Genomic DNA, 114,145 nt, shown 5'->3' with positions numbered 1-114,145 from the left:
ATTGATAACGGATCCCCCTGAGAATCAACTGGCGATGGAGCTGGAGCGGCAGGAGAAAGGTCTGCCGGAGGAGGTTCAACTGGAGCATATTCTGGCACAGGCCGAGAAGCTGAAGGAAACGCAGCAGAGTCAAAGCCTTCAGTGGGCAGGCAACGAATTGGCCCAGGTGATGAAAGAAGAGATTTCGGCAGAAACGGGGGAAGCGGTTCAGGAGGTCAAGGTGGTACTGGCTGCAGTTGCTAGGCAGGACAAGGGATATGCAGGCGCTACGATACGATCTGTTGATGTAAGACTGGTTGGAGGTGAATCGGAGAATGCAGAGGTAGAGAACAGCGATGATAAGCAACCCATCGGCATAGAACCTGTGGATTCCGTTCAGGTGAATGTTGAATCCATGCAATCGGAACGGGATGGGAAGGCTGCGGCGAAAGCGAATGCAGAAGCAGTGAGCAAGGCCGAGGAAGCAAGAGCAGAGCCGGTTCGGAAATACATTAGCCGTCGGTGGGATTTGGAGCCGGATCTGATTACGATCTATATGCCAGGGCAGGAGCAGGATAAAAAGCTGTAGCGGAGGTGAGTATGATGGGAAATTGGTTGAAGCGGTTGGAACAATGGCTGGGCGGAGGTGCTGGCGGAGCAAGAAAAATGCAAACCTTCAGGTGGTTGATCATTCTGGGTCTGATCGGCGTTGCGATTATGCTGTTCAACTCCTTCGTCAATGTGAAGAAGCTGGATCATGAGAATATCGGTCGCGAGCCGCCGCCGGAGACGGCTGCGGTCTCAACGACCCAAGGCGGGACTTCAACCAGCGGTGGGGGTGAGTTTGAAAGTATCGAGCAGGATTTTGAAATGCGCACTAAAACCATGCTGGAACAGATTGTTGGGGTTGGGTCCGTCGATGTCATGGTGACTGTGGAATCTACAGAGGAATTGGTCGTCCAGCGTGACATGAAAGATACACAGGAACTGACGGAGGAAACCGATGCTAACGGAGGTAAGCGCCATGTCACAAGTTATCAGCGTGATGGCCAGATTGTAACTTATGAATCTTCCGGAGAAGAAACGCCGATCGTCACCAAGAAGATCAAACCTCAAGTCCGGGGGGTGCTCGTAGTAGCCAAGGGAGCCGAGAATGATGTTGTTAAGAGCTTGATCGTGGATGCGATCCAGCGAGGCCTCAATGTCCCGTCTTATCGTATATCCGTTGTCCCGCGTAAACAGGAATAACCGCAGCCTCTCGAATGATCCGATCATTCGTGCCAAGGTTTTCATTCAAAGGAGGAAACGTTCAAATGAATAACAAAAGACAAACCATATGGTTAGTATCCATGCTCAGTTTGATGGTCATCCTGTCAGCCTACTACTTATTCACCGACGATTCGGGAACGAAAGCGCCGCCGGTTGCCGAGAGCACGCAAGTGGACGGTCAGAAGCCAGGTGCCGGACAAGAAGCAAACGGAACCGCAGGCACTGGCGACGAGCTGGTTGTGAACGAAGTGCTTGAAGAAGGTACTGACGGTGATTCCGGTGCCAATGAGCAAGGAACTGCAACAGGCGATACAGGTGCGGCCGGTACAGAAGACTCTGCAGAAGCAACACAGGGTGAACAAGGGGATCAAGGAAAAGCAAGTGGCGAAGCCGGTAAAACGGAAGAGCCGGAAGTGAAGGAATCCCAAGAGGGTGCCGAGAATTCCAAAGACGCTAGCAGCACAGACAAAGAGGGCGCCAAGGACTCCAAAGACACAAGCAGCACCAGCAACGGTAAGAAATCGGATGAAGAAGTACTGGAGCAAGTGGCTGCCAATGCAACATCTGCAGCAGCCCAGTTGGAGTCCTATAAATTGGACCGCTCACAAAAAAATATGAAATTATACGATGAGTTAATGACAAAGATCGACAATCATGAAAACAAGCCGGAGCAAACAGCTCAAGCTACCGAGCAGCTGAAATCGGCCGAAGCGAGAGAAGAAGTGATTCTCAGCATCGAAGAAGCCCTTCAGCAGCAATACGGAAACGCCGTTGTGAAGGAAGAGAGCGAGAAGTATAATGTGGTCGTACTGAGTGAGAAACTCGATGCCAAAGGTGCAGCCGGCATCGTGAGTCTTGTGATGAAGGAACTGAAGGTTTCGCCGGATAAAGTAACCGTTCAATATGTTGCGCCATAAGCTTGTCCGCAGATTTCAACATAAATCACGGATATATTATAAAACCGAAAGAGTCTAAGGATTGCCTTGGGCTCTTTCTATTTCGCTCGATTGTGATATAATACTCTAAGCTATTGACTGACTGTCCTAAGCAAGGGCTTCCAAGAAAGTGAAGGAGTGAACGTCGATAATGTTTAAATTAAACGAAATCAAGGAACTTATTAAGCTGGTGGATCAAACATCCGTGCATGAGCTGGAAATTGAGAGCGAAGGTACACGCTTATCCATTAAGAAACCCAATGCAGCCGAGGTGGTTAACAACTATCAGGCAGCGCCGCAAGCGTTCCTACCGGCACAGCAAGTGATGGCACCACAAATCGTACAGCCGAATACGGGGAATCAAGCACCTGCAGCTGCACCACAGCAGGATTCCGTGGAGGATGGCAACAGCTCATTACATAAAATCGTATCACCGATGGTAGGAACTTTCTATCGTTCCCCATCGCCTGAGGCTGGGCCATTTGTCAGCCCCGGGGACAAGGTGACTGATAAATCAACGGTCTGCATCATTGAGGCCATGAAGCTGATGAATGAACTGGAAGCAGAGATCAAAGGCGAAATCGTAGAGGTTCTCGCACAGAACGGTCAACTTGTAGAATTCGGGCAGCCTCTGTTTCTGGTGAAACCGGAGTAATATGGAGGGACTCGCCAAGAACGAGAGTCGCAAGAGTCCGAAGGAGGTTACTGCATGACATTTCAAAAAGTGCTAATCGCGAACCGGGGAGAGATTGCCGTTCGTATCATCCGGGCTTGCCGGGAACTTGGCATCGCAACGGTGGCCGTATATTCGGAGCCGGACCGGGAATCCCTGCATGTTCGCTTGGCGGATGAGGCCTATTGCATCGGCCCTACGTTATCGAAAGACAGCTATTTGAATTTTACCAATATCATGAGCGTTGCTACACTGACCGAGTGTGACGCCATTCATCCCGGGTATGGCTTTTTGGCCGAGAACGCGGATTTCGCGGAAATTTGTGAATCCTGCAACATTACCTTTATCGGTCCTTCCGCTGACGCGATCAACCGTATGGGAGATAAGGCTGTTGCGAAGCAGACGATGAGGGATGCAGGTGTTCCGGTTATTCCGGGATCCGACGGATTGGTCGAGGATTTAAATGAGGCCGTTATGCTTGCCCGGGATATCGGATATCCCGTCATTATCAAGGCTACTGCAGGTGGCGGAGGTAAAGGAATTCGGATCGCCGAGGATGAAGAATCGCTGGTTAAACAGATTACAAACGCACAGCAGGAAGCCCAGAAGGCCTTCGGCAATGCAGGCGTCTATCTGGAAAAATATTTGACTGGCATGAAGCATGTAGAGATTCAAATTATCGCCGACAAACATGGCAACGCCGTGCATCTCGGGGAGCGTGACTGTTCTGTGCAGCGCCGGAGACAAAAGCTTGTTGAGGAAGCTCCTTGTCCGGTGCTAAGTGAAGAGGTACGCAGCCGGATGGGCGAAGCCGCCGTTCGGGCCGCAAAGGCCGTTAACTATTCCGGTGCAGGTACGCTTGAATTTTTGCTCGGCCAGGACGGTCAGTTCTACTTCATGGAGATGAACACGCGGATTCAGGTGGAGCATCCGGTTACCGAGATGGTGACCGGGGTTGATCTGATTCAGGAAATGATCTCCGTTGCCGAGGGCAACACGCTTTCTTTCACGCAAGAGGAAGTAGTTATTAATGGCTGGTCCATCGAATGTCGGATTAATGCCGAGAATCCGGACAAGAACTTTATGCCTGCGCCTGGAACCATTCAGTTCTATTTGCCTCCAGGAGGTCCTGGCGTGCGGGTAGACAGTGCGGCATATCCCGGTTATACCATTTCGCCTTATTATGATTCGATGATTGCCAAGCTGATTGTATGGGCGCCGACCCGCGATGAAGCCATCGCGAAGATGAGGCGCGCACTGGCTGAATTCGAGATTGAAGGGATCTATTCAACCATCCCGTTCCACCAGAAATTGCTCAAGCATCCTACCTTCTTGAAGGGTGACTTCGATATCAAATTTTTGGAAGAAAATGAGATTTGAAACCTTTGGCCAAGTTTGTCATAAACTTGGCCAAATGGTATAGTATGAGTAATAAGAGCGCATGCCTTAAGCAGTTGGGGTGCATCCGCTAACTTATTCCGAAAGGTGTGTTGAGACAATGGCGGAAACTTTGCCTACAGAATTTGAACGTACAGATATTGGTGAAATTCAGATCGCTCCGGAAGTTATTGAAGTCATCGCTGGACTTGCTACGGTAGAAGTACGTGGGGTTGCAGGGATGAGCGGAGGCTTTGCAGGCGGCATTGCCGAGCTGCTCGGACGTAAGAATTTATCCAAGGGTGTTAAAGTGGAAGTTGGACAACGGGAAGCTGCTGTTGACGTATCCGTTATCGTGGAGTATGGTCATCGTCTTCCTGAAGTAGCCGGAGAAATCCAGCGCAACGTGAAACGTTCGATTGAGAATATGACAGGGCTTACGGTCATTGAAGTCAATGTACATATTCATGATGTCCATTTCATGAAATCCGTAGAGAAGACGGAAGAATTGGATCTGGCTCAACGCGTGAAATAAGAATACTTTCAGGCTAGCCCTGGGCAGCGATGTCGAGGGTTTAATCTAATTTTAAGGAGGCTGTGCTAAATCGTGGCCAAATTAATGGACAGACTTTTGCTGTTTATCTACAGCTTAAGTATCGGTGTTATATCCGTAGTTGCCATCCTCCTGTTGAGTGGCGCTGTTCCGTATGAATTAACAAGCGTTCAGGAACAACGCCTTTTCTGGGCTGGAATTATCGTAGCTGCGGTTTTGTTTTTGCTGAGCATCCGTTTCTTCTACATCTCCGTAAGGCGCGATCGCTCGAACCTGAATTCCATCGATCAGCGCACGGAGTTTGGTGACATTCAAATCTCTGTGGAGACGATCGAGAATCTCTGTCTCAAGGCGGCTTCTCGCGTCCGTGGAGTCAAGGATTTGAAATCCCGGATCAAGGTATCCCAATCGGGTCTTGATATTGCGATACGCGCCGTGGTCGATGGTGAGGAATCGATTCCTACACTGACAACGGAAGTACAGAAGCAGGTGCACGACTTTGTTGAAGATACAACAGGAATACCCGTGTCATCCGTATCCGTATATATTGCTAACGTGGTTCAGGCACCAAGCTTCAAGAGCCGCGTGGAATAGAGGTGAGCTTCCCCAATGCCTTGGAAAGAAATATGGGAGAGTCACAGAGGAAGAATTGCCGGGGTGACCGGCGGGCTTGTGTGCGGACTGATTTACTTATTATCCGGTTTTTGGGATATGCTGTTCTTTGCATTAGTGGTATTTATCGGCTATATATTTGGCAAGCGCAAGGATCTGAAGCAGGGCTCCGTATTCCACTTTCAGGAATGGGGACGATGGCTTTCCGAGCGCTGGCGGCCGTTTAAATGAACCCTGTGATATGCTTTCTCCGGAAAAAATGCTGAGGACAGGTGTAGTGCGCCTTTTTTGCGGAGAGAGATATTCACAGGTTTTTTTTTGGCCTTTTAATTGTTGTCAAGTCTTGACGGCAAATGGATCATACTAATTAGAAAAATGGATTCAGCAGGGTCCACAGGAGGAACAAAATGAAAAGACGTGTAGTAAGAGAGATTGTCGTTCAAAGCCTTTACCAGATGGAGATGAACGAAGTCGACAGTGTGGAAGCCGTGTCGATGCTGCTCTCGGAAGCGGCCGAAGAAAATGAGACCGAGCGGGTCATCGGCGACGAAGTTCAAGTGAAGGAGTATGTGCTGCAATTGGTCAATGGAACCTGGGAATCCAAGGATTCAATTGATGAACTGCTCGCTCATTATTTAAAAGGCTGGCAGGTAAGCCGTCTTTCCCGTGTGGATCGTCAAATCCTGCGTTTGGCTGTATATGAACTGACATCCCGTGAAGATGTGCCTGGCAAGGTAGCTGTTAATGAAGCGATTGAGTTGTCCAAGCATTTCGGAACCGAGGAGTCAGGGAAATTCGTCAACGGCGTACTGGGCCGGATGATTCAGGAGCTGGATCAAGTCAAGGCGAAGCTGCGTCAGTCTTAATCTGTACGCTTAAGCTAAGCTTGAAACGATATCATTCCATCATATTGGAGGAGAGATTAGGATGACAGCAGCAACGATAATTAGCGGAAAACAGATTTCTGAAGAAATTCGCAAGGGGATTGCGTTAGAAGTAGAACAATTGTCCAAGCAGAATGTACGTCCTGGTTTGGCTGTTGTACTTGTAGGGGATGATCCGGCTTCGCATGTTTACGTTCGCAACAAGGAGAAAGCATGTCAGGATCTGGGTTTTTATTCCGAGGTGCATCGTCTTTCCGCGGAATCCAGCCAGGAAGAAGTGCTGGCGCTCGTGGACAAGCTCAACGCCCAGGAATCCATTCACGGAATTTTGGTCCAGCTCCCTTTGCCTAAGCACATCCATGAGAAGGCCGTCATTGATGCGATAGCAGTGGAAAAGGACGTTGACGGTTTCCATCCGGTTAATGTGGGTAACCTCGTGATAGGCGACGACAGTCTGCTGCCGTGCACACCTGCCGGCGTGATTGAAATGATCAAGCGGACAGGCATTGAGATTGCAGGCAAGCATGCTGTTGTAATCGGGAGATCCAATATCGTTGGCAAACCGGTATCCCTTCTCCTCCAGCGCGAGAACGCCACCGTTACGATGTGTCACTCCAGAACGGGGAATATGGCTGAAATCGCTCGTCAAGCGGATATCCTGGTTGTTGCGATCGGCAGAGCGAATATGATTGATGCCAGTTACGTGAAGCCAGGCGCGGTCGTGATCGATGTCGGCATGAACCGTTTGGAGAACGGAAAGCTTGCCGGGGACGTTGACTTTGAGAGCGTGAAGGAAGTGTCAGGTCCGATTACTCCGGTTCCCGGAGGGGTGGGACCCATGACCATTACGATGCTCATGCAGAATACCTTGATAGCCGCCAAAAGGCTGAATGGGTTGAACTGATATGAAGTCGGCAGATCCAGGACGAGTATTATCCGTTAAAGATTTAAACCGTTATATCCGCATGAAAATGGAAGGCGACTCCAGGCTCTCCGACGTATGGATCCGCGGTGAAATTTCGAATTTCACCCATCATTCCAGCGGACATATGTACTTTACCTTAAAGGATGAAGGCAGCCGGATTCGTGCGATCATGTTTGCGACTCATAACCAGAGGCTCCCTTTTATACCGAAGGAAGGCTCTCGCGTTATTGCCAGGGGTAATGTGTCGGTATATGAACGGGATGGTCAGTACCAATTCTATGCGGTTCAAATGCAGCCTGACGGGATCGGCAGTTTGTACCTTGCTTATGAACAGCTGAAGTCGAAGCTTGAGGAAGAGGGTTTGTTTGCAGCCGAGCGCAAGCGGCCTTTGCCGCGTTATCCTAAGACGATTGGTGTTATTACCTCGCCGACGGGTGCCGCTGTTCGGGATATTATGATTACGATCCGGAGACGGTACCCTCAGGCAAGAGCGATATTGTATCCGGTGCTGGTTCAAGGCAAAGGGGCTGCTCCTTCAATCGTGAAGGCTATTCGAACGATGAATGACATGGCTGAGGCCGATGTGCTCATCGTTGGGCGCGGCGGCGGATCACTCGAAGAACTGTGGGCATTTAATGAGGAGAACGTTGCAAGAGCTATTTATCAATCCAATATTCCTGTTATTTCCGCCGTTGGACACGAAACCGATTTTACGATCGCTGATTTTGTAGCGGATTTACGAGCCGCTACGCCAACGGCCGCCGCGGAACTCGCGGTACCGAGCAGTGCGGAACTGAGGGGACAGCTTGTACAAAGACAGCGCCAGCTAAACCAGGGACTTCAGCAGCGTCTTAAGCGAAGTCGTGACCGTTTAGTTTCGCTCCAGCGTTCCCCGGTTCTGGTTCATCCTCGCCGGTATATGCTGCAGCATGCCGAACGGTTGGACATGCTGTCCCAGCGGCTGCAGGGCAACCTGAAATCCCAGTTGTCCCTGGTCCGCCAACGGCAAAAATCACTGCATCAGGGATTAATCAGGTATAATCCGCGAACCCAAGCGGAGTTCGCGGCGAGAAGAAAAGATCAGGTGAGCCGGCAGTTAATGAACGCGATGCAGTCGATCATGAAATCCAAGATGTCGCAGCTGCAAACCGAAATGCGGCATCTCGATGCGCTCAGTCCGCTGAAAATTATGTCCAGAGGATATAGTCTCGTGTATGACGAGCAAGAGCAAAAGCTTGTCAAATCCATCGAAGATGTTCAGTTAGGCGATTTGGTTAACGTGAGGGTCAGCGATGGACAACTGCAGTGTCAAGTGTGGGGAATGAAGGAGGATGAAGAGAATGGCGAATGAAACATTGGAGATCAGTTTTGAAGAAGCGATGGCTCAGCTCGAGACGATTGTAGAGCAATTGGAAGATGGAGACGTGCCGCTGGAAAAAGCCATCGATTTGTTTCAACAGGGCATGAAGCTGTCGCAGATGTGCAGCAAAAAGCTGGAGCAGGTGGAGCAAAAAATCGAAATGATCGTAGAAGAAGGCGGAGAACTGAAGCGTAAGCCTTTTGGTGGATCGCTTGATGAGACAGGTGAACTAGGTGAATAACAGACTTCCGATTCATCAATATATGAATGATATTTGGGACAGACTGGATAGCGAGCTTACCAATCTTTTTCCGCCGGGTTGGAAAGTTCCTGAAACCCTTCGCCAGTCCATGTCGTATTCTTTAATGGCAGGCGGAAAGCGAATGCGTCCGCTGCTTGTCATTGCTGCATGCGAGGCGGGAGGCGGCAACCGTGACGCAGCCCTTCCGGTCGCTTGCGCCGTTGAGATGGTTCATACATATTCCCTTATACATGATGATCTGCCAGCGATGGATGATGATGATTATCGCCGCGGCAAGCCAACAAATCATAAGGTTTTTGGCGAAGCAAGCGCTATTTTGGCTGGTGATGCCTTGCTGACACATGCTTTTTACAGCGTAATCCAGGCTTCCAGAAAGCATGGAATTCCGGCTGAGCGTGTGCTGTCGATTGTGGAGGATCTTGCAGAGTATGCAGGTCCGCGGGGAATGGTAGGCGGGCAGGTTGCCGATATGGAGGGTGAACAAGGGATAACGACGCTAGAGCAGCTTGAGTATATCCACCTGCACAAGACGAGTGATCTGATCATGTTCTCGCTGATGGCAGGCGGGCATCTTGCCGGGTGTTCGGAGTCCCAAATTGAATCCTTGCGAACCTTTGGGCATCATATCGGCCTAGCTTTTCAGATTCAAGATGATATCCTGGATCTGGTCGGGGATGAGTCCAAGCTTGGGAAGCCGGTGCAAAGCGATGTGAAACAGGAAAAAGTAACGTATCCGTACTTCATCGGTTTGGACGCATCCAGGGGTGAAGTTGAACGCCTGACAGCAGAAGCGAAGCGGGTCATTTCCGAAGGGAATTTCAATGATCCCTCCAGATTGCTGGAGATTGCCGATTTTTTGATGGCGCGGGACCACTAAGCACGCTTTACATGCAAACGGTTTTTTTGTGATATAATGTCTGTTAATGGCTGAATTCATATCAGCTAAAGAAACGTAAACTTAATCAAGGAAAGCGGGGAGATTCTTCGTGCTTCTTCCAAATATCAAGCATCCCGAACAACTTAAACATCTATCGGTGGACGAACTCGAGGATTTAGCAGGACAAATCCGTCATTTTCTAATCGAAAAGCTGTCCGTTACCGGTGGCCATCTTGCACCGAATCTGGGAGTGGTTGAACTCACGCTGGCCTTGCACTATTGCTTTGACAGCCCTCGTGACAAGATGATTTTTGACGTGGGCCATCAAGCCTATGTACACAAGATCTTGACCGGACGGATGGATAAATTTGATACGCTCCGAAAATACAAAGGCTTGTGCGGCTTCGTAAAGCGTTCCGAAAGCGAGCATGATGTCTGGGAAGCCGGACACAGCAGCACCTCGCTGTCTGCTGCAATGGGTATGGCGATGGCGCGTGATCTGAAAGGTGACAACAACCGGGTTATTGCCATGATCGGTGACGGTGCCCTTACCGGCGGCATGGCGTTTGAAGCGCTCAACCATATTGGCCACGAGCAGAAAAAGCTGATGGTCATCCTGAATGACAATGAAATGTCGATTGCACCGAATGTGGGTGCCATGCACAATTACCTAAGCAAGATCCGTTCCGATCGTTATTATCTTCGTGCCAAGGACGAAGTGGAAATGCTCCTGAAGAAAATTCCTGCCATCGGCGGCAAACTCGCGAAGACGGCAGAAAAGATGAAGGACAGCCTCAAATATATGATGGTTCCCGGTGTTTTATTCGAGGAGCTTGGATTTACCTATCTGGGTCCTGTGGACGGACATGATCTGAGTAAACTGATCGATACGTTAAAGCAGGCCGACAATGTGGACGGACCCGTTCTGATTCATGCCGTAACAACCAAAGGCAAAGGATACCGGCCCGCGGAATCGGATTCTCATAAATGGCATGGTGTTTCTACTCCTTACAAGATCGAATCTGGTCAAATGCTTAAAACTGTGGGCAATCCAATGTACACGGAAGTGTTCGGACAGACTCTGGTTGAGCTAGGGGAACAGGACAAACGAATCGTGGCCGTTACGCCAGCGATGCCGGGCGGTTCCGGTTTGATCCCGTTCAGCAAGAAATTCCCTGACCGTATGATCGATGTAGGGATTGCCGAGCAACACGCTGCAACATTGTGCGCAGCATTGGCAATGGAAGGCATGAAGCCTGTATTTGCGGTGTATTCCACGTTTATGCAGCGTGCGTACGACCAAATCGTGCATGATATTTGCCGTCATAACGCCAACGTGATGTTTGCGATTGACCGTGCCGGCTTTGTTGGTGCAGATGGCGAGACTCATCAAGGGGTATACGACGTAGCCTTCATGCGTCATATCCCCAATATCGTCATTATGATGCCAAAAGACGAGAACGAGCTTCGTCATATGATGAAAACAGCACTCGATTATAATGAGGGACCTATCGCATACCGTTACCCTCGGAACAATGTGCGCGGCGTTCCAATGGACACCGAACTGGTACCGATTCCTATCGGAACTTGGGAAGTCGTGCGTCCTGGCGAAGGATACGCCATTCTGGCAGCGGGTCCTATGGTTCAATTGGCTGAAGAAGCGGCGGAGCAGCTCAAACGGGAAGGAATTACGGTACAAGTCGTAAACGCCCGTTTCCTTAAACCGCTGGATGGAGGTATGCTGCGGAATCTGGCCGAGACGGGGACGTCCATGCTGGTTCTGGAGGAAGCTTCGCAAGCGGGTAGTATGGGCAGCGCGGTTTTAGAGTTTTTTGCGGAGCAGGGAATCCATGATGCGGTTGTATCTTTAATGGGGATCGAAGACCGGTTTATCGAGCATGGAAGCATACCGCAGCAGCGTGAAGAAGTAGGGCTGACATTGGATTCGGTTTGTCAGGAGATCCGGAGCTTGAAGAATGCTCGGACAGCCGTACTTGGCAAGAGAAGTTTTATGTCTTAGTAAACCATCGGGAGTATAATATGGATTCATCTCAGAAAGAACGAATTGATGTCCTGCTCGTGGAGCAGGGATATTATGAGAGTCGCGAAAAAGCCAAAGCCGCGATTATGGCGGGTCTGGTCTATGCCGGAACCGAGCGGATCGAGAAAGCCGGCATGAAAATTCCAAGGACGTCCGAACTGAAAGTCAAAGGCTCGGTTCATCCCTATGTCAGCCGTGGCGGATTAAAGCTTGAGAAGGCGATTCGTTCATTCGATATCGATATGAAGGGGCGTACGATGCTGGATATCGGCTCTTCGACTGGCGGCTTTACGGATTGCGCGCTCCAGCACGGAGCAAGTTATGTGTACGCAATCGACGTCGGTTATAACCAGTTGGATTGGTCGCTTCGTAACGATGAACGCGTTTGTGTCATGGAGCGAACCAATTTTCGCTATATGACGCTGGACGACCTGAATGGCCCTCAGCCGGATTTTGCCAGCATTGACGTTTCGTTTATATCACTTCGCATTATTTTGCCGCCTCTGAAGATGCTCCTGGGTAAACCGGGAGATGTGGCTGCTCTGATCAAACCTCAATTTGAGGCAGGTCGGGAGAAGGTTGGTAAGTCCGGCGTGGTTCGAGATCCGAAGGTTCACAGGGAAGTCCTAACGCAAGTGCTGACTTTTGCAGATGAAATTGGGTTCAAATTAAAGAATCTTACGTTCTCTCCGATTACGGGAGGGGAAGGCAATATAGAATTCCTGGCCCACTGGCGATTAGAGCCGGAGGTTTCTGAAAGCTCGGAAGAACCGACTCAGGGAGATGGACAAGAATCTGTCCATTTGAGTCAATGGATTGATACCGTCGTAACACAAGCGGCTCATACATTCACAGGAAACTCATCGAAATGATGGGTTTCTTTTGCTGAAAAAGAGGAATTGATGTTCTCATCCGCGAATACAAAATTCGAGGTGAGAGGATGAATGAGCGTTATGATTGGTTATTAATGATATTGCTTGGTGTCGTCGTTGCCTTGCTTATCGGTTATAGGCTGAATCGTTGGCTGATGTCGCCATCACCGGATCGACTGCCGGGCATCCCGATTAATGAACACATTCCAGATCACCCAGCCATTGGGATGCTCGAACAAGAAGGATATGACGTGGTTGGGGGTAAAGTAAAAATAAACTTATCGTTTGAAACGGGTCAGAGACCCATTTTGAGTCGGTTGTTTATAGATTACGTTGCATCCGATGACAGTGGCGAGCTGTACATGGTCAAGCTGGCACGGGAACGGATGCCGGTCGATTGGACGGGGGCCGGCATTCGTGATCGGTTGATGCCTTTTTTGCTGCTGTATCCCGAATGTGCCGGTCTGCTCTATATTGATGTAAACGAGAAGTCGATTCACCGTTTAAGCATGGATTGGTCGGACGAAGAATGGATTGGTCAAGATGATTACAACAGTTAATACTCAGGAGGCTCTTTATGAAGGGACAACGCCATATTAAAATCAGGGATATTATTACCCACCAGGATATTGAGACACAGGATGAGCTTGTAGACGCATTGCGTGCGGAAGGTTTTCAGGTTACTCAAGCTACAATTTCACGTGATATCAAAGAACTGCTGCTCATCAAGGTGCCTACGGATGATGGGCGATATAAATACTCTATGCCGACAGATCAGCGTTACAACCCTGTACAGAAGCTCAAAAGAGCGCTTATCGATAATTTTGTTTACATTGACCGTACCGGTAATCTTGTCGTCATGAAGTGCTTGCCTGGAACAGCTAATTCCGTAGCCGTGCTGCTCGATAATATGGAATGGACCCAGATCATGGGGACCATATGCGGCGATGACACGATATTGCTCATTTGCCGAACGGAAGATGACGGAGAACATGTGGTTGCCCAAATTAAAAATTTCATTTCGTAATCAATGTTGTGACTCATTAGCAGTTTTTAAGCAGTAGCGGAGGTGGGAAACATGTTAAACACGCTATCCATTCGGAATCTGGCGGTTGTAGAAAGCGTGGATGTGCATTTTTATCCGGGATTTCACGTTCTGACAGGGGAGACCGGAGCTGGTAAGTCCATCATAATCGATGCGCTGGGATTAATTGCCGGCGGCCGCGGCTCGGCTGAACTAATTCGCTACGGCTGCGACAAAGCAGAGATTGAGGCTTTATTCGAGCTGCCTGCAGGGCATCCCGTATGGAATACGCTGAAGAAGCTGGGTGTTGAAGCGGATCCAGAAGAGCATTTGTTGATACGGAGAGAACTGACAGCTCAAGGAAAAAGCACCTCCCGTATTAACGGCCAGCTGCTGAATTTAAGCATGCTGCGTGAGGTTGGAGAAAAGCTCATAAATATCCATGGTCAGCATGAACATCAAAGCTTGCTCCGTTCAGAGCAGCATATGAGCCTTCTGGATACGTACGGAGATAAGGTCATAGGGCCTGTCAAACGGAAATATCAAGAATTGTACGGGGAATTCAGCAAAGTGGAGCGAGAGCTCAAGGACCTGCAGGAGACCAGCCAGAAGGCGTATCAAATGCTCGATATGTATCGGTTCCAGCTGGAGGAGATTGCAGCGGCGGAGCTAAAATCCGGTGAGGACGAGGAATTGTCCGAGGAAAGAACCAAGCTGTCCCACAGCGAGAAGATGATGGATTCCGTAGCCGGAGCATACGACCTATTGTACGGATCCTCGGGATTGGAATCCGTCAGCCGTGCCCTATCCAAATTGGAGGATGTGTCAGGTTACGATGAGAAGGGTTTAAAGCCGCTTGTTGAGCAGCTGCAATCCGCTTATTATCAGCTGGAGGATGCCGTTTTCCAGCTAAGGGATTACCGCGACAGCATTGAATTTAATCCGGAACGTCTCAACGACATTGAGCTTCGTTTAGATATGATCTCCGGATTGCGCCGAAAATATGGGGATAATGTTGAGCAAATTTTGGAATACTACGTGAGAATTCAGCAGGAAACCGATATGCTGGAGAATAAGGACGAATTTATCCAAGCATTGGAACAGCGTCGTGACGAGTTGTTAAGCGTGCTGTTGGTTAGTGCTAAAGAGCTTAGTATTGCCCGCAAGCAGTGTGCGCAAGATTTAGCACGGCAAGTGGAGGGAGAACTGAAGGATCTGCAAATGGAGCGCACCTCCCTTGAGGTTCGTATGGAACTACAGCTGGATCCTAACGGTTACGAATATGAAGGACATAAAGTAAGGTTGACCAGACAGGGTATGGATACGGCAGAATTCCTCATATCCGCCAATCCGGGTGAGCCTCTGCGTCCGCTTGCCAAAATTGCTTCGGGTGGAGAAATGTCCAGAATTATGCTGGCGATGAAGAGTATATTTGCCCGTCATGATCAAATACCGGTCTTAATCTTTGATGAAGTCGACACAGGTGTCAGTGGAAGGGCTGCCCAATCGATTGCGGAGAAGCTGTTTTTGCTGGCCAAAACCTGTCAGGTGTTCTCCATTACGCATTTGCCGCAGGTTGCATGCATGGCAGATCATCAGTATTTAATCGAGAAGAAGCTGGAAGCCTCCAGAACGATGACGCAAGTAGAAAACCTGAATGAAGAGGGGCGTGTAAAAGAGCTTGCACGGATGCTTGGCGGAGTCGAGATCACCGAAAAAACACTTCATCATGCCCAAGAAATGCTCAATCTGGCGGCAGCGCAAAAGGCTTCCAGAAAGGCTCTGGGTCAATGATTGACAGTAATAAATCCATAAGGGCAGGGTAACTTAAAGGTACGCAATTGGCGACCACCTTTTCGTCAAGCGAAAGAAGAAAAAGGGAGCGTGACAGCCATTGAAGCCCAACCTCAGGAGAAAACTGCTCGGTTTCGTTCTTGCTTTCCTTCTTTGTTTCATTGGAACTGCTGATCCTGTCCAGTCTTTTGCTTCATTGCCTAATGAGCTGAGATTGATTTCCGGTCAGCAGTCCCGTCTTGATGTTGCCATGCCTGTTCAAGCCCTCGCTTCAGTTGATCGCCCGGATGTCCTGCAGCTCAACGGCTCCCGCGAGTCAAAACTTCAAGTATCGCTAAAGCATCCACTTCAGCTGAATCCCCAGCAAAGCGGAAATGCCGAAGTTACCCTGAAATTATTTGGTAAAATTCCTCTGAAGACAGTTCATGTGAAGGTGATCCCCGAGCTCAAGGTGATTCCTGGAGGTCAGACCATCGGCGTCAAAGTGAAATCCTCCGGTATACTGGTCGTTGGACATCATCTGGTACGCGTTCAAAACGGTGCTAAAGTGTCCCCTGGAGAAGCGGCCGGCCTGAAGGTTGGCGATCTGCTGACCACGATGGATGGAAAGCCGCTTAATGATGTAACAAAGGTTGCTGATATCGTCGAGAAGGCTGGTAAAGCCAATAAGCCATTGGATATCTCCTTCAAGCGGGGCGGCAAAGAAATGACAACCAAGCTGAGCCCGGCATATGATCAAGAAGATCAAAGCTGGCGCCTTGGTCTGTATATCCGTGATTCTGCAGCAGGTGTAGGCACTTTAACTTTCTACGCACCTCACCAGAAAGTCTACGGGGCTTTGGGCCATGTCATTACCGATATGAATACTCAAACACCCATTGATGTTGGAAGCGGCCAAATTGTTCAGTCCAACGTTACATCCATTAGCCGAAGTGAAGAAGGCGAGCCGGGAGAAAAACGGGCAACTTTCACAAAAGACGGCAAGATTTTGGGCAATGTTGAGCGCAATACCCATTTTGGCATCTTCGGTAAAATGAATAATCTTCCTGAGCATGGTTTGTATCAGGAGCCAATTCCGATAGCCTTATCTCATGAGGTCAAGGAAGGACCGGCAGAGATTTTAACGGTCGTTGAAGGACAAGAGGTTGAGCGATTTACAGTGGATATCGTTCATGTATCTAAACAGGATGCTCCCGCAACGAAAGGGCTTGTAATCCGTATTACCGATCCAAGACTGCTTAAGAAGACAGGCGGGATTGTACAAGGCATGAGCGGTAGTCCAATCGTTCAAGATGGCAAGCTGATTGGAGCGGTTACGCACGTTTTTGTAAATGATCCTAAATCGGGGTATGGATGCTTTATTGAATGGATGCTTCAGGACTCCGGCGTACTACAATCTACAGAATCATCTCCTCAAAATCTTAAGGCGGGTTAATGCCTTGAGATTTTTTGTCGTAAAATAACGAAATAGAGATTAATTTGAAACAAAATATTTAATTATAAATCAACTTCAAAAAAAAATAAAGAAAAATAATTTTCGACAGAAGGAATTTAAATCACTATGTCGAAAACTTTATACACAAGAAAAATATTCTAAAATAACAACTGATCTGATAAAGGAGGAGCACGAATTGCAAAAGATCGAAGTATTATTGGCAGACGACAACCGTGAGTTTACAAACCTGCTTGGTGAATACATTTCGGATCAACAAGATATGGTGGTATCCGGAATCGCTTATAATGGCGAAGAAGTACTGAGTATGATTGAGGAAACGGGAAAAGTACCGGATGTGCTGATCCTTGACATTATTATGCCTCATTTGGACGGCCTTGGCGTACTTGAACGATTACGCGATATGAATTTGTCTCCGCAGCCGAAAGTCATTATGCTTACGGCATTTGGTCAGGAAAATATTACGCAGCGAGCTGTACAATTAGGTGCTTCCTATTATATTTTGAAACCGTTTGATATGGAGGTGCTCGCGAGCCGCATTCGTCAACTTGTTGGCTCGTCCAGCAGCATTTCTTCAGGCGCGTCATTTACAAGTATGAAATCCAATGTGGTTCCTATGGGCAAAGGCAAAAATTTGGACGCGAATATCACTTCGATTATCCATGAAATAGGTGTTCCTGCTCATATCAAGGGCTACCAATATTTGCGTGAAGCCATTACCATGGTATACAACAATATCGAAATTCTTGGGGCGATCACCAAGACTTTGTATCCAGCGATCGCAGAGAAATTCAAAACAACGCCTTCTCGTGTGGAACGTGCAATCCGTCATGCTATCGAAGTAGCCTGGACTCGCGGAAACATCGATTCCATTAGCCATCTGTTCGGCTACACCATCAACATCAGCAAATCCAAGCCAACCAACAGCGAGTTTATCGCGATGGTCGCTGATAAGCTGAGAATTGAGCATAAGGTGTCTTGAAAGGGTAAGGATGAGGAAGGGATTTAGGGTAATGTAAGTGGTTGCTCTAAATGTCTACCTGCGCGGAACATTGAAATCACTCCTTTATTGGTTGCGATGTCGTAATCTGTGAAGGAGTGATTTTATTGTTTGGTCATGGACTTTCAATAACAAAAACAAACCAGCCGTTAATCCGGCTGGTTTGTTTTCATTTCGGTAACTTTACCCGGTAAACGTCCTTCGATGTTACGTACCTTCGATTGGCCTCACAGATAATACATTTTGAACTGGATATCCTGCTCGTGGTTTCCGAACTTCTTCCCGAATAAGGTGGCGCCTCCAACGTGTCTTGCATCTTCCTTCACTTCAATTCGGAAGGTCCAGCGATCACAGGTTGCATCCAAATCATCTACAGATACAGCAGAGAGCGGGTCTCCATCGATATACGTACCGTGGCTCGTAATTCGTATCGTCTTTAGCAGTCCATATTGGTTGATGTTGTGCGGCCACCATGCAGGCGTATATTTCCCCCGCGTATCTGCAAAATCCCCCGGGCTTGTCCAGGTGCCAAGTTCGACCCCGTTTAAGGAGAAGGTAATGTCGGAAGGCCAGACATCATTGGAAAAAGGAAATTCTGAGGAAATCTCTAAACTGATTTCGAACTGCTGCAGCTTTTCATCCTTTTGAAGGAAGTTAGCGATGTTGTATTGGATAAAGCCCTCGGTAAACCACAGGATTTCTGCATCCACTCGCTTGGGATCCATGAAGTATTTGGGTTCGTCTACCCGCCCGATAAATTCCTTCTCGGTCGCAAGGCCGCAGGTAGGCTTCAAGTCATAGTCCGTGTAATGTCCAATCGGCACGGAAGCCTCATATGAAGCAAAGGAATGAAAGATTTTTTTGGGGAAGTTGATTTCGATATGATCCACCTTCAGGATCGAAATTTTCTGTTGGCCTGATTTTCCCGGTACTTTTTCTGTGCGGATAATGCCTGCATCTTCGAGTTTTTTAATATGTTTTGTCACAATCGGACTGCTGATTTGAAGTTCTTGGGCCAAATCTTTGATATTCATTTTGTTTTTGGAGAGCAGCTGAATAATCTTGATTCGAACTTCGCTGGCCAAAGCCTCGTAAACCACAAGCGATGACTTGTCTATTTCCAATTGCATATGACCACTTCTTTCAACAAGTTTTTTCATTCAAAATTCATTAACTAATATGCATCATACCACATGCTTTATTAACCTGCATATAAATCTCACCATTTAATACAACAAAATTTCAATATTATGATTAACATATAAGTTAATTAAATAAAATATTATCGATTAAGATTTGCATTTATGTTATTGACACCGTTTTCAATACGAGTGTATACTGAACCAAAGTTAATCGTTTTCATCATCCAGGCAGGTGAATGATTAACCAAATGATTAGTAATAGGAGGAGAGTTTGTTGAAGAAAAAAATGGGGGTTTCACTGATACTTGTATTGTTAGCGGTAGCGGTATTAGGAGGATGTGGCAACGGGGATAAGAACACCATTACCTTTTGGACGCCTTTGACGGGTGATGACGGGGCTTACATGGATCAACTTGTGAAGGATTACAACGCCACCAATCCCGAGTACAAAGTGAAACATGTGATTACCTCGGATATGTATACAAAAATATCAACTGTTCTTAATTCAGGCAAAGGCGTTCCTGATTTGTCCATTATTCATGCGGATCGCGTTCCAAGCTTCGTGAAGCAAGGTGTGTTGGAGCCGATGACGGCAGTCATGCAAGCACAACCAGAATTGAAAGCGGATAACTATTTGCCGCAGGCCTGGGCAACCGGAAACGTAGAGGGCACCCAATATACAGTACCGCTTGATATTCACAGCAATGCGATGTATTACAATAAAAACTTGCTCAAAAAATACAATGTTGAAAGCTTCCTGGATGATGATGTCGTGACCATTGATGAAATTTTGTCGCTGCAAGGCAAGTTGGATGAAGGCGATTACGTGATCAATGACGCTCTCTTGGGCTGGGTTGTGTTAGCGCAAATCCAGAACCTTGGCGGCGACATTCAACAAAATGGCAAGCCGGCCGTGAACACAGAAGCCATGAAACAAGCGTTTACGGAGATTAAAAAAGTATCAGATGCGGGCTTGATGACCCCATTTGGTGAGGACGGCTATCTGATGTTCCAAGCTGGAAACGTTTTATTTTCCACAGACGGCACATGGAGCTCGACGGCACACGCAACAGTGGATGGATTGGACTTCGGCGTAACCAACATTTATTCGACGAGTGCAGACAAGTATACAAACCGAGCCTCTTCGCACTTATTCTCCATGCTGAAGAACGATAAGAGAACGGACGAAAAAGAGCAAGCCATTGGTCAGTTCCTGGAATTCATCCGCCAAAACTCGATTGAGTGGGCAAAAGCGGGACAGATCGTAGCGAGTAAACAAGTCATTGAGAGCCCGGAGTACAATAACTATATTCAGTCATTCTTTACCTCCAACGAAAAAGAAATTGAATCCTTGTACATTTACACCTACGAGTACTATCCATACGTAGCGGAGGCTGTAGATACATACGCAGCGGATATCGTACGGGGCAATGTTGACATCGACGAAACCCTGGCGACGATGCAGAAATTTGTAGAGGATAAAATCGCGGAAGGAAGCAGTGCCGCAAAGTAAATGACAGCAGAGCAGATTGAAAAAAAGAAAAATGTCCTTGCTTTCATGACACTTTTCTTTTCCAAAGGAGAAATGAAAGGGTATGAATAAGAAGTCGTTGACGCCTTATTTCTTTGTAGGTCCCCATCTGATACTTTTTATCGTATTTATTCTATTGCCAACCCTATACGGGATCTATGCTTCCTTTACGCAGTGGAATCTGATCAATGACCCTGTGTGGGTTGGGTTGGCCAACTATAAAACGATTCTGTTTGACTCGGAGTCCACCTTCTACACCCAATTTATGAACGGATTAAAAAACACGCTGATGTTTGTTGTTCTAAGTGTACCTATATTAATCATCATTCCGTTAATGATTGCCGTATCGCTGGAACACAAAAAAGTGAAGATGAAAAATGTCATCCAGTCCATTCTCTATATTCCCGGACTCATTTCGATCTCCGCAGCGGCACTGATCTGGTCTTTAATCTTCAATAAGCAGCTTGGGATCACGAATAATATCTTCGGCTCTGAAACAGTCTGGGCAGCCAACCAGCCCTATGCCTGGCTGATCATTATTGTCATTACGGTGTGGGGCGGAGTCGGTGGGAACATGATTATCTACCGGGCTTCCATCAGCGGGGTATCCAAAGATTTGTATGAATCGGCCGAGATGGATGGAGCGGGGCCTGTCCGCAGATTTTCAAGCATTACGCTGCCTTCCATTCGTTTTCCGCTGATCTATACCTTTGTTATGACGACAGCCGGAGCCTTTAACGTATTCGGTCAGCCATTAATGATGACGGACGGAGGACCTAGACAGAGCACAACCGTGTTGATGATGTACATCCGGCAGTTAGCCTTCGGTCACGGGGAATCGATTGCCGGCATGGCTTCCGCGATGGCAGTTTTGCTCGGACTGGTCATTCTCGTCATTTCAGCCCTTCAGTATTATGTGATGAACCGAAACGCGTCCTAGCGGCACGTTCAGCTTGCAAACGACGGAAACGATAAAAGGTAGGTGTACTGTGCAATGTCGAACCCGGTAGTACATGAAGTAAACACGGATTCCAAGCTTGGTCGCTCGGGTCCGAAGAAGATTTCATCCAACAAAAGCGTGTCCAAATATATAGCTTACGCATTTCTGATCATCCTGTGTGTGATATGGGCAATTCCGGTCATATTTGGCATCACCACATCTTTTCGGTCCCAGGCGGAGGTGGTTTCCAGCGGTTTCCGACTGCTGCCCGATAACTGGATTTTCGATAATTATGTCACGATCCTGCAAAACACGTCGACCGCGCCCATCCTGCGCTGGTTGATGAACTCCGTATTTATTGCAACGATGCATACGCTGCTCGTGATCGTTGTCATTTCCATTACCGGTTACGGATACTCGCGCATGAACTTTAAAGGAAGGGATACCTTATTCTTTACCTTGCTTGGGATTTCCTTCTTTCCCGGGGTAGTGAATCTGATTCCGTCTTATAAAATCATTGATGCACTGGGATGGGTGAATACATCTTGGGCGATGATCATTCCAGGTTTGGCCGGGATGGGGAACATTTTTTTGGTCAGACAATTCATGATGGGCGTTCCCAAGGATCTGGATGAATCGGCGCGTGTTGATGGCGCGGGAGATTTTAGAATCTATTCCTCTATTATTTTGCCACTCATGAAACCTGTATTGATTGTATGCGGATTGTTTTCATTTACGGGTTCCTGGAATGATTTCCTCTGGCCCGTTATCGTGTATACCGATGTAGAGAAGATGCCCGTCACAGCAGGACTGCTGTTGTTACAGGACATTTACGGCAATTACCGCATGATCGGACAATTAATGGGTTCTGCGATTCTGGCCATTATTCCGACGCTGCTGTTGTTCCTGTTTGCCCAGAAATATTTTGTCCAGTCGATCAACTTAAACGCAGGCATCAAAGGATAGCAAGAAGATTGGACTCATAGAAACAAGTAAAAATAGAAAGCTAGCGGAAGTCAAACTATAAGGTATAGGAGTCGTCACCATGTCTGAATTAAATATAAAAAATCCCCTGATCGAACAGCGGGCAGATCCGTGGATCTATAAACATACCGATGGTTATTATTATTTTACCGGTTCCGTGCCGGAATACGATCGAATTGAGCTTAGACGCTCGCAAACGATACAAGGACTCGCGGATGCCCAAGGAATTACGATCTGGCGCAAGCATGAGTCAGGCCTGATGAGTGCCAACATATGGGCACCCGAGATTCATTATATGGATGGAAAATGGTATGTATATTACGCCGCTGCCCATACTTCAGAAACGAGAGGCGGATTGTTCGATCATCGGATGTTCGTATTGGAGAACGTTTCGGCGAACCCGCTTGAAGGGGAATGGGTGGAGAAAGGGCAAGTGATCACGAAGTGGGAATCTTTCGCCCTGGACGCAACAACGTTTGAGCATAAAGGCAAACGGTATTATGTATGGGCACAGAAAGATCCGGGCATTCCAGGCAATTCCAATCTGTACATCTCATTGATGGAGAATCCCTGGACCTTGACAGGGGAACAGGTATGCATATCGATTCCCGAGTACGACTGGGAGAAGATCGGGTATCTTGTAAATGAAGGGGCCGCCGTTCTTAAACGCAACGGGCGCATATTCATGACTTATTCCGCGAGCGCCACAGACCACAACTATGCGATGGGGCTGCTGACAGCCGATGAGGACAGTGATTTGCTGAATCCGAGCTCCTGGGTTAAATCGCCTGTACCCGTATTTAAGACATCTGAAGCCAATGGCCAATATGGGCCGGGGCACAACAGCTTCACAATTTCCGAGGACGGCTCGCAGGACATACTGGTGTACCATGCAAGAAGTTACAAGGAGATCGTGGGAGATCCACTATATGATCCGAACCGTCACACGCGCGTACAGGTCATCGGGTGGAACGCTGATGGAACACCGAATTTTGGGGTGCCGAGAGCGGATCATGAACCGGTCTCCAAGCCATGATGCCGACTTTGTAATTGGGGTTATAGACCGGATGGATTTGCAAACATCAGACCGACTGAGCTTAATAGCTTGGTCGGTTTTTTACATTTTAGGAGGTAAGGAGCATAATATAAAGTAGGAAAAAAGAAGGAGTCTTCGATATGGATGGAGAAAAAAGGACAGATCGATTTATGAGATGGTTAAGGATGTATTAAGCGTAGTTCTATTAACATATTCTTATTTCCTGGTAAGGAGGAATTATAAATGGCAAAGATATTAGTATTTGGCGGGACCCGCTTTTTCGGTAAAAGGCTGGTTAACCGGCTGCTGGCTAAAGGCGATGCCGTTACGATTTTGACGCGTGGACATCACCAGGATTCATTCGGAGGTGCCGTTGCGCGGCTTACCGTGGATCGGAAGGACCCGGAATGCTTAAAACAGGCAGTGGGAAGCCAGGACTTTGATATCGTATATGATAATATATGTTATACTCCGGAAGAAGCGGGACAAGCTGCAGACATCTTTGCCGGACGAATTGGACAATACGTGCTGACCTCCACGTTATCGGTATATGATTTTGCGGATCATCCGGTAAGGGAAGAGGAGTTTGATCCCTACAGATACCCTGTTATGACGAACGAAAGCAGGGACTACAGCTATAAGGAAGGCAAGCGCCAGGCAGAGGCGGTATTATTCGGTCGCCATAATCTGAATGTTACGGCTGTCCGGTTGCCGATTGTGCTGGGGCCGGATGATTACACGCGAAGACTGCTTTTTCATATTGAGCATGCAGCGCAGGGAGAAGCGATTGGATTGCCTGATCCAGACGCACAAATCTCGTTTGTGCATGCCGAGGAAGCAGCGGAGTTTCTGGAATGGGCAGGTCAAGTGCAATTGGAAGGTCCGGTAAATGCTTGCTCCAGCGGAACGATTTCGGTCCGGGAAATGATGAACTTGATTCAGCAGGAAATTGGTAGTGCGGCACCCCTGCAGTCTTCAGCAGCACCTGATCACATGTCTCCGTTTGGAATTCCGGGAGATTGGACGATGGATCATGGCAAAGCGGCAGCTGCCGGGTTTAAATTCTGGGATTTGCACGACTGGATGCCGAAATTGATTGCGGAATTGTCCGCCGATTTAAAGGTTCGCTAGCGAAAGTGGCAGGATTGTTATCATTTGAAGAAAGATAAGAGGGAAGTGCCCTGAAAGGAAGATCAGCATGAACGACAAGATGGAAGCATGGAAAGAGCGTATTCGAGAGGTAGAATCCAAGGGAGACTTATCTCCGGAAGCCCTAACGTTAATCCATGCGATGTATGAAGAGCTGGAAGCTTTGACGAAGCAAAATTTCAATCTGCGGAAAACCGCACTGAAAGCGACGTCCAGAGAAACAAGAATGTCGAGTAAACTGAAGGGCGCACTGATGGAATAAACGGCGGAGTCCAGAACATATGATAAACACCAGGGAGGCTCCCCGGTGTTTTTTTGGAAGATATCATAAAGTGTAAACATACGAAGCATGGGCTTCCTGATATCGCAAGAAAAATTACAGCTAACCGCGGTCTGTCTTCTTTGAAGTACGTCGATAGACATTTTTTTTATGAATTAGTTTTTAGATGGTGTTCCTGACTTTGGGGCCTGGCGCTTCTTTTTGAATCTTGGTCCAACGTAATTTCGCTTGCGGTCCCGGAACAGAATCCAGCCGCCCAAGAATCCGATACCGATGACAAACAGCGCCAACCCGCCTAGAAAAGATAACCAACCGAAAGCGGGGTTTGCCACACTGTCATCCCCATGAACGGAAATATATAGAAAAACCGCATCTTTCATCATTAAGAAACCCATCATTGCCATAAAACCCGGGATAACCAAAATCAAGATGGCAATAAAGCGGGAAATTAACATTTTCATAAAAGATTCCTTCCTGCGACTGATGTAATGAACTACCGTTTATCATACCTTTTTCATAGGGTAATGTCTATTTCGATTATGGGTGATGATTTTGTAATCCGAAAAAAAGAGAGTACAATGAAAGGGTATAATTGGACTTATTATGGAGGTGCCGTTTGTGGCGATAACATGTGATGTAGCAATTCTTGGCGGGGGAACCGGTGGATATGTTGCGGCCATCTGTGCAGCCCAGCTCGGTAAAAATGTGGTCATCATCGAGCAGGACAAACTGGGGGGAACCTGCTTGCACCGCGGCTGTATTCCGAGCAAATCATTGCTTCGGAGTGCCGAGATGTATGCGGAAATGAAGGATAGCGAGAGCTATGGAATCGAGACGGACGGGGTCCGGCTATCGTTTGACAAAGTGCAGAAGCGCAAAGACGGTATCGTCGATAAGCTGCACCAGGGCGTTCAATATTTGATGCGCAAAAATAAAATTACCGTCGTGCAGGGCAAAGGGAGAGTTATCGGCCCGTCCATCTTCTCTCCACGCAGCGGGGCCGTAGCGGTTGAGCTTCCGGATGGCGAGATGGAAACGGTGGTTCCCACTCATCTGATCATCGCGACCGGCTCGCGTCCGCGTCACTTACCGGGGCTTGAGCCTGACGGCATACATATACTAACAAGCGATCATGCGCTTCAGTTGGATGAGCTTCCTACATCCATCATTATCGTAGGCGGTGGCGTAATCGGCGTGGAATGGGCTTCGATGCTGAATGATTTTGGCGTTCAGGTCACAATTGTAGAAGCTTCGTCCCATCTGCTGCCAGCAGAAGACGAGGAGATTGGACGTGAGCTGACAAAGATGCTCACCGCCAGAGGCGTAGAGGTGATCACCAACGTATCACTTCAAACCGACAGCTGTGAGATTCGGAATCAAAGTGTGTCCATCACGATCGAGCAAAAGGACGATACAAGAACATTGTCAGCGGACAAGCTGTTACTCTCTGTCGGAAGAATCGGCAATACTGAAAATATCGGGCTTGAGAATACCGACGTTCGGGTTGCAAATGGCGTCATTGTGGTAAATGCCAACATGCAAACAACGGAGCCCCATATTTACGCGATCGGCGATTGCATCGGGGGTCTTCAGCTTGCTCATGCGGCAAGCCACGAAGGGATTGCAGCCGTGAACCATCTGGCAGGCGAGAAGACGGAAGCCTACCGCAGCGAATGGATCCCTCGCTGTATCTATACCCGGCATGAGGTAGCCAGCGTCGGACTGACGGAGAAGCAGGCCAAAGAACGCGGACATGAGATCCGGATCGGTAAATTCCCGTTCTCGGCGATTGGCAAATCGTTGATCCACGGAACGAAGGAGGGGTTCGTGAAGGTCATTGCCGATCAGAAGACGCAGGATATTCTGGGCGTGCATATGCTTGGACCGCATGTAACCGAGCTGATCGGCGAAGCGGCACTGGCACAAGTACTGGATGCAACTCCATGGGAAGTGGGTGCGGCAGTACATGCCCATCCATCATTATCCGAAATCATCGGCGAAGCGATGCTTGCGGTGGATGGACGAGCCATCGGTTTGTAGGGATAAGAACATCCTTTTGTGGAATCCCTCATTTCTTTTTGCCGAGAAAGGGATTATAATAACATTAAGCCAAGTCTTAGTACCAGGTTTTAATACTTGATCAAACACGCCCTTTAACCTCATGTTATGAGGCCGATGATCAAGCCTGAAGTCATGGCTCACATAAAGGAGGGATCTCCATGAAAGAACATGAAACGGTTACGGCAAACAACAATAGGCATGAGCAGCTTGGACTGACCGACGGACAAGTGCTAGACATGTACAAATATATGGTGCTGGCGCGAAAATTCGATGAGCGCAACCTGCTGCTGCAGCGTGCGGGCAAAATTAATTTTCACGTATCCGGTATCGGGCAGGAAGCATGTCAGGTTGCTGCTGCTTTTGCCCTTGACCGGGAGAAGGATTACTTTTTACCCTATTACCGCGACTATGGATTCGTATTGACAGTGGGCATGACGCCTCGCGAACTGATGCTGTCGGCTTTTGCCAAGGCCGAGGATCCGAATAGCGGCGGACGGCAAATGCCGGGACACTTTGGTAGTAAACGACTGCGAATTGTGACCGGCTCCAGCCCTGTAACAACACAGCTTCCGCATGCAGTGGGTATCGCGCTGGCGGCGAAGATGCAGAAGAAGGACTTTGTATCGTTTGTTACGTTTGGCGAAGGCTCAAGCAATCAGGGGGATTTTCATGAGGGCTGCAACTTTGCGGGCGTTCACAAGCTCCCTGTCATTATCATGTGCGAGAATAACCAATATGCCATTTCGGTGCCGCTTCATAAACAGATTAGCGGGAAGGTAAGCGACCGCGCTCTGGGGTATGGATTCCCGGGCATTCGAGTAGACGGCAACGATGCGCTTGAGGTGTATGCGGCCGTGAAGGAAGCGCGTGAACGTGCGATTCGCGGAGAAGGCCCGACGCTGATCGAATCCATGATGTACCGTTTGTCTCCGCATTCCACATCGGATAACGATTTGGCGTACCGGACAAAAGAAGAGGTCGAAGAGAACTGGAAGAAAGACGGTGTCGCCCGCTTTAAGAATTATTTGGTCGACTGCGGGCTCTGGGACGAAGCACGCGATCAGGATTTGATCGCACAATTAAACCTGGAGATCAAAGAAGCGACGGAATCTGCAGACTTGGCTCCATTTCCGAAGCCAGAAGATACGCTTCTTCACGTATATGCCGATGACGAAGGGAGCGTGTAAAGGATGCCAGTAATGGAATATATCGATGCAATTCGTCTGGCCATGAAGGAAGAGATGGAGCGTGACGAGTCCGTATTTGTGTTAGGCGAGGACGTAGGCGTCAAAGGCGGCGTATTTACAACCACCAAGGGTTTGATGGATCAGTTCGGAGAAATGAGGGTGCTCGATACCCCGCTCGCGGAGTCCGCGATTGCCGGTGTGGCTATCGGCGCAGCCATGTATGGCATGAAGCCGATTGCCGAGATGCAATATTCGGACTTTATGTTCCCGGCAACCAATCAGATTATTAGCGAAGCAGCGAAAATCCGCTATCGTTCCAATAACGATTGGAGTTGTCCTGTCGTCATTCGTGCACCGATTGGCGGCGGAATATTCGGGGGGTTGTACCATTCGCAGTGCCCGGAATCGGTGTTCTTCGGAACGCCGGGACTCAAAATCGTTGCGCCGTACTCGGCCTATGATGCGAAGGGGCTGCTGAAAGCCGCGATACGCGACCCGGATCCGGTATTGTTCTTTGAGAACAAGAAATGCTACAAGCTGATTACTGGCGATGTACCGGACGATGATTACGTTGTACCGATCGGCAAGGCGAATCTGCTGCGCGAAGGATCGGATATTACGGTGATCAGCTACAGCATGCCGCTGCACTTTGTGATGCAGGCTGCTGAAGAGCTAGAGAAGGAAGAAGGCATTAGCGCGCATGTACTGGATCTGCGTACCATACAGCCGCTTGATCGGGAAGCGATTATTGAAGCGGCCCGTGCAACGGGTAAAGTGCTGATCGTTCATGAAGATAATAAGACCGGCGGCGTCGGTGGGGAAGTATCCGCGATTATTGCGGAGCACTGCCTCTATGACCTGGATGCCCCGATCATGCGCTTGTGCGGTCCAGATGTACCGGCTATGCCAATCAGTCCGCCTATGGAGAAATTCTTCATGCTTAACAAGGACAAAGTCAAAGAATCCATGCGTCAATTGGCGCTTTATTAAGAACAGGGAGTGTGAGCATGTCCGAAAATCAGAAATTGACCGATGTTACGATGCCTCAGCTAGCGGAATCCCTTGTTTCGGCGACCATTGCCAAGTGGCTGAAGAAGCCGGGGGATGCCATCGAGCAGTACGAACCGATCTGTGAAGTCATTACCGACAAAGTCAATGCCGAGATTCCATCCACCCTGGACGGCGTCATGGGAGAGATTCTTGCCCAGGAGGGCCAGACCGTCAATGTTGGCGAGATCATTTGCCGGATTTCTGTGGCTTCTGGTCAAGGTGGAACTCCTTCGCCACAGCCAGCAGCAAGTGCTCCCGTGAGTCAGCGTCAGGAAAGCGGAAGCGAAGAGGGTTCGATGCGTTTCCGATATTCCCCTGCTGTGCAGACGCTGGCAGCGGAGCATCAGATTGACCTTTCACAAGTACAGGGATCAGGCATGGGTGGCAGAATCACCCGTAAGGACGTACTGGCTTATATTGAAAAGGGAGGAGCAGCCCAAGGCCAAGGCGCTCCTGCCGGAGCAGCACCTGCCCAGAGCGCCCAAGCGCCGAAGGAAACGGTACAGCCGAGCGGAAATTCGCCGTTTCAGGGGTTGCAGCATCAAACGCCTGCGGAACCTTCGCCTCCTATTGGCACAGCCATTCCGGATGTGCGTCATTCCGGGCTGCACTTGACGGAATCGCCTAAACTTCCGACCATTGAAGTGGAAGGGATGGAAGGCGGAAGATCCGAATACTTTATTGATGTTACGCCGATGCGTAATGCGATCGCCAGAAACATGCGTCAAAGCGTTACGGAAATTCCGCATGCATGGACGATGATTGAAGTCGACGTGACCAACATTGTGCTGCTGCGTAATCAGCTGAAGGATGAATTCAAGCGCAAGGAAGGGGTTAATCTGACCTACCTGGCATTTTTGCTGAAAGCCGTTGTAAACGCAATTAAAGATTATCCGATCATGAATTCCTTCTGGGCAGTGGATAAAATCGTGGTGAAGCGCGATATCAATCTGTCCCTGGCTGTCGGAACAGAGGATTCCGTGCTGACGCCGGTCATCCACCGTGCCGATCAGAAGAATATTGCCGGCTTGGCAAGAGAGATCGAAGAGCTTGCACGCAAGACCCGTGAAGGTAAGCTGAAACTAGACGACATGCAGGGCGGTACCTTTACGGTGAACAATACGGGATCCTTCGGTTCGATTCTGTCCTATCCGATCATCAACTATCCGCAGGCTGCGATTCTGACGTTTGAATCGATTGTCAAAAAACCGGTGGTTATCAATGACATGATCGCTGTCCGTTCGATGGCGAATCTGTGTTTATCTCTGGATCATCGGATTTTGGATGGGGTAATCTGCGGAAGATTCCTGCAGCGGGTTAAAGATAACCTGGAAGGTTATACACTGGATACGAAGCTTTATTAATTTCGTCTATGATCTGCGGACCTGATTCTTCGGAAGAAGGTTCGCAGACGTCATTCATACCGACGTCAATCGCAGGACATTCATTGGTTAATGGGAACCCTATGAAAGAAGGCGTTAGCACATGAACAAACCGTTAGATGTATCGTACACGCCGATTGTAGATTATGGCATGGCTTGGGAGCTTCAGAAAAAACATGTTTCCGCCATCGATCAGGGAGAGCAGCACGAGCGATTAATGCTCCTCCAACATCCTCCGACCTATACCATGGGTTCACAGCGTCATCCGGAGCACTTGCTCTTAAGTAAAGAGGAATTGGAAAAACAGGGCATCGGCCTGTTTGAAATCGATCGTGGCGGAGACATTACATATCATGGTCCAGGGCAGCTTGTCGGGTATCCGCTGTTACTGCTGGATGGCGGCAAAAATTTGAATCTGCACGGATTTCTGCGCGATGTGGAGCAGGTCATCATCGAATACCTGGCATCATACAACATCGAAGCCGGCCACAAACCCGAATACACCGGGGTATGGGTAGGGGATTTGAAGATTTGCGCCATCGGCGTTAAATTCAATAAAGGCCGCCAGCATCGAGGATTTGTGACGAGTCATGGTTTTGCGTTTAATATTAAATCCGGAATCGCAGACGCGGGTTTCGCAGGCATCATTCCTTGTGGTATACAGGAATACGGTGTAACTTCATTGGAGGACTGCACGGGGCGGATTTTTGAAGTAGAGGAAGTAGCCCGGGAGATCGTGCCTTTCTTCACCCGGGTATTTCCATATGAGGCTCGTTGGTTGTAACTTTAGGCGTTCGTAAATGCAGAGTATCAGCGAAAGAACAATGGCTCAAGGATAACCAGCAGTGTTGATCCGACCATAGCAACCAGCATGAGATAGATAACAATTCGAAACCACTTTTTACGTTGCATTGTGTAACTCCTTTGAAATAGGTTTAATGATGAACATACATGCAGCAGCATCATTTAATAGAGATAGATATAAACATTGTATCGTATCTGCGAAAGAGAGGGAAGTCCAGTGATCTCAGAAGAGCGTATCATCCAAGAGTTTATGGAATTGGTTCAGGTCGATAGTGAAACTAAGCATGAAGAGGAGATCTCCAACGTTCTCAAACATAAATTTTCCAGTCTTGGTTTTGATGTCATCGAAGATGATGCCAAGGAAAAGACAGGACATGGAGCAGGGAACCTGATTATTACCTGGAAAGCAGACGAGACGGCCCAGCAAGCGCCTAAGCTGCTATTTACCTGTCATATGGATACCGTAACGCCTGGTAAAGGCATTAAGCCGACGCTAGGTGATGACGGCTGGATTCGAAGTGACGGAACGACCATCCTCGGTGCGGATGACAAAGCGGGCATCGCGGCATTGCTGGAAGGTATTCGGGTCATCCAGGAAAATAACATCCCTCATGGACAAGTCCAATTTGTCATTACGGTAGGTGAGGAGTCGGGACTGGTGGGAGCTCGGGCGCTTGACCCTGATGTTTTGGATGCGGATCTCGGTTTTGCCCTGGATTCCAATGGTGAATTAGGATCTATCGCAGTGGCCGCACCGACCCAAGCGAAAATCAAAATGATCATCAAAGGCAAGTCAGCTCATGCCGGAGTGAATCCGGAGGATGGCATCAGTGCCATCCAGGTCGCTTCTAAAGCGATAGCCAAAATGAAGCTGGGACGCATCGACAAAGAAACCACGGCAAATATCGGCAAGTTCCAGGGCGGGGGCGCAACCAACATCGTCTGTGACCATGTTCAGATTGATGCTGAAGCACGCAGTATCGTTCAAGAGAAAGTGGATAAGCAAGTGAACGATATGCGTGAGGCGCTCGAAACCACCGTTCGTGAATACAACGCCAATTGTGAGTTCATTAGCGAAATCGTATACCCGGCCTTCAGTTTTAACGAACATGATGAAGTTGTTCAGCTTGCGCAGCGGGCCATCGACGGCTTGGGCTTGCCAACCCGCACGTTCCGGTCCGGAGGCGGTAGTGACGCCAACATTTTTAACGGCCTTGGAATCCCAACCGTCAATTTGGCAATTGGATATCAAGACATTCATACCACGAAAGAGCGTATTCAAGCTTCTGATTTGATCAAGGCTGCCCAGATCGTGGTGGGGATCATTCAGGAAACGGCTAAGGCTTAGTTGATCATTAGATCATATGAAAATGCATAAAGCCCGCAGCGGACGTTTTACATCCGCTGCGGGCTTTTAGATTTGTTTATTAATTCAAGGATGACAAGGGCGAGTGGTTCTCCCGTCTTTTTTGGGCAGGCGACCAGGTGGTATGCCAGTTCGTGTTCTCGACCACATGCAATGCGGCATTGATGTTGTCCAGGTATTGTTCGATCTCTTTCCTCGCTGTTGCTGAGGCATATTGCTCCTCAAGGCGGGCAGAGAGGGAGATCAAGGCTGATTGTAAATAACAAGCGGCTTCGCCGAATCGTATCTCTGTACGCCCGGGGTAAGCCAGTCTAAGCTGCTCAAGCAGAGATGCAGCCTCATCATATCTCCCTTGATCATATAAATTTTCCGCGGCTATAAAGCATACTTTCAGACTGTGGCTGTCTTGCTCTTGAAACGGCAGCGCTTCCAATTGGTTTAATTTTGAAATCGCGAGTCCTCTGTAGCCTTCATCATAAAGAAAACAGATCAGAGCATAATAAGCATGGTCGCCGCTATTGGTTAGCAGATGTTCGGCTATGGAAATCATATTAAGTGATACGGCAGCGCTTGCTAATTCTAAAGTTTCCGACATGGCGATAAATCGGTCAGGGATTGAATTGTATAAGTTCCACTCGCAGAGCTGCCTGATTCTGGCTAGCTGAGCCCCTTCAACTGTTTTTGGACGAGGCAGTTCGCGCAGGTGGTGTGTCAAATCGCGAAGGTAGCTATCGATGAACTGCATGGCGTCAGATACTTGACCCGTCATGACGAGGCAAGTCACATATTGGATGCAGGTATCTGGATATAAACTCCCCTGTTTAGCAAAACAATGGGCAGCATGTGGATAAGCTCCGATGTAGAATAGTGACCTGCCAACCATGATGTTGGAGGATGGAAAGTTCCTCGTTTCGTCCAGGAGCCGTTCACCAATCGTTTGATCCGAAATCCCCTGCATGTGCAGGAGTGCGGCCCATTGATTCAGCGCCTCTTGGACGTAGGTACCGGAATGCTGTACGACGGTTCTGAAAGCTTCCTCCGATTTGCCGAAGGAGCGCATCCGCATGCTCAATAACCCGTATTCGAGCCAGCTTAGATCAACTTCCTTCCATCCCGAGCTCGCCTTATCGGTTGGAGTGGATTGTGCAGCTTCCTTGAAGCTCTTTAGCGCCTTCTCAAGATACCCGCGTCTTTTGTACCATTTTCCGCGCTCATATTCAGTTGAAGGTGGATTAGTAATTGGTTCGGTTTCAATAATAGGTATATGTCGCATGTCGAAGCCTCCCAATGATATAACACCCGTATAGGTGTAAAGGTCATGGTTCATATTCGAAAAAAATAGAAATAAGTCGAAAAACAAGTCCAAAGACCTAATTTCACGTCCTGTTTTCGTAAATATTTTTAGTAGAGTTAGAAATAATATCCATAATCTTCGTTTCCGAGCCCCATTGCTGTTGCCACTGTTTCAGCATGATTCGTATCTGCCAGGCCTGTCCTACCATATGTATTGAATGATCCCCTTTGTAGCTTTTCATGGGCAGTTCCTTCTTTCTTGGAAATTTTGATATAATACACCTTATGCAATAGCATGGTCAGTCATGCCGTTTTTAAACAAAGGAGGTCATTTTGTGAGCGATATCGGCAGTAAGAACCGAGAAGCCTCGGATAATTTGCTGGAAGAAACCACACTATCTACCCAATCGATTTTTGAAGGGAAGATTATTTCACTGCAGGTCGATACGGTGAAGCTGCCAAATGGGCAGACCGCGAAACGTGAAGTTGTCAGACATCCTGGTGCAGTAGCAGTGCTCGCCTTAAAAGGCGACAAAATGTTGGCCGTAAATCAATTTCGACAGCCGCTTGGGCGCTGTGAGGTTGAAATTCCTGCAGGCAAGCTGGAGCGGGGAGAAGATCCGCTGGAAGCCGCGAAGCGCGAACTACAGGAAGAAACGGGTTATACGTGCGGTTCCATTCGTAAGCTGCACTCCTTTTATACATCTCCGGGGTTTGCGGATGAGATCATTCACTTATATTTGGCAGAGGATCTGGTCAGCGGCGACATGAACCCGGACGAGGATGAATTTATAGAGATGATGGAAATCTCGCTGGAAGAGGCGTATTCACTCATACAAGAAGAGAGAATCAGCGATGCCAAGACCATTCTCGCCGTTTATGCTTGGAATATGTATAGCCTGACAGGAAAGATCTGATATGCTGCAGCCTGAAAAGAACATGTCAACCGGGCAGAAGCTTCAGTCCTATTACTGCGACATGCATATTCACATAGGGCGGACAAGCAGCGGACAAGCTGTGAAAATTAGCGCAAGTAACAATTTGACCTTTGAAAATATAGCCGTGGAGGCCTCGGAACGGAAAGGCATCCAAATGATTGGCATCATCGATTGCCATTCTCCTTCGGTACAGCACGATATTCTCCAGTGTTTGGACAGCGGCGTCATGCAGGAGATAGATGGAGGCGGAATTGCTTATCAGGATACGGTGATCCTGCTTGGAAGCGAGATTGAAATTCGCGAAAGCGGCCGTGGTGCAGCCCATGTACTGGCCTATTTCCCTGACCTGAACACCATTCAGGAGTTCACGGCCTGGATGGCAAAATATATGAAGAACGTGCAGCTTAGTTCGCAGCGTATCTATGTCAGCCCCCGTGAGTTGCAGCAGGAGATACTAGACCGCGGCGGGCTGTTGATACCCGCCCATGTCTTTACGCCTCATAAAGGACTGTACGGCAACATGGCGGATCGAATGAGCGAAGTGCTGGACCTGAACGGTATTGCGGGTATAGAGCTTGGGCTCAGTGCCGACTCCTCGATGGCAGGGCGGATAAGCGAACTGGACGCCTACTCCTTTCTGACCAATTCGGATGCGCATTCGCTTGGGAAAATCGGCAGGGAATACAACCGAATCGATATGGCAAAGCCTTCATTTGCAGAATTTCGCCAGGCGCTTGGAACAAGAAACGGCAGAAGAATCAGCGCGAACTACGGGCTGAATCCCAGACTCGGAAAATACCATCGTTCTTACTGCAGCGGCTGCGACAGCATACTGGAGGAGGGCAGCGATATACATGAATTGGTGCGATGTCCATTCTGCGGCAGTACCAAGCTGGTACAGGGCGTGTTTGATCGGATTCTGAACATCGCGGACCGCAAAGAGCCCGTTGTACCGGAAAGCCGACCGGCATATCACTATCAGGTTCCGCTAGAGTTCATTCCGGGCCTGGGCAAATCGGCGATGGCGAAGCTGCTGGGGGCTTTCGGTACCGAAATGAAAATCCTTCACCAGGCTACGGAAGCGGAGCTGGCCGCTGTTGCTGGAGAGGGGCTTGCTGCAAGCATTGTGATGGCCCGAAACGGTACATTGTCCTTATCGGATGGCGGCGGAGGCTCTTACGGAAAGGTTCTCCGGTAAATCAATCAACTCTTTCAATCGCAGGTCATACAAGGAGGGTGATGGTCATAGAGTAGAGTAGAGACACAGAAAGGAGACTCTATTCTATGCAATCATTCCGCCAAGCCTTTAAGGATCAGACCATGCTCTATGTATTCGTTGGCGTCTTGTTTTTAGTTGGGGTGCTGTTTGGAGCGTTAATGGTCAATGCACTTTCATTAGAGCAGCAGCAAGAGATGGCCCGATATTTAAACCACTTTTTTGTAAACGTGCAGGATGGTGGAGAAACCATGAGTCAGTCTTCTTACTGGAGCATCGCAGCCCTTCATCTGAAATGGATTGGTTTGATATGGATTCTGGGATTGTCCGTCATCGGGCTTCCGGGAATATTGATATTGGACTTCTTAAAAGGAGTGCTTATTGGGTTTACGGTCGGTTACTTGGTCGGACAGTATTCTTGGAAAGGCCTGCTGTTCGCCCTGGTGTCGATTGCACCGCAAAATTTGCTCATCATCCCCGTGCTCATGATGTGCAGTGTAGCGGCGATAACCTTCTCTCTATACATCATCAGGGACCGATTTATTATGAATCGGGGCGGGAGCATGGTAAAGCCCTTTGCTTCGTATGCGATGCTGACCTTTTTCATGGTCCTGTTAACGCTCGGAGTCGCTTCATTTGAAACCTGGGTAACCCCGGCCATGATGCGCTGGGTCACGCCAATGTTGCTATAATCCGCGAATTTTTCCATAAAGCAAAACCGTTTGACTTTGTTTGTCAAATCCCCCTATAATGAAGGAAGTGAACAATAACGTGCAGTGATTTCCAAGGGGGAGGGAAACGATGGAAGCGCGGATCGACAAAATTAAGCAGCAGCTACAATCCCAAGGATACAAATTAACGCCCCAACGGGAAGCCACGGTAAGCGTATTGTTGGAAAATGAAGACGACCACCTTAGCGCAGAGGATGTATTTATGCTCGTGAAAGAGAAGGCTCCGGAGATCGGTCTGGCAACCGTGTACCGTACCCTAGAGCTGCTCAGTGAGCTTCATGTTGTCGAGAAGATAAATTTTGGCGATGGTGTCGCCCGTTATGACTTGCGGACGGATACTTCGAAGCATCACCATCATCATTTGATATGTACTCAATGTGGAAGCATGGATGAAATACGCGAGGATTGGCTCGGTCCATTGGAAGAGCGGTTAGAGCGAGAGTTCAACTTTACCGTTCATGACCATCGGCTTGATTTCCATGGCATATGCTACCGTTGCAAAGAGAAGGGCAAGAATGACCAGGACAAATCATAAATTTATATCATGCAACAAACCGCAGTGATGACCATCACGGCAAGCCCTCTACGGCGGTAAGCCGGGAGGGTTTTTTAGATGGCAACCTAATATAGATGGAACATGCACGAATCCGTATCGTTCACGCAAGAACAATCTAGCTTTTAACAACATCAACGTACGTCGAGAAGACGTTTTTTTTATTCTATCCTAATACCACTCAAGTCCAATGACTTTAGAACGATCAGCGAAAAGCCGTCATAATCCTGCAGCTTGTATCATAGGCTTTACGTGAAGTGATGCTGTAATACCCACTTTCACTTGGTGATCATTGCAAAGATGAAAGAGAGGCGCTGCCAGTGATTATATCGATCCGAAAAATAGGCTCATTGATCCGATTTATTACGATGTTTGCCGTTCTGACGATGTTTTTTTACTTCGTGCTGGGATGGGTGGGAGATTGGCTGACCCCAATGGATCCTTACCGTGCACCTTCCGGTCAAGCGGTTAAGGCTTTTCAGCCTGAAAGCACCATGGACTCCCGATATTCGCCGGCGGAACGTCTGCGATTGTACTACTGGTATGGGGAGTGATTGTGCTTGTAAAGGGCACACGGGAATAGGAGCAAAAAGATTATGAAACAATATCTGGACGAATATGTAACCTATCTGGAAGACGTGAAGGGACTATCCCGAAGTACGATTGAATCATACCGGGCCGACTTACAAGCCTTCATGGCTTTTGCCGCGGAAAGAGACGTTATCCATCCGCAGGAAGTTACACGAACAATGCTTGGATTATACATGGGCAGACTGAGGCAGCAGGGCAAGGCGGCGTCGAGCCTGCTTCGCTGCTCGGCTTCCTTGCGTTCCTTTTTTCAATATTTGGTGCGTCAAGCCGTTATAGGATTAGATCCGACCCAGTTGCTAGAAAATCCGAAGCCGGAACGGAAGCCGCCTAAGTCGCTAACCGTTGAGCAGGTGGACAAGCTGCTGTCGGCCCCGGATTCCGGAACCCCTCAGGGGGCCCGGGACAAAGCGATGCTGGAGCTGCTGTATGCTTCAGGCATCAAGGTGTCGGAACTGGTGAACTTGAGCACGCATGACATCAACATGGATATGCGCTTCCTGCGCTGTGCCGTTTCCGGAGGGAAGGAGCGAATTCTTCCGATTACCCAGATCGCAGCCGAGAGCGTGGCTTTTTATATGCAAGATATGCGGGACAAGCTGATTCGAGATGCTGATGAGGATGCATTATTCCTGAATTCACTCGGTACGCGCTTGACACGGCAGGGATTTTGGAAAATTATTAAAAAGTATGGCAAGCTGGCCGAAATCGATGAGGAGATCACGCCGCATACTCTTCGTCATTCGTTTGCCATTCATTTGCTGCAGAATGGTGCCGACTTACGTTCGGTTCAAGAGATGCTGGGTCACTCGGCATTATCCACCACCGGCATATATCAATCCACCAAGAAAAACATGAAGGAAGTATACGATCATTATCACCCGAGATCTTAGTCGGGACCTACTCTACTAGGATCTACAACTTATTCTCAGTTAGGAGAGGTATGAACATGAGTTCAATTCATCAACAAAGCATTAAGGAAGCAGCGGCATACATACGCGGGCAGAAGGGTGTCGAGCCCGAGGTCGGCCTGATTTTGGGTTCAGGACTCGGCGTGCTGGCCGAACTGATTGAGAATCCGGTTTCGATCCCGTACACGGACATTCCTCATTTTCCCGTATCGACTGTAGAAGGCCATGAAGGAGAATTGCTGCTGGGCACCATTCACAATCGACCTGTCGTTCTGATGAAGGGCCGGTTCCATATGTATGAAGGCTATGGTCCGGAAGTGACTGCTTTCCCGGTGCGCGTCATGAAAGAGCTGGGTGTGAAGAGTCTGCTCGTTACCAATGCGGCCGGCGGCATCAACACGTCCTTCGAGCCGGGTGACCTTATGCTGATCTCCGATCATCTGAACATGACAGGAACCAACCCGTTAATCGGGCCGAATGATCCGGATCTGGGCGTGCGATTCCCGGATATGTCCCAGGCTTACAGCCGTCAGCTTCGCCAATTGGCAAAAGAAGTTGCCGTGGGTCAAGGCGTTGCGCTGAGAGAAGGCGTCTATGCAGGTCTGCTTGGACCAACCTATGAGACACCTGCCGAGATCGTCATGCTGCGTACGCTAGGTGCGGATGCGGTTGGTATGTCCACCGTGTCTGAGGTCATTGTGGCCAGACATGCCGGCCTTGAAGTGCTGGGCATCTCTTGCATCAGCAACATGGCAGCCGGCATATTGGATCAACCGCTATCCCATGACGAGGTTATGGAGACAGCGGAGAAGGTCCGGGAGAAATTCCTTGCGCTTGTCATGGCCATTATCCCAAAAATGTAACATCATTCTAGTACGGGGACTGGACTCCTGCAGATGTAAATCTGCCGGAGTCCAGTCTTTTTGCTTAAGATTCTAGAATGTATAGGTTTTCAGCGAAGCTATTCGCATTTATATGTATTGGGGCCCCCGCAAAGTAATTGGAATAAGTATCGAAGCATAGGCTCCACTTTGTGGGGTATGGTATTGGGGTCCCCGCAAAGTAATTGGAATAAGCATCGAAGCGTAAGCTCCACTTTGTGGGGTATTGTATTGGGGTCCCCGCAAAGTATTTGGAATAAGCATCGAAGAATAGGCTCCACTTTGTGGGGCTATTCTGCGTTCCCTTAAGTTTAGGGCGATAATATTTCCTTGAAAACTGGAATAATTTGTTTTCATCCTGACGACAATGAATATCAGACCCGTTTCTTTTCGGGATGCTATTACGAATGTCAGGAGGGGATGGAAGTGAAAAAAGCGTTAATAGCTGGATTTCTGGTTCTATTTGTAGGGTTGTCCAGTGTAGCTGTACCAAGTTATGCAGAAAATAGCAAACCCGGCGAAGGATCATCTCAAGAGGAACTGGCACCAGGTGCTCGTTCTGCTATATTGCTGGATGCGGATACCGGAACCATTATTTACGAGAAAAACAGCCATGATAAGCTGCCTCCGGCGAGCATCACCAAGATCATGACGATGTTGCTTACGATGGAGGCCATCGACGAAGGGCAATTGCAGTGGACGGATAAGGTGCGTACCAGCGAATATGCGGCCTCCATGGGCGGATCCCAGATCTTTCTTGAGCCTGGTGAAGAAATGACGGTGGATGAGATGCTCAAAGGCATTGCCATGGCATCAGGCAATGATGCTTCCGTCGCAGTGGCGGAGAAAATTGCCGGCTCGGAGGAAGCCTTTGTGAAGCTGATGAATGAGAAAGCAGCCGAGCTGGGAATGAAGGATACACATTTTGTGAACTGCAACGGCCTTCCTGCTGAGAATCATTATACTTCAGCCCACGACATTGCGGTCATGAGCCGGGAGCTGCTGAAATACGACCAGATCACCAAATATACGGGCGCCTATCAAGATTATTTGCGTAAAGATTCGGACAAACCGTTCTGGCTGGTCAACACGAATAAGCTGGTTCGATTCTACACAGGCGCTGACGGATTGAAAACCGGATATACATCAGAGGCCAAGTTCTGTCTGTCGGCAACGGCCAAACGGGATGGACTGCGCGCTGTTGCTGTAGTTATGGGAGCTTCGGATACGAAGACGCGGAACAATGAAGTTTCTCGCATGTTTGACTATGCCTTTTCCCAGTATTCGATGCATTCCATCTATAAACCGGGTGAAGTGTTGGGTATCGTGAAGGTCCAGAAGGGAACCGTGCCCGAGATTTCGATTCAAGCGGATAAAGATTACAGCGTGCTGGTTAAGAAGGGCGTAAAAAGTCCGGATATCCGTCATGAAATCCAGCTGGAGCCGAATTTGAAGGCGCCGGTAGCTGCCGGACAAGTTGTCGGCAAGCTAACCGTCTATCAAGGTGAACGCGTGGTGAAGGAGTTCGAGCTGACATCTCCTGTCGAGGTGAAGAAGGCCGGGTTCTGGAAGCTGTTCAAGCGGACAACCGGCAAGTTGTTTCATGTAGATTCATAGGAGTTTTCTTCTAGTTTTGTCGGGATGCAGGAATGTCTTTTTCAAATGTAGAAATCTTTGTTCATGTCAGGGAGGAGAGTGAGCAAACATGAATCTGCATGTTGATATGGAGCATCACAGGCATGTACTGATCGTCCGACTGTCCGGGGAACTGGATCATCATACGGCCGATCATGTCCGGATGCAGCTGGATGAAGCTATTCAGAGACGTCAAACAGAGCACTTGGTACTGAGCTTAAAGGACTTGGACTTTATGGACAGCTCAGGACTTGGGGTCATCCTGGGACGCTATAAATTCATCAAGCAAAAGGGCGGAAAGATGGCGGTATGCGATGTCAAGCCGCAGGTTTACCGCTTGCTTGAAATGTCGGGGCTGTTCAAGATCATGCCGATATATGAGAACGAGGGCACGGCACTCTCGGGTTTGGAGGTAGTGTCATGAGTGAAGGAAGAGCACAGCATAATTTTATGACTCTGCAGTTTGCCGCAAAGTCGGAAAACGAATCCTTTGCCCGTGTCGCCGTGGCTGCGTTCATCTCCCAGATGGATCCCAACATGGATGAGCTGAGTGATCTGAAAACGGTAGTCTCTGAAGCGGTCACAAACAGCATTATCCACGGGTACGATAGTGATTCGGAAGGGATTGTCAAGATTGAAGCCTCCATAGACGGGGATATGATTACGCTGTGCATTGAAGATTCCGGCCATGGGATCGAAGACTTGGAAATGGCCAAGCAGCCGCTCTATACATCAAAGCCAGAGCTGGAGCGATCCGGCATGGGATTCACCATCATGGAAAATTTCATGGACGAATTTGAAGTGGTCAGCGAACCAGGCAACGGTACGTCGATCAAAATGAAAAAGAGGATCGAATCTAAGAAAGCTTTATATAATTAGGGGTTGGACAAATGGATGCCGATGTGAAGAAAACTTCGCAGACTTATTTGGACGACGCGGAGGTCAAACGACTCATTGCACTTAGCCAAAGCGGGGATAATGTCGCCCGGGACACGCTCGTCAACTGTAATATTCGTCTTGTCTGGTCTGTCGTTCAGCGGTTTATGAACCGGGGGTATGAGCCTGATGATCTGTTTCAGATCGGCTGTATCGGTCTCCTCAAATCCGTGGACAAGTTCGATCTCAGTTATGACGTAAAGTTCTCGACCTATGCCGTACCGATGATCATCGGAGAAATTCAGCGTTTCTTAAGAGATGACGGGACCCTGAAGGTCAGCCGATCGCTTAAGGAAATGGCCAACAAAGTCAGGAAGAAGCGGGACGAGCTGTCCAAGCAGCTCGATCGTCTTCCAACGGTGAAAGAGGTTGCCGAAGAGCTTGGGGTAACCCCCGAGGAAGTGGTGTTTGCCCAGGAGGCGAATAAACCGCCAACCTCAATTCATGAGACCGTATTTGAAAATGACGGGGATCCCATAACGCTAATGGATCAGATAGCTGATGAATCGCAAGAACGCTGGTTCGACAAGCTGGCCTTGAATGAAGCAATAGGAGGCTTGACCGAACGGGAGCGGCTCATAGTTTATCTGCGGTATTACCGGGATCAGACGCAGTCGGAAGTTGCCAGCCGGCTGGGCATATCCCAGGTGCAGGTATCGCGACTTGAGAAAAAAATATTGCAGAGCATACGGAACGAGATCGCGCAGTAGCGGGCCTCAGCCGTTATTCGAAAGTCTGCTCAAACTTAACGCCGCCCTTAGGGGACGGCGTTTTTTCATTTTTTAGTAAACCTTTTGGTCGTTTGGCGGATAAGAAAGTATGGTAAATCCGAGTAGAAAGGAGAGAGATTTCCCATACTAACGGTAATTTAGCAGTAAAGGAGTGTTTCGGATGAAGGTTAATCCCACTCCGACGGTGTTTCTGCAGCTAAGGAGCCGCATACGGTTACCAAGAGACCAGACCGTCAAACTAGGTGATGTCGCCTTCATTGTCTGCGATCCCGACTGGGAGAGACGGCTTAGAGCCCTGCCGCTTACGCAGCCGAAGGATCTCGATGGCAACCGCCTTGTCATGGATCTGATTCAAATCATCCCGAGGATTCAAGCGTTGATTCCTGGCGCCCATATCGAACCGATGGGAAACCATCATACCTTGGTGGAGCTTGTCGGTCCGGAGAGCAAGCGGTCAAAGTTGTGGTTCCCGCTCATTTGGCTGCTCTTGTTTTTCGGTTCCGCACTGACCATTATGAACTTCCATGCCGATGTTAACATGCTTGAGGTTCATATCCGAATCGTTGAAATGGTGACGGGGAAAAGAGACGAGCATCCCTATTTGTTCCAGATTGCATACTCGCTGGGGCTCGGATTTGGGATGACGGTGTTCTTCAATCATTTGTTCAAGAAAAAATGGAATGAAGAGCCGACACCGCTTGAGGTGGAAATGTACCTCTATCAGGAAAATCTGGATCAGTTCGTGGTCGCCGAAGAATATCGGAAAATGAACGCCGGCGCCGATACGACAGGTAAGGAACCATGATATTGTCCATTCTGCAAGGGATATTCACCTGTTTTCTTGGCGTAGCAGGGGGCATCGCCGTCGGCGGCGGAGTCATAGCGCTCATCATCGTGCTGGACATCATCCCGAGATTGTCCCAACTGACGGCAACATACAGCCGGGTTCATTGGTATGAAGGGGCTTTAATAGCGGGATCTTTCATCGGCACGGTGGCCGATTTCTGGAGATGGTCCATTCCATTGGGACCGGTTGTGAGTACCGTGATCGGATTAATGTGCGGGATATTCATCGGCATGCTGGCAGCTGCATTGACGGAAGTATTGAACGTATTGCCGATTCTGGCCAAGCGGCTCCGATTGACGGGGTATTTGTTTGGTCTTCTTATGGCCATGGTGGCAGGTAAGGTGGCGGGCTCTCTGTTCGATTGGTTTGTTTACAGCAAGTGATAGTAATGGCTAGGAGGTAGGTTATGGACGATAAAACAACACATAGCGGCGAACTGGATAGCGATATTCCGGTCATTCCCATCAAAGCGTTGGGGGAACAAGAGCTGAAGGAGAAAAGAGAGGCGGAAACCTCCAACAGCACTGAGGAATCCGTCATCTACTGGCAGCAAACCGACCATGTCCCCGCGAAGCTGAGTGAACTGAAAAAAGTGCTTAAGGAAGTTATCGGTCTTGGGGTTTCTTTTGATGTGGTATTCCGTGAAATGAACTTTGCCGGCAGAAATGCAGGGCTTCTCTTCTTAAACGGCTTCACGAATGATGTCGTGGTGACAGATATATTGACAAGGCTGACGTACCTGACACCGGAGGATGTGAGCAACCAGGCACTTACCGAGATGATGACCCGCTATATTCCACATGTCCAAGTGGAGCAGGATAAAAGACTAAGCAAAGTGATTAACGAAGTGCTTTCCGGTATATGTGCGCTGTTCATTGAAGACGCGCATTCCGCCATTTTGTTGGATACCCGGAAATATCCTGTGCGTGGGCTCGAGGAGCCTGCGGTGGAACGCGTGGTTCGCGGCGCAAGGGACGGGTTTACGGAGACACTCGTTACCAACGTGAACCTGGTGCGAAGACGAGTTCGTGATCCGGGACTGCACGTAGAGGTCATGAAGGTCGGAAGGCGGACGAGAACGGATGTATGCCTGGTTTTCATTGATGACATCGCGGACCGCACCCAGGTTGAGGCAATTCGCAGCAAAATCCAGGAAGTGGATTTAGAGGGGCTTCCTCTCGGTGATAAGCAGCTCGAGGAAGCTATTGTGAACAAAGGCTGGCACCCTTTTCCGCTGGTCAGATATTCCGAACGGCCGGATGTTGTATCCTCCCATCTGCTCGAAGGCCGAATTGTGATCATGGTAGATACTTCGCCGAGTGTGATGATTATGCCCACTACGTTTTTGGATCTTTGTCAGCATGCCGAGGAGAATCGCCAGACTCCGTTTATGGGGACTTATCTCCGTTGGATACGTTTTATAGGCATTTTTGCATCCATGTTCCTGCTCCCGCTGTGGATGCTGCTGGTTGTCCATCCTGAACTGAAGCCGCCGGGACTCGATATCATCGGTCCGCATGAGAACGCTAAAATTCCGATTATCCTGCAGTTTCTGATCGTTGAATTCGGCGTGGATCTGCTCCGTTTGGCTGCCGTTCATACACCGACACCGCTTGCATCGGCGATGGGGTTGATCGCTGCGATTTTGATCGGCGATATCGCTGTTAAGACCGGATTGTTTGTCAATGAGGTCGTCCTGTATATGGCGGTTGCGTCCATTGGAATGTACGCGACCCCGAGTTATGAGCTGGGACTTGCCAACCGGATTGTCAGACTAATTCTGCTGCTCGCCACAGCTTTGTTCGCGGTGAAAGGCTTTGTCATCGGGACGACGCTTCTGATTCTGCTCCTGGCAACCCACCGTTCCTATAACTCATCTTATTTGTGGCCGTTTATACCATTTAGTGCAAAAGCGATGGGCGAAATTTTGTTTCGCAAACCGCTGCTTATGTCAAGAAGACGGCCGGCTCTCAACAAAACACGTGATAACACGAAGATGGGCCCTGAAATGAATCCGAGAGGCGAGCATTAACAATAACACAAATGTTGTGTTGAAAAATCCATTTTGATTACCTTCCGTTGTCTGCTATACTGTGAACAATTATTCGATTACCCTATTTTGAATCAATGGATCGGAGGAATTGTAAGCATGTTTTTACACGGTACTAGCAAGATTAACGATCAGGGGCATTTGGAAATCGGCGGGTGTGACACATCCGATTTAAAAGCTCAATATGGAACACCACTATATATTGTAGACGAGCAGTCGGTCCGTAATCGCTGCCGGGAATACATCGATGCCTTCAAGGCGTCCGGTTTGAAGTTCCAAGTCGCGTATGCCAGTAAGGCGTTTTGCGTGATGGCTATGTGTCAATTGGCTGACCAGGAAGGGATGTCGCTTGACGTTGTTTCCGACGGAGAGCTGTACACTGCACTTGAGGCCGGATTCCCAGCGGAACGGATTCATTTCCACGGAAATAATAAAACGCCGGAAGAGATTGAGATGGCGCTGGATGCGGAAATCGGCTGTTTCGTTGTCGATAACGTAGTTGAACTGCATATGCTGCAAGCGATTGCTGCCGAGAAGAACCGGAAGGTCAACATTTTGCTTCGCGTGACACCGGGAGTTGAGGCTCATACGCATGAGTATATCTCAACAGGCCAAACGGATTCGAAATTTGGCTTCGATATCGGCAACGGCTCCGCTTATGAAGCGGTAAAGCTTGCCGAGGCTCAAGCGAATATTCATTTGATGGGCATTCATTCCCATATCGGCTCCCAGATTTTTGAGGTAGAAGGGTTTCAGATGGCTGTTTCACGCGTTGCAGAATTTGCAGCCAAAGTCAAGGCGGGACTCGGCATTACGTTCGAGGTTGTAAATCTTGGCGGCGGATTTGGAATCCGATATGTGGACGGGGACACTCCGCTTCATGTATCCGACTACGTAAAAGCGATTACGGATGCGGTGAAGACCCACTTCGCCGGCATTGACAACACGCTCCCTGAAATTTGGGTAGAGCCGGGGCGCAGTATTGTCGGTGAAGCAGGCACCACCCTTTATACGGTGGGCACAAGCAAAGATATTCCCGGGGTCCGTAAATACGTTGCTGTAGACGGCGGAATGACGGACAACCCGCGTCCGGCGCTGTACGAATCAAAATATGAAGCGCTGCTCGCGAACCGGGCGAATGAGAAGCCGGAAGAAACGGTATCCATTGCCGGCAAGTGCTGTGAGAGCGGAGACATGCTGATCTGGGATCTGGAGCTTCCGAAGGTAGCAACAGGCGATTTGCTGGCCGTATCCTGCACAGGCGCATACAACTATTCCATGGCTAGCAACTATAACCGGATCCGTAAACCTGCGGTTGTATTCGTGAAGGACGGACAGAGCAAGCTGGTGGTACGCCGCGAGTCGCTCGCGGACATCATCAGCCACGATGTAGTGCCGGCAAGTGTAACCAAAGAAACCGTAACGAACTAAACGGATGTTTGTTTTACGGCTCTAATATCCTAGAGGGCCCGCCAATGCCACCGGCTGCGGTCAGGGCTCTTTGGCATGCCTTGGACTTGATATGGAATGTGCAAACCGGGACAAGATCATTTTGCTTCGAGGCTCAATTCATAGTAAACTATAGAATGCATTGTAAAAAAATCGATTGAAGCGTTCTAATAACGGAAGGAGATAACACATATGGCTAAAAAAGCAAAGATCACATTGGAGAACGGCAAAGAGGTAGTGCTGGATCTGTTTGAGAATGATGCACCGAACACGGTAGCTAATTTTGAGAAATTGGCAAACTCCGGGTTTTATAACGGTCTTGTATTCCACCGCGTAATCCCTGGGTTCGTAGCTCAAGGCGGTTGCCCACAGGGAACGGGAACAGGCGGTCCTGGCTATACCATCAACTGCGAGATCAACCCTAACAAGCATGAGCGTGGAAGCTTGGCCATGGCGCATGCTGGCCGCAACACGGGCGGAAGCCAGTTCTATGTATGCTACGAGCCGCAGCCGCATTTGGACGGACAGCATACGGTGTTCGGTAAAGTTGTTGAGGGCATGGAGTACGTGGATGCATTCAAAGGCCGTGATAAAATGGAAAAAGTAGAAGTATACGAAGCATAAAAATAGCTTCTGTTCAGGACAGGCTCACTCTTAAGGGTGAGCCTGTTTTTATTGTTATTCCGGTAGGAGTTACGCAGGGTCGGGAAATAATTGACGAAGCTCTTCCGGAACAGGCCGGCTTTTACGAGTATGTACATCCATCGCCACACTGGTAACGGCGGCATCCGCGCAAAGCTCTTCCTGTTTGTTGTAAATCTTCTGAAGCAGCACATAACTCGTACGACCCATAGAATGCGGTTCGGTCACGATGGTCAGCCGTTCGCCTTGGCCGCACTCCTTGCGGTAATTGATGTTGATATTGACGGTAACGGTCTGGACGCCAAGCCGTTTCAGCATATCATATTGAAGACCTCCTGCTTCATACCATTCCTCACGGCCCCACTCCAGATATTCCAGGTATTTGGCGTTGTTTACATGTCCGTTCACGTCGATTTCCGTAGGACGGACGATAATGTCCAGCGAAGTTTTCATCCCAGCTCGCTCCTTTTTAACTGTATCTAGTTCCCGTGTTTATCCTACTAAACTGTTCTCTCTATGGGGAGTATTCTCCTTCTGGAGTCCATACACATATTGGTGAATAAAGTTATAAACTTTAAAAAAGTTAGTTGTTTTTTCTTGCAATTATCAAAAGGTGGTGATAAGATTCTTCATAAGATCAAACAATTTCATATGTTTTATCCTTCGGGGCAGGGTGAAATTCCCTACCGGCGGTGATGAACGCAGTGATTGAGCTTTTGAAAGCAGATGGCTGTGTCTTAGTCCGTGACCCGGATACGCGTGTGTTGGTTACACACCGTATGCGGTGGACCTGGTGAAAATCCGGGACCGACAGTATAGTCTGGATGGGAGAAGGAGTGAGAGACACATAAGCAACATGTGCTATTTGTGTCTATGCACACAACGTGATATGCGTTATGTGCAGGTTTTCACATGCAATTCAAATCTGTGCTCGCGATGATTGGATGTCGCCGGTAACGGATTTGGGTCGTTTGTTATAGGCAAAACCTGCATTTATGACGGTTATTTAGTGTGTCAATGATTAACTCCTATCAAGCCCTGTTAAGGATTCCCTGAATCTTTGGCAGGGCTTTTTTATGTGAACATTGGGAAAGGGGCATGTTTACCATGGATATCGTCAACGATGAATTCTATATGTCACTTGCGCTGGACCTGGCTGAACGTGCTCAGGGTCAAACCGAGATAAATCCGGTGGTTGGCTGTGTCGTTGTTAAGGATGGCGCGCTTGCAGGGGTGGGAACACATTTGGAGCGCGGAACACCGCACGCTGAGGTTCATGCCCTGAATATGGCTGGCAGCAAAGCGGCGGGAAGTACGGTGTACGTGACACTGGAGCCCTGCAGTCACTATGGTACGACGCCGCCCTGCAGCGAGAGGCTGATTGCCGAGGGTGTTCAGCGAGTGGTTGTTGCTTGCGAGGACCCTAATCCTCTGGTTGCGGGCAAAGGGATTCAAATGCTGCGCGCAGCGGGAATTCGGGTTGAGACCGGTGTCCTTAAGGAACGTGCGCTTCGCTTGAACGAAACCTTCATTAAGTTCATTACGACGGGTCAGCCCTTCGTAACGTTAAAGACAGCCAGCACGCTGGACGGAAAAATCGCATCAAAAACCGGCGATAGCAAGTGGATATCCAATGAAGAATCAAGAGAGCTTGTGCATACGCTGCGTCATCGCCATCAAGGCATCATGGTTGGCGTGTCAACAGTTATCGCGGATAATCCGAACCTGACAACGAGACTTGGCGTGAAAGGTTTGCATCCGATTAGGATCATCGTGGATTCCAGCCTGCGAATCCCGCCCGACAGCCATGTCGTGACAGACGGATTGGCGCCAACGTGGATCTTGACGACGGAGAAGGCCGATGAGACGAAGCGGATCGGGCTGGAAGAGCTGGGCGTTCAGGTCATCCCCTGCGGGCCAGGTCCACGTGTGGATCTGAAGGTTGCGCTGGCGAAGCTGGGACAGAAGGGGATTGCCTCCATTTTGCTGGAAGGTGGCGGTACTCTAAATGGCTCGATGCTGGAACAAAAGCTGGTGGATCGGCTCATCCAGTTTATCGCCCCTAAGATTATCGGCGGGTATGATGCACCTGGAAGTTACATGTTCAGCGGGTATGAACAGATGGACCAAGCGATTATGCTGACAGGACTTGAGACGGAAAGACTGGGCGACAATATTTATGTCACCGGGATTCCGGTCTGGAAATAAGGAGAAAGGAGGGAAGCCTGTGTTTACTGGATTGGTTGAGGAGATCGGCGAAATGAGGCGTATCGGACGGAAAGGCGAAGCCATGCTGCTGAGCATTTCCGCTAGCCGGATCATGGATGATTTAAAGCTGGGGGACAGCGTATCCGTTAATGGCGTCTGCTTGACAGCCACAACGATTGACAAAGGAATATTTACGGTCGATGTGATGCCGGAAACCTACAGAAATACGAACCTTAAGGAACTGCAGCCAGGCGGAAAGGTGAATCTGGAACGGGCAATGGCGGCCGGAGGTCGATTTGGAGGCCATATCGTTCAGGGGCATGTGGATGGCGTCGGCGTCATTCGGAATGTGCAGGCAGATCAGAATGCCGTGGTATACGAGATTGAGCCCGCGAGTGGGGATGTATTCAAATATATCATTCCGAAGGGCTCCGTCACACTGGATGGAATCAGCTTGACCGTTGTCAAAACAACAGATTCCTCCTTTACGGTATCCATCATCCCCCACACGCTGGCGGAGACGGTGCTGGCATATAAAAAAGCAGGCGATACGATTAATATCGAATGCGACATTTTGGGAAAATATGTAGATCACCTGCTGCATTACGGCTCAGAAGGGGCCGGGAGCAGAGGCGGGACAAAACCGGGAATCAGCAGGGATTATCTTGCAGAGCATGGATTTGCCTAAGCCGAGTGCTTCACATAGAGTCTCCATGAGAAGAAGGAGGAGTAGCGATGGATGAGCGCTTTTCATTTCATACAATCGAAGAGGCGTTAACCGATTTGAAGGAAGGCAAGGTCGTCATTGTCGTAGACGATGAAGACCGTGAGAATGAGGGCGATTTTATCGCATTAGCTGATATGGCAACTCCGGAGGTCATTAATTTTATGATCACCGAAGGCAGAGGGTTGGTATGTTTGCCCATGACGCAGGCCAGAGCTCAGGAGCTCGACCTCAAACCGATGGTTACCCAAAATACGGATTATCATGGAACGGCCTTTACGGTCTCCATTGATCATAAGGATACCACGACAGGCATCTCGGCCTATGAGCGGTCCATCACCGTCAAAGGTATCTTGGATTCGAATGCATCTGCATCCGATTTCCGAAGACCGGGTCATATGTTCCCACTGATCGCAAAAGATGGAGGCGTCCTGCGCCGGGCAGGGCATACGGAGGCCGCTGTCGATCTTGCCAGATTGAGCGGGTCCTATCCGGCCGGTGTCATCTGCGAGGTGATCAAGGAAGACGGCACAATGGCACGGCTGCCGGACCTTGTGGAGATTGCGAAGAAGCATGATCTGAAGCTGATCAGCATCAAGGATCTGATTCATTACCGCAATGAAAAAGAAAAGCTGGTCCAGCGAGAGGTAGCTGTGCGGTTGCCGACCGATTTCGGCGTGTTTCAAGCGGTTGCCTACACCAACGACGTGGACAATAAAGAGCATGTAGCTTTGGTAAAAGGGGAGATCGATGGGAATGAGCCTGTCCTCGTACGCGTGCATTCCGAGTGCCTGACGGGAGATGTGTTCCACTCCCATCGCTGCGATTGCGGTCCCCAATTCGAGGCGGCCCTCCGCCAAATCGATGAAGCGGGCAGAGGCGTTCTTCTCTACATGCGCCAGGAGGGGCGGGGCATCGGCTTAATCAACAAACTGAAAGCCTACAAGCTCCAGGAAGAGGGACTCGACACTGTAGACGCCAACCTGAAGCTCGGCTTTGCGGCAGATCTGCGTGATTACGGCATCGGAGCCCAGATCCTGAAGGATTTGGGGATCAGAAAGATCCGGTTGCTGACAAACAATCCACGCAAAATCAAAGGCCTCGAAGGATACGGCTTGGAGGTGGTCGAGCGCGTTCCGATCCAAATGCCGGAGAACGAGGATAACACGGGCTACCTGCATACCAAGCAAGCCAAGCTCGGACATATGCTGAAATTCAACGATATTGAGCAGAACGAGAGCACCAATTAATCACCACATAACAAAAGGTCAATCATGTGGGGAGGTTTGCCTCATGGAACGACCCAGCGAAGAGGACGGAATGCTGCTGGAGAAGCGGTAGCGGTCGCCTTTAAATCCTGATTTCTTCCCTCCAGAAAATAGATCATGAAATCAGGAGTTAACAGCGATCGGAAGCAGCAGCCGTCAGCGCAGCGGGCAACCACATCGATGTTATCCCAAATCCCATGTTTGACCTTATATAAACTCCAAACCGAAAGGAAGTTTTCCATCATGGCAACTATATTTGAAGGTAAATTAGTATCCGAGGGATTAAAGTACGGTATCGTCGTAGGTCGTTTCAACGAGTTCATCACCAGCAAGCTGCTGAGCGGCGCACTGGACGCATTGAAGCGACACGGCGCACAGGAGAACGAAGTGGATGTCGCGTGGGTGCCGGGAGCGTTTGAAATCCCGCTCATCGCCCAAAAAATGGCAGAAAGCGGCAAATACGATGCAATCATCACCTTGGGAACCGTCATTCGCGGCTCTACCACGCACTATGATTATGTGTGCAACGAAGTGGCCAAGGGGGTATCCGCAATTAACCTGAAGACCGGTGTACCAACGATTTTCGGTGTCGTCACGACGGAGAATATCGAACAAGCCGTGGAGCGTGCGGGAACGAAGGCTGGCAATAAAGGTTGGGATTCCGCGATGGCAGCCATCGAGATGGCGAACTTGACGAAAAGCCTAAAATAGTGCTTATTTAATGTAGTGCTCTTTTTTAGAGCACTGCATTTTATTTTTTGGCGGGAGGATTCACCGTGACCGTATTATACAAGCTGGAAACGTTTGAAGGACCGCTCGATCTGCTGCTGCATTTGATTGATAAAGCGGAAATCGACATCCAGGATATTCCCGTCAGCGAGATTACCGAACAATACATGGCCTATTTGCACAACATGCAGGAGCTGGAGCTGGAGATTACGAGTGAGTTTCTGGTGATGGCTGCAACGCTGCTGTCTATAAAAAGCAAGTTATTGCTTCCGAAGCCTCCGGTTATCGAGATGGACGAGTTTGATTTTTATGAAGAAGATGACATGGATCCGAGATCAGAGCTTATTGCCAAGCTGATCGAATACCGCAAGTACAAAGGCATCGCCCGCCATTTGCATGAGAAGGAATGGGAACGCAGTTTAATTTATTCCAAGGAAGCCGAAGACCTCACGCCTTACATGCCGGAAGTGGAAGAGAATCCGGTGCAAGGATTACATATTTCGGATTTGATCGCTGCTTTTCAAAAAGCATTAAGCAAAGCAGTCAAGCGCACATCGTATGCCCGCATTCAGCGGGATGAAATATCGGTTAAGGACCGGATTCGTCAGGTCATTGATGCCCTGGAGGAGGTTGGGCCGGGAGGCAGGATCCTGTTCTCCAAGCTGCTTCACGAAGAGATGGTACGGCATGAAATCGTGGTAACCTTCCTGGCCATTTTGGAACTGATGAAAATGAAGCAAATTTTGTGCTACCAAGAGAAGTTGTTTGAAGATATCGTCATGGAGTGGAGAGGGGAAGGACGCATTGATGGATTATCCGAAGCTGAAATCGATTATTGAGGGGCTTCTGTTCCTGTCGGGAGAAGAGGGCTTGTCGGTTAGGCAAATTGCTGAGATCACCGAGCAGTCGGATGGCCTGGTTGGCGAAGCGCTTGAGGACATGAAGGAAGAATGGGAGCGTTACGAGCGGGGGATTCAGATCGTACAGATTGCGGGGAGCTACAAAATCGCTACGCTGGCCGAACATGCTCCGTATTTTGAGCGCCTGGCGTATTCGCCTTCCCGTTCTTCCTTGTCACAAGCCGCACTCGAAACACTCTCCATCGTTGCCTATCGTCAACCGATTACGCGTGTAGAGATTGAAGACATCCGCGGCGTCAAGGCCGAACGGGCGATCCATACGCTGGTAAGCAAAGGACTGATCGAGGAAGTCGGACGGGCCGAGGCGATTGGCAGACCGATTTTGTATGGAACAACCAAGTCTTTCCTGGAATATTTCGGACTTGCCAATATCAAGGAATTGCCGGAGCCGTCGCAATTTGAGGATAATGATAACTTGGAAGAGGAAACGCAGCTGTTGTTCGATAAGCTTGATGGTCGTCAACTTACGTTTGATGATGTAGAGGAAAGTTAGCCATTATACAACACAATAGGCTGTAATAGAATCCTGGGCGTGGAGAAATCCACCGTCCGGGATTTTTTAATGTCACTTGCGAAAGTTTGAAATCAGGGACATGGAATCGTTTCGCATCATTTGGGGGCACTTTTGCCATACTAAGCCAAGCGGATTACATTTTACTAAGTACGTTTTGGGGGTTACTTCGTGAGGGTATGGATCTTTCTGGCGGTCGGTTTGGTCGTTCTCCTCATCGTATTGCTGGTCGTTGTGCTGAGCTCCAAGGTAACGATTAAGCTGGATGTGGTTCTAAGAAAAGATGAATATAAATTGTTGGCGGAAATTAAAATGATCTTCGGATTGATTACGCGGAAATATGAAGTCCCCTTTCACCTGGCAAACGGTGGGATCGAGTTTAAGAAGGAAACCGTTCCCGTAGAGCAGGGGATTCCCCTCCGTTCGAAAGAGCAGGAGGATCCTTCAAGCAGAACTATTCGATACAGGGACTATGCGCGGGTATTGTGGTCTACAAAAGGTTTCAAAAAATGGACGAGAAAGACGATGGCGGCCGTTCATCTCATGGATGTGCGCTGGTCAACCCGGATTGCGCTTGAGCATGCGGCCGATACAGCGGTAGCGACCGGGCTGCTGCATGGCATCAAGCATACGCTTCTGGGATGGATGTCGTATCGCCTGATCATGGAAGAGATGCCCCAAATCGATGTGGTGCCAATCTTTAACGGTCCGCCGCAAATTTCCACAGAGCTAAACTGCATAGCGAAAATCTCCTGCGGAAAAGCTATGTATGCTGGACTGGTACTTATAGTTCGCGTGTTAAAGGTGAAAGGAGGAATTAGATCATGGCAGAACACCCTATTCAAGGCTTGATGCAAACGGCTATGGAAAACATCAAGGGAATGGTGGACGTTAATACGATTGTAGGCGACCCGGTGAATACGCCTGACGGCAGCGTTATCCTGCCAATCAGTAAAGTGGCTTTTGGTTTCGCTGCCGGCGGTAGCGACTACAACGTTGAGGCGGGAGGCACACACTCAACTACCACGAACGGGACGCATCACGATCACAGCGCCCTTCCTTTTGGCGGCGGTAGCGGCGGTGGCGTGTCCATTCGGCCGATTGCTTTCCTGGTCGTGGGTAAAGAAGGAGTGCACATCGTGCCGCTCGACAATCAAACCCATCTGTTTGAACGGATTATTGATGCGACACCGTTTTTACTCGATCAAATCCAGTCGATGTTTCAATCAGGCAGCAATGCCGCGAACGACACCACGCCTCCGCCTGCGTACTGATGGAGCAAGCAAATCCCTTTCGTTCACAACGAAAGGGATTTTTGCTGTGAAGATTAGTGGATTTATAAGCTTTCAGCCGAGGCTAAACTCAAACCGTTGATTGCTGGAAAAACTTCACTTTAATGGGGGGCGGTCTTGGTGAAAGTACGTCGACAGACGTTTCTATTGCGAAATGGACATACCTTTAGCGTGAACGACATATACTTGTACAAGATTTCTGAACACCGGAGGATAAGATGATGAAAATGAAATGGACGAACTGCAAGTCTTTGTTATCCATGTTAATTGCCATAAGCTGCTTGCTGGTTACGGCTGTCCCCGTGCATGCAGATCATGAGAATGGCCCCGCCAATCATGCGCAGGCAGCTGCACTGATTGATGTCACTTCCGGCAGAGTGCTGTACAGTAAGAACGGGGACGAGCGTTTAAGAATCGCTAGTCTGACCAAGATCATGACAGCCATCGTGGCAATTGAACACGGCAAGCTGGACGATCGTGTCAAGATCTCCAAAAATGCTTTTGCCAAAGAGGGCTCCTCGATCTTCCTGAAGCTTGGTGAGGAAATGAGGCTTGAGAATCTGCTGTACGGCTTAATGCTGCGATCAGGCAACGATGCCGCGACGGCCATTGCCGAACATGTCGGGGGGACGGAAGAAGGCTTTGTGTTGCTGATGAACGAGAAGGCGGCCGGGCTCGGCTTGACGAACTCGCATTTTATGAATCCCCATGGACTGGATCATGATGAACATTACTCTTCTGCTAATGACGTAGCCAAACTGACGGCCTATGCCCTCAAGAACCCTGTCTTTAGCGAGATTGTCAAAACCCCGACCAAGAAAGCGCCCAATCCGAATGAAGCGTGGGACTACAAATGGGATAACAAAAACAAGATGCTTCGTTTCTACGAGGGGGCGGACGGCGTCAAAACCGGTTACACCAAAAAAGCATTCCGCTGCCTGGTGAGCTCTGCCACCCGAAACGGTCAGCAGATTGCGGCGGTCACGCTGAACGACGGCAACGATTGGAATGATCATTCCAAGATGCTGGATTACGGATTTGCCCATTTTCCACTGAAAAAGGTTACGGAGAAAGGGCAGAAGATCCAGGGCTATCCACTCGTCACGGGCAGTTCCTTTACGTATGCGTTCGCGCATGATGAGGAAGCACGCTTGGTGAAGAAACTGGTCCTGCATAAAGCGAGCACACCCGACTTGTCTTTCGGACTACGGGGTCATATTGAACTGCTGCTCGATAATGTCAGCATCGGCAAAATTCCAGTCTATGCGGAAGGAAGCAAGCTTCCTGAAGTCCCTGAGGTCTTGCAGAAGTCAAGAAGCACATCCGGACCACTCGGTTCGTTGTCGCTGTGGCAGTCTGCAGGAGAGGTGCTTAGGCATCTGTTCAGGGCCAAATCATAACTAGCCTTCGCTAAAGAGATCGTGGATTCTCACGGAGCGGGGGCAGCAAACGGGGGCGAAGAGATGATCAATTTGATTTGGATGGGGATGATACTGATCGGCGTTTGCTTTGCGGCAGTGAACGGGAATATCGAAAGTGTTACAAAAGCCGCATTTGACGGAGCCCAGACGGGAGTGACTGTCTCCTTCGGTCTCATCAGCATACTGGTGTTCTGGCTTGGCATGATGCGCCTGGCAGAGGACGCGGGCCTGCTGAAGAAGGTTGCCAAGCTGCTGGGCCCGGTTGTCCGCTTCCTGTTCCCGGATGTACCGAAGAATCATCCCGCTATGGGATATATACTGTCTAACATGAGCGCCAATTTGTTCGGTCTGGGCAATGCGGCAACTCCGATGGGAATCAAAGCGATGCAGGAGCTTCAGAAGTTAAACCCGGATAAGGAAACAGCTTCTCCGGCGATGTGTACGCTGCTTGCATTAAACACGGCCAGCATTACGCTGATACCGACAACGCTAATCGCAATCAGGTTAAATTATGAGTCCGCTAATCCTTCGGAAATCGTCGGTACCACGCTTTTGGCCACTGCGATTGCAACGGCGGCCGCCATAATGGCTGACCGATGGTATCGAAGACGGACGATACGCCGCCAGAAGCCGCCGGGAATCGGTACAAGCCTGAACCCGGATGTGAAGGGGTGATGAGGGTTGCTATCATGGATTAATCTCGTATCCGCTTGGTCTATTCCCATTATTATCGCATTCATTCCGCTTTATGCTTATACGCGCAAAGTGCCCGTATATGAATCGTTTGTGGATGGAGCCAAGGACGGCTTCTCCACAGCGATTGGGATTATCCCGCACTTGGTCGGCATGATGGTTGCCATTAGCGTATTTCGGTCTTCCGGTGCGCTTGAGTTTTTTGTGGGTTGGACGGGCCCCTTTCTGCAATCGCTAGGCGTACCGAGCGAGATTTTGCCTTTGGGAATTCTCAGGCCGTTGACGGGCACAGGCTCTCTCGCTTACACGACTGAGCTGATCCGCGCATACGGTCCGGATTCCATGATTGGCCGAATTGCTTCGACCATACAAGGAAGCACGGACACGACTTTGTACGTTCTGACCGTCTATTTTGGCGCCGTGGGTATCCGGAATGGCAGGTATGCGCTGAAGGTGGGGCTGTTCTCCGATTTGATCGGTTTTATTGCGGCGATTGCCGTATGTCTGCTGGTGTTTGGATAATTAAGACATGCGGGCTGTCTGAGTAAGACGGAGCGTTTTTTCTATGTAACATGACGTATGCCTATACCCTCGATTCCATCGCGTCATATACTGCTGCAGTTACAAATTGTAGTAGGGGTGATGCAATGGAATTCGAGGGTTTTGTTATTCATCATACCGTGTGCGAGCGGGAACCGCTGAACTGGGATTTTAAAATCCATCAGGACGGCTCGGTCTCTTCTTCATCCATGCTGGTTCAGCCGGGACAGATTCACATCTGTCTTGAGGGCGACTTCAATATTGGCTACCAGTCCATGTCGCTGGACCAGAAAACACAGCTGTTCACCGCCAGCAAAATCATTTTGGAGCTATCCAGACTCCATGATATTTCCCCGTTATACTTGTTTCCTCACTCCGACACCTGTCCCGGGGCACATTTTCCATGGAACGCGCTTGTGATTTATCCTGTCGATGGTTATCATTAGGAATGAGGTGACCTAACGAACATGGAGAGATTACAGAAAATTATGGCACAGGCCGGAGTCGCTTCCCGCCGCAAGTGCGAGGAATTGATTCTTGAAGGCAAGGTGCAGGTAAACGGAGAGACCGTTACCGAACTCGGCACGAAGGCCGATCCAGCCCAGGATATCATTACGGTTTCAGGCAAACCGATAAAGAATGAGAAAAAGGTATACATTATGCTGAATAAGCCGAAGGGAGTCATTACAAGCGCTTCTGATCCCGAAGGCCGAAAAATTGTATCGGATTATCTCAAGGGCATTAAAGAGCGGGTATATCCGATTGGACGTTTGGACTATGATACAGAAGGACTCCTGCTGCTGACCAATGACGGCGAATTTGCCAATCTGCTCAGCCACCCTAAATATCATGTACCCAAGACTTATTTGGCTACCGTGAAAGGGGTGCCCCATGGCACCGAACTGGACAAGCTTCGCCAAGGGATTATGCTGGAAGACGGCATGACGTCTCCTGCCGAGGTGGAGTATAAGGATGTGGATCCGGATAATAAACAATCCGTCATATCGATTACCATTCATGAGGGCCGCAACCGTCAAGTGAGAAGGATGTTCGAAGCGATTTCCCATCCGGTAACGCGATTGAAGCGTATATCTTACGGTGATCTGCTGCTGCAAAATTTAAAACGGGGCTTGTACCGCCATTTGACTGCGGATGAAATCAACCAGCTTTTGCAGATGGCGAAAGCCGCTAAGCCGGGCGGGAAACCGAAGAGAAAACGTTAAACCCGACACATAATATTCAAAATGGCGAGCGGCGTTTATGACAAATTTCGTTATAATTGTTCATAGGATGTTCACACCCGTAGTATACGATATGATGAATGTCATAGAAAGGAAGCTGCTGCTTTATGGGCAAATCAAAGAAAAGCGTACAGATTGTGATTCTGCTTGCCATTATCCTGATCGGAGTGTACGCCGTTGCAACCGTTGTATTCGGCTCTGATGAGGTTCCCAAAGTGGGTCAAAAGGCAGCGGATTTTGAACTTCTAGGCATGGATGGCGGCGTACATACCATGAGTGAATACCAGGGTAAGGCCAGGGTGATTAATTTCTGGGGCACCTACTGTCCGCCATGCGTGCGGGAAATGCCGGCTCTACAAGCTCAGTGGGAGAAATGGAGCAGTCAAGGCGTTGAGATCATCGGAATTAATGTGGGAGAGAACAAAATGACCGTTGAGAATTTCGTTGCTCAAACCGGCGTGAAGTTCCCCATACTGATGGATCCGAAACGGAATGCTGTTGCCAGCTATGGGGTTGGGCCCATGCCAACCACCTTTTTTGTTACGGCCTCTGGCAAGATTGACCATATTCGTATAGGCGAACTGGATTTGAACACCCTTGATAAACAAATTGAACAGTTGGTGAATGCGAAATGAGTCAAGGTCCCAAGCCTTTGATCCAGAACACGAAGTGTGATTGTGGACACCAGAATCCAACGGGGACGGTCCTCTGCGAGGCTTGCGGGAAGCCGCTGACCGAGGAAGCGGAGGCCCAGCCGATTCTGGAAATGCGGTATGACGGCGTTGCTCGTCGATCACAGAAAGTAAACCCCGGTATGATCGATAGGGTATGGAATTTCTTTTCTTCGGTAAAAGTAGCAATATATCTGATATTGCTTACCTTGATCGGCTCCTCGCTGGGGACCATCTTTCCGCAGGAAAGTACATTCCTTAATATTGACCCCTCAGTTTATTACAAAGAGGAGTACGGACAGCTGGGGCATATTTATTACTTGCTCGGGCTGTCTCATACATACACGTCATGGTGGTTCGTGCTGCTGCTTGTCATGATCGGCGCATCGCTTGTCATTTGCAGTCTTGACCGGGTCCTGCCCCTGTACAAAGCGCTCAGCAGACAGCGGATTCCGAAGCACATGTCCTTCCTTACCCGCCAGAAGGTGGTATACCAAGGGCATGTTGATGAAGACGGTGCCGACTGGGTTGAACGGGTGAAGCCAATCATTAAAAAGAAGGGTTACCGAGTGCGAACGGATGGCGGAACCCTACTGGCAGAGAAGCAGCGGTTCAGCCGCTGGGGCCCCTATGTTCTTCATATCGGTCTGATTGTTTTCCTGCTTGCAGTTCTTGGACGGAATCTTCCCGGACTGCATATGGACGAGCACATGGCTTTCCCTCAAGATGAACCGGTGCACATCAAGAACACCAGTTACTATTTATTGAACGATGGCTTTAAGGTGGAGTTCTACACCGAGGACGATATGCCTGAGGAATTCAAAGGCAAGAATAAAGTACTGCCGAAGGAGTTCCAAACCCAGGCGATCCTGTATATGTGCGAGGCCAATTGCGACGATTTTGATAAAAAACCTCAGCTCGTGGAATTGACACGCCATAATATCGAGGTGAATCATCCTCTTAATTACAAAGGGTTAAAAGCTTATCAATTCGATTATGATCTGACCCCGATTCTCCGTTCGGTTTCGCCGGTGCTGATTAACAGTAAGAACGGGAAGGAATACGGCAAAATCACCTTGTCGATCGACGATCCTCAAAGAGAGTATCAGGCGGGAGAATATACGTTAACGCTTACACAATCCTTTACCGATTTTGGACTCGGCGATAACGGCAAACCGGTAAACCTGTCACCTAACCCGAATGCGCCTGCATTCTTATTTCTGATTAAGGGACCTGAACTGCCGAAGGAAGGCATTCAATACTTCTACTTCCCTAAACAGATTGACAAGGAACGCTTTAATCAGGAAGCGATCAATGCACAGCTGGCGGGTGGGGAAGCGCTCGTACAACTGGATGTACGGAGCATGGACGATGTGGACTTTTCGGAATCTACGACTTATCTGAATATTCGTGTGGATAAAGCCATGCCGTTCATTTGGATTGGTTGTTTTATCGGTATGCTCGGCCTGATCATGGGCTTTTATTTCACCCATCGCCGGATCTGGCTGCGTATTGATAACGGAACGCTGACCCTTGGCGCACATACGAACAAGAACTGGTTTGGGCTTCGCAAGGAGATCTCCGCGATCCTCAAGCAAATGAATATCGAAGTCGATGAAAAGTCATTGGAGAATAACAGGGGGACTAAGCATGAAACTAATTGATTTTAGCGGCAACGCATTTATCGTTGCTTTTACCTTGTATTGTGCGGCATTTATCATGTATGCACTTGCCGTTATGGGACGACGGTTCCGCAAGCGGGACCCGGAAGCCCATTTGGCTAAATGGGGGAAGATTGCATTTGTGACGGCATCGATCGGTTTGATCGGACATCTGCTGTACTTCTTTACGAGATGGGCGGGCTCTGGACATGTGCCTGTCAGCAACATGTATGAGTTTATGACCTTCTTGTCCATGGCAATCATGATTGCCTTCCTCGTACTTTATTTTATCTACAAAAAATCGCTGCTCGGATTGTTTGCACTGCCGTTGGCTATTCTGATCATGGCGTATGCTGCTGTGTTTCCGCAGGAGGTGCAGCCGCTGATTCCTTCGCTTCAGTCCTATTGGCTGGGGATTCACGTAACCTTGGCTGCACTGGGCGATGCATTTTTTGCGGTCGGTTTTATCGCCGGCCTGATGCACTTGCTCCGTACCGTTAACTTTAGCGGAACAGACAAAGGCGCGCGCAAGGAACAGCGCTGGCTTGAACTCTGCATGTTTGCCATCGTGATCCTGATCGGATTTATTTTGTCGGTATACAGCTTCCGTGCGAGCGGATATCAGGCTGAATTTAACCAGACTTTGGTTGACCCGAAGACAGAAAATAGTACAATAGTAAAAGTGGAATATAACATGCCACCGCTTGTCGCACCTTATAAAAGCGAAACGGAGAGCATGCAGCCCTTCTTGGGCATGAAATCTCCACTCATGGAAGCTCCGTCCTGGATGCACGGCGTGAACGCTGGACGTAAGCTGAATACGGTGATATGGTCGCTGATCACGGGGTTGATCCTGTACGGATTGCTCCGCCTTATCCTGCGCAAGCCGCTGGCCAAGTTCATTCAGCCTGCCCTTAATAGATTGGATCCGGACGATCTGGATGAAATCAGTTATCGAGCCATTGCGATTGGGTTCCCGGTATTTACACTGGGAGGTCTCATATTCGCCATGATCTGGGCAGAAATTGCCTGGGGCCGGTTCTGGGGCTGGGATCCGAAGGAAGTATGGGCGCTTATTACATGGTTGTTCTACAGCGTGTACCTTCATCTCCGGCTATCGCGCGGCTGGCAGGGTAAATATTCGTCCTGGCTGTCCGTTATCGGCTTTATCGTGGTCATGTTTACGCTGGTCGGCGTCAACTTGATAATCGCGGGTCTGCATTCCTATGCGGGAACCGATTAATGTAAATCGAATAGCAGTGAATGATCAATCAGAAGGGCCCTTTCTTAATCAAGAGGGCCACTTCTGATTTTCCCTATAAAAATGAAGGAGTTGGCTGCCAATGTCAGAGCACGGAAATCGCATACTAGTTGTTGATGATGAAGAACGAATTCGCCGATTGTTAAAAATGTATTTGGAGAAGGAAGGGTATGAAATCGAAGAGGCGGAGGATGGAGAAACTGCTCTTCGCAAAGCAAGTTCCGAAGACTACGGGCTCGTTATTCTGGATGTGATGCTGCCCGGGATGGATGGTGTCGAAGTGTGCACACGTCTCCGTCAGGTAAAGTCTACGCCTATTCTCATGCTGACTGCCAAGGGTGAGGAGATCAATCGCGTACAGGGATTTGAAGTGGGGGCCGACGATTATGTTGTGAAGCCGTTCAGTCCGCGCGAGGTGATCTATCGTGTTAAAGCGATTTTACGCCGCTCGTCCGCTACGGCCTATTTGAGCAAGGAACCGAACCCAAGCAACAGCATTGTTTTCCCGCATTTGATCATTGAACATGATGCTCACCGCGTGACGGCCGGAGGGCATGAAATCAGCTTGACGCCGAAGGAGTATGAGCTTCTGCACTACCTAGCCTCGTCCCCGGACAAAGTATTCTCGCGCGAAGAACTGCTTAAGGACGTATGGAATTATGAATTTTTCGGCGATCTTCGCACCGTCGATACCCACGTAAAGCGGCTGCGCGAGAAGTTAAATAAGGTATCCGCAGAATCCGCAGCGATGATTACGACCGTATGGGGAGTAGGCTACAAGCTGGAGGTACCGAAGTAACGTGAGTTTCTGGAGATCACTCGTCGGCAAGTTGTGGATTACGATAACCTGTTTAGTCGCGTGCGTACTGCTGACGCTCGGATTATTTTTGCTCCCCTATATCGATACCACGTTTGCGAATTCGGATGCCATCAAACGTTTATTTACTTATGTGGCCATTATTGGTTTTTCGATGACCACCTTTTTCGGGTTGTTTCTGTTAACGAAGATTACCCAGCCCATGCAGCAGCTCATTGAGGCAGCCAATGACATCCGTAAAGGGAAGTATGGCACTCGATTAAATTTGGTAACCAGTGATGAGATTGGCGAGCTGGCCAATACGTTCAACCATATGGCAGCAGAGCTGGAAACGAATATCCGCAATTTGAACCATGAGAAGGAGCATCTATCCAGTGTGCTGAGAAGCATGAGCGACGCGGTGATTACTTTTGATAATCATGGTCAGGTCATTTTGGTGAACCCGCCAGGGCAGGAAATCATGAAAACCTGGAAAGGGCTGCAATGGGATGATGAGCTGCAGGGCGGAGGCTGGGCGGCCGATGTCATGCCAAAACCGCTCAGTGAGCTTTATTATGCCACCGTGAACGAAGGAAAAGACCAAAGCGCTGACCTGCATGTGAAGCAGGGAATATGGTCAGCCCATATGGCTCCCTTATATTCGGATGAGGTGATCCGCGGCGCCGTTGTCGTGTTAAGAGATATTACCGAGCAAGTTACGCTGGAGAAAATGCGTACGGATTTCATCGCCAACGTGTCGCATGAAATCCGTACACCGCTGTCCATGATGCAGGGCTACAGTGAAGCGCTGCTTGACGGAATGGCAGCTTCACCGGAAGAGAGCAGAGAATTGATACAGGTAATTCATGAGGAATCGCTTCGTATGGGCCGACTGGTGAAGGATCTGCTTGATTTAACCCGTATGGAAGCGGGGCATGCAGAGCTGTCCCTGCGGAAGATGGATGCAGGTGAATTGTGTGAAAGGGTATATCGGAAGTTTACTGTTCGAGCCAAGGAGCGTGGTATTGATCTTCAGCTTAATAAACTTCACTCGAATCTTCTGCTCGAAGCGGCGGATGAAGATAAGCTAGAACAGGTGCTGACCAATCTGCTGGACAACGCTTTTCGTCATACGCCTTCAGGCAAGCAGATTCGAATCATTGCGGATCGGATTACCGTATCGAACACAGAGGCTCTCCAGGTGAAGATTAGCGACCAAGGCGTCGGTATTCCGCCTGAGGATCTGCCTTTTGTTTTTGAGCGATTCTACAAGGCCGATAAAGCGCGTGTACGGGGGGAGACGGTGGGAACCGGTATAGGCCTCGCCATCGTGAAAAATATCGTGATTGCGCATCATGGTACGATTAACGCAACAAGTGAAGTAGGCGAAGGAACGGTGTTTACGATGATCATTCCAACAAAATCGGCAGAAACTTAGGGAATGTCTCCACAAAAGACAAAACACGCTCACAGGGAGCGTGTTTTTTGTTGAAATTAAGAGGTTAATCTTGTTCTACGTGGAACAATGATTAACCTCTTATATCTTAAATTGGCCTGAATTTAGCCCAGCGCGATTTGCTGCGCGGTGTTCAGTTCCGGCAGCCCGGTAAGCTTGATCAGAACGTCCTTAGGAACGTCTTTATCCACCGTCAGAAGCATGATGGCTTCCCCGCCGATGACTTTACGTCCAACCTGCATGGAGGCGATGTTGACATCGTTCTCGCCGAGCAGCGTTCCGACACGACCGATAAGGCCCGGTTTGTCGTTATGGGAGATCAGAATCAGATGACCTTCCGGAGAGATATCGACCGGGAATTTATCCAGACGGACGATCCGTTCGCCGTAACCCAGCAGGAGGGTACCTGCAACAATTCGTTCCAAACCGTTTTGCGTTTTAAGCGTAACGGTAACGAGGTTGGTAAAGTCTTTGGTTTTTGGTGTCTGGGACACAACGACGTGCAGATCACGGATCTTCGCCAAATGCATGGAGTTTACAATATTCACTTCGCTTCCGAGGTGGCGTTCGAGCACACCCTTCACGATGTATCGGGTCAGGGCTTGCGTATCGACTTCAGCCAGCTCGCCTGCATAGTCAACGTGAATCTCCTTCACCGCGTGTGCGGTGATCTGAGCAGCTACACTGCCCAGTTTCTCGCCGAGCGAGAAGTATGGCTGCAGCTTGTTCATCACGCTAGCCGCTACAAGCGGGAAGTTGACCGCATTCTTAAACGGCTCGTTGCGCAGGATATGAAGCACTTGTTCCGATACATCAATCGCAACGTTCTCCTGAGCCTCAACGGTAGATGCACCCAAATGCGGGGTTACAATAACCTTTGGATGGTTCAGGAACGGATGATCGCTTTCAGGCGGCTCATGTTCGAACACGTCAAATGCGGCTCCGGCAACAATGCCTTCATCGATGGCTTCCACGAGGGCACGTTCGTCAATAATGCCGCCACGGGCGCAGTTCACGATGCGCATGCCGCGCTTCATGACTTCGAATTGCGGTCTTGCGATCATATGGCGGGTTTCCGGCGTAAGCGGAGTATGGACCGTAATGAAGTCTGCGCTGCGGATAATGTTATCTACCGAGGAGAGTGTCACGCCCAGTTTGTCCGCACGCTCTTCCGTCAAGAACGGATCGAAGGCAAGGATGTTCATGCCGAAAGCCTTGGCGCGTTTAGCTACCTCACTGCCGATCCTTCCCATTCCCATAACGCCCAGCGTTTTGTTGCGCAGCTCAACGCCGAGGAAGGATTTGCGGTCCCAGGATCCGCCTACCGTCTTGGCATAGGCCTGCGGGATGTGGCGGGCGAGGGCAATCATCATGGCAAATGTATGCTCTGCAGTGGTAATCGTGTTACCGTCAGGCGCATTAATAACAACGATCCCGCGTTTCGTAGCGGCTTCAAGATCGATATTGTCAACGCCAACACCAGCACGGCCGACAACCTTGAGATTGGTTCCCGCATTCATAATGCGTTCTGTCACACGTGTCTGACTCCGTACGAGGAGCCCGTCATATTCACCGATAATGGCAGTGAGCTCATCTTCATTAAGCCCCGTTTTTTTGTCTACCTGCACATCGGCGGCATCCATTAATTGCTGGATCCCCAAATCACTGATCGGATCCGATACCAATACTTTAAACATGGTTTCTCTTCCTCCTTAAAATCCTCTATAAATTGCGGTATTGCAATATTGAATAAGGATTACGCTGAGCGTATTCCGTTATACACCAAAGATTCCAATAGAGCTGCAAGAGGTCTATACAGGTTTGACGCGGTGTCGTGGCAAAGAGACAGGAACATAAAAAAACTCCCAATCCGCATACTACCTCCGTAGTAAGGGACGAGAGTTATTCGTGGTGCCACCCTTATTCGCTGCCAAGATGCGGCAGCCTCAAGCGGTCTGTTCAGACCATGATTGGTAACGGATATCATCCGATTTGCGCCTACTTCAAGTTTCAGCGAAATATCTCAGGAACGCTTAAGAATACTTTTACGCCACCGATTTACACCAACCATCGGCTCTCTGAGGACGTTACAGCTTCTCTTTTCCATCATCGGTTTTCACAGATTAATTTTTTCATAATGTATCATGGCTCTAACATTGTGTCAATAGGTGTTTATTCCGTCCATAGGCCTTATAGTAGGGGAAGAATCAAGGGTTAGCCTTGAATGTCATGCCGTTAATTTGCTATGATGCATATGCCCGCCTATGATTGAATTATTCTGATATTACTATGGTTGTCCACGAAAATAATCTTTAAAAATCAAGATGAAAGACAGGCCCATCTTCTATGAAAAAATTTAAAATACGCGTAAAAAGAATCGAGGCCCATCAATTAAATGATCGGCTGCTGCTTATTAATCTGTACCTTACCCAAGCATTGACGCTAATTGCAGGTTTGATCTGGATCCTGTTTCAGCAGAGGAATCCGTTTGGGCTCTTTATCATTCCGAAGGATATCGAGTTTGTATATTGGGGACTCGGACTTGCTGCAGCAATGCTGGTCGTGGATTTTGTATTATCCCGGTTTGTGTCAGAGGATAGTATGGACGATGGCGGAATTAATGAAATGTTGTTCCGGAAAAGGCCGGTTTGGCATATTTTTGTTATAGCTCTGATCGTATCCATCTGCGAGGAGTTATTGTTTCGAGGAGCCATCCAGCATGCGTTTGGACCATATTGGACTAGTATCTTGTTCGCACTAATTCATGTCAGATATTTAAAACATTGGCTTCCAACCGGATGGGTTTTCTTGAGCAGTTACGGTCTGGGTTACGTTTATATTCAAACGGGTACCATTTGGGCGCCCATCCTGTGCCATTTTCTGATTGATTTCATATCAGGAATGTTGATTCGGTTTCGGAGGAAAGAGTAACATGAACGAACTTAGCAGAATGCAGCGACATCAGAGCCGAAAAAAAAGCCGCAAGAACAAGTCAACGGCTCAATCAGAAAAAAGAGCGGCAGCGAAATCGCGACAAGCAGATGAAACATCGAGTCGATCTAAATCGCCACTCTCCACAAGTTCCGTGGAACAAAAGCACCAGAGGAGCAGCATAGGGGATGGATTGAGTCGTTCCAGATCGACCCGGTCTCGCCAGCGTCAAGCAGAGGAAGAAGCGTCTGCTCCTAAACGAACGAATACATATTCCTCGTATCGCGTAAGAATGAGCAAATGGTTTGTGAACTCATTGATCGTCATTTTCATATTGTTAATGGTGGGTCTTCTGTGGTGGGGACTTATCGGAGCGCCTCCATTAAAGGAATTGTTAAAGGAGTTATTATGAGTGTGTTGATGTGGATAGCAGGTGCTGCGGCGCTTGGTGCAGGCGCTATCGGCTGGATGAGGGCTGAAGCCAGGGGCTATCGGGTGCGTGAAGAAGAAGTGGTATCCGAACGTGTCCCTCACTCGTTTGACGGGTTTCGGATATTGTTCATTACCGATATACATCGCAGACAATTATCAGAAGAAAAGCTATTATCCAATCTATCATCGGTGGATTGCGTATTGCTTGGTGGAGATATTACGGAAAGAGGCGTGCCCCTTCAGCGTATGAGGCATAATATGTCGGTGCTGGTCCGTATCGCACCCGTGTATGCCGTCTTGGGGAATCATGATTTGAATGCAGGCAAGGACGCCGTCCGTAAAGTATTACGGGAGAGCGGCGTTACTCTGCTGAATGACAAGACCGTTACGTTAAAGCGCAGTAACGAGCTTATGGTTCTCAGCGGGGTAAGGCAGCCGGCAAGCCGGAAGCACCCGTATACAAGATTTCGGGGGAATGCAGCCGAAGACCAGTATCACATTATTCTGGTGCATGATCCAATATGGGTCAAAGACAAGGATGCGGTGCATGGGGATCTCGTGCTGGCGGGACATACCCATGGGGGGCAGATTGTACTGCCAGTTGCAGGAGCCGTTCGATTGACACGTTTCTACAAGAAGTTTAAATCCGGATGGTATACGCTGCCGAGAAAGGCCGGTGAAACCAAGCATTCTTCCAGGATGCTGATCAGCCGGGGATTCGGCACTTCGCATATCCCGCTGCGCTTGCAATGTCCCGCAGAATATCATGTGATTACACTACGCAAAAAACCTTAATTCGATCGTCAGATGGTGACGGTAGAATTAAGGTTTTTGTGTTTTCTCGGATTATCTTATTTTAGGTTCGATGAATTGCGGGTCCACGAAGCCATACCCTTTGGCTTCAAGCTTGGTCAGTAAGGTATCGAGGGCCTCTACGGTCCACGGAAGCTCATGCATCAGAATGTTGCTGCCAGGGTGAAGCTGTTCCAGCACATTATTGACTACGGCATCGGGTTTGTTTTTATTTTTGCTTTCCCAATCGAGCGAACCGTTGGACCAGGTCATGAACAGCAGGTCATGATTCAGGGCAACTTCCTTTACAGTATCTCCGCCGGAGCCGAACGGAGGACGGAAAAACTTCGGTTCCGATCCGGTCGCTTCCTTAACGATTTGCTGCACATCCCCAATCTGTTTCTTCACTGTCTGTTTGGTTTCTTTTTTTAGGTCGATATGATCCCAGGAATGATTCCCAATGATTTGACCGCGGTCATGGATCAGTTTCAACAGCTCTGGATGCGCCTTCGCACGGTATCCATTGACGAAGAAAATCGCTTTGGCATCATGTTTGTCCAGCGTGTCGATCATTTGGTTGATCATGGTTTCGTCCTTTGGGCCGTCATCAAACGTGAGCAGCACTACTTTTTCGGGGACGGACTCATCATTGGGGACGATGCGATACACCTTATTCATGTGATACTTCGGTTCAACCGGTGCCTCGGCACCGGGACTCTTGTCGGTTCCATCTGATGGGTCCGCGGATTTATCCACGTCAGGTTCGGCTTCAGGCTTGTCTGTTTCGGTTGCCTTCTCGGTACCTTCTTTCGGAGTGGACACTGCTCCAGAGGTTTCATTTTGCTGCGCTGCTCTGTCATTACCGACTTCCGTGGCCGCGCTTTGCTTCTGATCCATTCCGTTGTTGCCGCATGCGCTGAGCATAAGGCAGCAAGCCAGCAGAAGTGCTGTTCGTTTTCTAACCATGATTCCATCTCACTTTCCTGTATTTATGTAGCATGAGTTTCTGGCGGTGCGAGAACAATAATCTCGAGTTTATCATAGAAGGAGGTATCATGTGTGAAGACTTCGTCATTTCTATATGGTGTCATTATCGGTGCCGTTGCATGCCGAATCATTTCCCGGAATAACAGCAGACTTTTCTCCTCGATGATGAAAGATGGGAATCTTGGCCGATTTGCGGATACCGCGATGAGTAAAATTCAGGGCACTAAGAGCCAGAAGTACTCTGGCTCGAGCCAAGAAAGCGTGTCTCCCAGTTCAGGCCGACATGATTCCACTCATTCCAATGGAACTGCAGGGGTACAGACATCGACTCATTCGAAGGCTGCCAACCTGAAACAAGTCAAGGATTTCATCCGAAACAACCCTGATGTCAAGAACGAAGTCGAACAGATTTTGAAAGAGACCCACACCGTCATACCGGGTTTGTAAACGGCATGAACCATTTTGAATCATTCACGGGGAGCGGCCACATGAATCCCTGTGAATGATTCTTTTTTCTTCAGCTACATATTTGCGTGCATTTGTGGTTATTAAATGATAAAATCAATTATATAAAACCATTTTTATCACGTCATAATCCAGACATCATAATTTGTTATAAACTTTTGTTTACGTAAGGAGGATCCTGTCATGAAAATAGAGCGTTTGAGTCAAGATAAGATACGGATTTTCCTCACGTTTGACGATCTGAGTGAGCGAGGGATCCAGAAGGAAGAGATGTGGCAGGAAATACCGAAAGTTTATGACCTGTTTACGGAGATGATGGATCAGGCATACAGTGAACTCGGATTTGATGCCACCGGACCTCTTGCCGTTGAGGTGTTTGCACTGCCTGCCCAGGGCATGGTGGTTATTGTGACGAGAGGGAAATACGATCATCATTTCGGCGGCTTGTCCGAAGAAGATATGCCGGACGAGATTTATGAAATGGAAGTAACGCTGGATCAAAGTGATACTATCGTCTATGTTTTTCAAGATTTTGAAGTGCTCATTGAAGCATCGCATATGTTGAAGGATCTTGTAGGCGGAGCGGGTAAGCTCTATCACTATATGGATAGATGGTTTTTGTACTTCGATCCTGAGGAATTGGATAGCGAGAAGCTGCCGGCAGTGATTGCGATGCTGGCTGAATTCGGTGAATCCTCCTCAGTAACGGAGGCTATGCTGGAGGAATACGGAAAGAAAGTCATGCCTCAGCAAGCGATTGAGGTTATCTGTACACACTTCCAGCGTCAGCATTAATCAAGGTGGGCGTGCGTGCCGGACTTCAGGCCCGCAACTAACGGAAGGGGAATTTTAGTGCTGGTGTTCTCGGTAATTGCGTCAGCTTTGGCGCCGGGACTCGCATTGCTCACGTATTTTTACCTGAAAGATAGGTATGATCAAGAGCCCCTGCACATGGTGATCAAGGTGTTCATGCTAGGGGTTCTGATCGTTTTCCCGGTTATGATTTTGCAGCGGGGAATGATACTATGGCTTGGCGACAATCCGGTAGTCAACTCATTGTTCGTTTCGGCGGGCGTTGAGGAATTTCTGAAATGGTTCGTGATGTACCATATTATTTTTAACCATACGGAATTTGACGAGCCTTATGACGGCATCCTTTATGCAGTGGCGATATCGCTGGGATTTGCTACGGTAGAGAACTTGCTTTACGCCTGGTACAGCCAGGCAGCCTTTGGTCCGATGTTCTTGCGAGCCCTGCTGCCCGTTTCGGGGCATGCGATGTTTGGCGTCATCATGGGATACTACATGGGACATGCGAGGTTCACGGAAGGGAAACGAAGAAGGTTCTTTCTCGTTCTATCCTTGTTCCTGCCTTGGATGTGGCATGGTCTGTACGACCTGATTCTGAATCTGCTGACCCACACATGGGTATGGTTTATCGTACCGCTTATGGTGCTGCTATGGTATGGCGGCATGGGCAAAATTTCTAGAGCTAACAACCGTTCTCCTTTTCGTTTCATCAAGCGGGAGGAAGAGGTTAACACTTAACAAATCAGGGCACACTTCTTTCTATAGACCTCGGTTGACAGCCAGGGAATCATAGAAAGGGAGGTGTCTTTTTTTGCGTGTAAAAGTGAAAATTCTTTGTAAGGATTGCGGTGAACGTTTTGTGCTGCGGGGAAAAAAGGAGCAGGGCCGGATCGAAACCGGATTTAAGCAGTGTCTGTGCAACAATCGCGATCACTTCGATATTGAGGAAGATTTCTAAAGGGTGAAGGAATTATACAGATATGCATAAGACTTCTTTCTTCTAGTCAAACTAACGGCAGTGAGTAGAAGAAAGGAGACTATAAGCATCATGTACAAACGATTAAGCGCTATTCTGTTTCCTGTGGCCACAATTTTATTGATCGGGGCTCTGGTATGGGGTTATCAAGAGAATAAAGAGAAAAACGCCATATTGATTAATGCGGAGAACCAATACCAACGGGCATTCCATGACTTGTCGTACAATATGGACAGGATTCATGCCGAGCTCGGCAATACGCTTGCGGTAAGTTCTACCTCCCAAGGGATGCACCGGAAGGGCTTGATGAATGTATGGCGCCTAACCAGCCAGGCTCAGAATGAGATCAGCCAGCTGCCGCTTACGCTCCTTCCTTTCAACAAGACGGAAGAGTTCCTTTCCCGAATTTCAAATTTTGCTTACAAAACAGGTGTACGCGATTTAACGAAGGAGCCGCTCAGTGAGGGTGAAGTCAAAACGTTGAAATCCTTGTACGCCAACTCCGGTGAAATTACGAAGGATTTGCAGCATGTGCAGAATAAGGTTATCGCAAACAGTTTGCGCTGGATGGATGTAGAGACGGCTCTGGCTACGAATAAAGTCCAGGACAACTCCATTATTGACGGCTTCAAAACGGTGGATAAAAAGGTGGAGTCCTACCCTGAGCTTGACTGGGGACCATCGGTAAGCAGCATTTATGACCGCCGTTCTGTGAAGCAATTGGCGGGTATGCCGATATCGGAAGCGGATGTGAAGCGTAAAGCGCTGAAGTTCTCCGATGTGGGTAATAATGCCAAAGTACAAGTGACGAAGAACGGCAGTGGCACCGAGTGGGTATCTTATACGGCGAAGGTGCAACATCCGAAGGGTCATATGCTCAGCATGGACTTTACCGAAAAAGGCGGACAGCTGATCTCTTATACAGATGAGCGGAATGTTGGTGCGAAGAAAGTGTCCGTTCAAAATGCTATCGACAAAGCCCAGCAATTCCTGACAAAAAAAGGCTATTCCGACATGACGGTTGTTTCGGCGGACCAATATGACAACCTGGCCAACTTCTCCTTTGTCCGCGAAGAGGACGGCGTGCTGATTTACCCTGAAAAAATTACCGTTCGTTCGGCTCTGGATAATGGGGATGTCATTGGATTCCAGGCCAGCGACTTTGTGTACGAGCATCAAATCAAGCGAGAAATCCCGCAGCCGAAACTTAGTCTTGCCGAAGCGGAGAAGGTCTTGAATCCTGAGTTCAAAGTGCTCTATCACCGTAAGGCCTTAATCAAAAACGATCGCTCCGAGGATGTTCTGTGTTATGAGTTCGGCGGGCGAATCAACGGGTCCCAATACCGAATTTACATTAATTCGGATACCGGCCTTGAGGAAACGGTTGAGGTCGTCAAGGATGCACAGGCAGGAATTAGATAATCAAAGCATTGCGCGTTTGAAGCCGGTTCAGGAGATAACCTGAATCGGCTTTTTGCTTGGATGAAGGAGCTGAAAGAGCGGGGAGAGTCCCATGTTTCCCAAGGTTAGACAGGATTCGACCTTAATTTGAAGATTTTGTCCTATGGACCGCGGCATCCCATGATATAATGGAAAATAATGATTATGATGAATTAGTGGGTGAGCGCATTGTATCCAAAGATTAACGACATCCTTTATATCCAGTTGGATACGGGGGATGAGAAGGAAGCCAATATTGTATATAAATCCCGCATCTCCGACATGGATGACGAATCGATGTATATGGAGGTTCCGCTGCAAGAAGGAACAGGCAAGCTGAAAAAGCTATACATCGGGGACGAGCTGTCCGCTTATTTTTTAACGGAAGGGGGAGTTAAGAATTTCTTCAATTCCTACGTCCTGAGTCACCATGAGGATATTATTCGTCTGGTTCGGATCAAGAAGCCGGAGCAGGATCAAATTACGAAGGTACAGAGAAGAAGCTTCCTAAGGGTGCAAGCCGAGCTCGAGGTAGCAGTCATGACCAAAGAAGGCACCCAGTTTTTAGCCAAAACCGATGATGTCGGCGGCGGTGGCGTATCCTTTTATCTGCAGCCGGATCATACGATTACGGAAGGGAGTGTACTGACATGCTGGATACTCATCCCGTTTAAGAACGGATCCGTGGAGCATGTTCCGTTTGAAGGCGAGGTTGTGAGGGTGAAGGAGCTGCCTACCAATCGACGCATCGTGATGCTGAAGTTTAGTCAGATCGCGGATATGGAGCGCCAGAAGCTGATTCGTTATTGTTTTGAGAGACAGTTTGATTTTCGCAATCGTTAATGCATAAATAGGACATGCCGGTGGCACACTATCCGAAAAAATTGTCCCGGAGGGGCTGTCTGCCATGTCAGAAGTAGTAAACGATCAAGACCGTCTGCTTGAAAAAACAAGACTGGAAGTTAAGCATGAAGAGAAGGGACAAGCTCTGCATGACCGATATGGAATCATGCTGCTTAAGCTGCTGATCTGGCTTGTACTTGCCCTGGTGATCACCCAGCTGCTATTACATTATGAGCCTAGCCGGCCCTATATTTCGCCCATTCAGCAGATGGAGGGTGTTCCCGTTAACGAGCCAAATGTAAACGATTGGATGGGGGAAAACACCCCTTCTCTTTTGCATCACTCTAGCTAGTGTGGTATAATTTTCACGTCGCAGGCGGGCGCCTGCTTTTTTCTTGAAATATAAGATTGCGCCTTTGTTTCATCCGCGCTTTCTTATAAGTTTTCACTAGAGAAACGGTGATCCCGTCCGTAACGGATGGTAAGCCCTTTCGATTTCGAGGTATATGTTTGAGGAGGAATGCCCCGTTGGTTACGCAGGGGACAGGTTATCGCGACAGAATTAATATTGCCATCGACGGTCCGGCAGGCGCGGGTAAAAGCACCGTAGCGCGTATGGTAGCCAGCAGGCTCCATTACATCTACGTGGATACCGGAGCCATGTACAGGGCAGTCACCTGGTTCATGCTGAACCAAGGGATTTCTCCAGAAAATCCCGAAAAAGTGCTTCAACACGCACAAAACATGGTGATTGAATTAAAACCGCATGAACATGGTCAAATGGTCTGGCTGAACGGGGAAGACGTCACACCATATATTCGTTCACATCAGGTTAGTGCAGTGGTATCCCAATATGCACGAATCGAGGGTTTGCGGATAAAGCTTGTCCGTTTACAGCAGCAAATGGCACGAGACAAGGGCGTTGTCATGGATGGACGTGACATCGGCACTACGGTTTTGCCGGATGCCGAGGTGAAGATTTTCATGACGGCCAGTGTCGAGGAACGTGCTCTCCGCCGCTTCAATGAGTTGAGTGATGAAGGTATATCGCTGGAACAACTGGAAAGAGATATCGCAGAACGTGACAGGCTTGACCAGGAACGTGAAGTGTCGCCGCTCCGATGTGCAGAGGATGCCATCATACTGGATACGACACATATGGATATCAACCAGGTTGTGGAAGCAATTCTTTCATATTGCGAAACTTAAGTGGGATGGGGAGAAATGGGCATGATTTATATTTTTTGCAGAGCGGTGGTCCGCGGTTTGTTCGCTATTCTCTACAGATTCGAATCTGTCGGCGTACATAACATACCTTCAGAAGGCGGCGTGCTAATCTGCAGCAATCATATTAGCATTCGAGATCCGATATCTGTCGGCATTCACGTCAAGCGCCAGGTTAAGTTCATGGCCAAAGCGGAACTGTTCAACATCCCGGTGTTCGGATGGCTGGTTCGTCAGCTTGGAGCATTTCCGGTCAAGCGTGGCGGAGTAAGTAAAGATTCGATCAAAACCGCGCTCACGATATTGCGCACGGGTGAGATCATGGGCATTTTCCCTGAGGGGACGCGTAATTCCGATTCAACGGCGGCCAAACGGGGTGCGGCAAGCTTCGCTCTCCGCAGTGGGGCGACGGTCATACCGGCTGCTATCATTGGAGATTACAAGCTTTTTCGCAAAGTGAAGATCATCTATGGTGCACCTGTGGATCTATCTCGGTTTGAAGGTGACAAGTCACCGGAAGCTCTGGATGCGGCAACCGAGTTGATCATGGCCAAGATTCACGAAATGCGCGCAAGCGGCAAACCAACCATGAACTGATTTATTCGCTTCATGCATAAAAAGCATGGGAAGATTGGAAAGATACTACAGCAATTATGTTTTGAACTTCGCCAATGCGAGTTTAAATAAATGGGGTTTGAATTGAGGAGGTTATTTGACATGTCGGAAGAAACAAGAAATCAAGAGGCTGCTGAAAACCAAGAGCAGCTGGACCAAATCGTATCCTTGAAAAAAGGGGACACCGTGAAAGGGACGATCGTCAAACTGGAGGACAACCAAGCTTATGTAAGCATTGGATATAAATATGACGGCGTAATTCCTGTTCGCGAACTGTCTTCTGTACAACTTGATAACGCATCTGATGCGGTTCAGGTTGGCCAAGAGGTAGAGTGCAAAGTCGTTAGCATTAACGACGATAAGGAAAGCCTGGTTCTTTCCAAGCGCGCGATCGACACCGAGAATTCATGGGAAGAGCTTGAGAAGCATTTTGCGGATCAGGACGTATTCGAAGTAACGGTGGCTGACGTGGTTAAAGGCGGACTCGTAGCTGATGTTGGTGCACGCGGATTTATTCCTGCATCCATGGTAGAGCGTCATTTCGTTGAAGACTTCAGCGACTACAAAGGCCGCACGCTTCGCGTGAAAGTGAAGGAACTGGACCGCGAGAACAACAAAGTGATTCTTTCCCAGAAGGATGTTCTGGAAGAAGAGTTCGAAGCTAACAAACAAAAAGTGATGTCCGAGCTTCAAGATGGCCAAGTGCTGGAAGGTACAGTACAACGCCTTACGCAATTCGGCGCATTTGTTGATGTTGGCGGCGTAGACGGATTGGTTCACGTATCCGAGATCGCTTGGAGCCACGTCGACAAGCCTGCTGATGTATTGTCCGAAGGCGATCAAGTGCGTGTGAAGGTACTGAAAGTGGATCCTGAAAAAGGAAAAATCAGCCTCAGTATCAAAGCAGCGGCTCCAGGTCCTTGGGAAACAGCTGGCGAGCAATTCAACACTGGCGACATCGTAACTGGCGTTGTTAAACGTTTGGTTAATTTCGGAGCTTTCGTTGAACTGGCACCAGGTGTTGAAGGTTTGGTTCATATCTCCCAAATCTCTCACAAGCATATCGGTACACCGCAAGAAGTATTGAAAGAAGGCCAAGAAGTTCAGGTTAAAGTGCTTGATATCAACACTTCTGAGCAACGTATCAGCCTGAGCATCAAAGAAACGGAAGAAGCACCAGCTCAAGCTCCTCGAGCTGAAAAACCGTCCAAAGGTCCTAAAATCGACCTGAAAGACAATCCGAACGTTTCTTTGAACAATCAAGGCATGAGCGTTACGCTTGGAGAGCGTTTCGGCGATAAGCTGAGCAAATTCAAGTAAGCCCGGGAACAGTTTTGTTCGGTCTATTGACCTATCATAACGAAGTCGGCGAACCCAGAAATCTGGGTTCGCCATTTGTTTTTTTAGGGGACGAACGTTTGCGGATGTTGTAACATGGGGAAGAGCATAATAGAAATAAAGATGAAAGGTTAGCCAATTGTAACGTTTTTTGCTATGATGATAATCGTAAGAATTGACAGGAGGAGTGACTATGGCAAGACCCGTAGTGGCTATCGTTGGACGGCCTAACGTCGGTAAATCGACTATATTTAACCGATTGATTGGCGACAGATTAGCCATCGTTGAAGATAAACCGGGTATTACCCGTGACCGGATTTACGGTAGTGCCGAATGGAATGGTAAAGCGTTCAGTGTCATTGATACCGGCGGTATTGAAATTGATGGCGATGACATGATATTGAAATCCATACGCATGCAGGCCGAGCTTGCAATTGAAGAAGCAGACGTCATCGTATTTATGTGCGATGCAAAGGCAGGGGTTACCCAATCGGACGAGGAAGTTGCACAGATTCTGTTCCGTTCAGGTAAACCTGTCATTCTAAGTGTAAACAAAGTGGATAATTTGAAGCGCGTTGATGATATCTATGAGTTCTATTCCCTCGGATTTGGCGATCCTGTCGGAATATCGGGCAGTCACGGCACAGGGATTGGCGACCTGCTGGACGTTGTAGTTGAGAATCTGCCTGAGCTGGAAGACGATGGATATGACGAGGATGTTATTCGAGTTGCCCTGATTGGCAGACCGAATGTGGGCAAGTCCTCCCTAGTTAATGCCATTTTGGGAGAAGAGCGTGTCATTGTCAGTGACGTTGCCGGCACTACACGCGATGCGATCGACACGCCGTTCGAGAAGGATGGGCAGCGGTATGTGCTCATCGATACGGCAGGCATGCGCAAACGCGGGAAAGTCTATGAGACCACAGAGAAATACAGCGTCATGCGTGCCATGCGCGCCATCGAGCGTGCGGATGTTGTTCTCGTCCTCATAAACGGGGAAGAAGGCATCATCGAACAGGACAAGCATATTGCCGGTTACGCCTATGAGGCCGGTAAAGCATCGTTGTTCGTTGTGAACAAATGGGATCTGGTCGAGAAAGAGGACAAAACGATGCAGCAGTTCGAGAAAAAGATTCGGGATCATTTCTTGTTCATGACCTACGCGCCGGTTGTGTTCTTGTCGGCCAAAACGAAGCAGCGCTTGCAAAAGCTGCTCCCTGTCGTTAAGCATGTGGCTGATCAGCATTCACTTCGCATACAGACACACCTCCTTAACGATGTCATATCCGATGCGATTGCCATCAATCCGCCTCCAACGGATAAGGGAAGAAGATTGCGTATTAACTACTCAACACAGGTTGCGGTTAAGCCGCCGACCATGGTCGTATTCGTCAACGATCCTGAATTGATGCACTTCTCATATGAGCGTTACCTTGAGAACAAGATTCGGGCCGCGTTTGACTTTGAAGGTACACCCATCAGGATATTTACTCGAAGAAAGTCTGATGAGAGTTAGGGGAGAATAGCTTGATTTTGGAGATCGTAGCGATAGTAGTGTGTTATTTACTCGGTTCGGTAAGCTTTAGCGTACTGCTTGCCAAAATCCTGAAAGGGATTGACATTCGTCAGCATGGCAGCGGCAACGCTGGGGCAACCAATACCCTTCGCGTCCTGGGAAAGGGACCTGCGATACTTGTATTGGTCTTGGATGTAATTAAGGGCATCGCTGCGGTTTGGATCGGACGATGGCTTGGGGGGGACAATGCATGGCTGCCGGGATTGTGCGGTATTGCGGCCATTATCGGTCATAATTGGCCTCTATACTTCCGCTTTCGAGGCGGCAAAGGGATTGCAACCGCCATTGGGGTGCTTGCTACGCTTTGCTTTATACCTGCGGTTATAGCAGGCATTATCGCAATTCTATCCATTGTTTTTACCCGTTATGTATCTTTGGGTTCCCTTATTTTTGTAGTGCTTACCCCTGTTTTTCTATTGATCGCGGATTATTCGTGGCCAATCTTTTGGACGAGCTTCATCATATGTGTATTCGCCTTCTGGCGGCATCGCTCGAACATCGTGAAGCTTGTGCAGGGGCGTGAAAACAAGCTGGGTTCTGGAAAAGGAAAGGGCAAAGGAGGGAAGCGCGTTGTCTGACAAAGTCGCTGTTCTGGTGGCAGGCAGTTGGGGAACCGCTTTGGCAAGTGTTCTCGCTTCTAATAATCTGGATGTTGTCGTCTGGACAAGAACAGAGGAACAGACTCGTGAAATCAACGAGTCCCATACCAACAACCGTTATTTACCCGGGGTGGAGTTATCACCGAATATCCGCGCTACAACCGATATGAAAGAGGCTGTCTCGTCGGCTGCTGCTGTGGTTATCGTTGCACCTTCGTCCGCGATGCGGGAAGTGTCGGGGCAGCTGAAGCAGTTTTGGACAGAGGACATGCTGGTGATTCATGCGACCAAAGGATTTGAAATTGAATCCTTGAAGCGGATGTCCACCGTCATATCCGAGGAGCTTGGCTGTGAGGAAGGCCGCGTAGTAGTATTATCAGGACCCAGCCATGCGGAGGAAGTGGTCAGACGCTGCCCGACAACGGTCGTTGTGGCGTCTTTGGATGCCGAGGCGGCTGTAGCCGCTCAGGATTTGTTTATGAACACATATTTCAGAGTGTACACGAATCGGGATATGATTGGTGTTGAGCTGGCCGGGGCCTTGAAGAATATCATTGCTTTGGGCGCCGGGATGTCCGACGGACTGGGCTTCGGTGATAATGCCAAGGCAGCGCTTATTACGAGAGGTTTGGCGGAAATTTTGCGAATCGGCATGGAAATGGGCGCGAATCCGCTGACATTTGCCGGGCTGGCCGGGATCGGTGATCTCGTGGTTACCGCCACCAGCCAGCATAGCCGAAATTGGCGAGCTGGCTCGATGCTGGGTCAGGGTAAGAAGTTAGACGAGGTTCTGGGTTCCATGGGAATGGTTGTGGAAGGCATTCGAACGACCCAAGCCGCACATGCCATCTCCGAGAAATACGGCGTACAGATGCCGATTGCCGATCAGCTGTACCATGTGTTGTTTAAAGACCGCAATCCCCGCATTGCCGTTGAAGCCTTGATGGGCCGGGACCCCAAGACCGAGATGGAATTGATGCCGCTTGAAACTTGGGAGCAATGGCACACTTAGCTTATTCACCATTTCGATGATTGACTCATATATTGATGTGAGGATGTCGGAGGAGGGGTGGATATGAGCAAAAGCTTTCACAAGGATGTACTGAGCGCGATTAACAAGAAGAGCGGCAAGAAAATTTCTTCAGGGGCTGTCAATAAGCTGGCTAGCACGGTTAAACCGTCTACAATGCAAAATGAAGCCCAGCTCCGCCAGCTGATCAAGCAGGTATCTTCGATGGCGAACATACCTGTTAGTGAGGACACGATCCAGGAGATTGTCGGTGCGGTGAAGAAGAGTGGCATGAATCCGAGCAATATGGAAGCCTTGATGAAAATGATGATGAACAAATAAGATACGATGATAATGTTGAACAAAAGACGCTCCTGATGGGATAGCGGCTTTTGTTCTTTTTTTCGACATACCTGAGGTGAGGCTCTATCATTTTCGTGATATAATAGGTTGAAATTGATGAAAGATTGGAGAGTTTCGTGACATGGATCCAATGCAAAAGATGTGGCTGTCCCTAGTCGCATTATTGATTATGGCACTATCGGTCATCGTGGTTACGCTTGCGCGAAGCAAGACCAAGGGTTTTCTGCGCGGGGCACTGTCGTTCGTAGCCTTTATGATGATGATTTTCGGTTTTATTATTGGACTGGCCTCCATCATATAACGAAGGAAGCCGATCTGGACGATACGGTAAAGGGGTGCAGCATGACGCTGAATGATCTGCCGGAATTGGAGAATGTGTTAGCTACCGCCATTCATAAGATGAATCAGGCGCCTATTGCTTGGCTGCTAGGTGGAAGCTGCAGCTTGCTTCTTCAGGATGTAACATTGGACAAGCCGCCGAGAGATATCGATATCTATACCGATGCAGGGGGTGTACAGCCTTTGCATGAGTCGCTGGCTTCTATGGCCGTGGATGCTCCCCACTTAGACCAAGAAGGGATATATTCCTCGATACTGAGCCACTATGAAATAGAGAAAGTCCCGATTGAACTGGTAGGCGGATTTGAAGTGAATTCAAACGGGTCCTCCTACTGCGTTGAGATCGATCAATTGCTGTATCCTGCAGCACTAGAGAGTCATATACAGGACGTCACGGTGCGCCTGATGCCGTTATCCCATGAACTGGTGTTTAATGTACTTCGAGCCAGGCCGGATCGATACGTCGCCATTGGGGAAGCGATCCGGCGGGACATGGACCGTCATATGCCGCTTCTGCAGCAGTTGTTAAGCCGGAACCATCTGCATGGGGAGCATCGAATGGTTTTGAACCGATTAACTGGATTGTAACCGAAGTGCTGTGAAAAATGGCCAGGGAGCTTAGCAGAATGTGTACATAAGAAAAGGAGCGCGTTACCGTTGGACTACGAGGTATTATTTCAGCCGGATCAGAAAAAGGTCAAGGTTCGTCCGCACACGAATGTTCTGGATGCCTCGCGTCGGGCGGGTGTGCGTATTCCTACCCGTTGCGGAGGCAAAGCCGGTTGTTTGATGTGCAAGATCATCGTTCCGAGCGAGGAACGCGATCATTGCTCTGCGCCTGAGCCCAAGGAAATCAGGAAGTTGGGGACATCGATGATTGAACAAGGCTACCGGCTATCCTGCCAGACGAGAATTACGAATCACATTAAGGTAATGATTCCCGAGGATCCGCTCAAAGCTGCGATACGCAAACAGCTGGAAGCTGCGAGAAACCGGGAGTCCGATGACTTTATTTAAAGCGAGGATGATGTTAGTTGAGTATGATCACTTGGATGACCCAAGCGGCAGGCCGTTCGAAGCGGACGTCTGCAGTCTTAATCCTGGTGCTGTTTCCGATGTTGCTGACAGGATGTCTTTATCCTGACGAGAAATTGCAGGAGAACAAGGTTTCGTATAGGGAAAGTGTCAAACGGATACAATCGGCTGTAGATGACTTTTATAAAGAACAAGGAATCTTGCCGATAATTACAGCGGGTCCGGAAATTCCGCGGTATGAGAAATACCGGGTCGATATGGATCAGCTGAAGAACCGGGGATACATCGACCAAATTCCGGATACGGCATTTGAGAAGGGCGGCAGCGGATATTTTCTCATTATTAATGAGGAAACCGAGCCAACCGTGAAGGTGATGGACTTAACCACGGCCCAGAAGGTGAATGACGTTCAGAGAGCCGTGAATTTGTACAAAATGGCGCATGACAATGCTCTCCCTGCAGGAGAAGCCCTCTACCCGGGGTATACGGCAGTGGACCTGTCCAAGACCGATGCCAAATCCATTACATTGATGAGTGTATACTCGGGTCAGGAGATGGCCTTTATGATGGATGAAGAGGGAACGGTGTATGCCGATTATGCCTTTGATATTATGCAGGCGATCCAGAAGAACGATTCCGACCCTCAAGAAGGAGAGGATTTACGGGTGTTCCTGGAGCAAGAATCCTATTATGTTCCTGTAAAATCCGTACCTTATACATGGAAGGATGGGCAGCCCGTTGCTCAGCCGCTATCCTAAACCTATACCCGCCGTTATCGGCGGGTATTTTTGTTGACTCTGCATGGTGACCCATATCAGTAGAGGAATGAGTATGCGGAAGCCATAATGCAGCCTACATTTTATCCTTGAGACCCTTCTTCGATAGACTTTTTTTGGAAATGGTTGAATCTCTTTGGAATATCTATTAAAGTGCGCGCATATTCATAATCTGAAAGAGTAGTGCGGGCAAGAGCCGGTTGCCCACATCATGAGGCATACGAAAACGTCTGAAGGCGCACAGCATGAAGATAAACCGCGCCCCAGCGGTAGTTTTCTTTACGGTATTCGATGACGGTGTCTAGTTGGTTTAGGCCTGTTCGATATCTTAAAAAAAACTGGACGGACTTTAAGGGGCAACCGTCATATTTTTGAACCCGGTACATATGATGTTACTAGTCCAAATGCATGTACGAGTTACGCCGCTTTGCCGTTTCCATCAAAACTCATGGAATACCGGCGGCGGGATGCTGGCGACATTGTAAAGGCTGCTCATCTGTTGCAATGGCTTTGGCTATGAGTGGAACACGAAGCGGATGCTCTTAAAGCATTTTTCCTTCGGAGTAATTTGAGGAGGGGATCTCTTTTGGAAAAAGTGGACATTTTTAAGGACATTGCCGAACGGACCGGAGGGGACATTTACTTAGGTGTTGTCGGTGCCGTCCGTACGGGAAAATCAACCTTCATCAAGCGGTTTATGGAGACGGTTGTTCTCCCGAACATTACGAACGAGGCGGATCGAGTAAGAGCTGTCGATGAGCTGCCTCAAAGTGCTGCAGGGAAAACAATCATGACAACCGAGCCGAAATTTGTGCCAAACAACGCGGTACAGATCAAAGTTACGGAAGGTCTTGAGGTCAACGTAAGATTGGTGGATTGTGTAGGCTATGCCGTTGAAGGCGCTAAGGGCTACGAGGACGAGAATGGCCCGAGAATGATCTCGACGCCATGGTTCGAAGAGCCGATTCCGTTCCAGGAAGCGGCAGAAATCGGAACCCGCAAAGTCATCCAGGAGCACTCCACACTTGGCGTGGTCGTCACAACAGACGGAAGCATTGCGGAAATTCCGCGAAGCTCTTATGTTGACGCTGAGGAACGCGTCATCGAGGAACTGAAGGAAGTCGGCAAGCCATTCGTGGTGGTCATCAACTCGACACGACCACGCAGTGAAGAAGCGCTTCAGCTGCGCAATGAGCTGGCTGAGAAATACGACATTCCGGTAATGACACTAAGTGCAGCTACGATGACCGAAGATGATGTAACCGGTGTTCTTCGTGAAGTATTGTATGAATTCCCAGTGCATGAAGTGAACGTCAATCTGCCTAGCTGGGTTATGGTGCTTAACGAGAACCACTGGCTGCGCAGCAACTATGAGAACTCGGTCAGAGATACCGTGAAGGATATCCGTCGTCTGCGTGACGTGGATCGGGTGGTCAGCCAGTTCATGGAGTATGACTTCATCAACCATGCTGGACTTAGCGGCATGAATATGGGTCAGGGCGTTGCCGAGATCGATCTCTTCGCACCTGACGAACTGTATGACCGGATCTTGATGGAGGTTGTGGGTGTCGAGATTCGCGGTAAAGATCATTTACTGCAGCTGATGCAGGAGTTCTCACATGCCAAACGGGAATACGACCGCTTCGCTGAAGCACTTGAAATGGTTAAAACGACAGGTTACGGTATCGCTGCTCCTTCCCTGGCTGAGATGGCGCTGGATGAGCCTGAGCTTATCCGTCAAGGCACTCGCTTCGGGGTTAGATTGAAAGCGACCGCGCCTTCCATCCATATGATTCGAGTCGATGTGGAATCCGAGTTCTCGCCGATTATCGGCACAGAGAAGCAGAGCGAAGAGCTTGTGCGCTATCTGATGCAGGATTTCGAGAACGATCCGATCAAGATTTGGGAATCCGATATATTCGGACGCTCGCTGCACTCGATCGTCCGTGAAGGCATTCAAGGCAAAATCGCGATGATGCCTGATAATGCGAGATATAAATTGCAAGAAACTTTAGGTCGGATCATCAACGAAGGTTCCGGCGGTTTGATCGCGATCATTCTTTAAGTGAGTATCGATAAGGTGTTGAATACGCAGTCGCTAACGGGTCTAAAGTCCCGATTAGCGGCTGTTTTTCGTGTTTTCTTTGGTTGGGCAGAGCAAAACGCTTGAAATTATGAGGTGGCTGTATTACTATAAATTTGTTCCGCGTCATGCATTCTAAACGCGAGATAGGGGTAAAATACCCGATTGCACGTATAATTTGCGGTAAAACGGAAACAGTGAATAGCAAGTGGAGCACATTCCTTGTTAGGGAGGTGAAAGAATGAATAAATCGGATCTGATTACACAAGTAGCTGAATCTACTGAGCTTTCCAAGAAGGATGCAACTAAAGCGGTTGATGCCGTTTTCGATGCAATCTCCGAAGCTTTGCAAAGTGGAGACAAGGTACAGCTGGTCGGCTTTGGCAACTTCGAGGTTCGCGAGCGTTCCGCACGGAAAGGCCGCAACCCGCAAACAGGTGAAGAAATCGAAATCCCTGCGAGCAAAATTCCTGCATTTAAACCTGGTAAAGCGCTCAAAGACGGAATCAAATAAAGATTTCTACATATTACCTAAGAGCACAGGTCGTGAATTCGTTCACGGCCTTTTCTTTTAGCTTACGGTGAGGAGGTCTGAACAATGGAGAACGTTCAAAACGGGGATTATTTTATCGTTAAAGCGCTGGACCATGGCGTGCAGGTGATTGGCCTTACCCGCGGTCAGGACACCCGGTTTCATCATACCGAAAAGCTGGACAAAGGCGAGGTCATCATCGCCCAGTTCACGGATCATACATCTGCGGTCAAAATCCGTGGCAAAGCTGAGGTCATGACCAAACACGGGAAGATTGAATCCGGCATCTGATTAGACTTATCATCTTGGCTAAGCCCCACCAAATTGGTGGGGCTTTTTTATGTTTGATGTTTCCGTGGAAAGATTGTGTGTTAATCAATTGTTAAATGACCCTTGTTGGATTCGCGAACGTTGTATATACTAGCGGAATGAATAAAAATACGAAAGGATGTTTAAAGAAATCATGGCAAAGCAATTTAGAGAGGGACAATATGTGGTGGTCCCTGAAAATCCGGTATCCCTGTTTCTGTTCAGCAGTACTCGCTCCGGCTGGATTTGGCTGCTCGTGAGGCTGTATCTCGGTTATTCTTGGTTAACGTCGGGGCTGAAAAAGCTGACAGCGGAAGCCTGGACGGGAAGCGAAGCCGGCGCGGCCATTCAGGGGTTTGTCGGGGGAGCGCTGGCTAAGGCGGAAGAGGGGAAGGACGTCACCGGATGGTATGCTTCTTTTCTCGAAGGGTTTGTGCTTCCCAACGCCAAGCTGTTTTCGTATATGGTGTCCTTCGGTGAGGTGTTGGTCGGACTCGGGCTGATTTTGGGTCTGCTGACGGGCATTGCCGCGTTTTTCGGCGGATTAATGAATGCCAGCTTTTTATTCGCGGGCACGGTAAGCTCCAATCCGTTATTCTTTATATTGGCCACATGGCTGGTAATGGCCTGGAAAGTGGCGGGCTGGTATGGTCTGGACCGTTGGGCGCTGCCGCTGCTGGGTACGCCTTGGAGCCGCAGGCGCAAGGATCAGGACATTTCGGAATAAATTTGATTTTACTCTAAAAGTAACATTCGTCACTTTTGCAACGCGTTTGTCAAGTACAATTCCAACAGACCGCGGCCATGAAATCCTTTAATCTGAAATCAGATCAATTGGATAAAGGATGATGGTCATGGGAATCCGAGCTTTTTTTAAACTGGTGGAAATTCAGACAAAGGTAGCCAGCATGATTCCGTTTCTGTTCGGAACTTTGTATGCACTGTTTCGTTTTCAGCAGTTCGATGGGTATCATTTTGCCCTGATGCTTGCATCATTGCTGTCGTTTGATATGGCAACGACGGCAATCAATAACTATTACGATTATAAAAAAGCGATTAAAAAGAACGGCTTCGGTTACGAGGAGCACAATGCCATTGTACGATATAATCTTAAGGAGCCTGCGGTGGTGTCCGTCATCATCTTGCTGCTCTTGACAGCCATTGGTGCGGGGATCGCACTATTCCTGTCTACGGGCTGGTTGATCCTGCTGCTCGGGGGATTGTCTTTTGCCGTAGGGATATTATATTCGTTCGGACCGATTCCGATCTCGCGGATGCCCCTAGGCGAGCTGTTCTCCGGATTGTTTATGGGATTTGTCATTATATTTATTTCGGCTTGGATCCATGTGGAGGGCAACCATCTGGCGGTTTTGGACCTGCACGGCAGCGTTCTGTCCCTTCAGGTGAATCTTCCTGAGGTACTGCTGCTGCTGGTGGTATCACTGCCGGCCATACTTGGGATTGCCAACATCATGTTGGCCAACAACATCTGCGACATGGATGAGGATATGGAGAACAAGCGGTATACGCTGCCGGTATATATAGGATTCAGACCTTCTCTAAAGCTGTTCCGAATGCTGTATTGCCTTGCTTATCTGGACCTGGCGGCTCTTCTCCTGATGAAGGTGCATCCCGTGTTAGTGTTTCTGGTGTTTGTCACCCTTGTCCCGATTTATAAAAAAAGCGCCGTTTTCACCGCCCATCCATCCAAAGAGAAGACATTTGTGATTGCGGTGCAAAATTTCGTGCTCATGAATCTGGCGCGGATCGCCGCGCTGGGGGTAGCAGTGGTATGGACTTCTCGACCCTTTTTCTAAACCGAATACGGTTCGTTTTACCTGAAGCAGGCATAGCCTGCTTTTTTTCTTTATACAATGAGGTATGGACTAATGAGGACCGGAAGAAACTAGGAATAGAGGAGGTTTAGGATATGAAGCACTGGCAATCTGTACGAGCCGTACTCCTGCCCGCGGCGATTGCATTCATCATACTCGCACTGTTAATGGGGCTTCAATCACAAGCCCGTTATAAGGTCGGCGCTGTGACAGCGGCGATACCCTATCACAGCCGCGAATTAAGCGATGCCGGATTAGTGGACTCCCTAAAGAATCTTCCTCTTCATCTAAAAATAAGTCGGGCAGATTATGATGAAGGCGCGTTGACGCTGGATATCAAATTGAGCGACCCCGCGGAGACGGCCGCCGAGGTTTATGAGGATATCGCCAGCATTATGTCCTTTACGTTCGAAGGAACGGATAATGTGCAGCAGTTGTATCTAAGAGTAGTAGCCATCGATCGTTGGGGAGGGAAGCGGTATATGCTGCTGGCTTCGAATATGAGCAAGGATACCTGGAACTCGCGCTATGCAGAAGCTCTAACCCAACTTGAGAACGGCGATGTTCCGCCATCTATTGCTGCCGCTCTTAACCTAACGTTTACGAATCTTTGGCTAAAGCAGTTCAGCAGCCCATGATAGGGGTAAAATAGTAAGTGACAGGGCATGTACGTGTCTTGAACATGTGTTATAATAGATTGGATTGTGGGCTCAATTGGACAAAAGAACATCAAGTGCACGGAGGCTGAGAATGAAATCGTATCGCGTACCAGAACTGGCAGAGAAATATTTAAATTATGATATGATTCAAAACCACACGGAACTTCCGAATTTTCCGGATGCCCGTGTTCATTTGCTATACATATTTTTAAAGGATTCGGGACGAAATCTTGCCGGTCATGAAGAATTGTACGCACTGGTTACCTCACTGGTTCAAGTGGGACTCGATACGCATGAGAGCATCGACGTTACGGAGGGCAATCAAGGAGAGGCGATGATGCGATCCCGGCAGTTAAAAGTGCTTGCAGGGGATTACTTCAGCAGTCGTTTTTATCAACTCCTTGCCTTAAAGGGCGAAATTGCTGTCATCTCGCTTCTTAGCAAGGCTGTTAGCGATGTGAACGTGTTGAAGATGAGATTGTACGGCAAAATGAAAAAAACGCTGCTGCCTTCTGAAGAATATCTACGGCTAACGGTACAGCTGAATATGCAGCTGTTTCTTTCTTTTACTCCGCTGCTTGAGAAGTCCGTACAAGAAACATGGGAGAAGCTGCTCAAAGAATTTACGGAATGTGAAACACTTGTGCGGGAGATGGAACGCTGTGCGACGCCTGAAATTGGCAGATGCGGTTACGTGTACTGGCATCTGATCGAATCGGGGAGCGACGAGGAACGGAGAATGCTGGTTGGCAAGAAGACGGATATGAAGGACTGGAGGAAGCTGATCCTGAAGCACAAGGTTTCGGAGAAGCTGCTGGACAAGCTGCGCGAATCCGTTAATGCCGTACAGCTGCTGCTGGCAAGCCGTGTAGGAGAGAGCCCGTACGCCGGTATGCTGGACCCGTTCCTGAAACGGCTCAGCACGTATAGGTCCGTCGTAAGTGAAGGGTAGGGGGATGCTGTGGATAATCAAGCAACGAAGTTAGACATGAATAAGCATGATGGCAAAAATCCGAAAGAGCAATACGTCCACTCCGTCTTTGAAAGCATTTCGGGAAAGTATGATATTATGAATGATATTCTGAGCTTTCGAAGACATAAAGCCTGGCGCAAGTTTACGATGAAAAAGATGAACATGCGCCAAGGCGATACAGCTATCGATTTATGCTGTGGTACTTGTGACTGGACGATCAGTATGGCCCAGGCAAGTGAATCAGGACACATAGTCGGACTCGATTTCAGTGAGGGGATGCTGAATGTCGGCCGGGGGAAGGTTGCCAAGCAGGGGCTGGACCAACAGATAGACCTGGTTCAGGGAAACGCAATGAACCTGCCGTTCGAAGACAATCAGTTCGATTACGCGACGATCGGTTTCGGTCTTCGCAATGTGCCGGATTACATGCAGGTTCTGCATGAGATGAAACGCGTGGTTAAGCCTGGCGGGATGGTTGTATGTTTGGAATTGTCCAAGCCGACTTGGCAGCCGTTCAAAGGCATTTATTATTTCTACTTTCAACAAGTGCTGCCTCGGATGGGGAAACTGGTAGCCAAGCGTTACGAGCAGTATAAGTGGCTGCCGGAATCGCTGGCTTTGTTCCCAGGACGAGAGGAGCTTGCCGAAGCTTTCCGTCAGACCGGACTTCAACAGGTTCAGGCCTATCCCTTGACTGGTGGCATAGCAGCCTTACATATTGGGATCAAGGAGAATCTGGATGTTTAAGAAAATAGGAACTTATCTTGAAATGATTAAAGTGGAGCATACACTGTTTGCTCTGCCTTTCGCTTTTATGGGGGCGATTCTAGGATCGGCCGTTGTGTTTGACCAATTACCATCCTGGGGAGATATCGGCTGGATCTTTCTTGCCATGTTCGGTGCACGAAGCGCTGCATTCGGATTGAATCGGCTCACGGACCAGCATATCGATGCCAAGAATCCCCGCACCGTAAATCGCGCCATTCCGGCAGGGCTGCTGAAGCCGCTGGAAGTTATCTTATTCATTATTCTGTCTTTCGCGGTGTTTTTCTGGGCCACTTACATGCTGGATCCATTTGCTTTCCGTTTGCTGCCTATTGCTATTTTTATGCTTATTATTTATTCATACACCAAACGGTTTACTTGGCTTTGTCATCTGGTGCTCGGGCTTACAACAGCATTGGCTCCACTTGGGGGATGGGTTGCGGTAACCGGTCAAATCGATTGGAAGGCCATTGTGTTCTATATCGCGCTTGCGTTCTGGACAGCGGGATTTGATATTGTCTACGCTTGCCAGGATGAGAAGTTTGATGCAACAGAAAAGCTGTATTCGATTCCATCCCGGTTCGGCTTGCATAAAGCATTGTGGTTCGCACGCGGATTTCACGTTGTAACAGCCATCGGCTTTGTCATTCTTTTCTTTGTCACACCGGTTGGCTGGTGGTATCTGATCGGCATGATCATCGCCTGCGGAATTTTGTTCTATCAGCATTACATCTTATCGCCTAACGATATGAGCCGTCTGCAAACTGCCTTTTTTACGATGAACAGTACACTGAGCATTATCCTGTTTGTATTCACTTTAATTGATTTGGTGGTGCGGTATATCTGATGAAATCCATGCGCAGAAAAAGCTGGGTTGTCGGTATTACGGGAGCCAGCGGCAGCATCTACGGTGTTCGCCTTACCGAGAGCCTGCTCTCGCTGGGATATGATGTGCATTTGATCATTTCCAATGCGGGTTGGCGTGTCCTGAAGGAGGAAATGGGCTTTCAGGCAGGCAACCGCGAAGAAGTGCTGGCCGAGAAATTCGGCGGATACGAGGGGAGTGTGATGTACCATCCTATCTCCGACATCGGGGCCACGATCGCCAGTGGATCTTTCCTGGTGGAAGGCATGATCATCATACCATGCTCCATGGGGACATTATCCTCAGTGGCACACGGATCTTCCGACAATCTGATGGGACGCGCCGCGGATGTGATGATGAAAGAAGGCCGTCCTCTGGCACTTGTCCCGAGAGAGACGCCTTTGCATGCCATTCACCTGGAGAACATGCTGACGCTGGCCAAGCTTGGCGTCAAAATCATTCCCGCGATGCCCGCGTTCTATTACGGACCGAAGACCATTGATGATATCGTGAATTTTCTGGTCGGCAAGGTATTGGACAGCTTGCGCATCGAACATCAACTATATACGAGATGGGGAGATTAGCAGGCCGGGGTGCATCGAAGGCGTTGGCGGCTGTTGAAATGACGACTCTACGAACCTGTGCTGGGATTTTGACGAACGACAACAGGAAGGTTAAGCTTATATTTCAAGTCGTAGATCAACTTGGCCTGCTAAGATCGCAAGGTAGTGCCGGAGTAATGGAATGAGAATCTAAGCATATGGGTGAAAAGATGAAACGATTTGACATATTCGGAACATTAAAAAAAGATATGGACGTTATCGAGAAGGAACTCTATCTCAGCGTCGAGGGCGACAGCCCCGAGCTGATAGAGACTTCCTTGCATCTGCTTAGAGCAGGAGGCAAGCGGCTCCGTCCTGTTTTTGTACTGATGGGCGGTAAGTTCGGCGACTATGACATTGACAAGCTGAAGCATGTGGCCGTGCCGCTTGAGCTGATTCACAGCGCATCGCTCGTTCACGATGACGTGATCGATGATGCGGACACGCGGCGTGGCAAGCCAACGGTAAAAGCGAAATGGGACAACCGGATTGCCATGTATACCGGCGACTATATTTACGGCAAGGCGCTGGAGCTGACGACCCACCTGAAGCAGCCAGAGATTCATCAGATTCTCGCCAAGGCCATGGTTGAAATGTCCATCGGCGAAATGGAGCAGATTCGCGATTTCTTTAATACCGATCAGGACGTCAGAAGATACCTTCTTCGCATTCGCCGCAAGACGTCGCTCTTGATCGCGGTCAGCTGCCAGCTCGGAGCACTGGCTGCGGATGCGGACCGCAAAATCGCAAACAGCCTGTATCGATTCGGATATAACGTCGGCATGGCCTTTCAGATTCAAGACGATCTTCTGGATCTATGCGGGACGGAGAAGCAGATTGGCAAGCCGCCGGGGAGTGATATGAGGCAGGGAAATATTACGCTGCCTGTTATATTTGCGCTCGGAGATAGCAAACGGAGGGAGCCGCTGCTGCAAGAGCTGGATCGGATTCATACACTGAATGGTCAGTGTGATGTGACTGACGCTGTGAAGCTTGTAACCTCTAGCGATGGTATATCGAGATCTGAGGCACTAGCTGATCGGTATATCCGTAAAGCATTGGACGCATTGGATACTTTGCCTGACATCAAGACCAAAAAACAGCTTAGAGATATCGCAAATTTTATTACGAAGCGGTCATATTAGCTCTTAACCATGAGGTTGCTTTCTGTTAAAATACGGGTACAAACATGTAACATCACCTGAGCATGGAATGATTGTTCAATATCCTAGAATGAGGGGAAGCGTGATGAGGCCAATGGAACGTACTTTTTTAATGATTAAACCGGATGGTGTACAGCGTGGGCTGATCGGCCGAATCGTCGGCCGTTTGGAGGATAAAGGATTCAAGCTGGTTGCAGGCAAGTTCCTGCAGATTTCAGACGAGCAGGCCAAGCGCCATTATGCGGAACATGAAGGCAAAGATTTTTTTGAAAATCTGGTTGGATTTATAACGTCTGGACCGGTGTTTGCGATGGTGTGGGAAGGGGATGACATCATTGCATTGTCCCGCCAAGTGATCGGCAAAACGAATGTGAAGGATGCGCTGCCCGGGACGATTCGTGGGGATTTTTCAGCCCATACACCGCACAATCTGATTCATGGATCGGATTCACCGGAGAGTGCGCAACGCGAAATTGCCAATTTCTTTGAAGAGAAGGAATTGGTTGAATATAACAAGACGCTGTCCCCTTGGCTGTAAGCGAAGGAAGCGGCATAATCTAATTAAACAGGATGATACGATGACGGAACATGAACTTGTGCTGGATGATCCGGATTATATAGGCTTTGTTCGCAGTATCGAACGAAGCACGGGGATCAATCTGGCAGATTATAAAGAAGCGCAGATGAAGCGAAGGCTGACAACGCTGCGTTTGAAGAAAGGGTTTGAAACCTTTTCGGCCTTCTACGACGCGATGATGAAGGACAAGCCATTATTTCATGAGTTTTTGGACCGAATGACAATTAATGTCTCGGAGTTTTGGCGCAATCCCAACCGGTGGGAAGTTCTCCGCGATAAGATATTGCCAGAGATATCCCGGCAGAATCCCGGGGTATTGAAAATATGGAGCGCTGCCTGCTCCACGGGTGAGGAGCCATATACGCTTGCCATGATACTGTCCGAACAGAACATGCTGAGCCGTGCGCGTATCGTGGCGACAGACATTGATGATGGGGCATTACATAAAGCGAAGGAAGGCCTATATGTCGAGAGGTCATTGAAAGATGTGCCTTCGGATGTAGCCGCCCGCTATTTTAAAGAAGAAGGTTCGGTGTATCGCTTCAGTGAGCATTTGAAGAAGGAAGTAACCTTTCATAAGCAGAATTTGCTGACGGACCGGTTTGAGACTGGATATGATCTGATTGTTTGCCGAAACGTGATGATTTATTTCACGGAAGGGGCCAAGCATAAGCTGTACCAGAAGTTTGCGTCAAGCCTGAAGCCAGGCGGATTTTTGTTTGTGGGCAGCACGGAGCAGATCTTTAATCCTGGACAATATAATCTGGAGAGCAACGAGACTTTCTTCTACCGTAAAATTTAATAGAAATGGCTATCATAACGCATAAGCGCTTTTCAATCCGGAGGATGAGAGGCGCTTTTGCTTGTCCTGCGGCATTCTTGTCAAAGCGTTAGACCTATACTATAATGAGCAGAAGATATTTACGGAGTTTAGCGGTTTAACGCTTAAAAGTTTAAAGGGGGAAAAGCATCATGAGCTTACGCTTTTTAACTGCTGGGGAAACGCACGGTCCTCAGTTGACTACCATAATCGAAGGACTTCCAAGCAATTTGGAGCTTGATTTTGAAGCATTGAACTTTCAGCTTCATCGGAGACAGAAGGGGTATGGCCGAGGACGCCGCATGCAGATTGAGAAGGATACCGCGCAAATCCTTGGTGGTGTGCGTCACGGATATACAACGGGTGCACCAATTGCGTTGGTCGTGCAGAATAACGACTGGAAGCATTGGCAGAACATTATGAATGTGGAGCCGATTGAAGGTAGCGACGAGGTGAAAAGACGGGTGCACCGCCCAAGACCGGGGCATGCCGACTTGAACGGCGGTTTGAAGTATAACCTGAAGGATCTGCGTAATGTGCTGGAACGCTCCAGTGCCCGTGAAACCACAGTCCGCGTAGCGGTTGGCGCTATCGCCAGACAATTCCTGGCACAATTCGGCGTTAAAGTGGCTGGCCAGGTCATTCGGATTGGCGAGATCGAAGCTCCCCCGCACAATCTTTCGATTGATGAGCTGATCGAGCGTACGGAAGCCTCCTCGGTTCGCGTCGTGGATGAAGAGACGGAGAAGAAGATGGAAGCCTACATAGATCAGATCAAAAAAGAAGGCGACTCCATTGGCGGCATCGTGGAATGTATCATCGAAGGTTTGCCGGTCGGACTGGGCAGCCATGTCCAATATGACCGTAAGCTGGATGGCCGCATCGCACAAGGCGTGATGTCCATCAATGCCTTTAAGGGTGTTGAGGTCGGCATCGGATTTGAAGCAGGCGAACTGCCCGGTTCCCAGGTGCATGACGAGATTATGTATAGTGAAGAGCGCGGATACTACCGCGCAACCAATCGCCTAGGCGGATTTGAAGGCGGGATGACCAACGGCATGCCGATCATTGTTCGCGGCGTCATGAAGCCGATTCCAACGCTGTACAAGCCGCTTCAAAGCGTGGATATCGATACGAAGGAAGCTTTCACGGCTCAGGTTGAACGCTCGGATGCCTGTGCGGTTCCGGCAGCCAGCGTTGTTATGGAGCATGTGGTGACCTGGGAGGTAGCGAAGGCGTTTCTTGAGAAGTTTGGCGGTGATTCGATGGAAGAAATTCATGCGAATTACCAGAACTACCTGAAGCAGCTGGAGAACTACTGATATGAGAACACTTCAGGTGGAGCTGGGAGAGCGTTCATATCCGATTTATATCGGAGCTGGGATTTTGGATACGATTGGTGAGTTAAGCACGAAGCATGGAATCACACGCAAGAGCCCGCATTTGATCGTAACGGATGATAAAGTGGCGCCTCATTATTTGTCTCAAGTGGAGGAGCAGTTAAAGTCGAAAGGATATACGGTTATTTCTCACATAGTCCCTTCCGGTGAATCCTCCAAATCGCTTCAGGTCTATGAAGAGGTAATGACGACAGCGATCAACGGTAAACTGGACCGCAGCTCGGCAGTATTTGCGCTGGGCGGAGGCGTTGTAGGTGATTTGGCTGGATTCGTCGCGGCAACGTACATGCGCGGCGTGACATTTGTGCAGATCCCGACTACTATCCTGGCCCATGACAGCAGCGTCGGCGGCAAAGTGGCAGTCAACCATCCGTTAGCTAAAAATATGATCGGCGCGTTTCATCAACCCGTCATGGTAGTTTACGATGTAAATACGCTGATGTCTTTGCCTCCGCGAGAGGTATCTTCTGGTCTTGCGGAAATGGTGAAGCATGGCTTGATCCTGGACCGTGATTTTGCCTATTGGTGCCAGGAGAACGGCTCGAAGCTGCTGAGCCTGGATCCCGATACGTTGATATACGGCCTGGAGCGCGGATGTGCGATCAAGGCGGACGTGGTATCCCAGGACGAGCGGGAAGGCGGTTTGCGTGCCATCCTTAATCTGGGGCATACCATCGGCCATGCCATTGAAGCCGTTGGCGGCTACGGACGCTTTTTGCACGGTGAGGCGATTGCAATCGGAATGGCCGGTTCGGCCCGCCTTGCAGAAAAGCTTGGCAGATCTGCGAATCTGCACAACGAGACAGTGAGCATGCTGAAGGCGGTGAATCTGCCGGTAATCTTGCCGGGTGACGTCTCGGTTGAGCGGATTATGGATGCGATGCAGCACGATAAAAAGTTTGCCGAGGGGAATATGGTATTTATCGTACCGGAATCCATCGGCTCCGTCAGCATCGTTAAGGATGTACCGGTAGAAGCTGTTCGATCTGTGGTTGAGCAGTTGAAGGGAGAGGGATAGTTCATGATGAATCGGGGAATCCGGGGGGCGACAACCGTCACCCGTAACGATGAGCAGGAGATTGTACAGGAAACGCTGCGGCTGCTTGAAGAGATGGTGAGACGCAACGAGCTCCAGCCGGAGTATATCAGCAACATATGGATTACGATGACACAGGATCTGGATGCGACGTTTCCAGCCAAAGCGATACGCCAACTGGAGGGCTGGGATCTCGTTCCTTTAATGTGTTCGGTTGAAATACCGGTTCAAGGCAGTCTGCCGCGCTGCATCCGCTTCATGGTGCAGGTCAATACGGATAAAAGCCAGAGCGAGATCAAGCATGTGTATTTGAACGAAGCCAAGCGGCTGCGTCCGGATTTATCAGGCTCCAACGCTTGATGTTGAAATTTAGGGTTGCAGTAACACGGCATCATCCTGTATAGTGATATCAGAATAGCTGAGTAGAGTTAGGTTTTACAGATGAGTTGAGTTGAGAAGAGCTGAGGCATTTTAGGCAATAACATAATCGGGATTAAGGATGAACTTGATTTCATGATGAATAGTACAGCACGTTCACACGGCTGGTTACAAGCCTATTTCTTGTATCCGTCTAAGAACAACAGCCGCTGTAGTTTGTCGTTGAATAGTTGGAATTCCTTGACCGCGCTCTTTTTTCATAGACTTATTCTGAACGTTAACCTCTACTTCGGTAGAGGTTTTTTTGTTGTATACCATCAATTAAGGAGGGATTGACATGGCGAATCCATCAATGGAGCAAGTGGTGGCTATGGCAGGTGAATATAACCTGATTCCGGTAGCGATCAGACTGTTAGCCGACATGGAAACCCCGATTCGCATTTTTCAGCGGTATGCGGAACGGAAGCGGGCATTTTTACTTGAAAGCGTTGAGGGTGGAGTACAGTGGGCACGGTATTCGTTTATCGGAACAGACCCCTTCTTAATGATCACGGGTAAAAAAGGCAAGATCGAAATTGAAAGGAACGGAGAGCGTTCCCTGCTGAAAGGAAAGCCTGTCGAGGAGTTAAAGGCGCTGCTGCGAACGTACCGCAGCCCGCAGCTGAAGGAGATGCCACCTTTTACCGGAGGGGCAATCGGATTTTTCGGATATGACCTGCTCCAATATTATGAGAAGCTTCCGGCACATGCGATGGACGATCTCGGAATGGATGATATAAGGTTCATGTTTTGCGATCAAGTCATTGTCTTCGACCATGTGAAACAGCAGATCATGCTGGTTGGCAACGTACACGTGAAACCGGGTGATTCGGACGAAAACATTCGGCAAAGCTATCGGGATGTATGCCGTACCTTGGAAGCAGCAGCCGAGCAGCTGCAAGAGCAGGGGCCGCGGGAGAACGTGAACTCCAAAGGCATTCCAGCGGATGTTGATATGGGCGACATTAAATCCAATATGACAAAAGAGAAGTACCTCTCCAATGTGGAGCATGCGAAGGAATACATTCGCGCAGGGGACATTTTTCAGGTGGTATTGTCCCAGCGCTTCCATATTGAGACCGAAGTATCGCCGCTTCACGTATACCGGGTGCTGAGAACGCTGAATCCTTCGCCGTATATGTATTACCTCAAAATGGACGACGACATTATCGTGGGCACATCCCCGGAAGCCCTGGTGAAGGTGGATGGACGAAGATTGGAAACTAGACCGATTGCAGGCACCAGGCCTAGAGGCAGCGATGAGGCCGAAGACCAGGCGCTGGCCGATGATCTGCTGCAGGACGAGAAGGAACGCGCCGAGCATTTGATGCTGGTGGATCTGGGGCGTAATGACCTGGGCCGTGTGTCAGAGTTCGGCACGGTGAAGTGCGACACGTTCATGGAGATTGAAAAATACTCCCATGTGATGCATATGGTATCCAGCGTTTCGGGTCAGCTGAGTGAGGATAAGGATTTCTTCGATGCTTTTCTGTCCTGCTTGCCAGCAGGAACGGTATCCGGTGCTCCGAAACTAAGGGCCATGGAAATTATTGCAGAGCTAGAGCGGGAGGCTAGAGGCGCGTATGCCGGGGCCATCGGTTATCTCGGCTTTGGCGGCAATATGGATTCCTGCATTACGATCCGGACGATCATTTTCCGTCAGGGCAAAGCTTATGTTCAGGCGGGGGCAGGCATCGTATGGGACTCGGTACCGGAGAAGGAATATGAAGAAACCGTCAACAAAGCCAAAGGGATGCTGAAGGCGATCCGCGTCGCTGAAGCGATGTTCCCGTCCAGCATGGATGCTAACGATTTAATTAATCAGGATTATCTGTACCAATACACACCTTAAACTGAAGGAGGAGAACGTAATGAACGTCATGGAAACGATGCAATCCAGCCTTACGAAGCTGATTCAAGGTCAAGATTTGAGCCGGGACGAAGCACGCGGGGTCATGCAGTCCATTATGGAAGGCCAGGCAACCCATTCTCAAATCGGGGCGCTGCTTACTGCCCTGCGAATGAAGGGGGAGACAGTTGAAGAGATCACCGGCTTCGCCGAGGCGATGCGTGGTGCGGGCGGGCGCGTTGTTACCGAGCGGAACCAGCTGCTGGATACATGCGGCACAGGAGGATCCGGGATTCACAAGTTTAACATTTCTACCGTATCCGCCATTATCTCCTCCTCGGTTTCGGTCAGAGTGGCCAAACACGGCAACCGCTCGGCATCTGGACGGGCGGGCAGCGCCGATGTGCTGGAAGCGCTGGGCGTGAATATCCACTTGACGGCAGAGCAAGCGACAGCCTGTCTGAATGATATCGGAATCTGTTTCCTGTTTGCCCAGATCTATCATCCATCGATGAAATATGCGGCAGCTCCTCGCAAAGAGCTCGGGGTTCGAACCGTATTTAACATGCTGGGGCCTTTGACAAATCCGGCGGGCGCAGATCGGCAGATGCTCGGGATATACGACATGAACAAAACGGAAACCATCGCACAGGTGCTCAAGGAGCTTGGCTTAAAGCGTGCCATGGTGGTGACCAGCCATGATGGTTTGGATGAAATCAGCATTTCCGCGCCTACGCGAGTCTCCGAGCTCCGTGGCGGAGAAGTCCGTACTTATGATATTCATCCTCATGATCTGGGACTGTCAGTTCATCCGATGAGCGATATTCTGGGCGGTGATGCCAAAGAGAACGCAGCCATTATCGGATCGGTGCTGCGCGGTGAGCGCAATGCTTATCGGGATATCGTGCTTGCCAATGCCGGTGCCTGCATCTATGTGTCTGGGCTTGCGGATAGTTTGGCTGAAGGTGTGCAGCGCGCAGCGGGAGCCATCGATTCAGGGCTGGCTCAGTCTAAGCTGGAGCAGTTGATCTCAAGAACGGGGGAAATGAGTTATGTATCTTGATCGAATAGTCGAAACGAAGCGCAGGGAGGTTGCCCAACTGCGGGAAACATTCAGCATCTCGGAGGCCGAGAGGCAAATCGCGGATTTACCGCCGACTCTCGGTTTAGAGAAGGCGTTGTCCACGGGGCGTAAACGCAGCATGGGATTAATCGCCGAGGTGAAGAAGGCTTCGCCGTCCAAAGGGTTAATTCGTCCGGACTTTGACCCGATTATGATCGCCAAAGCTTATGAGGCAGCCGATGCCGATTGCCTATCCGTGCTGACCGACAAGGACTATTTCCAGGGCAGTGGAGAGTATTTGAAAGCGGTAAGGGCGGCTGTCAACATTCCTTTGCTGCGCAAGGATTTCATTATCGACGAGACTCAGATTTACGAAGCGCGCCTGTTAGGTGCGGACGCGGTTCTCTTGATCGCGAGCATACTGGAGCCGCAACGGATCGCGGAGTTTATAGACATCGCCGGCTCTATTGGCTTGGATTGCCTGATTGAGGTCCATGATGGGCAGGAACTGGAATCGGTTCTTAAGCTGGGAACAGCTCATCTTATCGGAATTAACAATCGCAATCTGCGGACCTTTGAAACATCGCTGCAGACAACGGCGGATATCGCGGCACAAGTTCCGCAGGGAGTTACGTTGATTAGCGAGAGCGGAATATCAGGCCCCGCCGATATTTCCTACTTGCATTATGTTGGGGCACATGGTGTTCTGGTAGGGGAGCATTTCATGCGCCAGCAGGATGTGTTCCGTGCAGTAAACGATCTGATGGGACCCTTGCCGATCGCTGCAGACATAGAATAAAGGGGATATTAAGTGATGAGTACGGCGCTAAAAATATGTGGACTTCAAAGCGTTGAAGTGCTAAAATCTATGATAAACTTACCTGTGGATTATATCGGATTCGTATTTGCCAAGAGCCGGCGGAAGGTATCGCCGCAGCAGGCTGCGCAGCTTATTCAAGTATTGCGGGGATGGGATCATGACATGATTCCCGCCGCCGTCGGCGTCTTGGTTAACCCTGATTTGAATGAGCTGGAAGAGCTTCTACGAGAAGCAGCGCTCGACGTCGTGCAGCTGCATGGTCAGGAATCGCCGCAATTTTGCCGGGAAGTGAAGGAGCGCTTCCCGGTTTCCGTTTTTAAGGCGGTATCGATCGAGAGTGACCGCTCGGAAGCGGAACGTCTGTCAGCACTTGATCCGTATGCAGGCAGCATCGATGGATTGCTGATCGACACGTACGATCCGGTATATGGCGGAGGGTCTGGTAAGACATTTGCCTGGGATCTCATCCCACCTTACCAGCAGTGGGCGAAACGGCAAGGGATCCCCTTGTTTGTAGCCGGCGGATTGGATTCGGATAATGTATCGCATTTAATAGGTCAATACGCTCCGTACGGCGTGGATGTATCCAGCGGCGTTGAGAGTGAACCTGGCGTGAAGGACATAAACAAAGTGATTGCATTCGTAGAAAGGGTGAAGGGGAAATGACACAGCTTCCTGATCGTAATGGACGTTTCGGAGTGTTTGGTGGCCGGTTCGTACCGGAAACACTCATGAACGCTTTAATAGAGCTTGAACAAGAGTATAACCGCTTTTCGGAGGATCCTGCGTTCAAAGAGGAGATTGCTTATTTGCTTAAACAGTATTCCGGACGGGAAACGCCGTTATATTATGCCGAGCGGCTCAGCAAACACCTCGGCAAGGCTAAAATTTATCTGAAGCGTGAGGATTTGAACCATACCGGTGCACACAAAATCAACAACGCCATTGCTCAGGGCGTGTTAGCCAAGCGTATGGGCAAAGGCAAGGTCATTGCCGAAACGGGAGCCGGACAGCATGGTGTTGCCACTGCAACCGTGGCCGCTCTGCTCGGTCTCGAATGCAAGGTGTTCATGGGCGAAGAGGATACCAAGCGGCAGCAGTTGAACGTATTCCGTATGAAAATGCTTGGAGCCGAAGTGACTCCGGTGACGTCGGGAAGCCGAACGCTGAAAGATGCCGGCAATGAGGCGCTTCGCTACTGGGTCAGCAACGTAGAGGATACCTTCTATGTACTTGGCTCCGCAGTAGGTCCGCATCCGTATCCGATGATGGTGCGGAACTTCCAGCGGATTATCGGTGACGAGACCCGCAAGCAGATTCTGGAGACGGAAGGAAGACTGCCCGACGTGATTCTTGCACCAATCGGTGGAGGGAGCAATGCGATCGGCATGTTCTACCCGTTCCTGGAAGATAAGGAAGTCGGTTTGATCGGTGTCGAAGCGGCTGGCAAAGGGGTAGATACCGATTTTCACGCGGCTACCATGTCCAAGGGGACCCATGGCGTCTTCCAGGGATCGATGAGTTATTTGCTACAGGATGAGTATGGACAGGTTCAGGAGGCGCATTCCATTTCTGCCGGACTTGATTATCCCGGCGTTGGACCTGAGCACTCCTACTTAAAAGATATTGAGCGTGTGCAGTATGTGCCTATAACCGACCAAGAGGCATTGGATGCCTTGCAGCTGCTATGCCGCACGGAAGGCATTATTCCTGCGCTGGAATCCGCGCATGCCGTAGCGCATGCAGTAAAAATGGCGCCCGCGTGGACCGAAGACGATATCGTCGTCATTAATTTGTCCGGTCGCGGTGACAAGGACGTGGAGTCCATCATGGCTTACACGGGAGGGAAAACCGAATGAACCGAATTGACCAGACCTTTGCGTCGTTGAAACAACAAAACAAGACGGCCTTGATTCCTTATTTGACCGTTGGGGATCCGGACGTGAAATCGACGATCGATATCATTCATGAGCTTGAAATTGCAGGAGTCGATATTATCGAACTCGGTGTTCCTTATTCTGATCCCCTCGCCGATGGCCCGGTCATCCAGCGTGCTTCCGAGCGCGCCCTGAAGAGCAAGGTGACCATTCGCACTTGCATGGAGACTGCCCGCCTGGCGAGAGAACGGGGCAGTAAGCTGCCGTTCATCCTGTTTACCTATTTCAATCCGGTTCTGCAGACCGGACTGGATGTTTTCTTTGAAGAAGTGGTAAGGAATGATATCAGCGGGCTGATCATTCCGGATCTGCCGGTGGAAGAATCCGCAGAGATTCGGAAACGGGCTCATGCTGCGGACGTTCACCTGATTCCGCTGGTGGCACCTACCTCACATGAGCGGATTGCGAGCATCGCTTCGGAAGCGACCGGATTTGTGTATTGCGTATCCTCGCTTGGCGTGACAGGCGAACGCACCGATTTTTATTCGGGAGTGGAAGCCTTTCTTGAAACGGTGAAGCAGTACAGCAACGTGCCCATCGCGATTGGCTTTGGCATTTCGTCCGGGGAACAGGTTGCCAGATTCTCGAAAATTTGCGACGGCGTCGTTGTTGGCAGTGCCATCGTGCGTCAGATCGAATCGACGATTCCTCTTCTTGAGAAGGAAGAGACAAGACAGCAGGGACTTTTGCAAATCAGGGAGTTTGTGGCACAATTAAAAGGTTAGTGTTGTCCATAGCAGTTACGAAAGGTGAGGCGAATATCGTATGAAACCAAAAGCGCAAATTGTTAATCTTCCTGTATATCAACCTGGGAAGCCCATCGAAGAAGTCAAAAAAGAACTAGGCCTGGATGTTGTCATTAAACTGGCCTCCAACGAGAATCCATACGGCTGCTCGCCGCGAGCAACCGAAGCGATTACCGCTGAACTCGGTACGCTCAGCTTGTATCCGGATGGAAGTGCGGCTGATTTAACGGCGGAGCTTGCTGAGCAGCTTGGTATTGAACGCAATCAGATTATTTTCGGATGCGGATCCGATGAAATCATCGCCCTCATTATTCGGGCGTTCCTGGAGCCGGGAGACGAAACCATTATGGCCGATCAGACCTTCTCGGTGTATAAAACGAATGCGGATATCGAAGGCGCAACAAGCATTGAGGTACCTCTGGTTAACGGGAAGCATGATCTGCCGGGCATGACCAAAGCCGTCACGGACAAGACCAAAATCATCTGGGTGTGCAACCCGAATAATCCGACCGGAACTATCGTTTCCGAAAGCGAGCTGGTATCTTTCTTGGATGAAGTCCCGGCTCACGTGATGGTTGTTCTCGATGAAGCTTATTTTGAATATGTAACGGACGCTTCGTATCCGGCCAGCATCAAGTTAATGGAACGTTATCCGAACTTGGTAATCCTGCGTACCTTCTCCAAAATATACGGCCTGGCTGCCCTTCGCATCGGCTACGGCATCGGGCAATCTGAGGTTATTTCCTTGATTAATCGGGTACGTGAGCCGTTTAATACAGGACGCCTGGCCCAAGTGGCGGCGAAGGCAGCCTTGAAAGATCAGGAATTCGTAGCTAAATGCCGACAATTGAATGCCGAGGGAATGACTTATGTCCAGCGGGAGTTTGATCGTCTTGGATTATCCTATTTCCCTGCGAACGGTAACTTTATCATGGTGGATGTGAAGAAGCCGGGCACCGAAGTGTTCAAGTCCCTTCTAAGTAAAGGCATTATCGTACGTCCGGGATTTGAAGTTTACCCGAACTACATTCGCGTAACCGTTGGCTCTGAAGAACAGAACAAGGCTTTCATCGGCGCATTGGAACAAGTGCTCCAGGAAGTGAATGCTCCAGCCTAATCTAATGACATAACAATAATCGCAGCTTGAAACGAGTGAGAGAGAGAACATGAACATGCAAATTTCTATATTCGGCGTCGGCTTGATCGGCGGTTCGTTAGCATTAAATTTCAAAGGAAAACCAGGCATAACCGTGACCGGTTATGCCCACACGCAAGAGTATGCCGACCAGGTTATCGCCAAGGGCGTTGTCGATAAAGTTACGCTTTCGGTAGAAGAAGCTGCCCAGGGCGCGGACATTATATTTTTGTGTGTTCCGGTAGGAAGTCTCGAGATGTACATAAAACGTCTGAGTGAATTGCGGCTTAAAACCGGATGCATTATTACGGATGTAGGCAGTACCAAAGCGAGTATTGCCGAATGCGCATCCCAACTTGCGCTGAAGGATGCCTACTTTATCGGAGGACATCCGATGGCTGGTTCGGAAAGATCCGGTGTAGGCGCTGCTTCCACCGTATTATTCGAGAATGCATATTATGTGCTTACTCCGCCGGATGAAGTCCCTCAGGAGAAGGTGGACGTACTCGTAGAGCTTCTATCGTATACGCGTGCACACATTGTAAAGGTGGAGCCGAGACTGCACGATGAGATTGTTGGAGCCATCAGTCATCTGCCTCATGTGATCGCAGTGGCTTTGGTGAACCAGATCAGCTCTTACAATGATGATAATCCGTTATACCGTACGCTGGCTGCAGGCGGCTTTCGGGATATTACCCGTATCGCTTCCAGTGACCCGGTCGTTTGGCGGGACATTCTATTAAATAACCGCAATGTCATGCTGCCGCTTTTACGAGACTGGAACGAAGGAATTCAGCGTTTCATGGATATGCTGGAGTCGAAGGACGGGCCAGCTATTGAAGAGGCCTTCCGCAGAGCGGGGGAATTCCGCAGCGTGCTCCCAGAGCGACGGAAGGGGATGATTGTATCCCAATACGATCTGTATCTGGACGTGCCTGACCATCCGGGTATCATCGGCCGCATAGCGACGGATTTGGGGACAAATAGCATCAACCTCAGCAACATGCAGATTATCGAGAGTCGGGAAGATGTGCCGGGCGTGATGCGGCTTTCCTTCCGCAATGAAATTGAGCAGGAGCGGGCTAAGGAGCTATTGTTGTCGCAAGGGCACTCGGTGTACCAGTAATTTTCCGGTTGTTTTTAAACAACCGGAAATAAATGCGTTTTCAGTGTTGACAAAATGAAAACGTATACATATAATAAAAGTACAGTATGGTTTCTCTCCACTCCTATCCAAAATATTGCACTGTGTGCAACCGCCTTCAATGTTGAAGGCGGATTTTTTTTGTCCTTTTTCCTATCAGTGGGAAACCTACTGCCACAAACCTGAACTTTTCTCCAATATGTGCTATAATGCTAGAGTGCTAGTGTAGAAGATTTGGGGAAATTGCCAAATACATAGAATAGTCAGACATCTTGAGGCGTAACTATATATGGTTTGACGGTACTTTTGCACAAATCCTTGATCATTGCATCCGTGGAGATGTATTGGACAGGGAAGAGGCACCGGATGGTGAAGGAGGAACGAAAAATCATATGACGGATTCCCAACTAATCCAAGAAATTAAGCAAGGCAACACCGAACTTTATTCCGAATTGATGCGGCGTTATCAGAGAAAAATATTAGCATTTGTCTATCATATGTTAAAAAGTTCGCACATGGAGCTTATGGCTGAAGACTTATGTTCGGAAACATTTTATAAGGCTTTCCGGAGCTTGCACTCATTCCGGGAAGTGGATGCATCCTTCTCGACCTGGCTCTATACGATTGCCCGCAACACCGTGCTCAGCGAATTGCGCAAGCATCGAAGCGGCACATTGCCGCTGGAGGAGAGCGGGGTCGTGCCAGTGGCTCCGATGGAAGTTGCTCCGGAGCAGGCCATACTACGCAGTGAACGAGTACATATGGTAAGGGAAGCGATAAATAATTTACCGGAGAAACAGAGGTCGGCGCTGATTCTTCGGGAGTATGATCAACTGGATTATCAGGAAATCGCAGATATTTTAGGTCAAAGTGTCAGTTCGGTTAAGTCGTTGTTGTTCAGAGCTCGCGGCAGTGTCAAAATTCAGCTCGAACCCTATTTTTATGAGCCGGTTTTTGAGGATCTGAGAGGGATGAAGAATAGATGACTTGCGATGAAGCCCAAGAGCTGATGGAAACTGTCTGGGATTTGCCGGACAATGATCTGCGGCGACAACGGCTGATCGCACATGTTCAAACCTGCAGCTCATGTGCAGCGGAGTACGAAATGTGGGTGGAAAGCCAGAACATGGTTCATGTTCTGGAGCATGAGATCCCCGACATGGACGCTGAACAGATCAACCGAAACGTGATGGACCGCATTTATCGTGATTTCCCATGGCTGGTGGAGGAAACGTCTAAGAGTCGGGCGGTAAGCCGAGTGTTCCGCAAACGGCTGACACTTATGATTGCCGGTTTTTTGGCTCTGTTTGTATGCAGCTTCGTTTATTTTGCAGCGACTGGCAACCAGCCGAAGCCGGTTCCGGAAGCGGTAACGACAGGGATAATCCCTACAGGGGTGGCTGACACGGCCCAAACCCTGAACACTAAGGACGATTATAACATTCCGAAAACCAACAGCGGCATTATTGATCCTTTCGTGGTTGATATGAGCCCGACTCAGCCAGAATATTGGATGATACTATCCTTATTGGGCATCGGATTCGCCATGTTTTTCCTGAAGAAGTTAAATCGGGTCCGAAGATAAAAAGTGGTTAGGATGGAGGAGATGCGGCATGCAAATCGGCTTGGTTCGTCATGGATTAACGGATTGGAATGCGTTAGGCAAAATCCAAGGTCAAACGGACATTCCACTGAATGAGGAAGGCCGTCGTCAAGCGCGTTTGCTTGGGGAAAGACTTCTGCAAGAGCCTTACCGATGGGACTTTGCGGTTAGCAGCGGACTTTCCCGTGCTGAGGAAACAGCAAAGATCATCTCGTCCATGCTGAACATTCCATTGATACCACCGGATAATCGTTTGCGCGAGCGCAAGTACGGTCAGGTGGAAGGGTTGACAGCGGAAGAGCGTGAATTGCGGTTTGGTGCCGATTGGCACCTGCTCGATTTGGGACAGGAGACGGATCTGGAGCTTCAATCCAGGGGGCTTGTCTTTCTGGATGATATGTGGCATAAACACCCGGATGCCAATATTCTGGTTGTCAGCCACGGTGGTTTTTTAGCGCAGCTATATAAGCTGGTGTGCCGCGGCGTCCTGAGCGAGCGGATCGGCAATCTGTCGCTCACCGTCCTGGAGAGAAAAGATGATGACTGGTCTCCCTTGCTGTTTAACTGTACCAAACATCTGTTGACAAAACAGTCGTAGCATGGAGCTTCATGAATAGTAAAAAGAGCCTTCCCGCGGGAAGGCTCTTTTTGTATCTATACTGGCGGTAGCTGACGGCCTTTTACTATATAGTCACACACGAATCGGTCAGTTCAAAATACCACTCAAGGAAGGAGTTAAAGCTTTCCCATTGCGATTTCAATTTACCAGCAAAAAAATCCTCCATCGGCTGGCCCAATCCTAAGCCTAACACTTCGTCTGCGTTCTTATTATAAAAAAAGCCGAACTCACCTTCAAAGCTATCCAACGGAATATATTCTTCAGGCAGGTTTAAAACGACATGAGTTCTATCCACGCCTAACATATAATCCGAAGAATTGATCATAAACCAACAAATCTGATAAATTTCACGTCGTCTACTATAGAAAGTCGGACCATCCTCTGCATGCAAATAAAACGCAGCAAAATCTGAACTCAAATCGATGCCTAACTTTACTAATGCGTGTTCATACTCCTCTGCACTGTCTTCAAACCACCAGTTTTTGCTTTTGCAATAATGGATCACTTTTTCCGATAGCATCTCGACTGCTCCTCCGATATAAAATAAACGATCAGAATGATTTCCTAAGCATATCACATCGCCTCTTCTATCGTTGTTCGTATCTTGCTAAAAATTACGCTTTATAAGTCATTCGGGTACAGTCGATAAAATGGATAACTATATAGGACAAAGTTTTACGCTTCTGCTATTATAATAAACCGATGCTGCTGCACTTCGAAGTAGCCCTTCGTTCGGATAACCTGATGAACCTGATATAAAGGTTCGAGGTGGCGTTCCACCGTAAAATCAGGAATCTGCCAAGGGATCGCCTGTAGGTAATAGATCAGTGCACCGATGTCGTAAAACCGCTGCGGTGAAAAGTCCTCCCGGCTGAAGGTGACGTTTAAACCGTGATCCTGCAGCTCTTGAACAGCGGTTCCCAGATTCCAATGAGCGAACTCTTCATTCAAGGGAACGCCAAACCACTCGTTGATGCCATAACAGTCGGTTCCTCCGGATTGCTGGGTTACGAACACGCCATGATCGTTTAGAATTCTTTTGATTTCCGCCACGGAATAGGATTCATGCTGATTGATGATCAGATCAAAAAAATGATCCTTTAACGGAAGTGAGGAATCTTCTTCAAAATAGACAACCTTTACGCCAAGCGGTTCAAGTTTTTGCTGTGCAATCGGTACGTTTGGTTTATAGCCTTCGGTTGCATAGACCGTTTCCGGCAGTGGCTGGAGAGAGGATAAGAACTCTCCTCCGCCCGTACCCATGTCCAGCATCGTAGCGGCATTTCGCATCAACGGAATTACCATGCTGCCCAAAGACCAGGGGAGAGCATGGGACTGCATGCGGCCTGAAGCCGTAATTCGTGAGAAGTCCCATCCTGAAAATTGTTGATCCATATCTTGAATAAAGGCCATAAATTCTGCTTCTTTTATCATTTCACATAACCTCCAAGCTTTTATAATGAATGGTACTTTCATTTTTATAAAAAGCTCTTAAGGGAGGCCCTCGAATTCGATTTGCACCTAGTTATATCTCATGTTCTGGAGTTCTCATGATTTTATTCCTCCTGTAGTGATTGAATAATTCCTTCATATAAAGCGGGTTTTTATTTGATTTAGATGTAATACATTATATGTAAATTCTCTGCAACACTTAGTAAGTATTCTATCATTTAATAGGAGAGCATAGTCATTTCTATATACAAAAAAACAAAAAAATATTTCGTTAAACCGAAGCGTATCAGGTATCAAATGTCTCAAACCTTCCCATAATGGTTGTAAAACGGCGAGGCGATGGAAGATGAATCTAGCGGATATGCTCACATATGCCGATATTGGACAGCTTAGCAATATAGCGAATCACTATGATTGTGACGCTAAGCGGAATTCAAAGCACGAACTGATCCAGAGTATTCTGTCCAAGCTCGGACGCAGAGAGTTTTTCGAGGAGCAGGTCAGCAGCTTGTCACCAAGCGATTTGCGTTTTCTGAACAACCTGGCATTTGACACTCGAACAGGCTACAGTCTGGAAGAATTGACGGCTGCGATCCGTCATGCGGCGGAATTGGAGGAGAAGGATGATCAAGCCTCTTCAAACAAGAAAGCTGCCGCCGCCAAAACGGAAAGTCCGCGTGAGGCGGTCGCACGTTATCTCCGAAGCGGCTGGTTGTTTAACGGTTTTACCCATTCCACCAAGTATTTGTTTCAAGTGCCATCGGATTTGAAGGAGCGGTTTCGTGACGTGCTTCGGGAGCGGCTTCATCAAAATCTGCAGCGATTAAGTGATGACCCGGAAGTGTACCGGGATGAGCAGGGACTAGCCGCAGAAGATCTCATGCTGATTCTTAAATATGTCGGCAGACATGATATTGAGTTGAATCAGGAAGGATTTATGTATAGGCGAAATCAGCAGCAGCTCATGAGTACGCTGCATATAACGGAACCGCCCATTACCAAGGGAGCATGGCGCTTCGGGTATGGCCGCTCTTGCATTGAATATCCCGATCGGTTTGCGCTGCTGTACGATTATGCTTACGCTAAAAAATGGATCAGGGAAAACAATGCCCGATTGATCCTCACCGAAAGTGGAACTGCGTTTATGGAGGAAGGAAATCAAGTTAGCGTGATACAGATATTCCGCTTTTGGTTAAGACTTTATAAAGGCGCAATTCCCAATATCTCTTCTCTTGTATACTGGATCAGTCAATGCGCAAGAGATTGGGTCACCGCAGCCTCTCTTTACGAATCGCTGGGCTGGCTAATCCGTCCTTTCTACTATGACAGTCCGCAAAATATTTTGGAGCAGCGGATTATCCGTATGCTAATGCATTTGGGGATGCTCAGAATAGGGGAGAGTCAGAGCATGGGAACTTCGTACAAAATGACCGCGCTTGGCCTCAAGGCCGCGGAAGCCGGCATACATATCAGCGATTCGAATGATTTGATCCTCTAGCATGGTTGTTTGGTTACATTTATTCGCAGCAGCCGTAAAAATTTTTGAAAGTAAAGTATTTAAAGGGAAAGAATATAAGGTATACGCAAATTTAGTTTGGAGGTGCATCCTAATGGATAAGATGAAGGTTACTTACGAGGTTATGTTAGGTCTGGCGGCCGAAATGGTGTGGGACGAAGCATTGCGCAAGCATCGGAGTGAAGAGCTGTATAAAGAAATTGATGAAGCGCTGGCTTCCGGCGACGAAGTGGCTTTCCGAAACCTGACGGATGAACTGAGGACTTTGAATTGAAGAAATGCTTCATCGCATTTCTTCTTTTTTTTGCTTTACCCGTCCTTCCACTCGTATAATGATAACAAAATGATGATGAGTGAGCAGAAAGGATGTACCTTGCATGAAATTTAGTGAAGTAGACGAGCAGACTTGGCCGGAACTAAAACCTTTTTTGGATACGTGCCTCATTCCGTTTACCGGATTATCGGGTTCGGAAACGCCATGGGAGGCTACAGCTGCGCTTGAACGGCTGCGGGATTTTATGGATTTGGCAGAAATTCCGTTTAAGGGAAGATTGGTTACATATCCTGCTATACAATATGGAAATACTGAAGATATAAAGCTTCTAAATGAAGTTTGTCACAATGTCAAATCCATCGGGTTTAAATTTGTTGTTATCATGACAGCGGATGTTGAGCTCTCTAAAGAGGATGTGCCTGAAAGTACGCTTGTACTGTCCCGGCGCAGGTTGGAAGGCAATGAAGGTATCCCCCTCTCAGCCACCGTTTCCGGACAAATCAGTGAAATGTGGCAGCAGGAAAGCTGAGTTCAAATGTGACAAAAAACCAACAATTTGCGAAAGGGCTATTGGAAGCGAACCCAAATTTGGGGTTCGAATTCTTGACGGTCTTGGGTGCCTAAGATATTATTAGTATGTCCTAGTAAGTCGTGTGATTTTAATCATTGATGACACTTAAGAACGGTTGACAAAGGGGGTTGAACACAGAATGAGCAGCAACCACAATGACGAGCATGAAGAATCGCACAATCCACCCCGACAGAAAGAGATGTCCCGCAGACAATTTCTTACATACACGTTGGGCGGTGCCACAGCTTATATGGCTGCTGGAGTAGTTTTGCCAATGCTTCGCTTTGCCGTTGATCCGATTCTTCAAAATAAAGAAGAAGGGTCTTTTGTAAAGGTCGCGGAAGAGAGCAAAATTACTAACGATCCACAGGAATTCCATTTTGAGCTCAAACAGCAGGACGGCTGGTACAACAGTACAGCTACTTTGACGGCGTGGATTCGTAAGAACGATCAGGGTGAAATTGTAGCGCTTTCACCAATTTGTAAGCATTTGGGATGCCTTGTTGGATGGAATAACAACAAAAATTTCCCTGATGAATACCACTGCCCTTGCCACGGTGCGCGTTATACACCGGACGGTAAGAACCTGGCAGTCGCGCCGAAGCCGCTTGACCAGTACGAGACGAAAATCGAGAACGGCTGGATTTACCTCGGCGCCATCGTGCCAAATACCGTAGTTAAATAGGAGGCGTAGATTCAGATGTTGAAGAATGTCTACAACTGGATTGATGAACGTCTCGATATCACGCCGATTTGGAGAGACGTTGCAGATCACGAGGTACCGGAACACGTAAACCCGGCGCATCATTTCTCCGCGTTTGTGTACTGTTTCGGCGGCTTGACGTTTTTTATCACAGTCATCCAGATTCTGTCGGGGATGTTCCTGACGATGTATTATGTACCGGATATCATAAACGCTTACAACAGTGTTGAGTACCTGCAAACACAGGTAGCCTTCGGACAAATTGTCCGCGGCATGCATCACTGGGGCGCCAGCTTGGTAATCGTGATGATGTTCTTGCATACGATGCGCGTGTTCTTCACAGGCTCTTACAAAGCGCCGCGTGAAATGAACTGGGTCGTTGGTATGCTCATTTTCTTTGTTATGCTCGGTCTTGGTTTGACAGGTTACCTGCTGCCATGGGATAACAAAGCTTACTTCGCTACAAAAGTTACATTGGAGATTGCGAACTCCGTACCTTGGCTTGGACCTATCATTAAAGAATTGCTGCAAG

129 protein-coding genes, 1 riboswitch and 1 other annotated feature (2 of these 131 only partly in view) are annotated in these 114,145 nt (G+C 48.9%); of the genes, 119 read left to right on the top strand and 10 right to left on the bottom strand.

Features of this window, described 5'->3' with window-relative positions:
• The 20 genes from spoIIIAF to spo0A all read left to right on the top strand — a co-directional run.
• A protein-coding gene (spoIIIAF, locus tag AB4124_RS10145) for a stage III sporulation protein AF (RefSeq protein ID WP_379415044.1) crosses the window boundary here: on the top strand, positions 1–568 show its 3' portion. The gene continues 155 nt to the left of window position 1, outside the view; the window shows 568 of its 723 coding nt (coding positions 156–723); the start codon falls outside the window, past its left edge; the stop codon is at positions 566–568.
• Positions 569–582: 14 nt separating this feature from the next.
• Positions 583–1,227 (top strand): stage III sporulation protein AG, encoded by a 645-nt coding sequence (gene spoIIIAG / locus AB4124_RS10140; protein WP_179090583.1) that lies wholly within the window; start codon positions 583–585, stop codon positions 1,225–1,227.
• Between the two features lie 65 nt (positions 1,228–1,292).
• The gene (locus AB4124_RS10135) at positions 1,293–2,165 is read left to right on the top strand and encodes a SpoIIIAH-like family protein (RefSeq protein ID WP_076320878.1); all 873 of its coding nucleotides are present in this window, start codon (positions 1,293–1,295) and stop codon (positions 2,163–2,165) included.
• A 169-nt stretch (positions 2,166–2,334) separates the two neighbouring features.
• Positions 2,335–2,838, top strand: coding sequence for an acetyl-CoA carboxylase biotin carboxyl carrier protein (gene accB / locus AB4124_RS10130; protein ID WP_076320879.1), 504 nt, complete (start codon positions 2,335–2,337; stop codon positions 2,836–2,838).
• 54 nt (positions 2,839–2,892) lie between these two features.
• Positions 2,893–4,236, top strand: coding sequence for an acetyl-CoA carboxylase biotin carboxylase subunit (accC, locus tag AB4124_RS10125; protein ID WP_076320880.1), 1,344 nt, complete (start codon positions 2,893–2,895; stop codon positions 4,234–4,236).
• A 118-nt stretch (positions 4,237–4,354) separates the two neighbouring features.
• The gene (locus tag AB4124_RS10120) at positions 4,355–4,768 is read left to right on the top strand and encodes an Asp23/Gls24 family envelope stress response protein (protein WP_009591235.1); all 414 of its coding nucleotides are present in this window, start codon (positions 4,355–4,357) and stop codon (positions 4,766–4,768) included.
• Between the two features lie 72 nt (positions 4,769–4,840).
• Positions 4,841–5,380, top strand: a complete 540-nt coding sequence (gene amaP / locus AB4124_RS10115) for an alkaline shock response membrane anchor protein AmaP (RefSeq protein WP_076320881.1) — start codon at positions 4,841–4,843, stop codon at positions 5,378–5,380.
• Positions 5,381–5,395: 15 nt separating this feature from the next.
• Positions 5,396–5,629 carry a DUF2273 domain-containing protein gene (locus tag AB4124_RS10110; protein WP_076320882.1) on the top strand — a complete coding sequence of 78 codons (234 nt, stop codon included), beginning with the start codon at positions 5,396–5,398 and terminating at the stop codon, positions 5,627–5,629.
• Between the two features lie 176 nt (positions 5,630–5,805).
• Positions 5,806–6,264, top strand: coding sequence for a transcription antitermination factor NusB (nusB, locus tag AB4124_RS10105; protein ID WP_076320883.1), 459 nt, complete (start codon positions 5,806–5,808; stop codon positions 6,262–6,264).
• Between the two features lie 61 nt (positions 6,265–6,325).
• Positions 6,326–7,186, top strand: coding sequence for a bifunctional methylenetetrahydrofolate dehydrogenase/methenyltetrahydrofolate cyclohydrolase FolD (gene folD, locus AB4124_RS10100; RefSeq protein WP_076320884.1), 861 nt, complete (start codon positions 6,326–6,328; stop codon positions 7,184–7,186).
• A 1-nt stretch (position 7,187) separates the two neighbouring features.
• Complete coding sequence (gene xseA, locus AB4124_RS10095) at positions 7,188–8,558, top strand: exodeoxyribonuclease VII large subunit (protein ID WP_441972687.1); 1,371 nt, start codon at positions 7,188–7,190, stop codon at positions 8,556–8,558.
• On the top strand, positions 8,548–8,808 hold the full coding sequence (gene xseB / locus AB4124_RS10090; RefSeq protein ID WP_076320886.1) for an exodeoxyribonuclease VII small subunit: 261 nt from the start codon (positions 8,548–8,550) through the stop codon (positions 8,806–8,808). Before xseA ends, xseB begins: the two co-directional genes overlap by 11 nt.
• 22 nt (positions 8,809–8,830) lie before the next feature.
• A complete protein-coding gene (locus tag AB4124_RS10085) occupies positions 8,831–9,706 on the top strand; it encodes a polyprenyl synthetase family protein (RefSeq protein ID WP_441973033.1) in 876 nt (291 codons plus the stop codon).
• A gap of 109 nt (positions 9,707–9,815) precedes the next feature.
• A complete protein-coding gene (dxs, locus tag AB4124_RS10080; RefSeq protein WP_441972685.1) occupies positions 9,816–11,726 on the top strand; it encodes a 1-deoxy-D-xylulose-5-phosphate synthase in 1,911 nt (636 codons plus the stop codon).
• A gap of 20 nt (positions 11,727–11,746) precedes the next feature.
• Positions 11,747–12,619 carry a TlyA family RNA methyltransferase gene (locus AB4124_RS10075; RefSeq protein ID WP_441972683.1) on the top strand — a complete coding sequence of 291 codons (873 nt, stop codon included), beginning with the start codon at positions 11,747–11,749 and terminating at the stop codon, positions 12,617–12,619.
• A 68-nt stretch (positions 12,620–12,687) separates the two neighbouring features.
• The gene (locus AB4124_RS10070) at positions 12,688–13,179 is read left to right on the top strand and encodes a hypothetical protein (protein ID WP_076320890.1); all 492 of its coding nucleotides are present in this window, start codon (positions 12,688–12,690) and stop codon (positions 13,177–13,179) included.
• A gap of 17 nt (positions 13,180–13,196) precedes the next feature.
• A complete protein-coding gene (ahrC, locus tag AB4124_RS10065) occupies positions 13,197–13,646 on the top strand; it encodes a transcriptional regulator AhrC/ArgR (protein ID WP_076320891.1) in 450 nt (149 codons plus the stop codon).
• A gap of 51 nt (positions 13,647–13,697) precedes the next feature.
• Positions 13,698–15,437, top strand: coding sequence for a DNA repair protein RecN (gene recN / locus AB4124_RS10060; protein WP_441972680.1), 1,740 nt, complete (start codon positions 13,698–13,700; stop codon positions 15,435–15,437).
• A 100-nt stretch (positions 15,438–15,537) separates the two neighbouring features.
• Positions 15,538–16,872 (top strand): SpoIVB peptidase, encoded by a 1,335-nt coding sequence (gene spoIVB, locus AB4124_RS10055; protein ID WP_430201598.1) that lies wholly within the window; start codon positions 15,538–15,540, stop codon positions 16,870–16,872.
• A 196-nt stretch (positions 16,873–17,068) separates the two neighbouring features.
• Positions 17,069–17,872 (top strand): sporulation transcription factor Spo0A, encoded by an 804-nt coding sequence (spo0A, locus tag AB4124_RS10050; protein WP_076320894.1) that lies wholly within the window; start codon positions 17,069–17,071, stop codon positions 17,870–17,872.
• Positions 17,873–18,117: 245 nt separating this feature from the next.
• Here the strand turns inward: spo0A and AB4124_RS10045 are convergent, their stop codons facing one another.
• On the bottom strand, positions 18,118–19,020 hold the full coding sequence (locus tag AB4124_RS10045; protein WP_076320895.1) for an ArsR/SmtB family transcription factor: 903 nt from the start codon (positions 19,018–19,020) through the stop codon (positions 18,118–18,120).
• 283 nt (positions 19,021–19,303) lie between these two features.
• Here AB4124_RS10045 and AB4124_RS10040 point away from each other — a divergent pair, with 283 nt between their 5' ends.
• The 6 genes from AB4124_RS10040 (at position 19,304) to AB4124_RS10015 (ending at position 24,934) form a co-directional block, all read left to right on the top strand.
• The gene (locus AB4124_RS10040; protein WP_441972677.1) at positions 19,304–20,545 is read left to right on the top strand and encodes an extracellular solute-binding protein; all 1,242 of its coding nucleotides are present in this window, start codon (positions 19,304–19,306) and stop codon (positions 20,543–20,545) included.
• Positions 20,546–20,627: 82 nt separating this feature from the next.
• Positions 20,628–21,503, top strand: a complete 876-nt coding sequence (locus AB4124_RS10035; protein ID WP_441972676.1) for a carbohydrate ABC transporter permease — start codon at positions 20,628–20,630, stop codon at positions 21,501–21,503.
• A gap of 54 nt (positions 21,504–21,557) precedes the next feature.
• Positions 21,558–22,469: a carbohydrate ABC transporter permease gene (locus AB4124_RS10030; RefSeq protein ID WP_441972674.1), complete on the top strand. Its 912-nt coding sequence runs from the start codon at positions 21,558–21,560 to the stop codon at positions 22,467–22,469.
• Between the two features lie 79 nt (positions 22,470–22,548).
• On the top strand, positions 22,549–23,523 hold the full coding sequence (locus AB4124_RS10025; protein WP_441972672.1) for a glycoside hydrolase family 43 protein: 975 nt from the start codon (positions 22,549–22,551) through the stop codon (positions 23,521–23,523).
• Positions 23,524–23,766: 243 nt separating this feature from the next.
• On the top strand, positions 23,767–24,654 hold the full coding sequence (locus tag AB4124_RS10020) for an NAD-dependent epimerase/dehydratase family protein (RefSeq protein ID WP_430113014.1): 888 nt from the start codon (positions 23,767–23,769) through the stop codon (positions 24,652–24,654).
• 67 nt (positions 24,655–24,721) lie between these two features.
• Positions 24,722–24,934, top strand: coding sequence for a hypothetical protein (locus AB4124_RS10015; protein WP_441972670.1), 213 nt, complete (start codon positions 24,722–24,724; stop codon positions 24,932–24,934).
• Positions 24,935–25,107: 173 nt separating this feature from the next.
• On the opposite strand, the gene AB4124_RS10010 is transcribed toward AB4124_RS10015, so the two are convergent.
• Positions 25,108–25,413 carry a DUF2627 domain-containing protein gene (locus AB4124_RS10010; protein WP_076320902.1) on the bottom strand — a complete coding sequence of 102 codons (306 nt, stop codon included), beginning with the start codon at positions 25,411–25,413 and terminating at the stop codon, positions 25,108–25,110.
• A gap of 157 nt (positions 25,414–25,570) precedes the next feature.
• Between AB4124_RS10010 and lpdA the strand changes: the two genes are divergently transcribed.
• From lpdA to lipB, 5 genes are all read left to right on the top strand, one after another.
• A complete protein-coding gene (gene lpdA / locus AB4124_RS10005; protein ID WP_441972668.1) occupies positions 25,571–26,992 on the top strand; it encodes a dihydrolipoyl dehydrogenase in 1,422 nt (473 codons plus the stop codon).
• A 179-nt stretch (positions 26,993–27,171) separates the two neighbouring features.
• The gene (locus AB4124_RS10000) at positions 27,172–28,200 is read left to right on the top strand and encodes a thiamine pyrophosphate-dependent dehydrogenase E1 component subunit alpha (RefSeq protein WP_076320904.1); all 1,029 of its coding nucleotides are present in this window, start codon (positions 27,172–27,174) and stop codon (positions 28,198–28,200) included.
• Positions 28,201–28,203: 3 nt separating this feature from the next.
• Positions 28,204–29,190: an alpha-ketoacid dehydrogenase subunit beta gene (locus tag AB4124_RS09995; RefSeq protein ID WP_430201607.1), complete on the top strand. Its 987-nt coding sequence runs from the start codon at positions 28,204–28,206 to the stop codon at positions 29,188–29,190.
• Between the two features lie 17 nt (positions 29,191–29,207).
• Positions 29,208–30,614: a dihydrolipoamide acetyltransferase family protein gene (locus AB4124_RS09990; protein ID WP_441972665.1), complete on the top strand. Its 1,407-nt coding sequence runs from the start codon at positions 29,208–29,210 to the stop codon at positions 30,612–30,614.
• 121 nt (positions 30,615–30,735) lie between these two features.
• Positions 30,736–31,416, top strand: a complete 681-nt coding sequence (lipB, locus tag AB4124_RS09985; protein WP_441972663.1) for a lipoyl(octanoyl) transferase LipB — start codon at positions 30,736–30,738, stop codon at positions 31,414–31,416.
• A 26-nt stretch (positions 31,417–31,442) separates the two neighbouring features.
• On the opposite strand, the gene prli42 is transcribed toward lipB, so the two are convergent.
• Positions 31,443–31,544, bottom strand: a complete 102-nt coding sequence (gene prli42 / locus AB4124_RS09980) for a stressosome-associated protein Prli42 (protein WP_144023401.1) — start codon at positions 31,542–31,544, stop codon at positions 31,443–31,445.
• Between the two features lie 109 nt (positions 31,545–31,653).
• Between prli42 and AB4124_RS09975 the strand changes: the two genes are divergently transcribed.
• A complete protein-coding gene (locus AB4124_RS09975) occupies positions 31,654–32,784 on the top strand; it encodes a tripeptidase T (protein WP_441972661.1) in 1,131 nt (376 codons plus the stop codon).
• Positions 32,785–32,863: 79 nt separating this feature from the next.
• On the opposite strand, the gene AB4124_RS09970 is transcribed toward AB4124_RS09975, so the two are convergent.
• Positions 32,864–34,075, bottom strand: a complete 1,212-nt coding sequence (locus AB4124_RS09970; RefSeq protein WP_441972659.1) for a tetratricopeptide repeat protein — start codon at positions 34,073–34,075, stop codon at positions 32,864–32,866.
• A gap of 103 nt (positions 34,076–34,178) precedes the next feature.
• A complete protein-coding gene (gene mciZ, locus AB4124_RS09965; RefSeq protein ID WP_441972657.1) occupies positions 34,179–34,337 on the bottom strand; it encodes a Z-ring formation inhibitor MciZ in 159 nt (52 codons plus the stop codon).
• 93 nt (positions 34,338–34,430) lie between these two features.
• On the opposite strand from mciZ, the gene AB4124_RS09960 reads away from it, so the two are divergent.
• The 16 genes from AB4124_RS09960 (at position 34,431) to AB4124_RS09885 (ending at position 48,185) form a co-directional block, all read left to right on the top strand.
• Positions 34,431–35,012: an NUDIX domain-containing protein gene (locus AB4124_RS09960; RefSeq protein WP_076320911.1), complete on the top strand. Its 582-nt coding sequence runs from the start codon at positions 34,431–34,433 to the stop codon at positions 35,010–35,012.
• A 1-nt stretch (position 35,013) separates the two neighbouring features.
• On the top strand, positions 35,014–36,231 hold the full coding sequence (locus AB4124_RS09955; RefSeq protein ID WP_441972655.1) for an endonuclease Q family protein: 1,218 nt from the start codon (positions 35,014–35,016) through the stop codon (positions 36,229–36,231).
• An 86-nt stretch (positions 36,232–36,317) separates the two neighbouring features.
• Positions 36,318–36,941 carry a stage II sporulation protein M gene (gene spoIIM / locus AB4124_RS09950; RefSeq protein WP_076320913.1) on the top strand — a complete coding sequence of 208 codons (624 nt, stop codon included), beginning with the start codon at positions 36,318–36,320 and terminating at the stop codon, positions 36,939–36,941.
• A gap of 109 nt (positions 36,942–37,050) precedes the next feature.
• Positions 37,051–37,515: a ferric iron uptake transcriptional regulator gene (fur, locus tag AB4124_RS09945; protein ID WP_006209405.1), complete on the top strand. Its 465-nt coding sequence runs from the start codon at positions 37,051–37,053 to the stop codon at positions 37,513–37,515.
• A 338-nt stretch (positions 37,516–37,853) separates the two neighbouring features.
• Positions 37,854–38,087 carry a YqzK family protein gene (locus AB4124_RS09940; RefSeq protein WP_098742979.1) on the top strand — a complete coding sequence of 78 codons (234 nt, stop codon included), beginning with the start codon at positions 37,854–37,856 and terminating at the stop codon, positions 38,085–38,087.
• Between the two features lie 42 nt (positions 38,088–38,129).
• Positions 38,130–39,014: a site-specific tyrosine recombinase gene (locus AB4124_RS09935; RefSeq protein ID WP_441972652.1), complete on the top strand. Its 885-nt coding sequence runs from the start codon at positions 38,130–38,132 to the stop codon at positions 39,012–39,014.
• A 56-nt stretch (positions 39,015–39,070) separates the two neighbouring features.
• Positions 39,071–39,895 (top strand): purine-nucleoside phosphorylase, encoded by an 825-nt coding sequence (locus AB4124_RS09930; protein WP_076320916.1) that lies wholly within the window; start codon positions 39,071–39,073, stop codon positions 39,893–39,895.
• 444 nt (positions 39,896–40,339) lie between these two features.
• A complete protein-coding gene (locus AB4124_RS09925) occupies positions 40,340–41,530 on the top strand; it encodes a D-alanyl-D-alanine carboxypeptidase family protein (RefSeq protein ID WP_076320917.1) in 1,191 nt (396 codons plus the stop codon).
• Positions 41,531–41,618: 88 nt separating this feature from the next.
• On the top strand, positions 41,619–41,972 hold the full coding sequence (spoIIAA, locus tag AB4124_RS09920) for an anti-sigma F factor antagonist (RefSeq protein ID WP_076320918.1): 354 nt from the start codon (positions 41,619–41,621) through the stop codon (positions 41,970–41,972).
• A complete protein-coding gene (spoIIAB, locus tag AB4124_RS09915) occupies positions 41,969–42,427 on the top strand; it encodes an anti-sigma F factor (RefSeq protein ID WP_076320919.1) in 459 nt (152 codons plus the stop codon). The genes spoIIAA and spoIIAB overlap by 4 nt, the downstream gene beginning before the upstream one ends.
• Before the next feature lie 11 nt (positions 42,428–42,438).
• Complete coding sequence (sigF, locus tag AB4124_RS09910; protein ID WP_006209412.1) at positions 42,439–43,194, top strand: RNA polymerase sporulation sigma factor SigF; 756 nt, start codon at positions 42,439–42,441, stop codon at positions 43,192–43,194.
• A 181-nt stretch (positions 43,195–43,375) separates the two neighbouring features.
• Positions 43,376–44,020, top strand: a complete 645-nt coding sequence (locus tag AB4124_RS09905) for a stage V sporulation protein AA (RefSeq protein ID WP_430113028.1) — start codon at positions 43,376–43,378, stop codon at positions 44,018–44,020.
• Positions 44,017–44,445 carry a stage V sporulation protein AB gene (locus tag AB4124_RS09900; RefSeq protein WP_076320921.1) on the top strand — a complete coding sequence of 143 codons (429 nt, stop codon included), beginning with the start codon at positions 44,017–44,019 and terminating at the stop codon, positions 44,443–44,445. Before AB4124_RS09905 ends, AB4124_RS09900 begins: the two co-directional genes overlap by 4 nt.
• 23 nt (positions 44,446–44,468) lie before the next feature.
• Positions 44,469–46,094 carry a spore germination protein gene (locus AB4124_RS09895; protein WP_441972648.1) on the top strand — a complete coding sequence of 542 codons (1,626 nt, stop codon included), beginning with the start codon at positions 44,469–44,471 and terminating at the stop codon, positions 46,092–46,094.
• 117 nt (positions 46,095–46,211) lie between these two features.
• Entirely contained in the window at positions 46,212–47,543 is a 1,332-nt protein-coding gene (lysA, locus tag AB4124_RS09890) for a diaminopimelate decarboxylase (RefSeq protein ID WP_441972646.1), read from the top strand.
• A 210-nt stretch (positions 47,544–47,753) separates the two neighbouring features.
• Positions 47,754–48,185 (top strand): peptidylprolyl isomerase, encoded by a 432-nt coding sequence (locus AB4124_RS09885; RefSeq protein WP_009595227.1) that lies wholly within the window; start codon positions 47,754–47,756, stop codon positions 48,183–48,185.
• 69 nt (positions 48,186–48,254) lie between these two features.
• Here the strand turns inward: AB4124_RS09885 and AB4124_RS09880 are convergent, their stop codons facing one another.
• Positions 48,255–48,656 carry an acyl-CoA thioesterase gene (locus tag AB4124_RS09880; RefSeq protein WP_430113035.1) on the bottom strand — a complete coding sequence of 134 codons (402 nt, stop codon included), beginning with the start codon at positions 48,654–48,656 and terminating at the stop codon, positions 48,255–48,257.
• Between the two features lie 202 nt (positions 48,657–48,858).
• Positions 48,859–49,043, top strand: a riboswitch (FMN riboswitch).
• Positions 49,044–49,310: 267 nt separating this feature from the next.
• On the opposite strand from AB4124_RS09880, the gene ribD reads away from it, so the two are divergent.
• The 18 genes from ribD to AB4124_RS09790 all read left to right on the top strand — a co-directional run bounded on the left by ribD (position 49,311) and on the right by AB4124_RS09790 (position 65,577).
• A complete protein-coding gene (gene ribD / locus AB4124_RS09875) occupies positions 49,311–50,411 on the top strand; it encodes a bifunctional diaminohydroxyphosphoribosylaminopyrimidine deaminase/5-amino-6-(5-phosphoribosylamino)uracil reductase RibD (RefSeq protein WP_441972643.1) in 1,101 nt (366 codons plus the stop codon).
• 19 nt (positions 50,412–50,430) lie between these two features.
• Complete coding sequence (ribE, locus tag AB4124_RS09870; protein ID WP_076320926.1) at positions 50,431–51,099, top strand: riboflavin synthase; 669 nt, start codon at positions 50,431–50,433, stop codon at positions 51,097–51,099.
• Between the two features lie 47 nt (positions 51,100–51,146).
• The gene (locus tag AB4124_RS09865; RefSeq protein ID WP_441972641.1) at positions 51,147–52,385 is read left to right on the top strand and encodes a bifunctional 3,4-dihydroxy-2-butanone-4-phosphate synthase/GTP cyclohydrolase II; all 1,239 of its coding nucleotides are present in this window, start codon (positions 51,147–51,149) and stop codon (positions 52,383–52,385) included.
• 261 nt (positions 52,386–52,646) lie between these two features.
• The gene (ribH, locus tag AB4124_RS09860) at positions 52,647–53,114 is read left to right on the top strand and encodes a 6,7-dimethyl-8-ribityllumazine synthase (protein ID WP_006209422.1); all 468 of its coding nucleotides are present in this window, start codon (positions 52,647–52,649) and stop codon (positions 53,112–53,114) included.
• A 65-nt stretch (positions 53,115–53,179) separates the two neighbouring features.
• Positions 53,180–53,971, top strand: a complete 792-nt coding sequence (locus tag AB4124_RS09855) for a segregation and condensation protein A (RefSeq protein ID WP_441972639.1) — start codon at positions 53,180–53,182, stop codon at positions 53,969–53,971.
• A complete protein-coding gene (scpB, locus tag AB4124_RS09850) occupies positions 53,940–54,545 on the top strand; it encodes an SMC-Scp complex subunit ScpB (RefSeq protein ID WP_441973032.1) in 606 nt (201 codons plus the stop codon). The genes AB4124_RS09855 and scpB overlap by 32 nt, the downstream gene beginning before the upstream one ends.
• Before the next feature lie 189 nt (positions 54,546–54,734).
• Positions 54,735–55,415 (top strand): DUF2953 domain-containing protein, encoded by a 681-nt coding sequence (locus tag AB4124_RS09845; protein WP_441972637.1) that lies wholly within the window; start codon positions 54,735–54,737, stop codon positions 55,413–55,415.
• Positions 55,388–55,837 carry a GerW family sporulation protein gene (gene ytfJ, locus AB4124_RS09840; protein WP_076320931.1) on the top strand — a complete coding sequence of 150 codons (450 nt, stop codon included), beginning with the start codon at positions 55,388–55,390 and terminating at the stop codon, positions 55,835–55,837. The genes AB4124_RS09845 and ytfJ overlap by 28 nt, the downstream gene beginning before the upstream one ends.
• Before the next feature lie 236 nt (positions 55,838–56,073).
• Positions 56,074–57,255, top strand: coding sequence for a D-alanyl-D-alanine carboxypeptidase family protein (locus tag AB4124_RS09835; RefSeq protein WP_441972635.1), 1,182 nt, complete (start codon positions 56,074–56,076; stop codon positions 57,253–57,255).
• Between the two features lie 63 nt (positions 57,256–57,318).
• The gene (locus tag AB4124_RS09830; protein WP_076320933.1) at positions 57,319–57,951 is read left to right on the top strand and encodes a nucleoside recognition domain-containing protein; all 633 of its coding nucleotides are present in this window, start codon (positions 57,319–57,321) and stop codon (positions 57,949–57,951) included.
• A 6-nt stretch (positions 57,952–57,957) separates the two neighbouring features.
• Positions 57,958–58,491 (top strand): spore maturation protein, encoded by a 534-nt coding sequence (locus AB4124_RS09825; RefSeq protein ID WP_076320934.1) that lies wholly within the window; start codon positions 57,958–57,960, stop codon positions 58,489–58,491.
• 125 nt (positions 58,492–58,616) lie between these two features.
• Positions 58,617–58,955 (top strand): N-acetylmuramoyl-L-alanine amidase, encoded by a 339-nt coding sequence (locus AB4124_RS09820; RefSeq protein ID WP_441972632.1) that lies wholly within the window; start codon positions 58,617–58,619, stop codon positions 58,953–58,955.
• A gap of 21 nt (positions 58,956–58,976) precedes the next feature.
• Complete coding sequence (locus tag AB4124_RS09815; RefSeq protein ID WP_071223906.1) at positions 58,977–59,732, top strand: pseudouridine synthase; 756 nt, start codon at positions 58,977–58,979, stop codon at positions 59,730–59,732.
• Between the two features lie 125 nt (positions 59,733–59,857).
• Positions 59,858–60,385 carry a redoxin domain-containing protein gene (locus AB4124_RS09810; protein ID WP_441972630.1) on the top strand — a complete coding sequence of 176 codons (528 nt, stop codon included), beginning with the start codon at positions 59,858–59,860 and terminating at the stop codon, positions 60,383–60,385.
• Positions 60,382–62,085 carry a cytochrome c biogenesis protein ResB gene (resB, locus tag AB4124_RS09805; RefSeq protein WP_441972628.1) on the top strand — a complete coding sequence of 568 codons (1,704 nt, stop codon included), beginning with the start codon at positions 60,382–60,384 and terminating at the stop codon, positions 62,083–62,085. The genes AB4124_RS09810 and resB overlap by 4 nt, the downstream gene beginning before the upstream one ends.
• The gene (ccsB, locus tag AB4124_RS09800; RefSeq protein ID WP_441972626.1) at positions 62,072–63,325 is read left to right on the top strand and encodes a c-type cytochrome biogenesis protein CcsB; all 1,254 of its coding nucleotides are present in this window, start codon (positions 62,072–62,074) and stop codon (positions 63,323–63,325) included. The genes resB and ccsB overlap by 14 nt, the downstream gene beginning before the upstream one ends.
• Positions 63,326–63,425: 100 nt before the next feature.
• Positions 63,426–64,142, top strand: coding sequence for a response regulator transcription factor (locus tag AB4124_RS09795; protein ID WP_009595176.1), 717 nt, complete (start codon positions 63,426–63,428; stop codon positions 64,140–64,142).
• A gap of 1 nt (position 64,143) precedes the next feature.
• Entirely contained in the window at positions 64,144–65,577 is a 1,434-nt protein-coding gene (locus AB4124_RS09790) for an ATP-binding protein (protein WP_441972624.1), read from the top strand.
• A 122-nt stretch (positions 65,578–65,699) separates the two neighbouring features.
• On the opposite strand, the gene serA is transcribed toward AB4124_RS09790, so the two are convergent.
• Entirely contained in the window at positions 65,700–67,292 is a 1,593-nt protein-coding gene (serA, locus tag AB4124_RS09785) for a phosphoglycerate dehydrogenase (protein WP_441972622.1), read from the bottom strand.
• Between the two features lie 191 nt (positions 67,293–67,483).
• Positions 67,484–67,714 (bottom strand) — a binding site (T-box leader).
• A 227-nt stretch (positions 67,715–67,941) separates the two neighbouring features.
• Here serA and AB4124_RS09780 point away from each other — a divergent pair.
• From AB4124_RS09780 to AB4124_RS09770, 3 genes are all read left to right on the top strand, one after another.
• Positions 67,942–68,526 (top strand): CPBP family intramembrane glutamic endopeptidase, encoded by a 585-nt coding sequence (locus AB4124_RS09780; RefSeq protein ID WP_076320941.1) that lies wholly within the window; start codon positions 67,942–67,944, stop codon positions 68,524–68,526.
• A 193-nt stretch (positions 68,527–68,719) separates the two neighbouring features.
• Positions 68,720–68,938 carry a hypothetical protein gene (locus AB4124_RS09775; RefSeq protein ID WP_339272143.1) on the top strand — a complete coding sequence of 73 codons (219 nt, stop codon included), beginning with the start codon at positions 68,720–68,722 and terminating at the stop codon, positions 68,936–68,938.
• Entirely contained in the window at positions 68,935–69,753 is an 819-nt protein-coding gene (locus AB4124_RS09770; protein ID WP_339272144.1) for a metallophosphoesterase, read from the top strand. The genes AB4124_RS09775 and AB4124_RS09770 overlap by 4 nt, the downstream gene beginning before the upstream one ends.
• Positions 69,754–69,804: 51 nt before the next feature.
• Here the strand turns inward: AB4124_RS09770 and AB4124_RS09765 are convergent, their stop codons facing one another.
• Positions 69,805–70,716, bottom strand: coding sequence for a polysaccharide deacetylase family protein (locus AB4124_RS09765; protein WP_441972620.1), 912 nt, complete (start codon positions 70,714–70,716; stop codon positions 69,805–69,807).
• A gap of 93 nt (positions 70,717–70,809) precedes the next feature.
• Between AB4124_RS09765 and AB4124_RS09760 the strand changes: the two genes are divergently transcribed.
• The 45 genes from AB4124_RS09760 (at position 70,810) to AB4124_RS09540 (ending at position 109,076) form a co-directional block, all read left to right on the top strand.
• A complete protein-coding gene (locus AB4124_RS09760; protein WP_379416131.1) occupies positions 70,810–71,184 on the top strand; it encodes a hypothetical protein in 375 nt (124 codons plus the stop codon).
• Between the two features lie 201 nt (positions 71,185–71,385).
• Positions 71,386–71,997, top strand: a complete 612-nt coding sequence (locus tag AB4124_RS09755) for a genetic competence negative regulator (RefSeq protein WP_076320946.1) — start codon at positions 71,386–71,388, stop codon at positions 71,995–71,997.
• A 57-nt stretch (positions 71,998–72,054) separates the two neighbouring features.
• Positions 72,055–72,750: a glutamic-type intramembrane protease PrsW gene (gene prsW, locus AB4124_RS09750; RefSeq protein WP_076320947.1), complete on the top strand. Its 696-nt coding sequence runs from the start codon at positions 72,055–72,057 to the stop codon at positions 72,748–72,750.
• Between the two features lie 73 nt (positions 72,751–72,823).
• Positions 72,824–72,970: a hypothetical protein gene (locus tag AB4124_RS09745; protein ID WP_009595221.1), complete on the top strand. Its 147-nt coding sequence runs from the start codon at positions 72,824–72,826 to the stop codon at positions 72,968–72,970.
• A gap of 90 nt (positions 72,971–73,060) precedes the next feature.
• Positions 73,061–74,410 carry a germination protein YpeB gene (gene ypeB, locus AB4124_RS09740; RefSeq protein ID WP_339272147.1) on the top strand — a complete coding sequence of 450 codons (1,350 nt, stop codon included), beginning with the start codon at positions 73,061–73,063 and terminating at the stop codon, positions 74,408–74,410.
• A gap of 207 nt (positions 74,411–74,617) precedes the next feature.
• Entirely contained in the window at positions 74,618–75,271 is a 654-nt protein-coding gene (locus tag AB4124_RS09735) for a flagellar brake protein (RefSeq protein ID WP_441973031.1), read from the top strand.
• A 64-nt stretch (positions 75,272–75,335) separates the two neighbouring features.
• A complete protein-coding gene (locus tag AB4124_RS09730; protein WP_076320950.1) occupies positions 75,336–75,623 on the top strand; it encodes a DUF5359 family protein in 288 nt (95 codons plus the stop codon).
• A gap of 176 nt (positions 75,624–75,799) precedes the next feature.
• Positions 75,800–76,480 (top strand): (d)CMP kinase, encoded by a 681-nt coding sequence (gene cmk / locus AB4124_RS09725; RefSeq protein WP_441972617.1) that lies wholly within the window; start codon positions 75,800–75,802, stop codon positions 76,478–76,480.
• Between the two features lie 21 nt (positions 76,481–76,501).
• Positions 76,502–77,092: a lysophospholipid acyltransferase family protein gene (locus tag AB4124_RS09720; RefSeq protein ID WP_441972615.1), complete on the top strand. Its 591-nt coding sequence runs from the start codon at positions 76,502–76,504 to the stop codon at positions 77,090–77,092.
• 120 nt (positions 77,093–77,212) lie between these two features.
• On the top strand, positions 77,213–78,430 hold the full coding sequence (rpsA, locus tag AB4124_RS09715) for a 30S ribosomal protein S1 (RefSeq protein ID WP_076320953.1): 1,218 nt from the start codon (positions 77,213–77,215) through the stop codon (positions 78,428–78,430).
• A gap of 211 nt (positions 78,431–78,641) precedes the next feature.
• Positions 78,642–79,964 (top strand): ribosome biogenesis GTPase Der, encoded by a 1,323-nt coding sequence (gene der / locus AB4124_RS09710; RefSeq protein ID WP_076320954.1) that lies wholly within the window; start codon positions 78,642–78,644, stop codon positions 79,962–79,964.
• Between the two features lie 11 nt (positions 79,965–79,975).
• A complete protein-coding gene (gene plsY / locus AB4124_RS09705; RefSeq protein WP_430113059.1) occupies positions 79,976–80,602 on the top strand; it encodes a glycerol-3-phosphate 1-O-acyltransferase PlsY in 627 nt (208 codons plus the stop codon).
• Complete coding sequence (locus AB4124_RS09700; protein ID WP_076320956.1) at positions 80,595–81,635, top strand: NAD(P)H-dependent glycerol-3-phosphate dehydrogenase; 1,041 nt, start codon at positions 80,595–80,597, stop codon at positions 81,633–81,635. Before plsY ends, AB4124_RS09700 begins: the two co-directional genes overlap by 8 nt.
• Before the next feature lie 63 nt (positions 81,636–81,698).
• A complete protein-coding gene (locus AB4124_RS09695; RefSeq protein ID WP_076320957.1) occupies positions 81,699–81,974 on the top strand; it encodes a stage VI sporulation protein F in 276 nt (91 codons plus the stop codon).
• 142 nt (positions 81,975–82,116) lie between these two features.
• A complete protein-coding gene (locus tag AB4124_RS09690) occupies positions 82,117–82,296 on the top strand; it encodes a DUF2768 family protein (protein ID WP_071223929.1) in 180 nt (59 codons plus the stop codon).
• 41 nt (positions 82,297–82,337) lie between these two features.
• Positions 82,338–82,922 (top strand): hypothetical protein, encoded by a 585-nt coding sequence (locus AB4124_RS09685; RefSeq protein WP_441972611.1) that lies wholly within the window; start codon positions 82,338–82,340, stop codon positions 82,920–82,922.
• Positions 82,923–82,991: 69 nt separating this feature from the next.
• Positions 82,992–83,351: a 2Fe-2S iron-sulfur cluster-binding protein gene (locus AB4124_RS09680; RefSeq protein WP_071223933.1), complete on the top strand. Its 360-nt coding sequence runs from the start codon at positions 82,992–82,994 to the stop codon at positions 83,349–83,351.
• Positions 83,352–83,374: 23 nt separating this feature from the next.
• Entirely contained in the window at positions 83,375–84,127 is a 753-nt protein-coding gene (locus AB4124_RS09675; protein WP_379416183.1) for a hypothetical protein, read from the top strand.
• A 604-nt stretch (positions 84,128–84,731) separates the two neighbouring features.
• The gene (gene spoIVA, locus AB4124_RS09670; RefSeq protein WP_076320959.1) at positions 84,732–86,210 is read left to right on the top strand and encodes a stage IV sporulation protein A; all 1,479 of its coding nucleotides are present in this window, start codon (positions 84,732–84,734) and stop codon (positions 86,208–86,210) included.
• Positions 86,211–86,469: 259 nt separating this feature from the next.
• A complete protein-coding gene (locus tag AB4124_RS09665; protein ID WP_006209463.1) occupies positions 86,470–86,742 on the top strand; it encodes an HU family DNA-binding protein in 273 nt (90 codons plus the stop codon).
• 84 nt (positions 86,743–86,826) lie between these two features.
• On the top strand, positions 86,827–87,051 hold the full coding sequence (gene mtrB, locus AB4124_RS09660) for a trp RNA-binding attenuation protein MtrB (protein ID WP_071223937.1): 225 nt from the start codon (positions 86,827–86,829) through the stop codon (positions 87,049–87,051).
• Positions 87,052–87,223: 172 nt separating this feature from the next.
• Entirely contained in the window at positions 87,224–87,796 is a 573-nt protein-coding gene (locus AB4124_RS09655; RefSeq protein ID WP_339272151.1) for a DoxX family membrane protein, read from the top strand.
• 127 nt (positions 87,797–87,923) lie between these two features.
• Positions 87,924–88,886 carry a 1,4-dihydroxy-2-naphthoate polyprenyltransferase gene (locus AB4124_RS09650; protein WP_441972607.1) on the top strand — a complete coding sequence of 321 codons (963 nt, stop codon included), beginning with the start codon at positions 87,924–87,926 and terminating at the stop codon, positions 88,884–88,886.
• Between the two features lie 113 nt (positions 88,887–88,999).
• Positions 89,000–89,542: a hypothetical protein gene (locus tag AB4124_RS09645; protein WP_339272153.1), complete on the top strand. Its 543-nt coding sequence runs from the start codon at positions 89,000–89,002 to the stop codon at positions 89,540–89,542.
• Between the two features lie 112 nt (positions 89,543–89,654).
• Positions 89,655–90,515 (top strand): heptaprenyl diphosphate synthase component 1, encoded by an 861-nt coding sequence (locus AB4124_RS09640; protein WP_339272154.1) that lies wholly within the window; start codon positions 89,655–89,657, stop codon positions 90,513–90,515.
• A 36-nt stretch (positions 90,516–90,551) separates the two neighbouring features.
• Entirely contained in the window at positions 90,552–91,283 is a 732-nt protein-coding gene (locus AB4124_RS09635) for a demethylmenaquinone methyltransferase (protein ID WP_339293499.1), read from the top strand.
• Positions 91,276–92,148 carry a UbiA-like polyprenyltransferase gene (locus AB4124_RS09630; protein ID WP_339272155.1) on the top strand — a complete coding sequence of 291 codons (873 nt, stop codon included), beginning with the start codon at positions 91,276–91,278 and terminating at the stop codon, positions 92,146–92,148. Before AB4124_RS09635 ends, AB4124_RS09630 begins: the two co-directional genes overlap by 8 nt.
• Positions 92,148–92,750: a UbiX family flavin prenyltransferase gene (locus AB4124_RS09625; RefSeq protein ID WP_441972604.1), complete on the top strand. Its 603-nt coding sequence runs from the start codon at positions 92,148–92,150 to the stop codon at positions 92,748–92,750. The genes AB4124_RS09630 and AB4124_RS09625 overlap by 1 nt, the downstream gene beginning before the upstream one ends.
• 188 nt (positions 92,751–92,938) lie before the next feature.
• On the top strand, positions 92,939–93,913 hold the full coding sequence (locus AB4124_RS09620; RefSeq protein ID WP_441972602.1) for a polyprenyl synthetase family protein: 975 nt from the start codon (positions 92,939–92,941) through the stop codon (positions 93,911–93,913).
• A 112-nt stretch (positions 93,914–94,025) separates the two neighbouring features.
• Entirely contained in the window at positions 94,026–94,469 is a 444-nt protein-coding gene (ndk, locus tag AB4124_RS09615; protein ID WP_098743022.1) for a nucleoside-diphosphate kinase, read from the top strand.
• Positions 94,470–94,509: 40 nt separating this feature from the next.
• Positions 94,510–95,310: a CheR family methyltransferase gene (locus AB4124_RS09610; RefSeq protein WP_076320966.1), complete on the top strand. Its 801-nt coding sequence runs from the start codon at positions 94,510–94,512 to the stop codon at positions 95,308–95,310.
• Between the two features lie 170 nt (positions 95,311–95,480).
• A complete protein-coding gene (gene aroC / locus AB4124_RS09605; protein WP_441972600.1) occupies positions 95,481–96,650 on the top strand; it encodes a chorismate synthase in 1,170 nt (389 codons plus the stop codon).
• 1 nt (position 96,651) lies between these two features.
• The gene (gene aroB / locus AB4124_RS09600; protein ID WP_441972598.1) at positions 96,652–97,746 is read left to right on the top strand and encodes a 3-dehydroquinate synthase; all 1,095 of its coding nucleotides are present in this window, start codon (positions 96,652–96,654) and stop codon (positions 97,744–97,746) included.
• A 3-nt stretch (positions 97,747–97,749) separates the two neighbouring features.
• Complete coding sequence (aroH, locus tag AB4124_RS09595; protein WP_009595253.1) at positions 97,750–98,124, top strand: chorismate mutase; 375 nt, start codon at positions 97,750–97,752, stop codon at positions 98,122–98,124.
• 355 nt (positions 98,125–98,479) lie between these two features.
• Positions 98,480–100,033, top strand: coding sequence for an anthranilate synthase component I (gene trpE, locus AB4124_RS09590; protein ID WP_441972597.1), 1,554 nt, complete (start codon positions 98,480–98,482; stop codon positions 100,031–100,033).
• Positions 100,034–100,052: 19 nt separating this feature from the next.
• Positions 100,053–101,093, top strand: coding sequence for an anthranilate phosphoribosyltransferase (trpD, locus tag AB4124_RS09585; RefSeq protein WP_430139361.1), 1,041 nt, complete (start codon positions 100,053–100,055; stop codon positions 101,091–101,093).
• Positions 101,083–101,892: an indole-3-glycerol phosphate synthase TrpC gene (trpC, locus tag AB4124_RS09580; protein ID WP_441972594.1), complete on the top strand. Its 810-nt coding sequence runs from the start codon at positions 101,083–101,085 to the stop codon at positions 101,890–101,892. Before trpD ends, trpC begins: the two co-directional genes overlap by 11 nt.
• A gap of 12 nt (positions 101,893–101,904) precedes the next feature.
• Positions 101,905–102,579, top strand: a complete 675-nt coding sequence (locus AB4124_RS09575; RefSeq protein ID WP_076320972.1) for a phosphoribosylanthranilate isomerase — start codon at positions 101,905–101,907, stop codon at positions 102,577–102,579.
• Entirely contained in the window at positions 102,576–103,772 is a 1,197-nt protein-coding gene (gene trpB, locus AB4124_RS09570) for a tryptophan synthase subunit beta (RefSeq protein ID WP_441972592.1), read from the top strand. Before AB4124_RS09575 ends, trpB begins: the two co-directional genes overlap by 4 nt.
• Positions 103,769–104,575 (top strand): tryptophan synthase subunit alpha, encoded by an 807-nt coding sequence (trpA, locus tag AB4124_RS09565; protein WP_441972591.1) that lies wholly within the window; start codon positions 103,769–103,771, stop codon positions 104,573–104,575. The genes trpB and trpA overlap by 4 nt, the downstream gene beginning before the upstream one ends.
• A gap of 40 nt (positions 104,576–104,615) precedes the next feature.
• Positions 104,616–105,713 (top strand): histidinol-phosphate transaminase, encoded by a 1,098-nt coding sequence (hisC, locus tag AB4124_RS09560; protein WP_441972589.1) that lies wholly within the window; start codon positions 104,616–104,618, stop codon positions 105,711–105,713.
• Between the two features lie 55 nt (positions 105,714–105,768).
• Positions 105,769–106,857 (top strand): prephenate dehydrogenase, encoded by a 1,089-nt coding sequence (locus tag AB4124_RS09555; protein WP_179090573.1) that lies wholly within the window; start codon positions 105,769–105,771, stop codon positions 106,855–106,857.
• 410 nt (positions 106,858–107,267) lie between these two features.
• The gene (locus AB4124_RS09550; RefSeq protein WP_076321323.1) at positions 107,268–107,861 is read left to right on the top strand and encodes an RNA polymerase sigma factor; all 594 of its coding nucleotides are present in this window, start codon (positions 107,268–107,270) and stop codon (positions 107,859–107,861) included.
• Positions 107,858–108,460 carry an anti-sigma factor family protein gene (locus AB4124_RS09545; protein WP_076320977.1) on the top strand — a complete coding sequence of 201 codons (603 nt, stop codon included), beginning with the start codon at positions 107,858–107,860 and terminating at the stop codon, positions 108,458–108,460. The genes AB4124_RS09550 and AB4124_RS09545 overlap by 4 nt, the downstream gene beginning before the upstream one ends.
• Before the next feature lie 28 nt (positions 108,461–108,488).
• On the top strand, positions 108,489–109,076 hold the full coding sequence (locus tag AB4124_RS09540) for a histidine phosphatase family protein (protein WP_441972586.1): 588 nt from the start codon (positions 108,489–108,491) through the stop codon (positions 109,074–109,076).
• 85 nt (positions 109,077–109,161) lie between these two features.
• Here AB4124_RS09540 and AB4124_RS09535 read toward each other — a convergent pair whose 3' ends face one another.
• Entirely contained in the window at positions 109,162–109,617 is a 456-nt protein-coding gene (locus AB4124_RS09535) for a hypothetical protein (protein WP_441972584.1), read from the bottom strand.
• A gap of 155 nt (positions 109,618–109,772) precedes the next feature.
• Positions 109,773–110,531, bottom strand: coding sequence for a methyltransferase domain-containing protein (locus AB4124_RS09530; protein ID WP_441972582.1), 759 nt, complete (start codon positions 110,529–110,531; stop codon positions 109,773–109,775).
• A 364-nt stretch (positions 110,532–110,895) separates the two neighbouring features.
• On the opposite strand from AB4124_RS09530, the gene AB4124_RS09525 reads away from it, so the two are divergent.
• From AB4124_RS09525 to qcrB, 5 genes are all read left to right on the top strand, one after another.
• Complete coding sequence (locus AB4124_RS09525; RefSeq protein WP_441972580.1) at positions 110,896–112,047, top strand: hypothetical protein; 1,152 nt, start codon at positions 110,896–110,898, stop codon at positions 112,045–112,047.
• A 112-nt stretch (positions 112,048–112,159) separates the two neighbouring features.
• Complete coding sequence (locus tag AB4124_RS09520) at positions 112,160–112,339, top strand: IDEAL domain-containing protein (RefSeq protein ID WP_006209497.1); 180 nt, start codon at positions 112,160–112,162, stop codon at positions 112,337–112,339.
• 103 nt (positions 112,340–112,442) lie between these two features.
• Complete coding sequence (locus tag AB4124_RS09515) at positions 112,443–112,868, top strand: DUF2487 family protein (protein WP_339292984.1); 426 nt, start codon at positions 112,443–112,445, stop codon at positions 112,866–112,868.
• Between the two features lie 181 nt (positions 112,869–113,049).
• Positions 113,050–113,595, top strand: a complete 546-nt coding sequence (locus AB4124_RS09510; RefSeq protein WP_015734548.1) for a ubiquinol-cytochrome c reductase iron-sulfur subunit — start codon at positions 113,050–113,052, stop codon at positions 113,593–113,595.
• 15 nt (positions 113,596–113,610) lie between these two features.
• A protein-coding gene (qcrB, locus tag AB4124_RS09505; RefSeq protein ID WP_006209500.1) for a menaquinol-cytochrome c reductase cytochrome b subunit crosses the window boundary here: on the top strand, positions 113,611–114,145 show its 5' portion. Its footprint extends 137 nt past the window's final position; only the first 535 of its 672 coding nucleotides appear in the window; its start codon is at positions 113,611–113,613; the stop codon falls past the right edge of the window.

This window comes from Paenibacillus sp. 2KB_20 (genome assembly GCF_052115765.1).
In the GTDB taxonomy this organism is placed as follows: Bacteria; Bacillota; Bacilli; order Paenibacillales; family Paenibacillaceae; genus Paenibacillus_AQ.
The sequence above is the reverse complement of the archived record's forward strand: the minus strand, read 5'-3'. Positions and strand labels throughout refer to the sequence as shown.

Bases quoted from the DNA above. Each gene is read 5' to 3' on its own strand.
- spoIIAA (WP_076320918.1), top strand. From the start codon at position 41,619: ATGAATCTGCATGTTGATATGGAGCATCACAGGCATGTACTGATCGTC.
- mciZ (WP_441972657.1), bottom strand. From the start codon at position 34,337: ATGAAAAGCTACAAAGGGGATCATTCAATACATATGGTAGGACAGGCC.
- AB4124_RS10020 (WP_430113014.1), top strand. From the start codon at position 23,767: ATGGCAAAGATATTAGTATTTGGCGGGACCCGCTTTTTCGGTAAAAGG.
- sigF (WP_006209412.1), top strand. From the start codon at position 42,439: ATGGATGCCGATGTGAAGAAAACTTCGCAGACTTATTTGGACGACGCG.
- AB4124_RS09540 (WP_441972586.1), top strand. From the start codon at position 108,489: ATGCAAATCGGCTTGGTTCGTCATGGATTAACGGATTGGAATGCGTTA.
- AB4124_RS09865 (WP_441972641.1), top strand. From the start codon at position 51,147: ATGGATGAGCGCTTTTCATTTCATACAATCGAAGAGGCGTTAACCGAT.
- serA (WP_441972622.1), bottom strand. From the start codon at position 67,292: ATGTTTAAAGTATTGGTATCGGATCCGATCAGTGATTTGGGGATCCAG.
- AB4124_RS10110 (WP_076320882.1), top strand. From the start codon at position 5,396: ATGCCTTGGAAAGAAATATGGGAGAGTCACAGAGGAAGAATTGCCGGG.
- mtrB (WP_071223937.1), top strand. From the start codon at position 86,827: ATGGAGAACGTTCAAAACGGGGATTATTTTATCGTTAAAGCGCTGGAC.
- AB4124_RS09685 (WP_441972611.1), top strand. From the start codon at position 82,338: ATGACGCTGAATGATCTGCCGGAATTGGAGAATGTGTTAGCTACCGCC.
- AB4124_RS09690 (WP_071223929.1), top strand. From the start codon at position 82,117: ATGGATCCAATGCAAAAGATGTGGCTGTCCCTAGTCGCATTATTGATT.
- AB4124_RS09635 (WP_339293499.1), top strand. From the start codon at position 90,552: ATGAATAAGCATGATGGCAAAAATCCGAAAGAGCAATACGTCCACTCC.
- AB4124_RS09995 (WP_430201607.1), top strand. From the start codon at position 28,204: ATGCCAGTAATGGAATATATCGATGCAATTCGTCTGGCCATGAAGGAA.
- aroH (WP_009595253.1), top strand. From the start codon at position 97,750: ATGATGAATCGGGGAATCCGGGGGGCGACAACCGTCACCCGTAACGAT.
- accB (WP_076320879.1), top strand. From the start codon at position 2,335: ATGTTTAAATTAAACGAAATCAAGGAACTTATTAAGCTGGTGGATCAA.
- AB4124_RS09630 (WP_339272155.1), top strand. From the start codon at position 91,276: ATGTTTAAGAAAATAGGAACTTATCTTGAAATGATTAAAGTGGAGCAT.
- AB4124_RS09830 (WP_076320933.1), top strand. From the start codon at position 57,319: ATGATCAATTTGATTTGGATGGGGATGATACTGATCGGCGTTTGCTTT.
- AB4124_RS09640 (WP_339272154.1), top strand. From the start codon at position 89,655: ATGAAATCGTATCGCGTACCAGAACTGGCAGAGAAATATTTAAATTAT.
- xseB (WP_076320886.1), top strand. From the start codon at position 8,548: ATGGCGAATGAAACATTGGAGATCAGTTTTGAAGAAGCGATGGCTCAG.
- lipB (WP_441972663.1), top strand. From the start codon at position 30,736: ATGAACAAACCGTTAGATGTATCGTACACGCCGATTGTAGATTATGGC.
- AB4124_RS09530 (WP_441972582.1), bottom strand. From the start codon at position 110,531: ATGATAAAAGAAGCAGAATTTATGGCCTTTATTCAAGATATGGATCAA.
- trpE (WP_441972597.1), top strand. From the start codon at position 98,480: ATGGCGAATCCATCAATGGAGCAAGTGGTGGCTATGGCAGGTGAATAT.
- AB4124_RS09885 (WP_009595227.1), top strand. From the start codon at position 47,754: ATGGCTAAAAAAGCAAAGATCACATTGGAGAACGGCAAAGAGGTAGTG.
- AB4124_RS09620 (WP_441972602.1), top strand. From the start codon at position 92,939: ATGAAACGATTTGACATATTCGGAACATTAAAAAAAGATATGGACGTT.
- ytfJ (WP_076320931.1), top strand. From the start codon at position 55,388: ATGGCAGAACACCCTATTCAAGGCTTGATGCAAACGGCTATGGAAAAC.
- AB4124_RS09755 (WP_076320946.1), top strand. From the start codon at position 71,386: ATGAAAATAGAGCGTTTGAGTCAAGATAAGATACGGATTTTCCTCACG.
- AB4124_RS09905 (WP_430113028.1), top strand. From the start codon at position 43,376: ATGAAGGTTAATCCCACTCCGACGGTGTTTCTGCAGCTAAGGAGCCGC.
- AB4124_RS09770 (WP_339272144.1), top strand. From the start codon at position 68,935: ATGAGTGTGTTGATGTGGATAGCAGGTGCTGCGGCGCTTGGTGCAGGC.
- AB4124_RS09550 (WP_076321323.1), top strand. From the start codon at position 107,268: ATGACGGATTCCCAACTAATCCAAGAAATTAAGCAAGGCAACACCGAA.
- AB4124_RS09645 (WP_339272153.1), top strand. From the start codon at position 89,000: ATGAAGCACTGGCAATCTGTACGAGCCGTACTCCTGCCCGCGGCGATT.
- AB4124_RS09720 (WP_441972615.1), top strand. From the start codon at position 76,502: ATGATTTATATTTTTTGCAGAGCGGTGGTCCGCGGTTTGTTCGCTATT.
- AB4124_RS09835 (WP_441972635.1), top strand. From the start codon at position 56,074: ATGATGAAAATGAAATGGACGAACTGCAAGTCTTTGTTATCCATGTTA.
- trpD (WP_430139361.1), top strand. From the start codon at position 100,053: ATGAACGTCATGGAAACGATGCAATCCAGCCTTACGAAGCTGATTCAA.
- AB4124_RS10045 (WP_076320895.1), bottom strand. From the start codon at position 19,020: ATGCAATTGGAAATAGACAAGTCATCGCTTGTGGTTTACGAGGCTTTG.
- AB4124_RS09815 (WP_071223906.1), top strand. From the start codon at position 58,977: ATGGAGAGATTACAGAAAATTATGGCACAGGCCGGAGTCGCTTCCCGC.
- ccsB (WP_441972626.1), top strand. From the start codon at position 62,072: ATGAAACTAATTGATTTTAGCGGCAACGCATTTATCGTTGCTTTTACC.
- trpB (WP_441972592.1), top strand. From the start codon at position 102,576: ATGACACAGCTTCCTGATCGTAATGGACGTTTCGGAGTGTTTGGTGGC.
- AB4124_RS10000 (WP_076320904.1), top strand. From the start codon at position 27,172: ATGAAAGAACATGAAACGGTTACGGCAAACAACAATAGGCATGAGCAG.
- AB4124_RS10120 (WP_009591235.1), top strand. From the start codon at position 4,355: ATGGCGGAAACTTTGCCTACAGAATTTGAACGTACAGATATTGGTGAA.
- AB4124_RS09780 (WP_076320941.1), top strand. From the start codon at position 67,942: ATGAAAAAATTTAAAATACGCGTAAAAAGAATCGAGGCCCATCAATTA.
- spoIIIAG (WP_179090583.1), top strand. From the start codon at position 583: ATGGGAAATTGGTTGAAGCGGTTGGAACAATGGCTGGGCGGAGGTGCT.
- AB4124_RS09765 (WP_441972620.1), bottom strand. From the start codon at position 70,716: ATGGTTAGAAAACGAACAGCACTTCTGCTGGCTTGCTGCCTTATGCTC.
- AB4124_RS09525 (WP_441972580.1), top strand. From the start codon at position 110,896: ATGAATCTAGCGGATATGCTCACATATGCCGATATTGGACAGCTTAGC.
- spoIIM (WP_076320913.1), top strand. From the start codon at position 36,318: ATGCAATCATTCCGCCAAGCCTTTAAGGATCAGACCATGCTCTATGTA.
- rpsA (WP_076320953.1), top strand. From the start codon at position 77,213: ATGTCGGAAGAAACAAGAAATCAAGAGGCTGCTGAAAACCAAGAGCAG.
- nusB (WP_076320883.1), top strand. From the start codon at position 5,806: ATGAAAAGACGTGTAGTAAGAGAGATTGTCGTTCAAAGCCTTTACCAG.
- accC (WP_076320880.1), top strand. From the start codon at position 2,893: ATGACATTTCAAAAAGTGCTAATCGCGAACCGGGGAGAGATTGCCGTT.
- AB4124_RS09880 (WP_430113035.1), bottom strand. From the start codon at position 48,656: ATGAAAACTTCGCTGGACATTATCGTCCGTCCTACGGAAATCGACGTG.
- AB4124_RS10025 (WP_441972672.1), top strand. From the start codon at position 22,549: ATGTCTGAATTAAATATAAAAAATCCCCTGATCGAACAGCGGGCAGAT.
- AB4124_RS09970 (WP_441972659.1), bottom strand. From the start codon at position 34,075: ATGCGACATATACCTATTATTGAAACCGAACCAATTACTAATCCACCT.
- der (WP_076320954.1), top strand. From the start codon at position 78,642: ATGGCAAGACCCGTAGTGGCTATCGTTGGACGGCCTAACGTCGGTAAA.
- AB4124_RS10135 (WP_076320878.1), top strand. From the start codon at position 1,293: ATGAATAACAAAAGACAAACCATATGGTTAGTATCCATGCTCAGTTTG.
- AB4124_RS09695 (WP_076320957.1), top strand. From the start codon at position 81,699: ATGAGCAAAAGCTTTCACAAGGATGTACTGAGCGCGATTAACAAGAAG.
- AB4124_RS09730 (WP_076320950.1), top strand. From the start codon at position 75,336: ATGTCAGAAGTAGTAAACGATCAAGACCGTCTGCTTGAAAAAACAAGA.
- spoIIAB (WP_076320919.1), top strand. From the start codon at position 41,969: ATGAGTGAAGGAAGAGCACAGCATAATTTTATGACTCTGCAGTTTGCC.
- ypeB (WP_339272147.1), top strand. From the start codon at position 73,061: ATGTACAAACGATTAAGCGCTATTCTGTTTCCTGTGGCCACAATTTTA.
- AB4124_RS09545 (WP_076320977.1), top strand. From the start codon at position 107,858: ATGACTTGCGATGAAGCCCAAGAGCTGATGGAAACTGTCTGGGATTTG.
- trpC (WP_441972594.1), top strand. From the start codon at position 101,083: ATGTATCTTGATCGAATAGTCGAAACGAAGCGCAGGGAGGTTGCCCAA.
- AB4124_RS09810 (WP_441972630.1), top strand. From the start codon at position 59,858: ATGGGCAAATCAAAGAAAAGCGTACAGATTGTGATTCTGCTTGCCATT.
- AB4124_RS09655 (WP_339272151.1), top strand. From the start codon at position 87,224: ATGGCAAAGCAATTTAGAGAGGGACAATATGTGGTGGTCCCTGAAAAT.
- AB4124_RS09520 (WP_006209497.1), top strand. From the start codon at position 112,160: ATGGATAAGATGAAGGTTACTTACGAGGTTATGTTAGGTCTGGCGGCC.
- ndk (WP_098743022.1), top strand. From the start codon at position 94,026: ATGGAACGTACTTTTTTAATGATTAAACCGGATGGTGTACAGCGTGGG.
- fur (WP_006209405.1), top strand. From the start codon at position 37,051: ATGGAAGCGCGGATCGACAAAATTAAGCAGCAGCTACAATCCCAAGGA.
- AB4124_RS09650 (WP_441972607.1), top strand. From the start codon at position 87,924: ATGGGAATCCGAGCTTTTTTTAAACTGGTGGAAATTCAGACAAAGGTA.
- AB4124_RS09895 (WP_441972648.1), top strand. From the start codon at position 44,469: ATGGACGATAAAACAACACATAGCGGCGAACTGGATAGCGATATTCCG.
- AB4124_RS09795 (WP_009595176.1), top strand. From the start codon at position 63,426: ATGTCAGAGCACGGAAATCGCATACTAGTTGTTGATGATGAAGAACGA.
- AB4124_RS10075 (WP_441972683.1), top strand. From the start codon at position 11,747: ATGGATTCATCTCAGAAAGAACGAATTGATGTCCTGCTCGTGGAGCAG.
- AB4124_RS09820 (WP_441972632.1), top strand. From the start codon at position 58,617: ATGGAATTCGAGGGTTTTGTTATTCATCATACCGTGTGCGAGCGGGAA.
- scpB (WP_441973032.1), top strand. From the start codon at position 53,940: ATGGATTATCCGAAGCTGAAATCGATTATTGAGGGGCTTCTGTTCCTG.
- hisC (WP_441972589.1), top strand. From the start codon at position 104,616: ATGAAACCAAAAGCGCAAATTGTTAATCTTCCTGTATATCAACCTGGG.
- AB4124_RS09990 (WP_441972665.1), top strand. From the start codon at position 29,208: ATGTCCGAAAATCAGAAATTGACCGATGTTACGATGCCTCAGCTAGCG.
- trpA (WP_441972591.1), top strand. From the start codon at position 103,769: ATGAACCGAATTGACCAGACCTTTGCGTCGTTGAAACAACAAAACAAG.
- AB4124_RS10015 (WP_441972670.1), top strand. From the start codon at position 24,722: ATGAACGACAAGATGGAAGCATGGAAAGAGCGTATTCGAGAGGTAGAA.
- ribH (WP_006209422.1), top strand. From the start codon at position 52,647: ATGGCAACTATATTTGAAGGTAAATTAGTATCCGAGGGATTAAAGTAC.
- AB4124_RS09515 (WP_339292984.1), top strand. From the start codon at position 112,443: ATGAAATTTAGTGAAGTAGACGAGCAGACTTGGCCGGAACTAAAACCT.
- recN (WP_441972680.1), top strand. From the start codon at position 13,698: ATGTTAAACACGCTATCCATTCGGAATCTGGCGGTTGTAGAAAGCGTG.
- AB4124_RS09610 (WP_076320966.1), top strand. From the start codon at position 94,510: ATGACGGAACATGAACTTGTGCTGGATGATCCGGATTATATAGGCTTT.
- AB4124_RS09900 (WP_076320921.1), top strand. From the start codon at position 44,017: ATGATATTGTCCATTCTGCAAGGGATATTCACCTGTTTTCTTGGCGTA.
- aroB (WP_441972598.1), top strand. From the start codon at position 96,652: ATGAGAACACTTCAGGTGGAGCTGGGAGAGCGTTCATATCCGATTTAT.
- AB4124_RS09675 (WP_379416183.1), top strand. From the start codon at position 83,375: ATGATCACTTGGATGACCCAAGCGGCAGGCCGTTCGAAGCGGACGTCT.
- lysA (WP_441972646.1), top strand. From the start codon at position 46,212: ATGTTTTTACACGGTACTAGCAAGATTAACGATCAGGGGCATTTGGAA.
- AB4124_RS09955 (WP_441972655.1), top strand. From the start codon at position 35,014: ATGCTGCAGCCTGAAAAGAACATGTCAACCGGGCAGAAGCTTCAGTCC.
- AB4124_RS10030 (WP_441972674.1), top strand. From the start codon at position 21,558: ATGTCGAACCCGGTAGTACATGAAGTAAACACGGATTCCAAGCTTGGT.
- AB4124_RS09625 (WP_441972604.1), top strand. From the start codon at position 92,148: ATGAAATCCATGCGCAGAAAAAGCTGGGTTGTCGGTATTACGGGAGCC.
- folD (WP_076320884.1), top strand. From the start codon at position 6,326: ATGACAGCAGCAACGATAATTAGCGGAAAACAGATTTCTGAAGAAATT.
- aroC (WP_441972600.1), top strand. From the start codon at position 95,481: ATGAGCTTACGCTTTTTAACTGCTGGGGAAACGCACGGTCCTCAGTTG.
- AB4124_RS09930 (WP_076320916.1), top strand. From the start codon at position 39,071: ATGAGTTCAATTCATCAACAAAGCATTAAGGAAGCAGCGGCATACATA.
- ahrC (WP_076320891.1), top strand. From the start codon at position 13,197: ATGAAGGGACAACGCCATATTAAAATCAGGGATATTATTACCCACCAG.
- AB4124_RS09935 (WP_441972652.1), top strand. From the start codon at position 38,130: ATGAAACAATATCTGGACGAATATGTAACCTATCTGGAAGACGTGAAG.
- AB4124_RS10070 (WP_076320890.1), top strand. From the start codon at position 12,688: ATGAATGAGCGTTATGATTGGTTATTAATGATATTGCTTGGTGTCGTC.
- AB4124_RS10010 (WP_076320902.1), bottom strand. From the start codon at position 25,413: ATGAAAATGTTAATTTCCCGCTTTATTGCCATCTTGATTTTGGTTATC.
- resB (WP_441972628.1), top strand. From the start codon at position 60,382: ATGAGTCAAGGTCCCAAGCCTTTGATCCAGAACACGAAGTGTGATTGT.
- AB4124_RS10085 (WP_441973033.1), top strand. From the start codon at position 8,831: ATGAATGATATTTGGGACAGACTGGATAGCGAGCTTACCAATCTTTTT.
- AB4124_RS09555 (WP_179090573.1), top strand. From the start codon at position 105,769: ATGCAAATTTCTATATTCGGCGTCGGCTTGATCGGCGGTTCGTTAGCA.
- AB4124_RS10035 (WP_441972676.1), top strand. From the start codon at position 20,628: ATGAATAAGAAGTCGTTGACGCCTTATTTCTTTGTAGGTCCCCATCTG.
- AB4124_RS09535 (WP_441972584.1), bottom strand. From the start codon at position 109,617: ATGCTATCGGAAAAAGTGATCCATTATTGCAAAAGCAAAAACTGGTGG.
- AB4124_RS09665 (WP_006209463.1), top strand. From the start codon at position 86,470: ATGAATAAATCGGATCTGATTACACAAGTAGCTGAATCTACTGAGCTT.
- prli42 (WP_144023401.1), bottom strand. From the start codon at position 31,544: ATGCAACGTAAAAAGTGGTTTCGAATTGTTATCTATCTCATGCTGGTT.
- ribD (WP_441972643.1), top strand. From the start codon at position 49,311: ATGGATATCGTCAACGATGAATTCTATATGTCACTTGCGCTGGACCTG.
- xseA (WP_441972687.1), top strand. From the start codon at position 7,188: ATGAAGTCGGCAGATCCAGGACGAGTATTATCCGTTAAAGATTTAAAC.
- AB4124_RS09510 (WP_015734548.1), top strand. From the start codon at position 113,050: ATGAGCAGCAACCACAATGACGAGCATGAAGAATCGCACAATCCACCC.